Annotated in this window: 109 protein-coding genes (2 of these 109 cut by a window edge); 66 read left to right on the top strand and 43 right to left on the bottom strand. The window is 71.8% G+C overall.

What is annotated here, in order from left to right:
• From aceB to KALB_RS22195, 3 genes are all read left to right on the top strand, one after another.
• Nucleotides 1-135, top strand: partial view of a malate synthase A gene (gene aceB / locus KALB_RS22205; RefSeq protein WP_025357916.1) — the 3' portion only. The gene continues 1,401 nt to the left of window position 1, outside the view; only the last 135 of its 1,536 coding nucleotides appear in the window; its start codon lies off the left edge, out of view; it ends in the stop codon at nt 133-135.
• Nucleotides 135-1,352, top strand: a complete 1,218-nt coding sequence (locus tag KALB_RS22200) for a DUF6986 family protein (RefSeq protein ID WP_025357915.1) — start codon at nt 135-137, stop codon at nt 1,350-1,352. Before aceB ends, KALB_RS22200 begins: the two co-directional genes overlap by 1 nt.
• A gap of 305 nt (nt 1,353-1,657) precedes the next feature.
• Entirely contained in the window at nt 1,658-4,330 is a 2,673-nt protein-coding gene (locus tag KALB_RS22195) for a helix-turn-helix transcriptional regulator (protein WP_025357914.1), read from the top strand.
• A gap of 211 nt (nt 4,331-4,541) precedes the next feature.
• On the opposite strand, the gene KALB_RS22190 is transcribed toward KALB_RS22195, so the two are convergent.
• Both KALB_RS22190 and KALB_RS22185 read right to left on the bottom strand, forming a co-directional pair.
• On the bottom strand, nt 4,542-7,247 hold the full coding sequence (locus tag KALB_RS22190; RefSeq protein ID WP_025357913.1) for an AAA family ATPase: 2,706 nt from the start codon (nt 7,245-7,247) through the stop codon (nt 4,542-4,544).
• Between the two features lie 100 nt (nt 7,248-7,347).
• A complete protein-coding gene (locus KALB_RS22185) occupies nt 7,348-8,112 on the bottom strand; it encodes a hypothetical protein (protein WP_148309568.1) in 765 nt (254 codons plus the stop codon).
• A 572-nt stretch (nt 8,113-8,684) separates the two neighbouring features.
• Between KALB_RS22185 and KALB_RS22180 the strand changes: the two genes are divergently transcribed.
• Nucleotides 8,685-9,374 (top strand): helix-turn-helix transcriptional regulator, encoded by a 690-nt coding sequence (locus KALB_RS22180; protein WP_025357911.1) that lies wholly within the window; start codon nt 8,685-8,687, stop codon nt 9,372-9,374.
• 6 nt (nt 9,375-9,380) lie between these two features.
• Here the strand turns inward: KALB_RS22180 and KALB_RS22175 are convergent, their stop codons facing one another.
• Nucleotides 9,381-10,946, bottom strand: a complete 1,566-nt coding sequence (locus KALB_RS22175; RefSeq protein ID WP_025357910.1) for an FAD-binding oxidoreductase — start codon at nt 10,944-10,946, stop codon at nt 9,381-9,383.
• Between the two features lie 66 nt (nt 10,947-11,012).
• Between KALB_RS22175 and KALB_RS22170 the strand changes: the two genes are divergently transcribed.
• Both KALB_RS22170 and KALB_RS22165 read left to right on the top strand, forming a co-directional pair.
• Nucleotides 11,013-11,603 carry a TetR/AcrR family transcriptional regulator gene (locus KALB_RS22170; protein WP_030108589.1) on the top strand — a complete coding sequence of 197 codons (591 nt, stop codon included), beginning with the start codon at nt 11,013-11,015 and terminating at the stop codon, nt 11,601-11,603.
• 96 nt (nt 11,604-11,699) lie between these two features.
• A complete protein-coding gene (locus tag KALB_RS22165; protein WP_025357908.1) occupies nt 11,700-12,500 on the top strand; it encodes an SDR family NAD(P)-dependent oxidoreductase in 801 nt (266 codons plus the stop codon).
• Here the strand turns inward: KALB_RS22165 and KALB_RS22160 are convergent.
• Together KALB_RS22160 and KALB_RS44090 are read right to left on the bottom strand one after the other, a co-directional pair.
• The gene (locus KALB_RS22160) at nt 12,490-13,659 is read right to left on the bottom strand and encodes an MFS transporter (protein WP_025357907.1); all 1,170 of its coding nucleotides are present in this window, start codon (nt 13,657-13,659) and stop codon (nt 12,490-12,492) included. The genes KALB_RS22165 and KALB_RS22160 overlap by 11 nt on opposite strands.
• Nucleotides 13,656-17,186 (bottom strand): IucA/IucC family protein, encoded by a 3,531-nt coding sequence (locus tag KALB_RS44090; RefSeq protein WP_025357906.1) that lies wholly within the window; start codon nt 17,184-17,186, stop codon nt 13,656-13,658. Before KALB_RS44090 ends, KALB_RS22160 begins: the two co-directional genes overlap by 4 nt.
• A gap of 104 nt (nt 17,187-17,290) precedes the next feature.
• On the opposite strand from KALB_RS44090, the gene KALB_RS22150 reads away from it, so the two are divergent.
• Entirely contained in the window at nt 17,291-17,653 is a 363-nt protein-coding gene (locus tag KALB_RS22150; RefSeq protein ID WP_025357905.1) for an ArsR/SmtB family transcription factor, read from the top strand.
• The gene (locus tag KALB_RS22145) at nt 17,622-18,092 is read left to right on the top strand and encodes an SRPBCC family protein (RefSeq protein ID WP_025357904.1); all 471 of its coding nucleotides are present in this window, start codon (nt 17,622-17,624) and stop codon (nt 18,090-18,092) included. Before KALB_RS22150 ends, KALB_RS22145 begins: the two co-directional genes overlap by 32 nt.
• Nucleotides 18,093-18,126: 34 nt before the next feature.
• Here KALB_RS22145 and KALB_RS47665 read toward each other — a convergent pair whose 3' ends face one another.
• Both KALB_RS47665 and KALB_RS22135 read right to left on the bottom strand, forming a co-directional pair.
• Complete coding sequence (locus KALB_RS47665; protein WP_236649986.1) at nt 18,127-18,618, bottom strand: AAA family ATPase; 492 nt, start codon at nt 18,616-18,618, stop codon at nt 18,127-18,129.
• An 832-nt stretch (nt 18,619-19,450) separates the two neighbouring features.
• The gene (locus KALB_RS22135) at nt 19,451-20,011 is read right to left on the bottom strand and encodes a TetR/AcrR family transcriptional regulator (protein WP_025357902.1); all 561 of its coding nucleotides are present in this window, start codon (nt 20,009-20,011) and stop codon (nt 19,451-19,453) included.
• Between the two features lie 37 nt (nt 20,012-20,048).
• On the opposite strand from KALB_RS22135, the gene KALB_RS22130 reads away from it, so the two are divergent.
• Nucleotides 20,049-21,089, top strand: coding sequence for an epoxide hydrolase family protein (locus tag KALB_RS22130; protein WP_025357901.1), 1,041 nt, complete (start codon nt 20,049-20,051; stop codon nt 21,087-21,089).
• Nucleotides 21,090-21,119: 30 nt separating this feature from the next.
• Here KALB_RS22130 and pucL read toward each other — a convergent pair whose 3' ends face one another.
• From pucL to KALB_RS48585, 4 genes are read right to left on the bottom strand one after another with little or no spacing between them, the layout of a single operon-like run.
• Complete coding sequence (gene pucL / locus KALB_RS22125; protein WP_025357900.1) at nt 21,120-21,983, bottom strand: factor-independent urate hydroxylase; 864 nt, start codon at nt 21,981-21,983, stop codon at nt 21,120-21,122.
• A 2-nt stretch (nt 21,984-21,985) separates the two neighbouring features.
• Nucleotides 21,986-22,309: a hydroxyisourate hydrolase gene (gene uraH / locus KALB_RS22120; protein ID WP_025357899.1), complete on the bottom strand. Its 324-nt coding sequence runs from the start codon at nt 22,307-22,309 to the stop codon at nt 21,986-21,988.
• Nucleotides 22,306-22,785, bottom strand: a complete 480-nt coding sequence (gene uraD / locus KALB_RS22115) for a 2-oxo-4-hydroxy-4-carboxy-5-ureidoimidazoline decarboxylase (protein ID WP_025357898.1) — start codon at nt 22,783-22,785, stop codon at nt 22,306-22,308. The genes uraH and uraD overlap by 4 nt, the downstream gene beginning before the upstream one ends.
• A gap of 55 nt (nt 22,786-22,840) precedes the next feature.
• The gene (locus tag KALB_RS48585; RefSeq protein WP_025357897.1) at nt 22,841-23,323 is read right to left on the bottom strand and encodes a helix-turn-helix domain-containing protein; all 483 of its coding nucleotides are present in this window, start codon (nt 23,321-23,323) and stop codon (nt 22,841-22,843) included.
• Between the two features lie 100 nt (nt 23,324-23,423).
• Here KALB_RS48585 and KALB_RS22105 point away from each other — a divergent pair, with 100 nt between their 5' ends.
• Genes KALB_RS22105 through alc form a run of 6 tightly spaced genes read left to right on the top strand, consistent with a single transcriptional unit; the run spans nt 23,424 to nt 30,318 of the window.
• A complete protein-coding gene (locus KALB_RS22105) occupies nt 23,424-24,221 on the top strand; it encodes a hydroxypyruvate isomerase family protein (protein WP_025357896.1) in 798 nt (265 codons plus the stop codon).
• Nucleotides 24,218-25,087: an NAD(P)-dependent oxidoreductase gene (locus KALB_RS22100; RefSeq protein ID WP_025357895.1), complete on the top strand. Its 870-nt coding sequence runs from the start codon at nt 24,218-24,220 to the stop codon at nt 25,085-25,087. Before KALB_RS22105 ends, KALB_RS22100 begins: the two co-directional genes overlap by 4 nt.
• Nucleotides 25,087-26,781 (top strand): glyoxylate carboligase, encoded by a 1,695-nt coding sequence (gcl, locus tag KALB_RS22095; RefSeq protein ID WP_081789448.1) that lies wholly within the window; start codon nt 25,087-25,089, stop codon nt 26,779-26,781. The genes KALB_RS22100 and gcl overlap by 1 nt, the downstream gene beginning before the upstream one ends.
• Complete coding sequence (locus KALB_RS22090) at nt 26,781-27,848, top strand: glycerate kinase (protein ID WP_025357893.1); 1,068 nt, start codon at nt 26,781-26,783, stop codon at nt 27,846-27,848. Before gcl ends, KALB_RS22090 begins: the two co-directional genes overlap by 1 nt.
• 29 nt (nt 27,849-27,877) lie before the next feature.
• Nucleotides 27,878-29,206, top strand: coding sequence for an allantoinase AllB (gene allB / locus KALB_RS22085; protein ID WP_025357892.1), 1,329 nt, complete (start codon nt 27,878-27,880; stop codon nt 29,204-29,206).
• Nucleotides 29,203-30,318 carry an allantoicase gene (alc, locus tag KALB_RS22080; RefSeq protein WP_025357891.1) on the top strand — a complete coding sequence of 372 codons (1,116 nt, stop codon included), beginning with the start codon at nt 29,203-29,205 and terminating at the stop codon, nt 30,316-30,318. Before allB ends, alc begins: the two co-directional genes overlap by 4 nt.
• Here alc and KALB_RS22075 read toward each other — a convergent pair.
• Both KALB_RS22075 and KALB_RS22070 read right to left on the bottom strand, forming a co-directional pair.
• Nucleotides 30,304-30,804 carry a DinB family protein gene (locus KALB_RS22075; RefSeq protein ID WP_025357890.1) on the bottom strand — a complete coding sequence of 167 codons (501 nt, stop codon included), beginning with the start codon at nt 30,802-30,804 and terminating at the stop codon, nt 30,304-30,306. The genes alc and KALB_RS22075 overlap by 15 nt on opposite strands.
• Before the next feature lie 52 nt (nt 30,805-30,856).
• Nucleotides 30,857-31,348, bottom strand: coding sequence for a nucleotidyltransferase domain-containing protein (locus tag KALB_RS22070; protein ID WP_025357889.1), 492 nt, complete (start codon nt 31,346-31,348; stop codon nt 30,857-30,859).
• A 148-nt stretch (nt 31,349-31,496) separates the two neighbouring features.
• Between KALB_RS22070 and KALB_RS22065 the strand changes: the two genes are divergently transcribed.
• On the top strand, nt 31,497-32,426 hold the full coding sequence (locus tag KALB_RS22065; RefSeq protein ID WP_025357888.1) for a 5'-nucleotidase: 930 nt from the start codon (nt 31,497-31,499) through the stop codon (nt 32,424-32,426).
• An 18-nt stretch (nt 32,427-32,444) separates the two neighbouring features.
• Here the strand turns inward: KALB_RS22065 and KALB_RS22060 are convergent, their stop codons facing one another.
• Nucleotides 32,445-34,103, bottom strand: coding sequence for a bifunctional 3'-5' exonuclease/DNA polymerase (locus KALB_RS22060; RefSeq protein ID WP_025357887.1), 1,659 nt, complete (start codon nt 34,101-34,103; stop codon nt 32,445-32,447).
• A 71-nt stretch (nt 34,104-34,174) separates the two neighbouring features.
• On the opposite strand from KALB_RS22060, the gene KALB_RS22055 reads away from it, so the two are divergent.
• Complete coding sequence (locus tag KALB_RS22055) at nt 34,175-34,837, top strand: G1 family glutamic endopeptidase (RefSeq protein ID WP_025357886.1); 663 nt, start codon at nt 34,175-34,177, stop codon at nt 34,835-34,837.
• A gap of 18 nt (nt 34,838-34,855) precedes the next feature.
• Nucleotides 34,856-35,467, top strand: a complete 612-nt coding sequence (locus KALB_RS22050; protein WP_025357885.1) for a class I SAM-dependent methyltransferase — start codon at nt 34,856-34,858, stop codon at nt 35,465-35,467.
• A gap of 12 nt (nt 35,468-35,479) precedes the next feature.
• Here the strand turns inward: KALB_RS22050 and KALB_RS22045 are convergent, their stop codons facing one another.
• Nucleotides 35,480-36,385 (bottom strand): glycoside hydrolase domain-containing protein, encoded by a 906-nt coding sequence (locus KALB_RS22045; RefSeq protein ID WP_051912950.1) that lies wholly within the window; start codon nt 36,383-36,385, stop codon nt 35,480-35,482.
• A 121-nt stretch (nt 36,386-36,506) separates the two neighbouring features.
• On the opposite strand from KALB_RS22045, the gene KALB_RS22040 reads away from it, so the two are divergent.
• The 6 genes from KALB_RS22040 (at nt 36,507) to KALB_RS22015 (ending at nt 45,878) form a co-directional block, all read left to right on the top strand.
• Nucleotides 36,507-37,109: a class I SAM-dependent methyltransferase gene (locus KALB_RS22040; RefSeq protein WP_025357883.1), complete on the top strand. Its 603-nt coding sequence runs from the start codon at nt 36,507-36,509 to the stop codon at nt 37,107-37,109.
• A 48-nt stretch (nt 37,110-37,157) separates the two neighbouring features.
• Nucleotides 37,158-39,914: a DEAD/DEAH box helicase gene (locus KALB_RS22035; protein WP_025357882.1), complete on the top strand. Its 2,757-nt coding sequence runs from the start codon at nt 37,158-37,160 to the stop codon at nt 39,912-39,914.
• 77 nt (nt 39,915-39,991) lie between these two features.
• Nucleotides 39,992-40,753, top strand: a complete 762-nt coding sequence (locus KALB_RS22030) for a DUF4333 domain-containing protein (RefSeq protein WP_411931089.1) — start codon at nt 39,992-39,994, stop codon at nt 40,751-40,753.
• A 53-nt stretch (nt 40,754-40,806) separates the two neighbouring features.
• Nucleotides 40,807-42,009 carry a GNAT family N-acetyltransferase gene (locus tag KALB_RS22025; RefSeq protein WP_025357880.1) on the top strand — a complete coding sequence of 401 codons (1,203 nt, stop codon included), beginning with the start codon at nt 40,807-40,809 and terminating at the stop codon, nt 42,007-42,009.
• 87 nt (nt 42,010-42,096) lie between these two features.
• A complete protein-coding gene (locus tag KALB_RS22020) occupies nt 42,097-43,404 on the top strand; it encodes an alpha/beta hydrolase (protein WP_030111580.1) in 1,308 nt (435 codons plus the stop codon).
• Nucleotides 43,401-45,878, top strand: coding sequence for a DUF2156 domain-containing protein (locus KALB_RS22015; RefSeq protein ID WP_025357878.1), 2,478 nt, complete (start codon nt 43,401-43,403; stop codon nt 45,876-45,878). The genes KALB_RS22020 and KALB_RS22015 overlap by 4 nt, the downstream gene beginning before the upstream one ends.
• Here KALB_RS22015 and KALB_RS22010 read toward each other — a convergent pair.
• Entirely contained in the window at nt 45,865-46,746 is an 882-nt protein-coding gene (locus KALB_RS22010) for an oxidoreductase (protein WP_025357877.1), read from the bottom strand. The genes KALB_RS22015 and KALB_RS22010 overlap by 14 nt on opposite strands.
• 64 nt (nt 46,747-46,810) lie before the next feature.
• On the opposite strand from KALB_RS22010, the gene KALB_RS22005 reads away from it, so the two are divergent.
• The gene (locus tag KALB_RS22005; protein WP_025357876.1) at nt 46,811-47,374 is read left to right on the top strand and encodes a TetR family transcriptional regulator; all 564 of its coding nucleotides are present in this window, start codon (nt 46,811-46,813) and stop codon (nt 47,372-47,374) included.
• Between the two features lie 151 nt (nt 47,375-47,525).
• Here KALB_RS22005 and KALB_RS22000 read toward each other — a convergent pair whose 3' ends face one another.
• Entirely contained in the window at nt 47,526-48,461 is a 936-nt protein-coding gene (locus KALB_RS22000) for a 5'-3' exonuclease (RefSeq protein WP_025357875.1), read from the bottom strand.
• A 29-nt stretch (nt 48,462-48,490) separates the two neighbouring features.
• Nucleotides 48,491-48,784 carry a hypothetical protein gene (locus KALB_RS21995; protein ID WP_025357874.1) on the bottom strand — a complete coding sequence of 98 codons (294 nt, stop codon included), beginning with the start codon at nt 48,782-48,784 and terminating at the stop codon, nt 48,491-48,493.
• A 178-nt stretch (nt 48,785-48,962) separates the two neighbouring features.
• Between KALB_RS21995 and KALB_RS21990 the strand changes: the two genes are divergently transcribed.
• The 14 genes from KALB_RS21990 to KALB_RS21925 all read left to right on the top strand — a co-directional run bounded on the left by KALB_RS21990 (nt 48,963) and on the right by KALB_RS21925 (nt 64,029).
• Entirely contained in the window at nt 48,963-50,096 is a 1,134-nt protein-coding gene (locus KALB_RS21990; protein WP_025357873.1) for a M24 family metallopeptidase, read from the top strand.
• Nucleotides 50,093-50,548, top strand: a complete 456-nt coding sequence (locus tag KALB_RS21985) for an Lrp/AsnC family transcriptional regulator (protein ID WP_025357872.1) — start codon at nt 50,093-50,095, stop codon at nt 50,546-50,548. The genes KALB_RS21990 and KALB_RS21985 overlap by 4 nt, the downstream gene beginning before the upstream one ends.
• 515 nt (nt 50,549-51,063) lie before the next feature.
• Nucleotides 51,064-51,804 carry a TauD/TfdA family dioxygenase gene (locus tag KALB_RS21980; protein ID WP_081789446.1) on the top strand — a complete coding sequence of 247 codons (741 nt, stop codon included), beginning with the start codon at nt 51,064-51,066 and terminating at the stop codon, nt 51,802-51,804.
• Nucleotides 51,801-52,790: an AurF N-oxygenase family protein gene (locus KALB_RS21975; protein ID WP_025357870.1), complete on the top strand. Its 990-nt coding sequence runs from the start codon at nt 51,801-51,803 to the stop codon at nt 52,788-52,790. Before KALB_RS21980 ends, KALB_RS21975 begins: the two co-directional genes overlap by 4 nt.
• Nucleotides 52,787-54,097 carry a KamA family radical SAM protein gene (locus KALB_RS21970; protein ID WP_030108736.1) on the top strand — a complete coding sequence of 437 codons (1,311 nt, stop codon included), beginning with the start codon at nt 52,787-52,789 and terminating at the stop codon, nt 54,095-54,097. The genes KALB_RS21975 and KALB_RS21970 overlap by 4 nt, the downstream gene beginning before the upstream one ends.
• Complete coding sequence (locus tag KALB_RS21965; protein ID WP_025357868.1) at nt 54,094-55,158, top strand: enolase C-terminal domain-like protein; 1,065 nt, start codon at nt 54,094-54,096, stop codon at nt 55,156-55,158. The genes KALB_RS21970 and KALB_RS21965 overlap by 4 nt, the downstream gene beginning before the upstream one ends.
• Entirely contained in the window at nt 55,155-56,174 is a 1,020-nt protein-coding gene (locus KALB_RS21960) for an Ldh family oxidoreductase (RefSeq protein ID WP_030108373.1), read from the top strand. Before KALB_RS21965 ends, KALB_RS21960 begins: the two co-directional genes overlap by 4 nt.
• Nucleotides 56,171-57,379 (top strand): ATP-grasp domain-containing protein, encoded by a 1,209-nt coding sequence (locus KALB_RS21955; protein ID WP_025357866.1) that lies wholly within the window; start codon nt 56,171-56,173, stop codon nt 57,377-57,379. Before KALB_RS21960 ends, KALB_RS21955 begins: the two co-directional genes overlap by 4 nt.
• Complete coding sequence (locus tag KALB_RS21950; RefSeq protein ID WP_025357865.1) at nt 57,376-58,551, top strand: GNAT family N-acetyltransferase; 1,176 nt, start codon at nt 57,376-57,378, stop codon at nt 58,549-58,551. The genes KALB_RS21955 and KALB_RS21950 overlap by 4 nt, the downstream gene beginning before the upstream one ends.
• A 16-nt stretch (nt 58,552-58,567) precedes the next feature.
• On the top strand, nt 58,568-59,524 hold the full coding sequence (locus tag KALB_RS21945; RefSeq protein ID WP_025357864.1) for a branched-chain amino acid transaminase: 957 nt from the start codon (nt 58,568-58,570) through the stop codon (nt 59,522-59,524).
• Complete coding sequence (locus tag KALB_RS21940; RefSeq protein WP_025357863.1) at nt 59,521-60,732, top strand: MFS transporter; 1,212 nt, start codon at nt 59,521-59,523, stop codon at nt 60,730-60,732. The genes KALB_RS21945 and KALB_RS21940 overlap by 4 nt, the downstream gene beginning before the upstream one ends.
• A 14-nt stretch (nt 60,733-60,746) precedes the next feature.
• A complete protein-coding gene (locus KALB_RS21935; RefSeq protein WP_025357862.1) occupies nt 60,747-62,018 on the top strand; it encodes an ATP-grasp domain-containing protein in 1,272 nt (423 codons plus the stop codon).
• Nucleotides 62,019-62,055: 37 nt separating this feature from the next.
• Nucleotides 62,056-62,499 (top strand): GNAT family N-acetyltransferase, encoded by a 444-nt coding sequence (locus KALB_RS21930; RefSeq protein WP_236650374.1) that lies wholly within the window; start codon nt 62,056-62,058, stop codon nt 62,497-62,499.
• A gap of 42 nt (nt 62,500-62,541) precedes the next feature.
• Nucleotides 62,542-64,029 (top strand): alpha/beta hydrolase, encoded by a 1,488-nt coding sequence (locus KALB_RS21925; protein ID WP_025357860.1) that lies wholly within the window; start codon nt 62,542-62,544, stop codon nt 64,027-64,029.
• Here the strand turns inward: KALB_RS21925 and KALB_RS21920 are convergent.
• The 3 genes from KALB_RS21920 to KALB_RS21910 are packed head-to-tail and all read right to left on the bottom strand — an operon-like array spanning nt 64,004 to nt 66,484.
• Entirely contained in the window at nt 64,004-64,690 is a 687-nt protein-coding gene (locus tag KALB_RS21920; protein WP_025357859.1) for an alpha/beta fold hydrolase, read from the bottom strand. The two genes, KALB_RS21925 and KALB_RS21920, sit on opposite strands and share 26 nt — an antisense overlap.
• Complete coding sequence (locus KALB_RS21915; RefSeq protein WP_025357858.1) at nt 64,683-65,804, bottom strand: FAD-dependent oxidoreductase; 1,122 nt, start codon at nt 65,802-65,804, stop codon at nt 64,683-64,685. Before KALB_RS21915 ends, KALB_RS21920 begins: the two co-directional genes overlap by 8 nt.
• A gap of 14 nt (nt 65,805-65,818) precedes the next feature.
• Nucleotides 65,819-66,484, bottom strand: a complete 666-nt coding sequence (locus KALB_RS21910) for a TetR/AcrR family transcriptional regulator (RefSeq protein ID WP_025357857.1) — start codon at nt 66,482-66,484, stop codon at nt 65,819-65,821.
• A 113-nt stretch (nt 66,485-66,597) separates the two neighbouring features.
• Here KALB_RS21910 and KALB_RS21905 point away from each other — a divergent pair, with 113 nt between their 5' ends.
• Nucleotides 66,598-68,655, top strand: coding sequence for a pectate lyase-like domain-containing protein (locus KALB_RS21905; RefSeq protein ID WP_025357856.1), 2,058 nt, complete (start codon nt 66,598-66,600; stop codon nt 68,653-68,655).
• Nucleotides 68,656-68,661: 6 nt separating this feature from the next.
• Here KALB_RS21905 and KALB_RS21900 read toward each other — a convergent pair whose 3' ends face one another.
• Nucleotides 68,662-69,468 (bottom strand): NYN domain-containing protein, encoded by an 807-nt coding sequence (locus KALB_RS21900; RefSeq protein ID WP_025357855.1) that lies wholly within the window; start codon nt 69,466-69,468, stop codon nt 68,662-68,664.
• A gap of 109 nt (nt 69,469-69,577) precedes the next feature.
• On the opposite strand from KALB_RS21900, the gene KALB_RS21895 reads away from it, so the two are divergent.
• Nucleotides 69,578-70,009, top strand: coding sequence for a DUF3995 domain-containing protein (locus KALB_RS21895; RefSeq protein WP_025357854.1), 432 nt, complete (start codon nt 69,578-69,580; stop codon nt 70,007-70,009).
• On the opposite strand, the gene KALB_RS21890 is transcribed toward KALB_RS21895, so the two are convergent.
• Both KALB_RS21890 and KALB_RS21885 read right to left on the bottom strand, forming a co-directional pair.
• Entirely contained in the window at nt 69,987-70,319 is a 333-nt protein-coding gene (locus KALB_RS21890; RefSeq protein ID WP_025357853.1) for a YnfA family protein, read from the bottom strand. The two genes, KALB_RS21895 and KALB_RS21890, sit on opposite strands and share 23 nt — an antisense overlap.
• The gene (locus KALB_RS21885; RefSeq protein ID WP_025357852.1) at nt 70,316-70,801 is read right to left on the bottom strand and encodes a hypothetical protein; all 486 of its coding nucleotides are present in this window, start codon (nt 70,799-70,801) and stop codon (nt 70,316-70,318) included. Before KALB_RS21885 ends, KALB_RS21890 begins: the two co-directional genes overlap by 4 nt.
• A gap of 17 nt (nt 70,802-70,818) precedes the next feature.
• On the opposite strand from KALB_RS21885, the gene KALB_RS21880 reads away from it, so the two are divergent.
• Both KALB_RS21880 and KALB_RS48580 read left to right on the top strand, forming a co-directional pair.
• Nucleotides 70,819-71,619 (top strand): phosphotransferase enzyme family protein, encoded by an 801-nt coding sequence (locus KALB_RS21880; RefSeq protein ID WP_025357851.1) that lies wholly within the window; start codon nt 70,819-70,821, stop codon nt 71,617-71,619.
• 35 nt (nt 71,620-71,654) lie between these two features.
• The gene (locus KALB_RS48580) at nt 71,655-72,587 is read left to right on the top strand and encodes a LuxR C-terminal-related transcriptional regulator (protein WP_025357850.1); all 933 of its coding nucleotides are present in this window, start codon (nt 71,655-71,657) and stop codon (nt 72,585-72,587) included.
• 33 nt (nt 72,588-72,620) lie between these two features.
• Here the strand turns inward: KALB_RS48580 and KALB_RS21870 are convergent, their stop codons facing one another.
• The 5 genes from KALB_RS21870 to KALB_RS21850 form a co-directional block, all read right to left on the bottom strand.
• Nucleotides 72,621-73,310 carry an ArsR/SmtB family transcription factor gene (locus KALB_RS21870; protein WP_025357849.1) on the bottom strand — a complete coding sequence of 230 codons (690 nt, stop codon included), beginning with the start codon at nt 73,308-73,310 and terminating at the stop codon, nt 72,621-72,623.
• 47 nt (nt 73,311-73,357) lie between these two features.
• A complete protein-coding gene (locus KALB_RS21865; protein ID WP_030108209.1) occupies nt 73,358-74,389 on the bottom strand; it encodes a GDSL-type esterase/lipase family protein in 1,032 nt (343 codons plus the stop codon).
• A gap of 45 nt (nt 74,390-74,434) precedes the next feature.
• Nucleotides 74,435-74,746 (bottom strand): DUF6204 family protein, encoded by a 312-nt coding sequence (locus tag KALB_RS21860; protein WP_030108210.1) that lies wholly within the window; start codon nt 74,744-74,746, stop codon nt 74,435-74,437.
• The gene (locus tag KALB_RS21855; protein WP_025357848.1) at nt 74,743-75,354 is read right to left on the bottom strand and encodes a TetR/AcrR family transcriptional regulator; all 612 of its coding nucleotides are present in this window, start codon (nt 75,352-75,354) and stop codon (nt 74,743-74,745) included. Before KALB_RS21855 ends, KALB_RS21860 begins: the two co-directional genes overlap by 4 nt.
• An 84-nt stretch (nt 75,355-75,438) precedes the next feature.
• Nucleotides 75,439-76,905, bottom strand: a complete 1,467-nt coding sequence (locus KALB_RS21850; RefSeq protein WP_158510783.1) for an MFS transporter — start codon at nt 76,903-76,905, stop codon at nt 75,439-75,441.
• 405 nt (nt 76,906-77,310) lie between these two features.
• On the opposite strand from KALB_RS21850, the gene KALB_RS21845 reads away from it, so the two are divergent.
• Nucleotides 77,311-78,192: an NAD(P)-dependent oxidoreductase gene (locus KALB_RS21845; protein ID WP_025357846.1), complete on the top strand. Its 882-nt coding sequence runs from the start codon at nt 77,311-77,313 to the stop codon at nt 78,190-78,192.
• A 67-nt stretch (nt 78,193-78,259) separates the two neighbouring features.
• On the opposite strand, the gene KALB_RS21840 is transcribed toward KALB_RS21845, so the two are convergent.
• Together KALB_RS21840 and KALB_RS44085 are read right to left on the bottom strand one after the other, a co-directional pair.
• Complete coding sequence (locus KALB_RS21840) at nt 78,260-79,672, bottom strand: KamA family radical SAM protein (protein ID WP_025357845.1); 1,413 nt, start codon at nt 79,670-79,672, stop codon at nt 78,260-78,262.
• 143 nt (nt 79,673-79,815) lie between these two features.
• Nucleotides 79,816-81,177, bottom strand: coding sequence for a class I SAM-dependent methyltransferase (locus tag KALB_RS44085; RefSeq protein WP_025357844.1), 1,362 nt, complete (start codon nt 81,175-81,177; stop codon nt 79,816-79,818).
• A gap of 83 nt (nt 81,178-81,260) precedes the next feature.
• On the opposite strand from KALB_RS44085, the gene kdd reads away from it, so the two are divergent.
• From kdd to KALB_RS21800, 7 genes are all read left to right on the top strand, one after another.
• Nucleotides 81,261-82,304 (top strand): L-erythro-3,5-diaminohexanoate dehydrogenase, encoded by a 1,044-nt coding sequence (gene kdd, locus KALB_RS21830; RefSeq protein WP_236649985.1) that lies wholly within the window; start codon nt 81,261-81,263, stop codon nt 82,302-82,304.
• Complete coding sequence (locus tag KALB_RS21825) at nt 82,301-83,911, top strand: amidohydrolase (RefSeq protein ID WP_025357842.1); 1,611 nt, start codon at nt 82,301-82,303, stop codon at nt 83,909-83,911. Before kdd ends, KALB_RS21825 begins: the two co-directional genes overlap by 4 nt.
• A complete protein-coding gene (gene kamD, locus KALB_RS21820) occupies nt 83,898-85,466 on the top strand; it encodes a lysine 5,6-aminomutase subunit alpha (RefSeq protein ID WP_025357841.1) in 1,569 nt (522 codons plus the stop codon). The genes KALB_RS21825 and kamD overlap by 14 nt, the downstream gene beginning before the upstream one ends.
• Nucleotides 85,463-86,209 (top strand): lysine 5,6-aminomutase subunit beta, encoded by a 747-nt coding sequence (gene kamE, locus KALB_RS21815; protein ID WP_025357840.1) that lies wholly within the window; start codon nt 85,463-85,465, stop codon nt 86,207-86,209. Before kamD ends, kamE begins: the two co-directional genes overlap by 4 nt.
• Nucleotides 86,206-86,607, top strand: coding sequence for a 3-aminobutyryl-CoA ammonia lyase (gene kal, locus KALB_RS21810; protein ID WP_025357839.1), 402 nt, complete (start codon nt 86,206-86,208; stop codon nt 86,605-86,607). Before kamE ends, kal begins: the two co-directional genes overlap by 4 nt.
• A gap of 99 nt (nt 86,608-86,706) precedes the next feature.
• Complete coding sequence (gene lnt / locus KALB_RS21805; RefSeq protein WP_025357838.1) at nt 86,707-88,305, top strand: apolipoprotein N-acyltransferase; 1,599 nt, start codon at nt 86,707-86,709, stop codon at nt 88,303-88,305.
• Nucleotides 88,306-88,377: 72 nt separating this feature from the next.
• Entirely contained in the window at nt 88,378-89,139 is a 762-nt protein-coding gene (locus KALB_RS21800; protein ID WP_025357837.1) for a polyprenol monophosphomannose synthase, read from the top strand.
• Between the two features lie 80 nt (nt 89,140-89,219).
• Here the strand turns inward: KALB_RS21800 and KALB_RS21795 are convergent, their stop codons facing one another.
• Nucleotides 89,220-89,564, bottom strand: a complete 345-nt coding sequence (locus KALB_RS21795; protein WP_025357836.1) for an RNA polymerase-binding protein RbpA — start codon at nt 89,562-89,564, stop codon at nt 89,220-89,222.
• A 470-nt stretch (nt 89,565-90,034) separates the two neighbouring features.
• Between KALB_RS21795 and KALB_RS21790 the strand changes: the two genes are divergently transcribed.
• Together KALB_RS21790 and KALB_RS21785 are read left to right on the top strand one after the other, a co-directional pair.
• Nucleotides 90,035-90,508, top strand: coding sequence for a hypothetical protein (locus KALB_RS21790; RefSeq protein ID WP_025357835.1), 474 nt, complete (start codon nt 90,035-90,037; stop codon nt 90,506-90,508).
• Nucleotides 90,505-90,849, top strand: a complete 345-nt coding sequence (locus tag KALB_RS21785; protein ID WP_025357834.1) for a helix-turn-helix transcriptional regulator — start codon at nt 90,505-90,507, stop codon at nt 90,847-90,849. Before KALB_RS21790 ends, KALB_RS21785 begins: the two co-directional genes overlap by 4 nt.
• A gap of 1 nt (nt 90,850) precedes the next feature.
• Here the strand turns inward: KALB_RS21785 and KALB_RS49880 are convergent, their stop codons facing one another.
• The 3 genes from KALB_RS49880 to KALB_RS21770 all read right to left on the bottom strand — a co-directional run bounded on the left by KALB_RS49880 (nt 90,851) and on the right by KALB_RS21770 (nt 95,013).
• On the bottom strand, nt 90,851-92,287 hold the full coding sequence (locus tag KALB_RS49880; RefSeq protein WP_052360477.1) for a sigma-70 family RNA polymerase sigma factor: 1,437 nt from the start codon (nt 92,285-92,287) through the stop codon (nt 90,851-90,853).
• A 648-nt stretch (nt 92,288-92,935) separates the two neighbouring features.
• Nucleotides 92,936-93,625, bottom strand: coding sequence for a thymidine kinase (locus tag KALB_RS21775; RefSeq protein ID WP_025357833.1), 690 nt, complete (start codon nt 93,623-93,625; stop codon nt 92,936-92,938).
• A 35-nt stretch (nt 93,626-93,660) separates the two neighbouring features.
• Complete coding sequence (locus KALB_RS21770) at nt 93,661-95,013, bottom strand: MFS transporter (protein WP_030107895.1); 1,353 nt, start codon at nt 95,011-95,013, stop codon at nt 93,661-93,663.
• Nucleotides 95,014-95,169: 156 nt separating this feature from the next.
• Here KALB_RS21770 and KALB_RS21765 point away from each other — a divergent pair, with 156 nt between their 5' ends.
• From KALB_RS21765 to KALB_RS21735, 7 genes are all read left to right on the top strand, one after another.
• Nucleotides 95,170-95,772, top strand: coding sequence for a transglycosylase family protein (locus KALB_RS21765; protein ID WP_025357831.1), 603 nt, complete (start codon nt 95,170-95,172; stop codon nt 95,770-95,772).
• Between the two features lie 299 nt (nt 95,773-96,071).
• A complete protein-coding gene (locus tag KALB_RS46665) occupies nt 96,072-96,827 on the top strand; it encodes a universal stress protein (protein ID WP_025357830.1) in 756 nt (251 codons plus the stop codon).
• Nucleotides 96,828-96,930: 103 nt separating this feature from the next.
• Entirely contained in the window at nt 96,931-97,707 is a 777-nt protein-coding gene (locus KALB_RS21755) for a universal stress protein (protein WP_025357829.1), read from the top strand.
• Nucleotides 97,708-97,716: 9 nt separating this feature from the next.
• Nucleotides 97,717-98,448 carry a GNAT family N-acetyltransferase gene (locus KALB_RS21750; protein ID WP_025357828.1) on the top strand — a complete coding sequence of 244 codons (732 nt, stop codon included), beginning with the start codon at nt 97,717-97,719 and terminating at the stop codon, nt 98,446-98,448.
• Nucleotides 98,449-98,485: 37 nt separating this feature from the next.
• Complete coding sequence (locus tag KALB_RS21745) at nt 98,486-99,136, top strand: HAD family hydrolase (protein ID WP_030107896.1); 651 nt, start codon at nt 98,486-98,488, stop codon at nt 99,134-99,136.
• Complete coding sequence (locus tag KALB_RS21740; protein WP_025357826.1) at nt 99,133-100,164, top strand: phosphotransferase family protein; 1,032 nt, start codon at nt 99,133-99,135, stop codon at nt 100,162-100,164. The genes KALB_RS21745 and KALB_RS21740 overlap by 4 nt, the downstream gene beginning before the upstream one ends.
• Complete coding sequence (locus tag KALB_RS21735) at nt 100,164-101,375, top strand: acyl-CoA dehydrogenase family protein (RefSeq protein WP_025357825.1); 1,212 nt, start codon at nt 100,164-100,166, stop codon at nt 101,373-101,375. Before KALB_RS21740 ends, KALB_RS21735 begins: the two co-directional genes overlap by 1 nt.
• 51 nt (nt 101,376-101,426) lie before the next feature.
• Here KALB_RS21735 and KALB_RS21730 read toward each other — a convergent pair whose 3' ends face one another.
• Nucleotides 101,427-102,986 carry a carboxylesterase/lipase family protein gene (locus KALB_RS21730; protein WP_042220648.1) on the bottom strand — a complete coding sequence of 520 codons (1,560 nt, stop codon included), beginning with the start codon at nt 102,984-102,986 and terminating at the stop codon, nt 101,427-101,429.
• A 349-nt stretch (nt 102,987-103,335) separates the two neighbouring features.
• Nucleotides 103,336-104,538 (bottom strand): MFS transporter, encoded by a 1,203-nt coding sequence (locus tag KALB_RS21725; RefSeq protein WP_025357823.1) that lies wholly within the window; start codon nt 104,536-104,538, stop codon nt 103,336-103,338.
• A gap of 58 nt (nt 104,539-104,596) precedes the next feature.
• Between KALB_RS21725 and KALB_RS21720 the strand changes: the two genes are divergently transcribed.
• Complete coding sequence (locus KALB_RS21720; protein ID WP_025357822.1) at nt 104,597-105,568, top strand: ArsR/SmtB family transcription factor; 972 nt, start codon at nt 104,597-104,599, stop codon at nt 105,566-105,568.
• On the opposite strand, the gene KALB_RS21715 is transcribed toward KALB_RS21720, so the two are convergent.
• Nucleotides 105,565-106,974 (bottom strand): FAD-dependent monooxygenase, encoded by a 1,410-nt coding sequence (locus KALB_RS21715; protein WP_025357821.1) that lies wholly within the window; start codon nt 106,972-106,974, stop codon nt 105,565-105,567. The two genes, KALB_RS21720 and KALB_RS21715, sit on opposite strands and share 4 nt — an antisense overlap.
• On the bottom strand, nt 106,971-107,546 hold the full coding sequence (locus KALB_RS21710; RefSeq protein WP_025357820.1) for a TetR/AcrR family transcriptional regulator: 576 nt from the start codon (nt 107,544-107,546) through the stop codon (nt 106,971-106,973). Before KALB_RS21710 ends, KALB_RS21715 begins: the two co-directional genes overlap by 4 nt.
• Nucleotides 107,547-107,610: 64 nt before the next feature.
• On the opposite strand from KALB_RS21710, the gene KALB_RS21705 reads away from it, so the two are divergent.
• Together KALB_RS21705 and KALB_RS21700 are read left to right on the top strand one after the other, a co-directional pair.
• Entirely contained in the window at nt 107,611-108,138 is a 528-nt protein-coding gene (locus KALB_RS21705) for a TetR/AcrR family transcriptional regulator (RefSeq protein ID WP_025357819.1), read from the top strand.
• The gene (locus KALB_RS21700; protein WP_025357818.1) at nt 108,135-108,512 is read left to right on the top strand and encodes a DUF6463 family protein; all 378 of its coding nucleotides are present in this window, start codon (nt 108,135-108,137) and stop codon (nt 108,510-108,512) included. Before KALB_RS21705 ends, KALB_RS21700 begins: the two co-directional genes overlap by 4 nt.
• On the opposite strand, the gene KALB_RS21695 is transcribed toward KALB_RS21700, so the two are convergent.
• The 4 genes from KALB_RS21695 to KALB_RS21680 form a co-directional block, all read right to left on the bottom strand.
• Entirely contained in the window at nt 108,496-108,939 is a 444-nt protein-coding gene (locus KALB_RS21695; protein ID WP_025357817.1) for a MarR family winged helix-turn-helix transcriptional regulator, read from the bottom strand. The genes KALB_RS21700 and KALB_RS21695 overlap by 17 nt on opposite strands.
• A gap of 97 nt (nt 108,940-109,036) precedes the next feature.
• Nucleotides 109,037-109,348: an integration host factor, actinobacterial type gene (gene mihF / locus KALB_RS21690; protein ID WP_025357816.1), complete on the bottom strand. Its 312-nt coding sequence runs from the start codon at nt 109,346-109,348 to the stop codon at nt 109,037-109,039.
• Nucleotides 109,349-109,439: 91 nt separating this feature from the next.
• Nucleotides 109,440-110,360, bottom strand: coding sequence for a S66 peptidase family protein (locus KALB_RS21685; protein WP_025357815.1), 921 nt, complete (start codon nt 110,358-110,360; stop codon nt 109,440-109,442).
• Nucleotides 110,357-112,306: a prolyl oligopeptidase family serine peptidase gene (locus KALB_RS21680; protein ID WP_025357814.1), complete on the bottom strand. Its 1,950-nt coding sequence runs from the start codon at nt 112,304-112,306 to the stop codon at nt 110,357-110,359. Before KALB_RS21680 ends, KALB_RS21685 begins: the two co-directional genes overlap by 4 nt.
• Nucleotides 112,307-112,488: 182 nt before the next feature.
• Between KALB_RS21680 and KALB_RS21675 the strand changes: the two genes are divergently transcribed.
• The 3 genes from KALB_RS21675 to KALB_RS21665 form a co-directional block, all read left to right on the top strand.
• Entirely contained in the window at nt 112,489-113,064 is a 576-nt protein-coding gene (locus tag KALB_RS21675; protein WP_025357813.1) for a DUF3090 domain-containing protein, read from the top strand.
• 7 nt (nt 113,065-113,071) lie between these two features.
• Entirely contained in the window at nt 113,072-113,866 is a 795-nt protein-coding gene (locus KALB_RS21670; protein ID WP_025357812.1) for an SCO1664 family protein, read from the top strand.
• A 120-nt stretch (nt 113,867-113,986) separates the two neighbouring features.
• Nucleotides 113,987-114,131: the start of a chitosanase gene (locus tag KALB_RS21665; protein WP_042220646.1), read on the top strand. It continues 734 nt past the right edge of the window; only the first 145 of its 879 coding nucleotides appear in the window; it begins with the start codon at nt 113,987-113,989; its stop codon lies beyond the right edge, outside the window.

Below are 114,131 nucleotides of genomic sequence, written 5' to 3'. Positions count from 1 at the left end.
ACGCTGGCCGAGGTCCGCGCCGAGTTGGCGCCCGTGGCGCAGTTGGACACGGCCTGCGAGCTGTTCGAGCAGGTCGCGCTGGCCGCCGAGTTCCCCGACTTCCTGACCGTGCCCGCGTACGCGAAGATCGACTGATGGCGGACCTCGATCGGCTCACCTCGGCACTCGACCTGCGACTGTCCGAAGTGGACGAACAGCGGAACCGGTTGTACCCGGGCGATCCCGGGGGCAGGCAGCCGGTGCACACGGTGTACGTGCCCGCCGACAGGGCCACCCCGGACCTGGTCACCCGCTGGGGGCAACAGGCGCTGGCCGCGCTGGACGAGCACGCGCCCGACGCCGCCGCGCTGACCGCCGCGACCGGTGTGGACGCGGGGCCGGTGTACGAGCGGGTGCGCGCCAAGCTGGTGCGCGAGCCGATCGAGGATCTGCGGATCGACTTCGAGGACGGGTACGGCAATCCCGGCGAGGAGGTCGAGGACGCGCACGTGCTGGCCGCGGCGACGGTGCTGCGCGCGGGCGCGACCCCGTTCTGCGGGGTCCGGGTCAAGGGCATGGAGCCCGCCGTGCGGCGGCGCGGCGTGCGGACCCTGAGCCTGCTGCTCGACGCGCTGGCGGAGGACCTGCCCGCCGGGTTCGTGATCACGCTGCCGAAGGTGACCTCGGTGGAGCAGGTCGAGGCCATGGTGTGGCTCTGCGAGCAACTGGAGGCCGAGACCGGGCTGGCGGCGGGGCGGCTGCGGTTCGAGTTGCAGGTGGAGACGACCCAGGCCGTGCTCGGCGCGGACGGCACGGCGACCGTCGCGAGGATGGTGCACGCCAGCGGCGGGCGCTGCACGGGTCTGCACTACGGCACGTACGACTACAGCGCCGCGTGCGGGGTGACCGCGGCGCACCAGGCGATGGACCACCCCGTCGCCGACCACGCCAAGGCCGTCATGCTGCTGGCCGCGGCGGCGACCGGTGTGCGGCTGTCGGACGGTTCGACGAACGTGCTGCCGATCGGCGAGCAGGTGCACGCGGCCTGGCGCCTGCACGCGGGCCTGGTCCAGCGCTCCCTGCGGCGTGGGTACTACCAGGGCTGGGACCTGCACGCCCACCAGCTGCCCACCCGGTACCTGGCGACCTTCGCGTTCTTCCGCGAGGCGTTCCCGCAGGCCGCGGCGCGGCTCAAGGCCTACCTGGGCAACGCGGGCGGATCGGTGCTGGACGAGCCCGCGACGGCACAGGGGCTGTGCGCCGCCCTGGTGCGCGGCCTGGACTGCGGTGCCCTGGACGCCGACGAGGTGCAGTCGGCGGTCGGCGTGTCGCGGGCGGTGCTGGACGGCTACGCGCGCAGGCGGGTCGGCTGAAACCCGCAATTCCGCACGGCGGTCTCGGACCGTGTGGATACCGGACCGGGGTGGTTCTCCGCCATTGTGGTGTTGGCGGGGAAACGCCCAGCGGGACACGCGGAGTTGTAGGCCCTGCCGTTCCACCTGCTGGTACGTCGCTGGTCGCGAATCCGAGAAGTGTTCGGAGCGGGGACGGTGTGTCTTTCGCTCGTGGGGCCAGTTGATCGACGGTGTAGTGTTTCCAGGTGGTTTTTCGCCGCTGTCTGGAGTGGTGAAAGGGTCTTCTGCTGGAAGCCCGCCGATCACTGGACGGAGGAAGCTGGTTGGATCTCTACGGCAGGAGCGGCGAACAGGACCGCCTCGTGTCGCTGTTGCCGGCTTCCGGGGCCCCGGGGCGGCTCGTCCTGGTGCGTGGCGCGGAGTCGATCGGCAAGACGGCGCTGCTGCACGCGGCGGCGGCCAGGTGGCGGGCCGGCGGTGCCGTGCTCCTCGAGGTGGAGGCCGGGGGCGAGTACGGGCTGGACGGGCTGCTGCGGGCGGTCCGCGCACGGTTCGAGGACCTCGCGGAACCGGGCCTGGTGGACACGGTCAGCGCCATCGCGCGGATCTCCGCCGAGGGTGGGGACCTGTACGCGCGGCTGCGGCAGCCGTTGCTGGCGCTGTTCGCGCGGATCGCGGCCAGGCGGCCGGGCGTGCTGCTGCTGGACAGGGCGGCGGACGTGGCGGACCCGACCCTGGTGCTGGAGGCGGCCAGGCGTGGCGGGTTCCTCGCGGTGGCCACCTGCGGTGACGAACCGGAGCCGCCCTCGGGCGTGCTGGGGCTGGTGGACTCGGCCGACGAGGTGATCACGCTGGGGCCGATGGCCCCGGACACGGTGCAGCGGCTGGTGTCCCGGGCGACCGGGCGACCGCTGGACGGCGCGCTGATGCCCGCGCTGTCCACCGCGCTGGGTCCGCTGGCGGGCAACCCGGGCACAGTGCTGGGCACGGTCGAGGACCTGCTCGGCAGGGGCCGGATCGCGCAGGTGGCCAACCACCTGTGCCTGGCCGACCCCCAGGAGCCGATCGCACTGGCGAGGGAGCACGTGCTGGTCCGCAGGGCGCGGCTCGCGGGGCACGCGGCCCGGCGGCTGCTGCACGTCGTGGTGGCGCTGGGACAGGTGCGGCTACGCGAGCTGGCTGACCTGGCGCCAGTGGCCGGTACCAGCGCGGAGGAGCTTGGCGCCGCCGTGGACCTGTTGGTGGAACAGGGTTTGCTGCTGGTGGACGCAGTGGGCCACGTGGAACTGGTGTGCCCAGCGCTGCGTCAGGCGCTGACGGAGGAGCTCGGCGCCGGGCCGATCAGTGCGGTGCACGCGGACCTGGTGCTGCTCCGCGACACCGAGCGGACCCGCGCCCTGCGACCCGAGTCGCTCGCGGAGCACCTGGTGCACGCCGGTGATCGGCTCGACTCGCCGGCGGAGCGGATCGAGTGGCTGATCGACCTCGCCCGGTCGGTCGCCGCGGACTCGCCGGGGCAGGCGGCGCAGTGGTGCGAGGCCGCCCTGGACCACCTGCCCACCGACCACGCGCGGTGGAGCGGGCTCGTGGTGCAGTTGCTGGACAACGCGGTCCGCGCCGCCCGCTACGACGTGCTTGCCCGTGCGCTCGACCGGCACTGTCCCACGGCGGCGGGCCATCCGCACCTGAGGCAGGACCTCGCGGTGGCGGCGGTGCTGGCGGCCGTGCACACCGGGCGCCCGCCGGGTGCGGCCGTGCGCGCGGCGTTCGAGGGCGGCACCGAGCAAGAGAACTTCGCGTTGGCGTTCTGCGACTGGTGGTTCGGCGCGCGCGAGGAGCTGGGCGCCGCGCCCGCGTCCGGGCAGTCCTGCGTCGCGGCCTCGCTGCCGACCGCCGCGCAGCTGGAACTGGTCCACCTGGCGCTCACCGGCCGGTACGCGGACTGCGCCGCGCGCATGTCCAGGGCGCAACAGTCCGAAGTAGACAGACTACTGCGCGCGGGCCGCCTTGGTGACCTCGCCACGGTGTTCACGATCGCGCTCGGGCCGCGCTACCGGCTGCCCGTCAGCGGTGTGCTGGCGCGTTACCGGCGTGTGTTGCGGTGCTACAACAGCGGGCGGTGGTCGCGCGCGCTGTCGGCGGCCCGCGAACTGGCGCTGTCCCAGGGGCCGCCGACCCTGGTGAACCGGCGCGCCTGGCTGCTGGCCGCGGAGATCTGCTCGGCGCGCGGGGACCAGCGGCAGGCACTGGACTGGCTGGCGCTGACCCCGCTGGACGGCTCGACGGCGGCGTTGCGGTCCTGGGTGGACAGTGGGGTGGCGACGCGGGCCGGGGACCTCGGGCTGGCGTTGGGCACGGCGGTGGACGGCTACCGCGCCGCCCTCGCGGCGGGCGTCCGATCCGACCTGGATGCCTTGCTGGGCAGGGCGATCGGGCTGGCGGTGCGGGTGGACCGGGGCGAGTTTGCCAGGGAACTGCTCGCCGAGGTCGTGCGGCTGCACCAGGACCGCGAGCTGGACAACGGGGACGAGGTGCTGTTCCTGGCCCACGCGGTGGTGGACGGCACGATGCTGTGCGCGCGCGCCGCCGCGAGCCTGTCCAGACAGCGGGGGCGCCTGCCCGACCTGGCGCGTGCCTGCCTGGTGGCGGGCAGGCTGGCCGAGGACCCGACCCCGTGGCTGCGCGAGGCCTACGAGATCGCGAAGCGGCTCGGTTCGTCCTGCCTGCGCGGCAGGGTGACCGCCGTGATGCGGGCGCGCGGGGTCACGGTGCCCAGGGCGCGCAGCCCGCGCGCGCTGTTCTCGCCCACCGAACTGCGCATCATCGAGCTGATCCGCGAGGGCTGGACCAACCACCAGATCGCGGGCAGCATCCAGGTCGCGAAGAAGACCGTGGAGAGCTACGTGACGAAGATGCTTGCCAGGAACGGGTTCCGCTCCCGGGTGGAGCTCGTCACGGCCAGCCTGGACGGGCGCATCCCGGTACCGCGCCGCTAGTGGCGCGTCGCGCATCGTTGACCTGGTATCCAGTCCGGGCCGAGGCCGCGGTGCAATGAAAGTGCCGTTCGAGACAGCCAGTGTCCTGAACGGCACTTTCATGACACGGCCCGCGTCGGCGGGCGTGGCTGGGTGGTCGCCGGCGAGACACGGTCAAGGTCCCGAGGCGAGCCGCTGTGCGGTGTACCCGACGACGGTCTTGGACACCGCACTAGAGCTGCAACTCGAACTGACCCGCGAGCATCGCCGTGGCCAGCTCCACCCGGGACCGGTAGCCGGTGTGCTTGAACAACCGGCTCAGCCTGCTCTCCACGGACCGCTCGCTGGTGTGCAGCACGGCGGCCACCGTGCGGTTGCTCAGCCCGTCGGTGACCAGGGTCGCCAGCAGGTACTCGTTCTCCGCGGTGGCCGCGCGCCGGTCGGGGACCGGGATGTTCAGCTCCCGCATGAGGTGGCGCGTCCGCGCGCGAGACAGCAGCGCCCGCAACTGGCCGTACAGCGCGTAGCCCTCGTGCACCAGCTTGGCGGTGACGAACCCGGCCCCGGCCAGCCGGAAGATCGTGTTGGCCAGTTCGAAGGGCTGCCCCGAGGCCCTGGCCAGTGCCAGCGCGCTGGCCGCCGAGTCCGGGTCGGCCAGCACCAGCGCCCTGGTCAGCAGGTGGTTGAGCCAGGCGGCCCGGGTGTCCACCGCGGTGGCGACCCGTCCCGTGCACGCCACGAGGTCGCGGTCCTCGGGCAGTGCTCCGGGCAGCGAGCGCAGCTGGGCCAGCCCCAGCAACAGGTCGTCGGTACCGGCGAGCACGCCCCTGCGCGAGGCCACCGCCAGGCCCTCGCGCAGCAGCCGGTCCGCCTGCGGCACGTTGGTCAGCAGCAGTTCGACGTCAGCGTCCACCGAGGACAGAAGGTGGTCCGCGACCTGTTGCTCCGCGCGGGCCTTCGCGATGATCGACCGCGCCTCGGACAGGCTGCCCCTGGCCAGGTGGATGCGGGCCATCGCGCGGTACATGCCGGTGTGGCCCAACGGGTTCCCGGTGGGCGTGCCGCGCACGATCGCCAGCTGGGAGATCGCCAGCGCCTCGTCCCAGTGGCCCGCCAGGAAGCGCAGCACCGCCAGGTCCACCTCGTTCAGTGCCTGCTCGGGCAGAGCGAGCCTGGACATGGCGGCGCGTGCTGAGCTCAAGTCGTTGATTGTCAACGAGGTTCGCGCGTAGGCGGCGGCCACGGCCTGCCGGTTCAGCTCCTCGACGGGCGCCAGCAGCCGCGCGGTGCGATCGAGCACTGTGGACAGTGGGCCACCGAGGCCGAGCAGCCGCGCCGCCTGGTCGGCGAACATCTCGCCGAGCACACTGGTGAAGCCCTCCGCACCCTGCCACGTGGAGCGGGTGGACTCCAGCAGTTCGTGCGCCTGCCGGAACCGGTCGAGCATGCTCAGGGCGCAGGCCGAGCTGACGATCCGCTGGGCAGGCCCGCCCGACAGTTGGCCCCAGTCCCCGGCGATCAGGTTGTCCAGGGTGCCGAAGTCCCGCAGCGCCAGCAGGGCGGTGACGTACATCAGTTGCAGGCACTGCACGTGGTCCGCGGTCAGCAGGTCGGCGTGCTCGGCGAGCAACCGCTCGGCGCTCTCCGCGGCGCGCTGCCACTGTCCGTCGTAGAGCGAGGTGACCGTGAGCAGGCGCAGGCTGCGCACCTGTTCCTGCCTGCCCAGCGGCAGTTCCGCGGCCGCGCGCAGCCAGGGCACCACCCGTGCGTGGTCGATCAGCACGACCTGCTCGGCGTGCGTGAGCAGTTCCGCACCGGTGCGCTCGGGATCCACCATGCCTGCGGAGATCGCGAGCTGTTCGGGCAGGTAGAACGGGTCCGCGCTGCGCGCCGCGCCCTGCCAGACCGCCCGCACCGCCGCACTCGCCAGCCTGCGCCGCGCGTAGGGACCCAGCTTGGCGGGCAGGACCTCGGCCAGCAGCGGGCTGCGGAACCGCCGGTCGGGGCCCACCGTCAGCAGGCCGAGCGCGGTGAGCTCGTCCAGGGCCTGGCGCACTTCCTGCTCCGGGCGGTCCAGGCTGCCCGCGAGCAGCCCGGTCGCCGCCTCGCCCAGTGGGGCCAGCACCGCCATGCCCAGTGCCACCGCGCGGGTGTGCGGCGGCAGCCTGCGCACATCGGCGAGCACGGGGTCCTGCAAGTCGACCTGTGGGGGCAGATGCTCGTGCACCAGGTACGCGTGGTGGTCGCTCACCCGCACGGCACCGGCTCGCTGGTAGCCCCTGGCCGCCGCGATCAGCGCACCGGGCAGGCCGCCGCCGAGTTCGTGCAGCCGGTCGGCCAGGCGCGGGGTCAGCCGTGCGCCCAGCACCTGGCCGAGCAGTACTCGTGACTCGGCCCGATCCAGCGGGGGCAACCGAACCGCGTGCACCAGTGCGTCCTCCTGCGTGCAGGCGGGCAGCTCGGCCGGGCGCGGGGTGCGCAGGCTCAGCACCAGCTTCGCCGGGCTGCCCACCAGCCGCCGGGCCACCGTGGTCAGCGCGGCCCGTGAGTGCCCGTCCACCCACTGCGCGTCGTCGATCAGCACGAACGCCGGGCCCAGTCCCAGCAGCGAGTCGGCCAGCCGCGTCGCGGTCCGCGTGACCGTGCGCTGCTCGGCATCCTGCTGGGCCGGGTCGGCGGCCACCTCGCTCAGCGCGTCGTCCACCCGCATGACTCCCCGGTGGGGACGGCTCCGGTCGGACTCGCGCATGCGCACGACCAGGGTTGTCACGCCATTCGCGCGGGCCGCCGCACCCAGTGCGGCCATCGCGGTGCTGCGGCCGACACCGGCCGGGCCGCCGATCACGAGCACCGGGGCGGTCTGTTTCGAGTCCAGGAAGCCGAGCAACTGCTCGATCAGGTGCTGTTTGCCGAACAACGCGGTGGCCGGCGAATTCATCGGCACAGGGCACCGAGTTGTGCGGGAGTGCGACGGAAACGGACAAAGCGGATCATCTACGAGGGCCGTCCTGCGGTACGCGGTGCTGGAGAAGTACTTTTCAGGTGGTGATCGGCACGCCTGGCCTCGGCCGTGTCGACCACCTGTGCAGCACCACCCTGGCCCGTTCCTGGGGCAGGGTCCGCAGCCAGGGCTGGAGCCGGAGGTAATCCTCGTCGGTGACCGCGCGCGGGAAACAACCCTGGTAGACCTTTCCCGTCCCGTGCAGGTAGTCCGAGGACCGGATCAGGCCCGCCTTGCGCATGCCGCGCAGGTAGCGGCCGACCGTCTGCGAGGAACTGATGGGCATCGAGTTCCTGGCCAGCCCCAGGATCTGGAACAGGCTGTAGTCCTCGTCGATGGACAGCATCTCCGCCCAGATCGCCCGCACCCTCGGTTCGTAGAGACCGTCCAGCCCGCTGAGCAGTTCCCGCGCCGAAACGGGCAGTGGGGGCAGCGCGCGGTGGTCGGCGGCGTCGGCGGGACAACCGCCGGTCAGCCGGAGCTGGACCTCGCCGCGGCAGGGGCGGCACGGCAGGGTGGCGGTCCAGCTGCGCAGCATCGTGCGGTCCAGTTCGGACAGCGTGCGCGGGAAGGCGCCCGAGTACAGCTTGCGCGGCGCACCCGAGGTGGACTCCAGGATCACCACCATCTCGAGTTCGGCCAGTGCGCGCACGTACAGGTGGAAGCTCTGCCTGGTGGCCAGGCCCAGTGTGGCCCCGGTCGCCGTGCGGATCTCCTCGACGTCCTCGGGCTCGGGCCTGGTCAGCAGGTAGCCCCAGAGTTCGAGCAGCTTGTGCGCGCGGACCGTCCGGTTCCGTTCCACCTTCCCCACGAGGCTGGTAGGGAGGAACGGCGGCGCACAGTGGTGCGGAGACAAGGTGTCACCTCTGCATGTCCAGGCTGAAGACGGTGTTGTTGGCGTAAGTCTCACGTCGATGCGTCACGTGTTGTGAACCGTTGTGCACCCGTGTGGCTTGATTGCGGGTTTTCCGCCGTGAACGGCAGGCGGAGTCACTTGGACCGGGGATGACCGAACGGGCACTGACAACCACGAGGTCAATGCCCGTCTGTGCGGAACTCCGATACCGGGCCGGGCGGGATTCGGGCACTCTTTGATGCTGAAACGGGTCGTGCCTGGGCGGTAGGGGCCGTGATGTCCTGACGATTGTGGATTGACGTGCGCGGATGTCCCGCTGAGTGACACCGAAGCGGCCGGGAGACTCGTCGAATTGGCAGGCATGATCCGCTCTCGTGCGTGGAAACCCTGAGAATGGTGTTCTCGGAGTCTAGGTCCGCCACCGGCGTCCGCTCGGGCAGAAATGCTGGGCCGTGCGTACCGTCGGCGGGAAAACCCGCGATGGGTTTCGCCAACTCCTCGCGCGAACGGAGACGCCTGTGGTGAAGGTGGCGGTGATCGCCGACGACCCGCTGACCGCTGACGGCACGGTGAGCTACCTGAACGGCTTCGACCAGGTCCGTGCGTACTGCGGCGCCGAGGCGGCGGAGCGGTGCCAGGTGGTGGTGGCCCTCGGTGGTGACCTCAGTCCGGAACTGCTGACCAGCCTGCGCGCGGCGGCCACCCTGGCGAGACCGAGACGGCTGCCCGCCCTGCTCGTGGTCAACCAGATCGAGCTCGCCCAGGCCGAGCAGGCGGTGCACGCGGGGGTGGTGACCGTGCTGTGGCGGCAGGAAACCAGCCTCGAGCAGGTGTACGAGGCGGTGCTGCGAATCCAGCGGCCCAACTCGGTGCAGGGCAACCTGATCGCTCAGATCCGCGGCATCGAATCGCGCAACCGGGAGCTGGCCCTGCTACGCAGCGGGGCGTTGTCCGAGCGGGAGATCCAGTTGCTGCAACTGCTCAGCGAGGGCACGCCGACCACGGTGGTGGCCCGCGTCCTGGGCTACTCCGAGCGCTCCGTGAAGGGGTTCATCAGCGACCTCAAGGCGCGCCTCGGCCTGCGCGGCCGGGTGCACGCCGTGGCCTACGCCGCGCGGCACGACCTGCTCGCCCGCTACCGGGACCTCAACTGCCCGCCCGAGGAGGCCGCGCAGTTCGCCGCCTCGCGCGCGGTGACGTCACGCTGAGCTGGCTCAGCCCGGCAACAGCACGCCGGGATTGAGGATGCGGGCAGGGTCCACAGTGGACTTGACCGCGGCCAGCGCGGCGGCGAACGGCTCGGGGCGCTGCCGGTCGTACCAGGGCCGGTGGTCGCGGCCGACCGCGTGGTGGTGGGTGATCGTGCCGCCGTTGGCGATCAACGCCTCGGACACCGCAGCCTTGACCTCGTCCCACTGCGCGACCAGGCTGCCCCACCGGCCCGGGGCGTACACGCCGAAGTACGGGGCGGGGCCGTCCGGGTAGACGTGGGTGAACCGGCAGGTCACCAGGCCGCCGCCGGTCACCCGGCGCAGCGCCCCGTGGGCGGCGGCCAGCACCGCGGCGTGCAGTTGCTCGAACCGGTCCCAGGTGCAGGCGGTCTCGAAGGTCTCGACGAGCACCGACTGCCGGGCGAGGGCGTCGCGCTGGTAGGGCATGCGCAGGAAGGAGGCCCGCCAGGCGGTGCCCGGGTCCTCGGCGTCGTCGTGCACCGTGCCGCCGTGGTCGCGGCACAGTTGCAGCGCACGGTCCAGCCAGGCCCGAACCGGGTGGTCGGCCGACTCGAAGGCGAGCACCAGCACCGCGCCGCCGACCGAGGCGCCCGCGTTGAGGAAGGCCTCGCCCGCGTCCAGCAGGCGGCAGTTCGCCGGGTACAGCCCGGACTGCGCGATGGCGCGGGTCGCGGCGACCGCGCGGCCGTACTCCCCGAAGTGCACCGAGGCGCGGGACCTCCACTGTGGACGGTCCTGCAACCGCAGCCACGCCTCGGTGATCACGCCGAGCGCGCCCTCGGAGCCGAGCCACAGCCGGTCGGGGGAGGGGCCCGCGCCCGAGCCGGGCAGCCGCCGGGACTCGCTGACGCCGGTCGGGGTGATCACCCGCATCGACTCGGTCAGGTCGTCGATGTGGGTGTGCAGCGTGGCGAAGTGGCCGCCCGCACGAGTGGCGAGCCAGCCGCCGAGCGTGGAGAACTCGAAGGACTGCGGGTAGTGCCGCAGGGTGAGCCCGTGCGGGCGCAACTGCTGTTCCAGGTGCGGGCCCAGCACCCCGGCCTGGATCCGCGCGGCCCTGCTCACCCGGTCGACCTCCAGCACCTGGTCGAGTCGGCCCAGGTCGAGGGTCACGGCCCCGGCGTACTCCCCGTCGAAGCGTGGCTCGACCCCGCCGACCACCGAGCTGCCGCCGCCGTAGGGGATGGCGGCCACTGATTCGCGCGTGCACCAGTCCAGCAGGTCGACCACGTCCTGCTCGGTGCGTGGCCGTGCCACCAGGTCCGGCACGTGCCGCAGGTCCCCGGCCAGGTTGCGCACCACATCCCGGTACGCCTTGCCGTGGCTGTGCGCGGCGCGGTCCTCGGGCTCGACCGAGCACAGGTGGGCCAGCGCGGCGGGCGGGGTCACCCGCGGGGTGGGCAGGTCGAGCGCGGCCACCTCGGGCGGCTCGTGCACGGTCGGGTCCCGGTCGGGCAGCAGCGCCGAGACCCGGGCTGTCAGCTCGGCCAGCTCCTGACCGGCCACGGCGTCCTGAGTGTTGCCCCAGCCCCACCACGAGCGCGTCACGTCGCCTCCTCGAATTGACTCTCGGGTAAGTTACCTCAGAGTCAATTCGCGCGGTAGGCTCGGCGCATGACGGGCAGGGCGGGCACCAAGGGCGTGCCGAGGGAGGAACGCGAGCGGCAGATCCTCGACGAGGCCGCGGCGGAGTTCGGCACGCACGGCTACGCGCACGCCTCGGTGGCCGAGATCGCCAACCGCGCGGGCATCTCCAAGCCGCTGGTCTACAGCTACTTCGAGTCCAAGGACGGCCTGTTCCTGGCCTGCCTGCACCGCGCGGGCCCACCGCTGGTGCAGGCCGTGGCCGCCGCCCAGCACCCGGTGCCCGGCCGCCAGCGCGCGGCCGACACCCTGGCCGCGATCTTCACCACCCTGGAGCCCAGGCCGCACGACTGGTCCATCGTCTACGACCCGACCGTGCCCGCGGGCAGCCCGATCGAGCAGCAGGCCCGCAAGTACCGGCGCGCGCTCAACCGGCTCGGCGCGGTCGGCGTCAGCGAGGTACTCGCCGACGTGGGCGGGTACGACGCCAAGGACGAGTCCCTGCTCACCCAGGTGTGGTTCGGCGTGGTCACCGCCATGGTCCGCTGGTGGCAGCAGCACCCGGCCCAGACGGCCTCGGACATGATCGCGCGCAGCCAGCGGGTGATCGCGGCGCTCTAGCGCGGACACCGCACTGGGCCATCGGGGGGACATGCCCGGCGGGAACCCGGACGGCGCCTGACACTGGTGGCCGCTGTCCGCCGACGGGGAGGCTCCATGGCTGCCAGACTCGTGGTCGTGACCGGTGCGGGCAGCGGCATAGGCCGGGCCACCGCACTGGCCTTCGCCCGGCGCGGGGCCGAGGTGATCGCCAGCGACCAGGACGGGGACACGGCCCGCGCGACGGCCGATTCGGGCGGGTCCGGGGTGCACGCCTACCGGCTGGACGTCTCCGACGAACAGTCCGTGTGGAGCTTCGCCGCGGAGGTGAGCACCGCGCACGGCGTGCCGGACGTGCTGGTCAACAACGCGGGCATCAGCCACGTGGGCGGGGTCCTGGACACCAGCACCGAGCAGTGGGCGCGGGTGCTGGAGGTCAACCTGTGGGGTGTGATCCACATGTGCCGGGCCTTCGGCGTGCGCATGGTGGCCAGTGGCGGCCCGGCGCACATCGTCAACGTGGCCTCGGGCGCGGCCTACGTGCCCGCCAGGTCGCTCGGCGCCTACGCCACCAGCAAGGCGGCGGTGTACATGCTCTCGGACTGCCTGCGCGCGGAGCTGTCGGCCGCGGGCATCGGGGTGTCGACCATCTGCCCGGGGCTGGTCAGCACCAACATCGTGCAGGTCATGACCTTCTCGGGGCAGGACGCGCAACAGCAGGAACGGCAGCGGGCCCGTGCCGTCCGGCTGCACCGGCGGCGCGACTTCCCGCCGGAGCGCGTGGCCGAGCAGATCCTGCGCGCGGTGCGCCGCAACCGGCCGATCGTGCCGGTCACGGCGGAGGCCAGGCTCGCGCTGGTGCTCAGCCGCCTGTGCCCCGGCGTGCTGCGCGCCATGGCCAGGCTCGTCACGCCATGACACGCTCGCGAGTGCCCAACTGGGCCGCCAGCAGGGTCACCAGCACGCAGCCCACCCCCATCACCAGCAGCATGGTCGCGGTGCCGAACAGTTCGGCGATCGGGGACAGCAGGGCGGTTCCGGCGGGGATCAGCGCCCGGTCGGTGTTGGCGATGCCCAGCACCCGGCCGCGCAGTTCGTCGGGCAGCGCGAGTTGCAGCGCCGAGCGGTTGCTCGTGCGGTAACACTGGCCGACCACCCCGACGAGCAGCATCATCGCCACCGCCGCCTCGACCCCGAAGGAGCGGAACACCAGCAGCCCCAACAACATGACGCCCAGCGCCACCCCGGTGACCGCCGCCAGCACCCCCGGCCTGGCCGGTGCCCGGCGGCTCAGGCTCAGCGAGGCCGCCAACGCGCCCACCGCGCCGGAGGTCAGCAACAGCCCGGTGGTGCCCGCGTCCCCACCGACCAGGTCCTTGGCCAGCAAGGGCATCAGCGAGGTGTACGGGAAGGCGAACAACATCGGCCCCACGGCCAGCGCCAGTTGGGCCCGCACCACGGGGTTCTCCCGGACGAACGGCCACAGCGGGGTGCTCGGCCCGCGCTCCGCGCGCCGCGAGTTCTCCGGCAGGATCGTCAGGCAGCACAGGGAAAGCACGCTGCACGCCACGTTGAACCAGAAGACCGTGACCAGTGGGGTGGTCGCCAGCAGCACCGAGCCGATCGCCGGGCCGAGCACCATCGCCAGGTTCAGGCAGGCCGAGTGCATCGCCACGACCTTGGCCAGCGGTCTGCCCCCGCACAGCAGCGGCAACATCGACTGCCGCAGCACCGGCTCGGCGCACCCCGCGACCGCCCGCACCAGCACCGCACCGCAGAGCACCCACATCGGGCCCTCGCCGACCACGGCCGCCGCCACCGCGAGCGTGGACACGAACAGGGCCAACCGGGTGCCCGCGAGTAATCGCCTGCGGTCGAAGCGGTCCGCCAACCAGCCCGTGGGCGCCGTGCAGAACAGGATCGGCGCCAGACGCAGCACGTTGACCAGCCCGAGCATGGTCGCCGAGTGCGTGCGCTCCAACACGTACCAGTTGAGCGCCAACAGGTCCGCGTTGTCGCCGATGCGGGAGGCCAGCGTGCCCGTCAGGAACAGCGTCAGGGGTTTGCGGCCGCTCACGACAGCAGGGGGTTGGGACGCGGGCAGTGCACGACACCGTCCACAGGGGCCATCCTCATCCTCGCCAGTGCTTTCTGTGACAGGGTCGGCGCGAGCAGCGCCGCGTACTCCTCCTCGGCCCACGGCGAGTCGATGCCCTCGTGCACCCGCCGCAGGACCTCGCGGACCAGCTCCCACAGCGACTCGGCCCGCACCTCGGCCACGGTGGTCAGCAGGTCCACCACGTCGGCGAGGTTGGCCAGCACCACGGCGTGCGCCAGCTTGGCCCGCACCTCGGCCAGGTCCTCGGTGATCGTCACGGAGCCCTCGTGCGGGGTGAACTCCGCACCGCTGAGCCGCATCCGCTCGCGGTGGCCCCGCATACCGGAGAAGTCGCGCAGCAGCAGCCGGACCGGCCGCCCCTCCCGGACCACCAGCACCGTGTTCTGGAGGTGGGCCTCCAGCGCGATGCCGTGCCGCCACATCAGCGGCAGGGTCGCCGAGAACAGCAGGTCCGCGTACTCGGTGAGGAACTCCTGCGGCGACTGGGTTTCCAGCAGGTCGGCGAGCAGCGGTCGCCCCGTCGCGGGCGAGGTGGCCCGCAGCGCGCAGGCGGAGAACGCCCACTCGCCCCGGCCCACCTGGTCGGCCGGGTCCTCGCGCAGCAGCGCCGACAGCCCGCGCTTGCGGCCCGGCGTGTCAGCGGCCCCGGCGAACGCCACACCCGCCAGCTCGGCCACGACCCGCACCCGGTCGTTGTTCCCGACCAGCCGAGTCAGCAGCGCGCTCTGCGCGGGCCCGTTGCGGGTGCTCGCGGGCGAGATCGTCCGCCGCGTGGAGGTGATCAGCACGTCCAGGGCCGTCTTCACCGTCAGGCGGCGGCCGTGCCGTCCCGGTGCCGCCGTGACCAGGCTGCGCAGCGACACCGTGGGACGGCACGCCAGTTGCGCCTCGGGGATCGGTACGACCTCACCGGAGGCCAGCTCGGCGGCGTACTCGCGGGGCAGCGCCCTGGCCGCCTGCCAGGGGTGCACCGGCACCAGCTCGTACCGGCCCGGGTCGTGCCCGCGGCGCTCCAGCCCGGCCCTGGCGCGGGCGGCCACCTCGGGGTAGTGCTCGGCGATCAGGTCGCCGACGGACCTGCCCGACTCGTCGGGGGTCAGCATGGTCAGCTCGCGGCGGACGGCAACCAGTTGCACGCCAACGGTGTCCGCGGTCTCAGCGGCGTAGGCCAGCGAGTCGGCGGGGGTGAACTCGCCGCGGCTGCGCCCGAACGGGTGTAGCAGGTGGCCCTCGGCGCACATCGCGTCCAGGTCCAGGATGAGGTCGCTGACCGACTGGTCCGCGCTGAGCCGCCGACGGCGCCGCGCCACCCCGGCGCGGGACAGCGCCAGGTTGCGCGCCGAGTCGGCCAGGTCCGCGCGGACCTGTGCCGGGTGCACCAGGTCGACCAGTTCGTCGATGGTGTGCACCGGACGGTTCGTGCCGACCACGTCCTCACGTTCCATCGCACCGAGTGCACGGTACACAGTGGACAGACGGGCGCCGGGCAATTCCGTCAGCCAGCCCCGCAACAACTCCGGATCGCTCTCGCGGAGCTGGTGGTACATCTGCTCTTCCGGCAAGGACAGGTCCTCCGGCATGGCGGGCGGTTCGCTGTCTCGCAACGGGTTCGGCGCGTCCACGTAGCGCTGGTCGGTGACCAGCGAGGCCAGGCGCATCGCCAGCATCGTCTTGTACCGCCAGGGCTTGTGCAGCAGCGCCTCGGCGTCGGCGCGCGCGTCGTCCACCTCGTCCTGGCTCACCGCGGCGGCCGTCAACCGGGTGAAGGTGCGCAGCACACACCGCCGCACGACGGCCCACAACTGGTCCTCGGGGCAGCCCGTGCCCTCGGCGACGGCGGCGATGAGCTCACCGAGGTGGTTGCCGAAAAGCGGGAAGAACAGCTTGGCCCGCAACAACTCCGGGTCCTCGGCGAGCAGGGCCGAACCGGGCAGCAGCTCGATCTCGAAGCCCCGGCGGGCCAGTCGCTGGGGCAGCAACCGGGCGCCACCGAGATCGCGGACCAGCACCCGCTGTGGCCGCTTGTCCGCCAGCACCAGGACCGCGTTCTGCGGGTGGGGTTCCAGTGCTATCCCGTACCGGACCAGCAGGGTCAGCGCGGCGGGCACGCACAGTTCCACGTGCTGCCCCAGCCACTCCTGCGCGACCTCGTCCAGCGTGCCGCCGACCTCGCCGTGCAACTCGGTGAGCAGGTCGGCCACCACGGAGTTGCCCGTCACCGGTGAGGTGGCCAGCAGTGCGGCCACCGGCATGGCGAGCTCGCCGGGCGCGACACCGGCCGCCACGTCCTCGCGCAGCACCGAACACAGCGAGCGCTGCCTGGCCAGTGCCTTCTCGGAGTCACCGGTGTCCCAGCCCTCGCCGCGCGCCTCCGGTGGCACGTAGCCGACTCCGGCCAGCTCGCGGCAGATCGCGAACCGCCGTCGCCCGTCCTGCGTGGTGCGGCTCAGGTCCAGGTCACCGGCGGCGATCCGCTCCACCAGTTCGGACACCTTGGGCCCGTTGTGGATCGCGGCCTGCGACACACCCCGGACCGCCCCGGTGACGCGGACCTCCAGCGCGGTCTTGACGTGCAGTCCCACCGGGCTGCCAGGTTCGCGCACGGCCAGTGTCCGCACCGACATCAACGGTTCGGCGGGAATCCTCGCGCGCAGTGGCAGAACCGTGCCGTCCGCGAGGGCGTCGCTGTGCAGCTGCGGCATGGCGTGCTCGCGCTGGTGCGGGTGGATCGGCACGAACACGTAGCCGTCCGGGTCGTGTCCGGCCGCCCTGAGTTCGGCCTCGGCCTCGGTCACGGCCCGCGGGAACGCCTCGCGCAGCACGGCGCGGGCGATGGGGGAGCCGACCGCGCAGTCCTGGCGCACCGCGATCAGCCCGAGGTCGAAGGAGACGCCGAACTCGGGCCCGTACCGCACGGCGTCCACGGCGGACATGCCGATCTTGATCTTGGCGCCGGGGTGCATCGGGTGCCCGTCGACCACCAGTTGCTCGAAGGCCACGGCCAGGCAGCCGTGCCCGCCCGCCGCGCGCAGGGCCGCGTCCAGGGCGCTGAACGGGGCGTCCACCTCGGACGGGCGGCGGCGGTGCTCGGCGGCGACCATCGCCAGGGCCTGGCCGGTGACGCTGTGCCCGATCTCCTCGGCGACCCGCAGCCACTCGCCGGGCGCGCCGGTGCCCAGCCCGTGCTCGGCGATCAGCCGCAGCAGGTCGACCGGGTCCTCGACGGTCCTGTCCTCGAAGACCACCGGCCCGTCGGCGACCAGCCGCCCGGTGGCCGTGACCTGACGAACTGTCGGTTTGAGCCGGTCGGAGCTGAGCAGCCGCTCGCGGACCAGTGCGGACACCAGTCTGTTCAGCACGGAACGGCGCGCTCCGGGCAGCTGTGCGCGGAACTGTGCGGCCAGTTCCGCGTCCTGTTGTGACAGCTCCTCTGCTACTCGCGCCTCGTGATTGGCCAGGACGTCGGGCGGCGTGCTGGTCGACATGCGGTCAACGCTAGATACGGGACGGGTGCGCGGGCAACAAATGTGAGATTGGCCCGAATCTGAACCACCCTTGACTCATGTCCATATGGGTATATGATGGGGCCGTGGCAAGGGCGGCGACTACGACGGACGCGTTCAACGCGGTGGCCGAACCTCGGCGCAGGCAGATCCTGGACCTGCTTGTGACGGGTGAACGCGCCGTGAGCGAACTCGTCGAGCAGTTGGGCCTGGCGCAGCCGCTGGTGTCCAAGCACCTGCGCGTGCTGCGTGAGGTCGGGCTGGTTCAGGTGCGTGAAGAGGGGCGGAACCGGCTGTACCGCCTCAATCCACAGCCACTCAAGCCCTTGCACGAATGGCTGAGCACCTATGAGCGTTTGTGGGACGAACGGTTCACCCGGCTGGACGTCGTGCTGGCCGAACTCCAGGAGGACGAAGATGGGCAAGGCAGTGGTGACGCTCCCCGGTGACACCGAGGTCCTGATCACCCGTGAGTTCGAGGTGCCCGCGCACCTGGTCTACCGCGCGTGGACCACGCCCGAGCTGATCAAGCGGTGGTGGGGCGGGGACCGCGGCGAGGTCACCAGCGTCGAGGTCGACCTGCGGGTCGGCGGCCGGTGGCGCTACGTGATGACCGCCAACGGCGGGTTCGAGGTCGGCTTCCACGGGGTCTACCGGGAGATCGTGCCCAACGAGCTGATCGTGTCCACCGAGGTGTTCGAGGGGGCGCCCGACGGTGAGTCGCTCAACACGCTGACCCTCACCGAGAAGGAGGGCCGCACCACGCTGGAGATCCTCGTGCGGCACGCCAAGCGGGAACACCGTGACGCGCACATCAACTCCGGCATGGAGGTCGGCATGCAGGAGTCCATGGACCACCTGGAAGCAGTGGCGAAGTCCCTGCGCTGAGCCCCACCCCGCGCGTGACTTCGGGCCCCAGGGCTCAGGGCGCCGGTGGACCGGCGAGCGCCGCCAGCTGGTCCACCACCTCGGTGAGCGGCGTGCGGGTGTCGATTTCCACGGTGGCCGAGGACCGGAGCAGCGGCTCGATCTCGGCTGTGTCCGCCACGATCCGGTCGCGTTCCCCGGCGGTCTTGCCGAAGGGGTTGTTGTCCCGGTTGGCGATGCGGTCCAGTACCACCGCCAAGGGCGCACTGAGCAGGACGATCTCGTCGAAACGGGAGTGGAACCTGTGCTGGTTGCACACCGTGCCCGCGATGAACAGCGGCTCACCGGAACGCTCGTGGTCCGCGATCAGCGCCTCGATCCGGTCCTCGCGCCACTGCGGCTCCCCGCCGCTGCCGTCCGGGCTGGGGACCTCCTCGATCCACCCGCCGAAGTCGGTGTCCACCACGCGATAGCCCCGCTGTTCCAGCTGGTTCAGCGCGGTCGACTTGCCCGTGCCGGACATGCCCGTCACCAGGATCACTGCCACCCGCCCACGGTAGAGCGGCAGCCGAAGCCCTGTCAGGGCTACCGGTCGATGGCAGACGGCCCCCTTGTAGATGACGCGAAGGTCCCTCCCCTGTGGAGGAAATGCGTTGCTGGCTTGCGGGGTACCAGGGGGCGCACCCCTGCTATCCGTGGCATGGCTCGCGCCACGCTCTGAGTAGCGGTGTCGGGGTCGTGGGATCGGGAGAGGTTGCGGCCAGCGTGGGCGCAAGAGCCTCAGGGTGATGGGATGGCAGGATGTCTCTGCCATGGAGGAGACTTCACTGCATCGCATTGCCGGTGAGTCGGCACGAGGAAAGTGATGCCAGATCGGGGACCGCCGCTGTAGCCTCGCAGGTCAAGAAGAGTCTTCCCCGCATGCGCGGGGGTGGTCCTTGAGACACTGGCTGTTGGCGCTGGCTATAGGGGTCTTCCCCGCACACGCGGGGGTGGTCCGGCAGCGTGGATCGCCAGGGGCGCCACCGGGGCGTCTCCCCGCGTACAGCGGGGGTGGTCCGGCCCGCCGACGCTCTGCGGAATCGGGCTCAGTGTCTTCCCCGCGTACGCGGGGGTGGTCCCCAGCAGGACATCGCCGCGACGATCGGCTCGTCCGTCTTCCCCACACCCGCTGGGTCCCAGTCGGGACGGGCTGGAGATCGCCCGCCAGTCGCCTTCTCGGCTCGCACGGGGGTAAGCCAGGCCGTCAGCCCCTGATTCGGAGTGGGAAACAACGGGACCCAAGAGCTTCATTTGGGCAGGGCAGACCAGGTTCGTTCGCCCAATGGTGCAGGTCAGCGCGAAGCGTCGGAAGTTGGCGTAGTTCTTGCCGTCGTGCGTCACCCGTCGGCGAGGCGTTGGATGGTGGCGCTCAGCCAGGCCTGGAGATCAGCGGGGTCGCCGAGTTCGGAACGCAGGATCCGGCGGCGGGTGGAGACGCCGAGCACGAAAGCGTCGATCGCTGCGGCTCGGCTGCGGGCGTCGGCGTCGTCCAACCCGCTGTCGCGCAGGTAGCGGTGCAGCGGCTCCAGCGAGTTCGTGTCGAGGAAGGTGGCCAGCGCCTCGGCTGCCTCCGGGCGTTCGCCGGCCGCGCGTTGCAGCGCGAGCAGCGGATCCTCCCCGGGTGCACCGAACCAGCGCTGGACGATGCTCGCCGCGAGGCGTGAACCCAGCGCGGAGCGGTCGCCGTCGAAGGAGTCGGCGACCGGGATCTCCACCTGGGTCGCCGCCAGGAAAAGGCCGTCCTTGCCGCCGAAATAGCGCGTGATGAGGTTGGGCGACACGCCAGCGGCGTCGGCCACGCCTTTGACCGTGACCGCCGCGTACCCGTGCTGGGCGAACTGGCGTTGTGCGTGCTCCAGGATCCGCTGCCGGGTGGCGGCCGCATTGCGCGAGGTCATGTGTACGAGCATACACATCATGTGTACGCTGATACACATGAACGATGATCTGCGGGAACGACTTCAACAGACACGGCGTGTCAGGACCCCGTGGAGTGCGGACGGGACGCGCGGCATCAGCGGCACCCGCCTCGACGAACTGCTCGAACGCTGGGCGAACGGGTACGACTGGGGCGTGCACGAGCGCCGCATCGGCGAGTGTCCCTGGGTGACGGTGCGGGCAGGCGACACCGAACTGCGGGTGATCCACCAGCGGTCCGTGGATCCCGGCGCCCCGGTTGTCGTGCTGCTGCATGGCTGGCCGGACTCGGTGTTGCGGTTCGAGCGCGTCCTGCCGTTGCTCGCGGACATTCACGTGGTGGTGCCCGCGCTGCCGGGCTTCCCGTTCGCGGCTCCGCTCACCGTTGCCGGTATGTCGGCCAACCGGATCGCTGGGATCGTCGCGGACGCTCTCGACGAGCTGGGCTACTCGCGGTACACGGTGTCCGGCGGCGATGTGGGTGGCACCATCGCGGAACTTCTTGCGGCCGAACACCCGGACCGGGTGGTTGCCCTGCACCTCACGAACATCGCCCCGCAGCGTGCACTCTCGGCGGACCCGGCGAAGCTCGCGCCGGACGCGGCGGCCTACCTCGACCGGTCGGCGCGGTGGTTCCGGGCCGAGGGCGGGTACATCGCGGAGCAGTCGACGCGGCCGAACACGCTCGCCGTCGCTCTCGGCGACTCACCCGCCGGCCTGGCGGCGTGGATCATCGAGAAACTGGAGTCCTGGTCCGAGGAGTCGGCCTTCACCGCGGACGAGCTGCTCACCTGGGTCACCGCCTACTGGGTCACCGGCACGATCGGCACCTCGTTCGCCACCTATGTCGAACCGGTCGCCCTGCCTGACCGGATCGACACCCCTACCGTGCTCTCGGTGTTCCCGCGCGACATCAAACCGGAGCCGCGAAGCTACGCCGAGGTGTTCCTGAACGTTTGTGATTATGTGGAACACCAGGCCGGCGGCCACTTCGCAGCCTGGGAGCAGCCCGAGGCCTACGTCGGCGACGTACACCGTGCGATCAAGCTGGGCGGCTGAAACGACCCATGGCGTGACAATCAGGCAGTTCTAGTCCCAGGCGGGCCCGGGCTCGGGGGCCTCCTCGCGCAGCACAGTGCCCTCGATCAGGCCGTACGGGCGGTCGGCCGCGTAGAACACCTCGTTGTCGTTGTCCAGTCCGAACTTGCTCAGGTCCACCGGGAAGTGGTGCTTGTTCGGCAGGGACAACCGCACCTCGGCGATCTCCTCGCGAGCCTCCAGCACGGCCTTGCCCATGGCGTAGAGGGTCTGTTGCAGGGACAGGCTGTGCGTGTCGGCGAAGGCCGCGAGCATGGCCTGCCGCGCCTCGGCGAAGCTCTTGTCCCACGGCACATCCAGGTGGGCGAAGCGCCAGCGGGCGGTCACGGCGGTGGCCAGGATCCGGTCGGTGGTCTCCGGCAGGGTCGTGTACCTGTCGCGCGGGAACCCGTGGAACTCCGAGCCGGTGGACTTGAGCACCACCAGGTCCCGCAGCCCGGACACCACCCACTCCTGTCCGTTGTGGACGGTCACGGTGGTGGTGCGCTTCTCCTCGCCGGACCGCGCGAAGGAGTGGTCGTGGTCGTCGATGCGCTGCCAGGCGTGCTCGTCGATGATCACCCGCGCCCCGGTGATCTGCTCGAAGGACCCGGTGAAGTGCCGGGCCAGGCGCAGCCCGAACTCCTCGATCTGGCCGGGCGGCTGCTGCTTGGCGAAGGCGTAGAGCGTGTTCTTCTGGGTGTCGGTGGCCAGGACCTTGCTGTTGTCCCCGGTCAGGTGCGTGTCGGCGAGGTCCCCGCGCAGCGCGGTGCTCACCGTCAGGTCGCGGATCTCGTGCCGCGAGCCCTGTCGGGACACGGTGACCAGTCGGTTCTCCGCCTTGCCGTACTGGTTGGCGCCCAGGGTGATGCCCACGGTCAACTCCCTCGGTAGCTGGTGAACGAGAACGGGCTGAGCAGGACCGGGACATGGTGGTGCCGGTCGGGGTCGGTGATCCGGAACGTGATGACCACCTCGGGGAAGAACGCCTCCGTGGCGGTGCGGGCGAAGTAGCCGTCGGTGTCGAACACCAGCCGGTACACCCCGGCCTGCACCCGGTCCGGCCCCAGTTCGCGGCAGCGCCCGTCGGCGTCGGTCACGCCCTCGCCGATGACCTGGCCGTCGCATTCCAGTCGCACGGCCACCTCCGCCGCGGGCAGCCCGCTGGTGGTGTTCAGCACGTGCGTGGTGATCGCACTCATGATTCGAGCACCTTCCTGAGCCGCAGCAAGGCGATCTTGCGCAGTTCGTCCTTGGTGACAGCCAGTTCCGTGACCGGGTCGTTGTCCAGCCGCGAGCGCAGGTCGGCGAGCAACTCCGGTCCGCTGCGGCCCGAGGCGCACACCAGGTAGATCCGCCCGAACCTGCGCTCGTAGACCTCGTTGGCGGCCACGAACTCCTCGGCCGCCGAACCGTCCACTCCGGACTGTTCGGAGCGCGACCACGCCGCGCCCAGGTCTGCGCTCGCCGCGCGCTCGCCGATCCTGGGGTGCCCGGCGAGCGCGGCGGTGAGTTCCTCGTCGGTCAGCTCCGCCGCGGCCCGTTCGGCGGTGACCAGCACCGCCTGCTCGTCCGCGTACGGGCGGCCCGCCAGCACCTCACGCACCCAGCGGGGTACCGCCAGGCAGGTCGTCAACCGCTCGGCCAGATCCATCTCGGGCGCGCTGTTGAGGTCCATGCGCCTGCACGCTACGAGTGGCGCTTCGGCGATGTCAACAGTTTGTTGAAGTCGATCATGTGTCTTCCCGGTTCAGGTAGTTGTAGACGGTGAAGCGGGTGACGCCCAAGGCTTCCGCCACCGCGGGCACGGACTTGCGCAGGCTGAAAGCCCCGCGTTCCTCCAGTAGTCGGACCGCCCGTTGCTTGTCGGCCCGCGTCAAGTCGGCCAGGTCCCCGCCCAGTTCGGCCGCGACCTCGCCGAGCAACTGCTCCAGTGCGCTGGCCAGCCCATGTCGCGCCGGGACCTCCTGTGCGGGCAGCACGTTGAGCCGCAGCGTGACCCTGGTGGCGCCGCCCCGCATGGCCGCGCGGACGATCTCCGGCAGCGCCGCGAGCAGGATCTCGTCCTCCGCTCGCACGGTGGTACCGAGTGGTCCGAACGTGGTGTCCAGGCCCGCGTCCAGCGCTGCCTGCTTGGCCCGGGTCGCGTGCTCGGGCGGCTCGCCGTGCCGTTCGGCGAGGAACGGTTCGGTGGTGAACTCGGCCTCCAGATCCACGCCTCGCACCGTAGCGCGGGCGTTGACCGCTCGCGGGCCGCTCGCCTAGTCTCTCACTAGTCGGAAGTTAACTTCCACAATACGAAATTCGGAGCTTCCCGTGTTGGACTTCGACCTGAACCTCTCCATCCTGTTCACCGAACTGCCGCTACTCGTACGACCCGAAGCCGCCGCACGGCTGGGCTTCCGCGCCGTCGAGTTCTGGTGGCCCTTCGCCACCGCCACGCCTGCGGACGCCGAGGTGGACCGCTTCGTGGCCGCCGTGTCCGGGGCCGGACTGCGGCTGGCCGCGCTCAACTTCTACGCCGGGGACATGGCGGCGGGGGAGCGCGGCATCGTGTCGGCGCCCGGCCGTTGCGATGAGCTCGCCGACAGCGTGTCGATCGCCGTGGGGATAGCCGATCGGCTCGGGTGTCGCACCTTCAACGCCTTGTACGGCAACAGGATCGCTGGTGTTGATCCGTCCGAACAGGACGAGACCGCTCTGCTGAACCTCTCGGCGGCGGCCAAATCCGTGGCGGCCATCGGCGGCACGATCGTGCTGGAACCGCTCAGTGCGGCGCCGGACTACCCGCTGCGCACCGCCGCCGACGCGCTCGCCGTGGCCGACCGGGTCGGCGCCGACAACGTGCGGCTGCTCGCCGACCTGTACCACCTCACCGTCAACGGGGACGACCTGGACGCGCTGGCCACCGCGCTGACCCACCGCGTCGGCCATGTGCAGATCGCCGACGCACCGGGCCGCAACCAGCCGGGTTCGGGCGTGATCGACCTGCGCGGACACCTGGAAGCCCTGCACCGCAACGGCTATCGCGGCCACGTCGGGGTGGAGTACCGGCCGTCCGGGGCCAGTGCGGACAGCTTCGGCTGGCTGGACACGTTCTGGAGGAAGCCATGACCACGATCGGGTTCGTCGGGCTGGGCATCATGGGTTCACCGATGGCCGCCCACCTGGCCGCCGCCGGCCACACCGTGCGCGGCTACGACCGCAGCGCGCCCGCCGTGGAGAAACTCGTTGCGGCCGGCGGAATCGCGGCAGCCAACACCGCCGAGGCCGTGCGCGGGGCCGAGGTGGTGATCACGATGCTGCCCGCCGACGAGCAGGTGCGCGAGGTCGGCGGCGAGGTCATCGCCGAGGCCGAGCCGGGGCTGCTGCTGATCGACATGAGCACGGTACGGCCCGACACCGCCACCTGGCTGGCGGAATCGGCCCACCGCAAGGGGATCCGGGTGCTGGACGCGCCGGTCTCCGGCGGGCAGGCCGGGGCCGAGCGGGCCGCGCTGTCGATCATGGTGGGCGGGTCGGCGGCCGACTTCACCGCGGCGCGCGGCCTGTTCGAGGTGCTCGGCGCGACGATCGTGCACGTGGGACCGACCGGGTCCGGGCAGGTGGTGAAGGCGGCCAACCAGCTCGTGGTCGGCGGCATCCTCGGGCTGGTCAGCGAGGCGATCGTGCTGCTGGAGGCCACCGGGGTGGACCCGGTGGCGGGACTGGACGTGCTCGCGGGCGGCCTGGCCGCCAACCGGGTGCTGGACCTCAAGCGGGCGGCGATGATCGCCCGCCAGTTCCAGCCGGGGTTCCGGATCGACCTGCACCACAAGGACATGGGCATCGCGCTGGCCGCCGCACGGCAGGCTGAGGTCGCGCTGCCGCTGACCGCGCTGGTGGCCCAACTGGTCGCCGCAGCGCGTGCCATGGGCCACGGCGGACTGGACCACTCCGCCCTGCTCACCGTTGTCGAAGCCCTGTCCGGGAGGTCGTGATGCCGAAGGTCCCCGTCATGCAGGCGGTCGTGGACGTGCTCGCCTCCGAGGGCGTGACCACCGTCTACGGCTGTCCGGGCGCCGCGATCCTGCCGTTCTACGCCGCGCTGGAGCACAGCCCGATCGAGCACCTGATCGTGCGGCACGAGGAGGGCGCCACGCACATGGCCGACGGCTGGGCGCGCACCACCGGCAACGTGGGCGTCGCGGTGGGCACCTCCGGCCCCGCGGGCACCAACATGATCACCGGTCTCTACACCGCGCAGGCCGACTCCGTGCCGATCCTGTGCGTCACCGGCCAGGCCGTGAGCACCAAGCTGCACCAGGAAGCCTTCCAGGCCGTGGACATCGTGCGCATCGCCGAACCCGTCACGAAATGGGCCGTGCAGGTCAGGGAGGCGGCGCAGGCGCCGTGGATCTTCCGCGAGGCGTTCCGCCTCGCCCGCTCGGGACGGCCCGGCCCGGTGCTGATCGACCTGCCACTTGACGTGCAGCGTCAAGAGATCGAGTGGGACGCGTCGATCGACGCCCCGTTGCCGGTGGAGGTGCCCGCCCCGCACCCGCCGCGGGTGGAGCGTGCGCTGGACCTGCTGCTGGCCGCCGAGCGCCCGCTGATCCTGGCCGGGGGCGGCGTGATCCTCAGCGAGGCCGCGGAGCCGTTGCGGCAGCTGGCCGAACACCTCGGCGTGCCGGTGCAGGTCACCCTGATGGGCAAGGGCGCGCTGCCGGAGAACCACGAGCTGTTCGCGGGCATGGCGGGCATCCAGACCAGCCAGCGCTGGGCCAACGCCGCGTTCCTGGAGTCCGACCTGGTGCTCGCGGTCGGCGCCCGCTTCGGCGACCGGCACACCGGTGAGCTGTCGGTCTACCGGGGGCGGCGCAAGTTCGTGCACGTGGACGTGGAGCCCACCCAACTGGGCCGGGTCTTCGGCCCCGACCTGGGCATCGTCTCGGACGCGAAGCTGTTCCTGCACGCCCTGCTGGACGCCGCACGCCACCGTGCACAGCGACCGGACCACGCCGTGTGGGTCCGCCGGATCGGTCAACTACGCCGTGAACTGCCGCGTCGCGAGGACTTCGACACGACACCGATCAAGGCACCGCGGGTGTTCCGCGAGCTCAACCGCACCTTCGGCCCGGACACCTACTTCGTCACCGCGATCGGCCTCTACCAGATCTGGTCCGGCCAGTTCCAGACTGTGCACCGGCCCCGGCACTACCAGGTCTGCGGCCAGGCCGGGCCGTTGGGCTGGGAGATCCCGGCCGCCATCGGGGTGCGCACGGCCCGCCCGGACGCCGAGGTGGTGGCCGTGGTCGGCGACTACTCCTTCCAGTTCCTGGTCGAGGAACTGGCCGTGGCCGCCCAGTACGAGATCCCGTTCGTGCTGGTGATGCTGAACAACGAGTACCTGGGCCTGATCCGGCAGGCCGAGACCGGGTACGGCATGAACTGCGAGGTGGACATCCACTACGACGAGCACGGCACCGACAACGTGCGGATCATGCAGGCGTACGGGTGCAGCGGGCGTCGTGTCGTGGAGCCGGGGGAGATCGCCGGGGCCCTGGAGTGGGCGCGCGGGCAGGCACGGCGGACGAGCAGGCCGGTGCTCGTGGAGGTCATGATCGACCGCGCGGCCAACGCGTCCATGGGCAGCGCCCTGGACAGTGTGGTCGAGTTCGAACCGGTCAGCTGATGCGTGTCCTGCTCGCCCCGGACAAGTTCAAGGGCTCGCTGACGGCCAGCGCGGTCGCCGACCACCTGGCGGCCGGTCTGCGCCGTGCGGCACCGGGCCTGGACCTGCGCGAACTGCCGATCGCCGATGGCGGCGAGGGCACGGTCGACGCCGCCTGCGCCGCCGGGTACCACCGCGTGACGGCCACCGTCACCGGCCCGCTCGGGCTGCCGGTGCGGGCCGCGCTGGCGGTCCGCGGGCCCACCGCGGTGATCGAACTCGCGCAGGCCGCCGGCCTGTCCCACGGCACCGCCCCGCTGACGGCCACCAGCTACGGCGTGGGCGAGCTGATCCGGCTCGCGTTGGACCGGGGCTGCGGGCGGATCGTGCTCGGGGTGGGCGGCAGCGCCAGTACCGACGGTGGCGCGGGCATGGTGCACGCCCTGGGCGCACGACTGATCAACGCGCGCGGGCCCGGCGGTGCTGCGCTGCGTGAGCTGACCGGGGTCGACCTGTCCGGGCTGGACCCGCGGCTGCGCACGACCCGGTTCGTGCTGGCCAGCGACGTGGACAACCCGCTGCGCGAGGCCGCGCCGGTCTACGCCCCGCAGAAGGGCGCCACCGCGCTGGAGGTGTCGCTGCTCGCGGACGGCCTGCGGCGCTGGGCCGAGGTGCTCGGCGGCGACCCGCTCGCACCCGGTTCGGGCGCTGCCGGGGGAGTGGGCTTCGCCGCGCTGACCGTGCTGCGCGCCGAGCGCCGACCCGGCGTGCAGGTGCTGCTCGACCTGCTCGGTTTCGCCGACGCCGTTCGCGGCGCGGCCCTGGTCGTCACCGGGGAGGGCGCGCTGGACGAGCAGTCACTGCATGGCAAGGCCCCGGTCGGCCTCGCGCGGGCGGCCCGCGGTGTGCCGGTGGTGGCCGTGACCGGCCGCTGCGAACTGAGCACGGCGCAGCTGCGTGGCGCGGGTTTCGCCGCCGCGTACGCCCTGACCGACCTGGAACCCGATCGGTCACGGTGCCTGTCCGCGCCCGGACCCTTGCTGGAGATCATCGCCGGGCGCATTGTTGAGGATCACCTATGCTGCTGAACGGGCGTGAGGAGGTTCCAATGTCCACAATGGACCTTGTGGTGCGCGCGAGCAGCGCGGTCACGGCTGAGGGGGTTCGGGGCCTGGCCGTGTGCGTCAGGGACGGCCGCATCGCCGCCATCGAGGCGGCCGACGCCCCGGTGGACGCCACCGCGACAGTGGAGTTGGCCGCCGACGAGGTGCTGCTGCCTGGGCTGGTGGACACCCATGTGCACGTCAACGACCCGGGCCGCAGCCAGTGGGAGGGCTTCGACACCGCGACGAGGGCCGCCGCGGCCGGGGGCGTGACCACGATCGTGGACATGCCGCTGAACAGCCTGCCGCCCACGGTCACCCGGGAGGCCCTGGTGGTCAAGCGGGCCGCCGCGCGCGAGAAGGTGCACGTGGACGTGGGCTTCTGGGGCGGGGCCGTGCCCGGCAACCTCGGCGAGCTGCCCGGACTGCACGAGGCCGGGGTGTTCGGCTTCAAGTGCTTCCTGCTGGACTCCGGGGTGCCGGAGTTCCCGCCGCTGAGCCACTTCGAGCTGGCCGACGCGCTGCGCGTGCTGCGCGAGCGGGACGCGCTGATGATCGTGCACGCCGAGGACGCCGAGACCATCGACGCCGCGCCACCCTCGTGCGGGCGCCGCTACCAGGACTTCCTGGCCTCCCGCCCGCGCCGCGCGGAGAACCGGGCGATCACCGCCGTGATCGATCTGGCCCGGCGCACCGGAGCCCGCGTGCACGTGCTGCACCTGTCCTCGGCCGAGGCCCTGCCGCTGATCGCCCAGGCCAAGGAGGAGGGCCTGCCGATCACCGCCGAGACCTGCCCGCACTACCTCAGCTTCGCCGCCGAGCTGATCCCGGACGGGGCCACCGAGTACAAGTGCTGCCCGCCCATCCGCGAGCAGGCCAACCGGGACGCGCTGTGGCGCGGGCTGGCCGAGGGCGTCATCGACTGCGTGGTCAGCGACCACTCGCCGTGCACCCCGGACCTGAAACGGCTGGAGACCGGGGACTTCGGGCAGGCCTGGGGCGGCATCGCCAGCCTGCAACTGGGCCTGCCCGCGGTGTGGACCGAGGCGCGCTCACGCGGGCACGACCTCACCGAGGTGGTGCGCTGGATGGCCGAGCGCCCCGCCGACCTTGCCGGGCTGCGCCGCAAGGGCCGCATCGAGGTCGGAGCCGACGCCGACCTGTGCGTGCTCGCCCCGGACGCGCGCTTCACCGTGGACGTGCGCGCGCTGGCCCACCGCAACCCCGTCACCCCGTACCACGGCCTGGACCTGACCGGAGTCGTGCGCCGCACCTGGCTGCGCGGCGTGCCGGTCACCGGTGATCACCCGCACGGACGGCTGTTGAGCAGAGGAGAGGCATGACCGACGCGCCCGCCTGGACCGCACTGCCCGACCTGGCCTCCCGCAGGCTCGGCGGAGCCGTGCTGTGGGCCAACGACGAGTTCTTCGCCGAGCGGGAGAACCTGATCAAGCCCGAGGCGCCGCGGTTCGACACCTACACCTTCGGCCACAAGGGACAGGTCTACGACGGGTGGGAGACCCGTCGGCGCCGCGAACCCGGGGTGGACCAGGCAGTGGTGCGGCTGGGCGTGCCCGGGGTCGTGCGCGGGGTGGTGGTCGACACCGCGTTCTTCACCGGCAACTACCCGCCCGAGGCCTCCGTGGAGGCGTGTGGGGTCGAGGGCTACCCCAGCCCCGAGGAACTGGCCTCGGCGCAGTGGCACACGATCCTGTCCCGCTCCGCCCTGCGCGGGGACCACGCCAACGCCTTCGACGTGGACTCCGACCGCCGCTGGACCCACGTCCGCCTCACGATCCACCCCGACGGCGGGGTCGCCCGGCTGCGCGTGCACGGCGGCCCGGTGGCCGACCCCCGCCTGCTGCCGGGGGCCGTCCTGGACCTCGCGGCACTGGCCAACGGCGGGCAGGCCCTGGACTGCAGCAACATGTTCTACTCGCGGCCGTCCAACCTGATCGCCCCGGGACCGGCCGCCGTCATGGGCGAGGGCTGGGAGACCGCCCGCCGCCGCGACTCCGGCAACGACTGGGTGCTGCTGCGGCTGGCCACCGAGGGCGTCGTGCGGCTGGCCGAGCTGGACACCAGCCACTTCAAGGGCAACGCCCCCGGCTGGGCCTCGCTCAGCGGCTGCCTGGGCGCGATCGAGGATCCCGACGCCTGGTTCACGCTGCTGCCCAGGACCCGGCTGCAACCCGACACCGTGCACCGGTTCCCGCTCAGCGGCGACCGCCCCGCCACCCACGTGCGGCTGGACGTCTACCCCGACGGGGGCATGGCCCGGCTGCGCCTGCACGGGCGGCCCACCGAGGACGGCAGGCGGCACCTGATCGGCCACTGGTTCAACCAGTTGCCCGCCGAGCAGGCCCGCGCGGTGCTCGGTGCCGAGCCGGGACCTCGCCCGCTCGACGCCGACCAGCCGCTGCCCGAGGCACTGGCGGGGTTACTGATCGACTAGCTGGTGCGCCTTCGCCCCGTCCAGGCACTCGCGCACGATGTCCGCGTGCCCGGCGTGCCGTGCCGTCTCCTCGATCAGGTGCAGCAGGACCCAGCGCGCCGACCACTGCGCCGCCTCGGGCAAGGCGCACGGCACGTCCAGGCTGGGCAACTCGGCCACGATCTGCTCGGTGAGCCGCGCCGTCTCCTCGTAGTCGGCCAGCCACCGGGCCACTGTGTCCGACTCGTCCAGCACGAACTCGTTCTCCCAGTCGGTGATCGGCCACAGCCCCGGCAGCGGGCGGCCCGCCAGCCCGGCCACCACCCACCGCCGTTCGCTGCGGCTGACGTGCCGCAACACGGACAGCGGGGACAGGTCGCTCGCACTGGCCGCCTTGCGGGCCTGCTGCTCGCTGAGCCCGCGCACCGTCGCGCGGACCGCCGCCCGCTGTTTCGCCAGGAACGTCAGCAGCCCGCTGCGCTCATCGCTGATCGGAGGAACCATCATGGGCCCATCCTGCCCGCCATACCTGACAGCTGGCGTCAGGTACCGGGTCCGATCAGAAGTGCGTGGCCACGCCGAACTCGTCACGCAGCAGCGCCATGTCGTGCAGGTCCCGTCCCGCCGGTTCGTAGCCCTGGTGGAAGTACACCTGCTGCGCCGCCGACAGGCAGGGCACCCTCGCCTGCTCGATGCTGCCCGTCACGAAGCAGTCCGCCGGGTACTCGAACCGCCCGCCGCTCGCGTCCGCCGCCTGCACCGCCGACCCGTCCTCGGCGAACACCAGCGGGTGCAGGTCCAGTTCCACGCCCGCGTCGTCCGCCATCACGAACCGCACCGGCCGCTCGTCCAGCGTCACCACGAACCCGCTCGCCCGCAGCGCCGCCACCACCCTCGGCTCCTGCTCCGCCTTGTGCATCAGGTCCAGATCCCGGTGCGCCCGTGTTCGCCTGCCCACCAACGCGTCCACGCCCCAGCCGCCGCCGATCCACACCTCGACGTCGGCCGCCTGGAGCACGGCCAGTACCCGCAACACGGAGGAGCCGTCCATCACGGGCAACGGCCTACCGGTTCCAGCCCCGCGACCGCAACCCGATTCGCCTGATCGGCGGCACGAGTCGGCATCGGTCTGACGACCACGCGTAACGGACCGCCGTCCGGTGCGGCATGGAGGGTGTACCTCGGCGAGGGGAGTTCACATGTCCTACGAGCTGGAGAACCGCCTGGTCGTGGGTGTGGCGTCGAGCGCGCTGTTCGACCTGGCCGAGTCCGACCGTGTGTTCCGGGACAGCGGCGAGCAGGAGTACCGGCGCTACCAGGAGCAGAACCTCGATCGCGCGCTGGAGCCCGGCGTCGCGCTCGGCTGGGTACGCAGGCTCCTGTCGCTCAACGATCTGGCCGCACCGGAGGACCCACTGGTCGAGGTCATCGTGCTGTCGAGGAACGATCCCGACACCGGCCTGCGCGTCATGCGGTCGATCGCCACCCACGACCTGCCGATCACGAGGGCGATCTTCATGCAGGGGCGGTCCCCGTACCGGTTCATCCCAGCACTGAACATGTCGCTGTTCCTCTCGGCGAACGAGGAGGACGTGCGCGAGGCGGTGCGGCTCGGGTTTCCGGGCGGGCGGGTGCTGCGCGCCGCCGCGTTCGAGGATGACCACACCGACAGGGAACTCCGCATCGCGTTCGACTTCGACGGCGTGCTCGCGGACGACGAATCCGAGCGTGTGACGCAACGCGGATCGGTGGACGATTTCCAGAACTACGAGACCGCGAACGCGCGCGTCCCGCACAATCCCGGACCGCTGCTGGGATTGTTGAGGAACCTCAACAGGATCCAGCGCGTGGAGCAGCAACGGAAGCTGGACTGCCCCGAGTACCAGATCCGCGTCCGGATCTCCATCGTGACCGCCCGCGGCGCCCCGGCCCACGAGCGCGCGATGGCGAGCCTGAAGCACTGGGGTGTGCTGGTCAACGACGCGTTCTTCCTGGGCGGCGTGGAGAAGCGACTGGTGCTCGAAGTCCTGCGGCCGCACATGTTCTTCGACGACCAGTCGCGGCACCTCGAACCTGCCTCGCTCGTAGTGCCCTGCGTGCACGTTCCCTTCGGGATCGTCAACCAGTGACAGGAAAGCCACATCCCCTCACTTCGCGTCGGCGTAGCACTGGACGGCGGTGACGTCCAACGGGAAACGGACGGGGGTGGCGCCGAACACGAGGTGGCCGGCGCGGACGGCGGCGTGTTCGACGAGGGCGACAACGGCGTCGGCGTCCTGGGCACGGCAGTGGACGATGACCTCGTCGTGCTGGAAGAACACGAGTTCGGGGCGGTGTGCGGGGGAGCCGAGGGCGGTGAGGCCGGTCCGCAGGGTGGCGAGCAGAGCGAGGGCCCAGTCGGCGGCGCTGGCCTGGACGACGAAGTTGCGGGTGAACCGGCCGCGGGCGCGGTGGCTGGCGGCGCTGGTGCCGGGGGCGTCCTCGGCGGGTTCGGGGTCCAGGCTGGCCACCGAGGAGGTGGCTGGCGGGCAGGTGCGGCCCAGCCAGGAGCGGACCAGGCCACCGGACTCACCGACCTGGGCGGCTCGTTCCACGTAGTCGACGGCTCGCGGGAACTGCTTGCGCAGTGCGGCGACGAGCGCGGGGGCCTCGCCGCTGGTCTGCCCGTAGAGGGCGGCCAGCATGCCGATCTTGGCGCGGGCCCGGTCGCCCTCGAAGGCCTCGTCGGCAAGGGCGCGGTACAGGTCCCCGTCGCGGCTGGCCAGGGCGAGCCGTTCGTCGGCGGACAGGGCGGCCAGGATCCTGGGTTCGAGCTGACCGGCGTCGGCCACGACGAGCACCCAGCCGGGGTCGGCGATGGCGGCGCGGCGCACGGTGCGGTGGATCTGCAGCGCGCCGCCACCGCGGGTGGCCCACCGTCCGGACACGACACCGCCGGGCACGTACTCGGGCCGGAACCGCCCGTCGCGCACCCAGGAGGCCAGCCAGGACCAGCCGTGCGCGGTGTAGATCCGGTAGAGCTCCTTGTACTCCAACAACAACGGCACAGCCGGGTGGTCGACCTCCTTGAGCACCCAGGACCGGGTGGAGGGCAGCCGGATGCCCGCGCGGGCGAAGGCGCGCAGCACCTCGGCGGGAGAGTCGGGGCGCAACCGCCGGTCGCCCAGCGCCTCGGCGATGCGCTCGGACAGCTCGCCCAGCCGCTGCGGGGGCAGGCCGTGGGTCTGGCGCGGCCCGAGCAGTTCGGTGAGCAGGGCCGAGTGCACGTCGGCCCGCCAGGGCAGCCCGTTGTGCCCCATCTCGGCGGCGGCCAGCGCACCGGCGGACTCGGCGGCCACCAGCATGCCGAACCGGGCCGGGTGCTCCGCGGACCCCATGCGGCGGCGCTGCTCGGCGTGCACGGCGACGAGCACGTCCAGGGACTCGGTCTCCTGCTCGGCCTCGAACAGGGTGGGCTGGGTGTCCCGCGAGCGCGGCGGCCGGTCGGCGGGCACCGGGCCGCCGGTCATCCGCGCCCAGGCCGCGAGCACCCCACGCGGATCGCCCCACCGGCCCGCGTGGCCCATCAGCAGCGCCTCGGTCAGCTCCACGTCGTGGCAGCGCTCCACCCGCACGCCCGCCGCCAGCAGCCTCGGGTACAGCTCCATCGTGTTCGCCCACACCCAGCGCGGGGCGTGCGCGAGTTCCCTGCGCCGCACGCCCGCCACCAGGTCCTCCAGGCACGGCCCACCGACCGGCCGACCGTCCTCGGTCAGCTCCTGGAACCCGGCCCCACCCTCCGGTGTCGGCACCACCGCAACCCGCACACCGACATCTTGCTGGACACCCCTGACAAGTTCCGGCGACGGCGCGGTCACCACCCGGTTACGCTGCGGCCATGGCCGCAACGCTGGGTTCGGTGGCACTGCTCGTGCTGGCCTCGGCGGCTCCCGCCGTGGACAACGGCATGTGGGCGGGCTACGTCGCCTACTCGGGGCACTACGCGCAGATCAGTGCCGAGTGGACGGAGCCCGAGGTGACCTGCGCCCCCGGCGAGCGTTCGGCGGCCAGCTTCTGGATCGGCCTGGACGGCTACGGCACGCCCGACCTGGAGCAGTTGGGCACCGCCGTGGACTGCGAGGCGGGCAGACCCCGCTACTCGGCCTGGTACGAGTGGTTCCCGGCGGCGGCCACCCCGCTGACCGAGCCGGTGGCGCCGGGCGACCACTTCCAGGCCCTCATCACGGTCGGCGAGGACCGCACCTTCGTGATGACCCTGCGCAACACCACCCAGCGCTGGGAGCACACGGTGAGCAAGAGGGTGCCCGAGGCCCCGCTGAGTTCGGCCGAGGTGGTGTCCGAGGCGCCCATGGTGGGCACGCAGCTGCCGCTTGCCGACTTCGGCCAGGTCGGGTTCGCCGGGATCAGCGTGAACCACGCACCACTGGACCGGGTGACGCACGGTCGCACCGAGATCCAGCTCGGCGGGGGTGGCCCGAAGACCGAAACCACCGATTTGCGTTACGGAACGGAGTTCAGCACCAGGTGGCTCGGGCATTGACCGATACAGTCCTGCGCCATGGCTGAGCCAGCGCCGTTCGACCGCATCGGGGCCAACTACGACGCCTCCCGCGCGGACCGCAGTGCCCACTACGCCGCCAACGCGTGGCTGGCGGACCGCCTGTCACCGGGCGCCCGCGTGCTGGACGTGGGCTGTGGTTCCGGTGAGCCCACGGCGCGGGAGTTGTGCGAGCGCGGGTTCGAGGTGGTCGGCGTGGACGAGTCCGGCGTGATGCTGGACCTGGCCCGCGCGGGAGTGCCGGGTGCGACCTTCCTGCAGCGCGACTTCCGCGACCTCGGCGAGGACCTCGGCCAGTTCGACGCGGTCACGGCCTTCTTCGCGCTCCTGCTGGTGTCCAGGGCCGAGGTGGCACAGGTGCTCGCGGACCTGCGCTCGCGGCTGCGCGGGCCCAAGCTGCTGGTGATGAGCATGGTCTACGGGGACTTCGACGCGTTCCCGATCAGCTTCCTCGGAGTGTGGATCCCGGTCACCGCCTACCCGACCGACCAGTTGCTGGAGGTGGTGACCGCGGCGGGTTTCCGGGTGCTGGACAAGAAGGAGGCCGTGCTGGAGGCGGAGGAGGCCGGCCGGCTGGAGACCCACCAGTACCTGTTCCTGACCGCCGACTGACCCCCGCCACCGCTACGCGCCGGGCTTGCCCGCGACCTCCACCGTCACCTGCACGTGCCGGGCGACCGCCTCGTCGATGTACTGGCGGAGCTGATCGGTGGTGGCGCCGCCCGCCATTGCCTGCACGGCGGCGGTGAGCGCCGCGTTCTGCGCCGACAGTTCGGTGAACCGGTCGTTGAGCCACAGCACCATGCGTCCGGCGCCGCGGACACCGTCCTCACCTGGCAGGTACTGGTCGGCCATCGCGGCCAGTGCGGCCTGCTGCTGGTTGGACAGGGACATGAAGCCACCTCCGTTGCTCAGGTCCACGTAGACCTTGTTCAGATCGGCCGGTACGCCCCCGATGGACAGGGTGCCGCCGTTCCACTGGTAGAACTGGATGCCGTCACGGACCCCGGCCTCGTCCCCGCACAGCCACAGCCACCAGGCGTGCGCCCCGTCCTGGGCGGGGTAGACGAAGTCGCGGAACCCGTACGCGCCGGTGCGTTCCCTGCCCAGCACGCTGGCCGCCCCGTCCAGGTAGGCCATCGCGGTGCCGAGCGGGATCGCGGGCCAGCCCCGCTCCGGGTTCGGCCCCAGCCACCGGTCCGAGGCCATGAAGATCGGCAGGTCCTCGGGGTAGCCGATCCGGCGGGCGTCCTCCAGCGCGAGCCGCGCGCGGGCCTGGCCGCCCTGGTAGCCCTCGGCGGCGTCGTGCCACCCCTGCTGGGCGACCAGCAGCACGGTCCGGCCCGCGTCCACGTGGCGCTGGTAGGCCCCGGGGTAGCAGCTGATGCACTTCGGGTTGTCCGGGTACCCGATGTAGCGCAGCAGCACCGAGATCTGCTCGTCCGGGTGCTGCCGGTCGTAGGCGTCGAGCTCCTCGGGGCCCAGTTCGCGGTCGCTGTAGTCGGCGCCGTAGGCCAGCACGGTCGGCATGGTCACCTCCCTCGGAGCGGCCCACGCCGCTCGTCGTTCTTGGGTGTGGTGGCCGAGTCTGCTGAGCCCCCCGTCACGGGTGCGTCGCCGTCGATGCCCGGTGCTCACTACAGTCGACCGGGTGAGCACGCCCTTCGACCACATCGGGTCCCGCTACGACGACACCCGCCAGGACCGCGGCGCCCAGCGGGCCGCCGACGCCTGGCTGGCGGATCGGCTGCCGCCGGGAGCGCGGGTGCTGGACGTGGGCTGCGGCTCGGGTGAGCCGACCGCGCGGGAGTTGTCCGAGCGCGGGTTCGAGGTGGTCGGGGTGGACGAGTCCGAGGTCATGCTGGAGCTGGCCCGCCAGACCGCACCCCGCGCCACCTTCCACCGGCGCGACCTGCGCGAACTCGGCGCCGACCTGGGTGAGTTCGAGGCTGTCACGGCCTTCTTCGCGCTGCTCATGCTGTCCAGGGCCGAGATCCCCGCCGTGCTGGCGGACCTGCGCGCCCGGCTGCGCGGGCCGAAGCTGCTGGTGCTGGGCATGGTGCTCGGCGAGTTCGACGCCGAGCCGATCGACTTCCTGGGCACCCCGCTGCGGGTCAGCGCCTACCCGACCGAGCAGCTGCTGGCGGTGGTCGAGTCGGCCGGGTTCACCGTGCTGGAGCACCGGGACGTGCCGCTGGCCGCGCCCGAGGGCGGCCGGGCCGAGGTGCACCAGTTCGTCCACGCCACGGCGTAGTGACGCAGGTGCCCGCCATTTGTCGGGGGGATGTGAAAGCCTGATGACGTGGCACCCAGCCCTTCCCAGTCCCCGGCAGAGGCGTACGCCGCTTTTCGGAGCCGCGCCGCCCGTCCGCAGCTGACCGAGTTCACCTCGGCGCTGTCGTTCGACCTCGACCCCTTCCAACTGCGCGCCTGCGAGGCCCTCGAGGACGGGCACGGCGTGCTCGTCTGCGCTCCCACCGGTGCGGGCAAGACCGTCGTCGGCGAGTTCGCCGTGCACCTGGCGCTGGCGGGCGGCAGCAAGTGCTTCTACACGACGCCGATCAAGGCGTTGTCCAACCAGAAGTACGCCGACCTGACAGCGCGGCACGGTGCGGACAACGTCGGGCTGCTCACCGGCGACACCTCCGTCAACGGTGACGCGCCCGTGGTGGTGATGACCACCGAGGTGCTGCGCAACATGCTCTACGCGGGCTCGCACACCCTGCGCGGCCTGGGCTACGTGGTCATGGACGAGGTGCACTACCTCGCCGACCGGTTCCGCGGCGCCGTGTGGGAGGAGGTCATCCTGCACCTGCCCGAGGCGGTGCGGGTGGTCGGCCTGTCCGCCACGGTCAGCAACGCCGAGGAGTTCGGCGAGTGGCTGGTCGCGGTGCGCGGGGACACCACCGTGGTGGTCGACGAGCACCGGCCCGTGCCGCTGTGGCAGCACATGATGCTCGGCGGCCGGGTGATGGACCTGTTCGCCGGGGATCCCGGTGACGGCGGCGAGGCGCACATCAACCCGCAGCTGCTGCGCAGGGCCGAGGAGATGGGCCGCCAGCACGTGCCCTTCAGCCGGGGCCGCGGCCCGCGCGCGGCCCGGGCCCGCAGCGGCGCCCCCCGGTTCCGGCCGCCCTCGCGGGTGGACATCATCACCCGCCTGGACCAGGCCGACCTGCTGCCCGCGATCGACTTCGTGTTCAGCAGGGCGGGCTGCGAGGCCGCGGTCACCCAGTGCGTGCGGGCCGGGCTGCGGCTGACCGGGCCCGAGGACGTGGAGCAGATCCGCGCGATCATCGAGCAGCACACCAGGGACCTGCCCGAGGGCGACCTGGTGGTCCTGGGCTACTGGGAGTGGCGCGAGGCGCTGGAGCGTGGCATCGCCAGCCACCACGCCGGGCTGCTGCCCGCGTTCAAGGAGACCGTGGAGGAGCTGTTCGTGCGCGGCCTGGTCCGCGTGGTGTTCGCCACGGAGACCCTGGCGCTGGGCATCAACATGCCCGCGCGCACCGTGGTGCTGGAGAAGCTGGTCAAGTACAACGGCGAGGCGCACGTCGACCTGACGCCGGGGGAGTACACCCAGCTCACCGGCCGGGCGGGCCGCCGGGGCATCGACGTGGAGGGGCACGCCCTGGTGGTGTGGCAGCCCGGGGTCGACCCCAAGCAGGTCGCCGGCCTCGCCTCCACCCGCACCTACCCGCTGCGCTCCTCCTTCCGCCCCGGCTACAACATGGCCGTCAACCTGGTGCAGCAGGTCGGCGCGCAGGCCGCCAGGGAGATGCTGGAGAAGTCCTTCGCGCAGTTCCAGGCCGACCGCTCGGTGGTGGGCCTGGCCAAGCGCATCGAGCGCGGCCACCAGGCCCTCGAGGGCTACGCCGAGTCGATGACCTGCCACCTCGGGGACTTCGCCGAGTACGCCGAGCTGCGCCGCAAGCTCGGCGACCGGGAGAAGGCCCTGTCCAGGCAGAACAGCGCCAGCAGGCGGGCGGAGGCCGCGGAGTCGCTGGAGCGGCTGCGCAAGGGCGATGTCATCGCGGTGCCCTCGGGCCGCCGCTCGGGCATCGCCGTGGTGATCGATCCCGGGCTGGACCCACTGGGCGAGGCCAAGCCCTTCGTACTCACCGAGGACCGCTGGGTGGGCACCCTGTCGGTCACCGACTTCCCCGCCCCGGTGCAGCCGCTGGGCCGGATGCGGCTGCCCAAGAACGTGGACTGGCGCTCGCCCAGGGTGCGCAGGGACCTGGCCTCCGCGCTGCGCGACACCGGCATCAGCGCCCCGCACCGGCAGCGCCGCCGCAGCGACCCGCACGACGACTCGGAGCTGGCGAGCCTGCGCAGGGCGCTGCGGGCGCACCCCTGCCACGGCTGCGACGACCGGGAGGCGCATGCCAGGTGGGCCGAGCGGCACGCCAGGCTGGCGCAGGAGACCGAGCGGCTGGAGCGCCAGGTCGCCGCCACCACGCACTCCCTGGCCCGCTCCTTCGACCGGCTGCGCGCCCTGCTGCGCGAGCGCGGCTACCTGGCCTCCGGCGGGGAGACCGTCACCCCGTCCGGGCGGCGGCTGGCCCGGATCTACAGCGAGTCGGACCTGCTGGCCGCGGAGTGCCTGCGCGAGGGTGTGTGGGAGCAGCTGACCGCGCCCGAGCTGGCGGCGGTGGTCTCGGCCCTGGTGTTCGAGGCGCGCCGGGACGGCCAGACCGAGGTGCGCATGCCCACCGGGGCGGTCAACCAGGCACTGTTGGAGACCATGCGGCTGTGGGCGGGCCTGGAGGAGGACGAGCGCAGGCACAAGGTGGAGCGCACCCGACAGCCCGACGCGGGTTTCGCCTGGCCGGTCTACCGTTGGGCCAGGGGTGAGTCCCTGGAGAAGGTGCTGACCTCGGCGGAGACCAACGGCCAGGAGCTTTCCGCTGGTGACTTCGTGCGCTGGTGCCGCCAGGTGATCGACCTGCTCGACCAGTTGCGGGACGTGATGGGCGGCGACACCGTCGTGGGCGGCACGGCGGCCGAGGCGGTGCGGGCGCTGCGCAGGGGCGTGATCGCGATGGCAACCATGTAGTCACGACTGCCGCACGCGGTACGAGTGGCCATCCCGAACGGGGTGCCGGTGTGGTTTGATCGCGGCCGAGAGGCCGCTTGGGGAAGATCACGGAGGCGATGATGACCAGCCCGTACGGACCGTCCGGGGGCAACGACCCGCAGCAGTGGGGCCAGCAGCCCCAGGGGGGCGGGTACCCCGGCACGCCGTCCGGCGGTACGCCCGCCCAGCAGCCAGGACAGCCGCAGTGGGGCCAGCAGCCCGGCGGTTACCCCCAGCAGCAACCAGGACAACAGCCGCCGGGTCAACCGCAGCCGGGGCAGTACGGCCAGCCCGGCGGTTACCCGCAGCAACAGCCGGGTGGTTACCCACAGCAACCGGGGCAGCAGCAACCTGGCCAGCAGCAGTGGGGACAGCAGCCCCAGCAGCAGGCCCCGCAGTGGGGCCAGCCGGTGGCGGGCCAGCAGCCGCAGTGGGGGCAGCAGCCGCAGCCCGGTGGCCAGTACGGCCAGCCCGGAGGTTTCGGTCAGCAGCCCGCGCCGAAGAAGAAGTCCTCCACCCTGGTGATCCTGATCATCATCGTGGTGGTGCTCATCGCGGTGGTGGCCTTCCTGGGCTTCGTCACCCCGGGCTTCTTCAACAAGAAGGTCTTCGACAACAACGCGGTGCAGGAGGGCGTCAGCACCGTGCTGAAGAACGACTACAAGCTCAAGGTCAGCTCGGTGACCTGCCCGGCGGACCAGCCGGTGAAGGCGAGCACCACGTTCACCTGCAAGGCCACCGTGGACGGCCAGGAGAAGTCGGTGACCATCACGGTCAAGAGCGACGACGGGCACTACGAGGTCGGGCAGCCGCAATAGCCCGACCGGGCGGTATGTGACAGCAGGCCGGGTGGCCAGGCAAGATCACCCGTGTGGAGGAACCTGACATCCGGCTGCTGGCGTCCGAGCAGCTCCGCGCTGCCAACGGGCTTTTTCGCGCCGCGCTGCACGTCGCGCCGATCAGCGACGAGGACTGGCAGCTCGCCCAGCGCTCCTACGAGGATGCCGACACGCTCGGCGCCTTCGTTGACGGCCGCATGGTCGGCACCGCGGTCGGCCTGCACGGCAGGCTGCGGGTGCCCGGCGGTGCGCTGGTGCCGATGCAGGCGGTGAGCCGGGTTGGCGTGCGCGCCGACCACACCCGCCGGGGCGTGCTCACCGCGCTGATGCGTGCTCAGCTGACCGGTTCCACCGCGCCGGTGGCCACGTTGCGCGCCTCCGAGGGCGTGATCTACCGGCGCTTCGGCTACGGGGTGGCCACCCGGTTCCAGCGTGTGGTGGTGGACCGTGGGCGGGCCGTGCTGCACGCCGACGCCCCCGCGGGCGGGCGTGTGCGGGAGATCACCGACAGCGAGGAACTCGTCAGCACGGTGCCGCGGCTGCAACATGCGCTCGCCGGCGAGCACCTCGGGGGAATCCAGCTGCCCCAGGGCTTTCGCGACTTCATCGTGCGCCGCGCCGCCAAGGAGGGCTTCCCGCGCTGCGCCGTGCACACCGCGGCCGACGGCACCGAGAACGCCTTCGCGGTCTACACGGTGTCCACATTGGACGGTGCCGACTTCGGCCACGAGATGAAGATCACCAACCTGTTCGCGGCCGACGGGACGGCGCTGGCGGAGCTGTGGCGCTACCTGTTGGGGGTGGACCTGGTGCACCGGATCAGCTACGAGGGCGGCCCGCTGGACCAGCCGCTGACCCTGTTGCTGGCCGACAGCCGGGCCTGCGCCGTGGACCGGGTGTCCGACGAGACCTGGCTGCGGCTGGTGGACGTGCCCGCCGCGCTGGCGGCCCGCACCTACGGCGGCACCGAGCCCGTGGTGGTGGCGGTGACCGACCGGTTCCTGCCCGGCAACGAGGGCCGCTACCTGGTCGGGCCGGACGGGGCCGAGCGCACCGGGCGGGCCGCCCAACTCGTGCTGCCCGTGGACGCGCTGGCCGCCGCCTACCTCGGTGACGTGCCGGTATCCGCGCTGGCCGCGGCGGGCCGCGTGGGGGTACTCGACCCGGCGGCGCTGCCGAGGGCCGATACGGTGTTCGCGAGCAAGCCTCGCGCCTGGTGCGGCACCTACTTCTGAATCACCGTGTCGGGTGACGATCTTCAGCAGCGGTGTCGGTGACCGCCGGGGTGGCGGATGCTCGTGGCGGAACGGAGCGGAGTGGGCATGAAGTCACCGCTGGACTGGTCGCTGATCGGTGTCTCGGCACAGGTGCTGCTGGCGGCGTCGGTGCTGGTGCTGCTGGTCGCGTTGCTGTGGGTGCGCAGGCGTTCGTGGTGGCTGCGGGCGGTGCCGATCAGCGTGGCCGTCGCGCTGGTGGTCGGCCTCGGCGGCTACCTGGTGGTCAACTACGTGTGGCAGCCCTACCCGGACGTCATCCCGCTGGTGATCTTCGCCTGGGCGGGTGCCGCCACGCTCGTGCTGTGCCTGTCGGTGGCCAGGATGCGGCTGGCCCGCTGGCCGTTGCGGGCGCTGATGGTGCTGGGCGTGGTGTGGTCGCTGGTCGTCGTGGCCGCGCAGGCCAACATCCACTACGGGGCCTACACCACGACACGTGCGCTGCTCGGCCCGCTGCTGGACCCCTCCCACGACCTGTCCTCGGTGAGCGCCACGGTGACCAGTTCGGTGCACAGCCCGCCGGGCACGCCGTTGGAGCAGGTGTGGCAGCCGCCCGCGGACATGCCCCGCGAGGGCAAGGTGGTCAAGGCGAGCATCCCGTCCTCGGGCGGCTTCAAGCCCCGGGAGGCGCTGATCTACCTGCCGCCCGCCTACCTGAGCACGCCCCGGGCCGAACTGCCGGTACTGGTGGTCATCCCGGGTGACCCCGGCTCGCCCCGGCAGTGGATCGACGCCGGGCACCTCAACGAGACGCTCGACCAGTTCGCCGCACAGCACAAGGGACTGGCCCCCGTGGTGGTCATGGCCGACCACGTCGGCGTCACCGAGGACAACCCGAGTTGCCTGGACTCCCCGCTCGGCAAGCCACAGACCTACCTGGCCAAGGATGTGCCCGACTGGGTGGCCGCCAACCTCCAGGTGTCCCGCGACCGCAGCCGCTGGGCGATCGGCGGGGGCTCCTCCGGTGCCACCTGCGCGTTGCTGGTCGCCCTGCGCGCGCCGCAGACCTACCCGAACCTGTTCGACCTGTCCGGCCAGCGCGAGCCGATGCTGGCCAGCCGCAAGGAAACCGTGGACAGGTTGTTCGGCGGCAACGAGTCCGCCTACCTGCGCAGCACGCCCAAGGACATCATGGCCAGGCAGAAGTTCCCGAACACCCATGCACTGCTCATTGTCGGCGCGCAGGACGCCGAGTACAAACCCCAGCAGCAGGAGATCTTCGCGGCGGGCAAGCAGGCGGGCATGGACATTCAGTACAAGGAGATGCCGGGCGGGCACACGTGGATCCTGTGGCGGGAAGCGCTCGCCTCGGTGGTGGTGCCGTGGCTCGTGCGGCGGATGGAGCTGATCAAGTGACTCGGGACAGCGCTCTGCGGCTGCTGGGGCTGCTGCGGCGGTCACCGGTGTCCACCGGGTTCGTGCTGGTCCTGTGGGTGGTCGGCGCGGCCACCGGGACCCTGTTGACCGGCCCGTCGGACAACCTCAACGAGTACGTGGCCATCGGTGCCGGGCAGTTGGCCGAGGGCTACTGGTGGACCCCGCTGTCCTCGGCGTTCTGGTGCTCCACACTGCCCTCCTACATCGTGGTCAGCCTGCTGGTGCTGGCCATCGGCGTGCCCTCGGAACGCCTGCTGGGCCGCCGGATGACCGGGTTGGTGCTGGTGCTCGGCCAGGTGGTGGGCAGCCTGCTCACCGTCGGCGTGGTCGCACTGCTGGCGCGGACCGGGGACTACTGGCTCGTCAGCCTCAGCGAGACCTACGACGTGGGCCCCTCGCCCGCGCTGGTCGGTCTGGGCGTGGTGCTCACCTACAAGCTGTCCGCGCTGTGGCGGCGCCGGTTGCGGCTGTTCCTGTTCACCGGGGTGCTCGTGCTGGCCCTGTACTCCGGCACCCTGCTGGACGTCATGCGGGTGGTGGACGCACTGCTGGGCCTCGCGCTGGGCCGGGTGCTGATCGGCCGCTCCACCGCCACCGTAGGCGCCTCCTCCCGTTCGGAGACCAAGGTGCTGGTCGCCCTGGTGGTGGCCGCCACCGCCTTCGGCCCGATCCTGACGCTGTTCTCCAAGTCCGGGTACGGTCCGTTGCAGTTCATGCAGTACATGTTCGCCTCACCCGGGGTGGGACCGGACGAGGTGCAGAACTCCTGCAACGACCCGGCCTTGGCCGCTCAGTGCCGCCTGGCCCGGTCGCAGACCCTGGGCACGGGCTTCGGCTCGGCGATCACCTCGATCGGGCCCGCCCTGCTGCTGCTGGCCGCCGCCGAGGGCCTGCGCAGGGGACGCCGGTTCGCCTGGTGGCTGGCGCTGGTGTTCAACCTGGTGCTCGCCGTGGCCTGCGCCCTGTTCTCCCTCAGCTGGGCCGAGGAGTCGGCCGCCGCGGGGGAGCCGACCTCCAACGAGTTGCTGCTGCTGGTCGCCCCGGTCGTGGTGCCCTGCCTGGTGATCGGGCTGCTGCTGGCCACCCGGCGGTTCTTCACCGTGACCGCCCCGCGGGCCACCTACCTGCGGCTGGGTCTCGGACTGGTGGCCACCGCCGTGCTGACCGCGGGCGGGTACCTGCTGATCGGCTACTGGGACCGCGCGCACTTCGAGCCGGTGCCCGACCTGGGCGGGCTGCTCGGCGACCTGCCCAGCCGGTACCTGCCGCCCGCCTACGCGTTCCTCAACAGCGTGGACTTCCTGCCCACCGGCGGGATCGCGCTGGTGGTGTGGGAGTTCTGCGGAGCGGTGTTCTGGGTGGTGCTGCTGATCGGGCTGCTGATCAGCTTCTGGCGGTCCCGCACCGCGGTCGACGACGAGGCCACCGCCCGCGCCAGGGCGCTGATGGTGGCCAACAGTGGCTCCTCGCTGGCGTACATGACCACCTGGCCGGGCAACCACTACTGGTTCACCGAGGACGGACGTTCGGCACTGGCCTACCGGGTCGCGGCCACCGTGGCGCTGACCACCGGCGGCCCGTTGGGCGACCCGGCTGTGCATTCCGAGGCGGTGCGCGGGTTCGAGGAGTTCTGCCGCCGCAATGGTTGGACCCCGTGCCTGTACAGCGTCACCGAGCGACTGCGGGACACGGCGGTGGACCTGGGCTGGAAGGCCGTGCAGGTGGCCGAGGACACCGTGGTGCCGCTGGCCGAGCTGGAGTTCACCGGCAAGAAGTGGCAGGACATCCGCACCGCGCTGAACAAGGCGGGCAAGGCCGGGATCCGCGCGGAGTGGGTGAACTACCCCAGGGCGCCGCTGTCGATCACCGACCAGGTACGGGCCATCTCCGAGGAGTGGGTGGCCGACAAGGGCATGCCGGAGATGGGCTTCACCCTGGGCGGCATGGACGAGCTCAACGACCCGGACGTGCGCTGCCTGGTCGCGGTGGACGAGCAGTGGACCGTGCACGGCATCACCAGCTGGCTGCCGGTGTACCGGGACGGTCAGGTGGTCGGCTGGACCCTGGACTTCATGCGCAGGCGTGGCAGCAGCACGTTCAAGGGCGTGATGGAGTTCCTGATCGCCTCGGCCGCGCAGCTGGTCAAGGAGGAGGGCGCGGAGTTCCTCAGCCTGTCCGGCGCCCCGCTGGCCCGGCTGGACCGGGGCGAGCAGGTCACCGCGCTGCAACGGATCCTGGACGTCACGGGCAAGGCGCTGGAACCGGTGTACGGGTTCCGCTCGCTGCTCAGCTTCAAGGCGAAGTTCCAGCCCGAGTACCTGCCGCTCTACATGGCCTACCCGGACCCGTCCGCGCTGCCCGCGATCGGCAACGCCATCGGCCGCGCCTACCTGCCCGACCTGACCGCGCGCCAGGGACTTCGCCTGGCGCGCAAGCTGGTCAGGCTGCCGTGAACCGGTAGCCCACGCCGGTCAGCTCCTCGGACAGCGTCCACAGCCTGCGGGCGCTGTCCAGGTCCCTCGCCCGGGCCGATGGCCGCTCCAGGCGGGGCGATCCCTTGGAGCGCACCAGGTTGCCGGGGCCGTAGAGCTGGCCGCCGCGCACCGAGGGCACGGTCGCCGCGTACAGGGAGGGCAGCGCCCCGGCCGCCATGTCCTGGATCAGCGGCTTGGTCAGCACGTCCAGCACGGCGTTGCCGGTGGTGTCCATGGCGAAACCCGGGTGCGCGGCCACGCTGATCGCCTCGTGCCCGGCGAGCCTGCGGTCCAGTTCCAGCGCGAACAGCAGGTTCGCCAGTTTGGACCGGCTGTAGGCGCGGCTGCTGTTGTAGTCGGTCTGCTGCGGGTCTGCGAAGTCGAAACCGAAGAGCCGGTGCGCGATGCTGGTCACCGACACGACCCGCGCGCCCGGCCGTCGCAGCAGGGCGGGCAGCAGCAGACCGGTCAGCGCGAAGTGGCCCAGGTGGTTCGTGCCGAACTGCGCCTCGAACCCGTCCTTGGTGAGCCTGCGCTTGGACACAAACTTCTCGCCCGCGTTGTTCACCAGCAGGTCGATACCCTCGTGCGCGGCCAGCAACTCGGCGGCCCGCTCCCGGACCCCGCCCAGGTCGGCCAGGTCGAGCAGCACCAGGTCCACCTTGGCCGAGGGTGATTCGCCGAGGATGCGCGCCACCGCCCGCTGACCGCGCTCGGCGTTGCGGCTGCCAAGCAGCACGTGGGCCCCGTGCGCGGCAAGGTGGCGCGCGGTGTGCAGGCCGATACCGCTGTTCGCGCCGGTGATCAGCGCCGTCTTGCCGGTCAGGTCGGGGATCCAGGTTGTCACCCGTCAAAAATGGCAGACGCTGTCACATGGCGTCAACTGACAGGCTGGTGGCTATGCTGGGCGGGTGAAGGACCTGTGCGGGCTGCGCGAGCGCAAGAAGCAGCGGACCAGGGCCGCCCTGGTCGACGCGGCACTGGACCTGTTCGAGCGCAAGGGTTTCGAGGCCACCACCGTGGAGGAGATCGCCGCCGCCGCCGAGGTCTCACCCCGCACCTTCTTCCGGTACTTCACCGCCAAGGAGGGCGCCGTGCTCGCCGTGCAGGAGGAGGAGTACCAGGCGCTGCTCACCGAGCTTGCGACCCGCCCCGGCGACCTGCGCGGGGCCCTGCTCGCGGTGGTCGACCGAGGTGGGCAGGACGGTCGGTCCCGCCGCGTGCAGGAGCTGGTGGCCGCCACACCCGCGCTGCGGGCGACCAGCCTGGACCGGTCCGCGGCCCAGGAACGTGAGCTGGCCGAGCAGTTGGTGCCCAGGTCGGCGACCGAGCAGGAGCGCCTGCGTGCCCGGCTGGCGGTGGCCGTGACGTTCAGCGCGATCCGGGTGGCCGTCGAATGCTGGCTGGCGACCCCCGGTACGCCGTGTTCCCAGCACGTGCTCGCCGCGCTGGCGGTGCTGGACGAGCCCCGCTGACCCACCCCGTGCCGACCAGGGCAGCGCGTGTCGGCGCTTCCGGTACCGCGTGTCGGACGTTCCGGTACACCGTCTTACCCGCTGGGAAAACGCCCGCCGAGCGCGAACACGCGGTACACGAAGCGCCGACACGCGCGGGGTTGGGGGTGGGTCAGTTCCGGCGTAGGGCGGCGATGAGTCGGTCGACGGAGGTGCCAAGGCCCCACTGGCGCTTGAGGTCGAGCAGGCGTGCCTCGTCGGCGGGGGCGGCGGGCACGGCGTCGGCGCGGTCGAGCACCACCGGTGCGTCGGTGGCGACACGCACGACGGTCGGCGCGGCCGCGAGGTAGCCGGCGGCCTCGGTCATCTTGGTCCGCACGCGGGCGCTGAGCCTGCGGTCCCTGCCGTCGTACACGGCGGCGACCAGTGCCTCCAGCGAGCCGAATTCGGTGATCAGCTTGGCGGCGGTCTTCTCCCCGATGCCGGCCACCCCGGGCAGGCCGTCGGAGGGGTCGCCGCGCAGCACGGCCATGTCGGCGTAGGCGACCCCGGCGTACTCGGCGGGCAGCGCGTACTTCTCCGCCAGCTCGCGGGGCCCGATCACCTCTGCCTTGGCCCAGCCGCGGCCGACGTAGACCACCACGGCGGGCGTGGGCGTGTCGCGCACGACCTGGAACAGGTCCCGGTCCCCGGTGACGACCTCGACCGGGTCGGCAGTCTCGGCGGCGGCCAGCGCGCCGATCACGTCGTCGGCCTCGTAGCCGGTGGCCTCGGCGGTGGCGATGCCCGCGGCGTCCAGCACGTCGAGGATGATCGGCACCTGCGGGGTCAGCGTGTCGGGCACCAACTCCTCCGCGCCGCCCTCGGCGACCCGGTGCGCCTTGTACGAGGGCAGGGCGGCGACCCGGAACTCCGGCCGCCAGTCGGCGTCCAGGCAGGCGACCAGCCTGCTGGGCCCGCGGTCGAGCAGGATCCTGGCCACGGTGTCGGTGAACCCGCGCACCGCGTTGACCGGAGTGCCGTCGGGAGCGGTCATCGACTCCGGCAACGCGTAGAACGACCGGAAGTACAGGCTGGCCGAGTCCATCAGCACCAGGGGAGCAGTCACCGGACAAGTCAACCAGGTGGGACGAGCCGTCAGGCAACCACGTCGGGGGTGCGGTCACCTGACGGCTCGGGCTTGGTGGGCGCGCTGCGCCGCACGATCGTGACGTTGGCCGAGCGCAGCGCGTCGTCCTCCGCGCGCGGGCTGGGCAGCGGGGGCGCCAGCTGCCCGGCTTCGGCCAGTTCACGCAGCATGCGCTCGGTGGTGCGCCGGGAACGCCACAGGCTCAGCGGTCTGGTCAGCACGCGCGCCGGGGCGGGGTTGAGGATGCGCACCCAGCAGCCAGCCGCGACCAACCCGAGGGCTGAGATCCACAGTACGTGCATGGCGTACCCCTTGCGGTGACTCTGCGTGCAACTTTCCCTGCTGGTTGAAAACTTGAGCACCCAATCGGGTGACATAGATGGAGTTAACAGGGCGCGGGCGGTAAAAGACATCCGCCATCTGGACGCCTCTCGACCACCCCGGATGGTCAAGTCGATCAGCGGACTACGCTCTGAGACCATGTCTGCCACCTCCGCCGGCCTGGATGTCCAGGCCCTGCAAGCGCGGCTGACCCACGCCGCCGCGGCCGCCGCATCCGCCCAGGTCGACGCCCTGCTGGTGTCGCCAGGTGCGGACCTGCGCTACCTGCTCGGCGCGGGCGGCTCCTCCTTCGAGCGGCTCACCTGCCTGGTGCTGCCCGCGCAGGGCGTGCCGACCCTGGTGGTGCCCAAGCTGGAGCAGCCCGGCTACGCCGAGGTGCCCACCGCCGAGCTCGGGGTCCAGGTCGCCACCTGGGTGGACGGGGAGGACCCGTACGGCCTGGTGGCCGGGCTGCTCGACGCGCCGGGCCGGATCGCGGTGACCGAGGGCATGTCGGCGCTGCACACCCTGAACCTGCGCGACGCGATGCCGGGGGCCCACCAGCAACTGGCCGGGCCGGTGCTGCGCGAGCTGCGCATGCGCAAGGACGCAGCGGAGATCGCGGCACTGCGCCGGGCCGGAGAGGCCATCGACCGGGTGCACGCCAGGATGGGTGAGTGGCTGCGCCCCGGCCGCACCGAGGCCGCCGCGGCCCAGGACATCGCCGCCGCGATCCTGGCCGAGGGGCACGCCACCGTGGAGTTCGTGATCGTCGGCTCCGGGCCGAACGGGGCGAGCCCGCACCACGAGGTCTCCGAGCGGGTGCTGGCGGCCGGGGACGTGGTGGTCATCGACATCGGCGGCATGACCCCGGAGGGCTACAACTCCGACTCGACCCGGGTCTACTCGCTGGGTGAGCCCGCGCACGAGGACGTGGCCGCCACCTACGCGGTGCTGCAGCGGGCCCAGCGCGCCGCGGTGGACGCGGTGCGCGCCGGGGTGAGCGCCGAATCGGTGGACGCCGCCGCGCGGGAGGTCATTACCGAGGCGGGCTTCGGCGAGTACTTCGTGCACCGCACCGGCCACGGCATCGGGCTGGACGTGCACGAGGACCCGTACATCGTGGCGGGCAACGAGCTGGTGCTGGAGGCGGGCATGGCGTTCAGCATCGAGCCCGGCATCTACCTGCCCGGCCGCTGGGGCGCGCGCATCGAGGACATCGTGGTGGCCACCGAGGACGGTGTGCTGAACCTGAACAACCAGCCGCACGGCCTGGTGGTGCTTCCCGCGTGACCGCCAGTCCGCTTGAGCCGATCGACCGGGCGATCCTGCGCGAGCTCACGGTGGACGGCCGGTGCAGCTTCACCGACCTGGCCGAGCGAGTCGGGCTGAGCGTGTCCGCGGTGCACCAGCGGGTACGCAGGCTGGAGGCGCGCGGCGTGCTCAAGGGCTACGCCGCCGTGCTGGACGGCGAGCAGATCGGCCTGCCGCTCACGGCGTTCATCTCGCTGACGCCGATCGACCCGGCCGCCCCGGACGACTACCCGCAGCGGCTGGAGCACCTGACCCAGATCGAGGCGTGCTACTCGGTGGCCGGGGACGCCTCCTACGTGGTCAAGGTCCGGGTGGCCGGGCCGACCGCGCTGGAGGAGCTGCTGCGGCAGATCCGCGAGCTGGCGCACGTGTCCACCCGTACCACCGTGGTGCTGTCCACTCCGTACGAGGACCGCCCGCCGGGCCTCTGACATCCCATCATCACTCGTTGGGTCGATGTGGTTGCGCCGCGTAACGGGCAGAGTGGTTATGGTCGGGGAACGGGCCGCCGTTCTCGTGGATGGGGGTCCACGAGAACGGCGGCTTTCTGTTTGCCCAGCGCCAGGCCCGCCGGGAGTGCCGCGTTGCCCGACTGACCTCGGTGTGGTGTGCGGAGGGGCAGACATCCCAGCGCGAGCCGGTCATCGGACGATCCCAGGCGGTGACTCCGCGTGCACGGCGGTCGGGGTTTCACACTTGACCGGGCCTCACCGGAAGTGATCGCGCAACCATACGGTGGCGTATGGTTGCGCAGAAGTGACCTGGATCACACCCGCTTTATCATTCCCGTGTTATTGATACAAGGCCTGCCTGTAAAACAGTAGATTGTGATCCTGGTCACATTGAGGGTATCTTGTTGTTCTCGCCAAGCTTGACCGTGCTCGCCGGGCGTCCTGTCGCCGGTGGGCTACTGGGGAGCGGTAAACGCGGATGACTGGGGATAGTCGTGACCAAGCCATTTCTTCTCGCCCCTGCGTCGATAGGGCTCACGCAGGCTGTTCTCGATGAACACGGATATGCTCTGATCAAGGACGTCGGCGGCCAGGAATCGGCCGCAGGATTGCTGCGCGAAATAGGTGAGCTGATCCCGCAGTACCACGGGACGCTCACCCACGAGGTCACCTACCGGCCCGGCAACGAGGGGCGCTCCTACTCGCAGAGCGTGAACACCATACTGGCGCACACCGAGGCGCCCGGCTGGGACCCGAGCCCTGCCTACCTCGCCCTGTTCTGCCACCAGCAGGCCCGCTGCGGCGGCGGTCACACCGACCTGCTCGACGTCGAATCCCTGCTGCCCCGCCTAGACCCCGACCAGCTGGCCCTGCTGACCGAGGCCGAACTGGACTTCCCGGGCACCGGGCCGCGGCCGGTGCGCACCCCGATGCTGCGCACCGACCCCGAGGGCAAGCGGCTGCTGAGGTTCAGCTTCAACCTGCTCACCAGCGGTGACTACGACCCGCCGCTGGACTCCGCCCCCGCCGAGGAGCGGCTGCCGCTGGGCGCGGCGGGCCGGGAACTGGCCCACTTCGTCAGCGACTGCTTCCAGGAAAACCGCACGAGCATTCTCATTCCCGATGACGCACTGCTCATCTGGGACAACCAGCGCATGCTGCACGCGCGGTCGAGTTATGTCGACCAGGGTCGTCACCTCACCCGCTTCTGGATTTCGGACAGGAGGGCGGCGTGACTGTGGAGGACAATTTCGTCCACATCCCGGGGCTGCCTTCATTCGATCCCGAGGACCTCGCGGAAAGCGCGGTCATTTCCCGGCTCGCGGGCAATTGGCGCCGCCGGGCCACCGTGAAGCGCGACGAGCCCGATCTCGACGAGCTGTTCGACCTCTCACGGTCGGACTACCCGGAGGGGATCATCCCCTTCCGCGACCACGACAGCTGGCGCGGGCTGCCCGACCACACCCGGTCACGACTGCTGAGCTGGTCCTGGATCGCCTACAACCGGCACACCGTGCTCGCCGAGCAGCGGGTGGCCAACCCGGCGTTCGCGCTGGTCATGGAGGGGGAGTTCCCCGGCCTCGGCGGCCAGGACATGGAGATCGCGCTGGCCCAGGCGATGGTGGACGAGCAGTACCACACGCTCATGCACATCAACGCCAGCGCGGTCACGCGGCGCAAGCGGCAGGCCGAACTGCCCGACGCCTGGCTGCCCGAGTCGCACACCGCGCGGACCCACCGGCGGCTGCGTGACGGTTACCCGGAGCGCTGGCAGCGCAGCCTCACCACGCTGGCCTTCGCCACGGTTTCGGAGATCTCCATCAACGCCTACCTGGACCTGCTCGCCGAGGACCAGGACATCCAGGTGATCAACTCCACCACCGCCAAGCTGCACAACCGCGACGAGTACTGCCACGCCTCGATCTCCGACGAACTGGGCAAGATCGTCTACGAGGTGCTGGACCCGGACCGCAAGCGGTTCTTCGTGGACATGCTCGTGGCCGGTCTGGAGGCGTTCGTGGCCACCGACTACACCACCTGGGAGCGCATCCTCGAGATCGAGAACGTGCCGGACTGGCAGCGCATGGTCCAGGAGACCAGGGAGGACACCAGCAGGGCCCGCCTGGTCCGCGACTACACCGGGCTGCACTCGCTGATGACGGAGATGGACGTGCTCGACCAGGTCGACTTCGACTGGGGCAAGTCGGTGGTGAACAAGTGACGCTGACCGTCGAGTCCGAGCCCACGCTGCGGACGATCTCCGGGCGCAGGCTGCGTGACCTGGTGCTGGACCGCACCGGGGACTCCTCGCTGGCACACGAGGTGGACGTGGTGTCGCAGGTGCTGCCGTTCAAGGTCAGCTCCTACGTGGTCGAGGAGCTGATCGACTGGGGGCAGGCGCCGGAGGACGCGATGTACCGGCTGCTGTTCCCGCACCGGGACATGCTGCCGCCCGAGGACTTCGCCGCCGTGGAACAGGCGATGCGCGAGCAGGACCGGGCCGGGCTGCGGGCCACCGTGGACGGCATCCGCGACCGGCTCAACCCGCACCCCGGGGATCAGCTCGCGCTGAACGTGCCGCAGTCCGAGGACACCGACGGGTGGGGGCTCCAGCACAAGTACCACGAGACCCTGCTGGTGTTCCCGCGCCAGGGACAGACCTGCCACAGCTACTGCGGTTACTGCTTCCGGTGGGCGCAGTTCGTGGACCGCAGCGACCTGCGGCTGGCGGTGTCCGGGCCGGAGGTGATGACCCAGCACCTGCTGCGCCACCCCGAGGTTACCGACGTGCTGCTCACCGGCGGCGATCCGCTGGTGATGCGCACCGAGCTGATCGAGCAGTACCTGCGCCCGCTGCTGCGCCCGGAGCACGAGCACGTGCAGACCGTGCGGATCGGCACCAAGGCCGTCTCGTTCTGGCCGCACCGCGTGCTGGCCGGTCAACAGGCCGAGGACCTGCTCACGCTGCTGTCGCAACTGGTGGACGCGGGCAAGCACGTGGCGCTGATGCTGCACCTGTCGCACCCGGCCGAACTGGCCACCGACGCCGCCCGCCGGGCGCTGCGCAGGCTGGCCGACACCGGGGCCGTGCTGCGCTCGCAGGCCCCGGTGGTGCGGCACGTCAACGACGACCCGGACGTGTGGGCGCGGTTGTGGAAGGACCAGGTCCGCAACGGGATCGTGCCGTACTACATGTTCGTCGAGCGGGACACGGGCGCGCGCCGGTACTTCGGGCTGCCGCTGGCCCGCGCGCTGGAGATCTACCGTGGCGCGGTCAAGGGGCTGTCCGGGCTCGGGCGCAGCGCGCGGGGGCCGGTGATGTCGGCTTCGCCGGGCAAGGTCGCCATCGACGGCGTCGTGCAGTTGCACCAGGGACCCGCGTTCGCGCTGCGGTTCCTGCAACACCGCGACCCGGAGCTGGTCGGGCGGCCCTTCCACGCCGTGTTCGACCCGGTCGCGCAGTGGTGGGACGAGCTGCGCCCGTACAGCGAGCACGACCGGGAGTTCTTCGCCGGGGCGGCCCGATGAGGCTTCGCACGCACCTGGTGCGCATGACCGACCAGGACGTGTGGCGGTGCGCCCGGGAGGAGATCCCGGAGCACCGCGCCGTCCTGGTCGAGCTCTCCGCCGAGGGCGAGTCGGGCTGGGGTGAGGCCTCGGCGTTCATGACCGCCACCTACAACTCCGAGACCGACACCGTGCTGGATCGGCTGCGGGCGGTTGCGCCGCAGCTGGCCGAGGCCGATCCGACCCGGCCGGAGGACACCTGGCGGCGGCTGGGACCGCTGCTGGCGGACTGCCCGTTCGCGCTGGCGGCACTGGACGTGGCCGGGCACGACCTGGCGGCCAGGCTGGCGGGCGTCCCGCTGTTCGCCCACCTCGGTCTGCCCGACCCGGGCGGGCGGCCCTCCAGCTACAGCATCGGCCTGGACACCGTGGACGTGATGGTGGACAAGCTGAACCGGACCCCGGGCTGGGGCCTGTACAAGGTGAAGCTGGCCAAGGCCGACGACCTGGACGTGCTGCGGGCCCTGCGCGCGCACACCGAGGCCCCGTTCTGGGTGGACGGCAACGCGTGCTGGCAGCCGCGGGACCTGTTCGAGGTGCTCGACCAGTTGCCGGAACTGGGTGTGATCGCCCTGGAACAGCCGTTCGCCGTCACCGAGGTGGACGGTCAGCGGGCCGCCCGCGAGCGCTGCCCGGTGCCGATCTTCGCTGACGAGTCGGTCACCACCCCCGACCAGGTCCGCCCGGCCGCGCGCGTCTTCGACGGCATCAACGTCAAGGTGCTCAAGGCGGGCGGGCTCACCCCGGCCCTGGCCATGCTGCGCGAGTGCCGGGAACTGGGCGTGGCCAGCATGTTGGGCTGCCTGCCCGAGTCCTCGGCGGGGGCCAGCGCCGCGGCGCACCTCGCCGGGCTGGCCGACCACGTGGACCTGGACACCGTGGCATTGCTGGCGATCGACACCGGGCCGGGCGTGCGGCTGGACGAGACCGGTCACATCCGGCTGGCCGCCGGCACGGGCACCGGGTTCCGTCCGGACTGGTCCTCCCCGGCCCACCTGACGACCGAGCGGAGCGTTCGATGACCACTGTGGACACTCACCGGTGGACCAGCCCGGCCGAGGTGAGCCGGGTGGCCACCGCCGCGCTGGCCGCCGCGGGCGTTGCCGAGGCCGAGCAGGTGGTCGAGGTCCTGGTGGAGACCTCGCTGCTGGGCGTGCACACCCACGGTATCCGGCTGCTGGGCCCCTACCTGGAGGAACTGCGCAGGGGCGTCGCGGAGGCCGAGCCCGAACTGGTGGTCCGCAAGGACACCGGGCCGGTGGTGCAGCTGGACGCCGGGGACGCGCTCGGCGTGGTCGCCGGTCTGCGGGGCGTGGAGCTGGCGGTCGACCGGGCCAGGCGGTTCGGCGTGGGCGTGGTCGGCGTCCAGCGCTCCAACCACTTCGGGGCCGCCGGGTGCTACGCCCGCAGGATCGCCGAGGCCGGGCTGCTGGGCTTCGTCACCACCTCGGCGGCCAGCCGGGTGGCGCCCTACGGCGGCACCGAGCCGTTGTTCGGCACCAACCCGGTCGCGGTGGCCTACGGCCCCGAGTTCTGCCTGGACATGGCCACCAGCCAGGTCTGCTTCGGCGAGATCAAGGAACGCGGGCGGACCGGCACCGCACTGGAACCCGGCTGGGCCGTGGACGCCAACGGCCGCGGCACCACCGATCCCGAGCAGGCCACCTCGCTGTCCCCGCTGGGCGGCTACAAGGGGCAGGGCCTGGCCATGATGGTCACGGTGCTGACCGCCGTGCTGGTCGGCGGGCCGCTGGACTTCGAGATGCCGCACATCGGCACAGCCGTCGAGGGCCGCAACGTCGCGCACCTGCTGCTGGCCCTGGACCCGGAGGCCCTCGGCGGCGCCGAGCAGGCCACCGCGGCCCTGGACCGGTTGATCAGCGCGGTGCGGGGCAACCGGGCCGCGGACCCGGCGAGCCCGGTGCTCATCCCCGGCGATCCGCAGCGCGCCCACCGGGAACGGCAGCTGCGGGAGGGCATCGAGCTGGACTCGGCCACGATCGCGCTGCTGGACCGGCTCGGGGGTGAGCACCCGTGATCCTGGTCCTGGTCAGCCCCCGGCAGCGCGGGCTGGACCTGAGCGAGGTCGAGGGCTGTGTGGTGCTCACCGGCGGCCAGGTGCCCGACGGGGCCGACACGGTGGTCACCGTGGCCGACTACCGCACGGAGACCCTGGTCGAGGCGGGCCTGGAGCTGGCCAAGCAGTACGAGATCGAGCGGGTGGTGTCCTTCGCCGAGGCCGACGTGCTGGCCGCGGCCGAACTGAGGGAGCGGCTCGGGCTGCCCGGTCAGCGACCGGACAGCGCCATTGCCTACCGGGACAAGGCGCTGATGCGCGGCCACACCAAGGCCGCTGGGCTGCCGGGTCCTGCCCACCAGACCGTCGAGTCGATCGAAGGCGTGCAGGAGTTCGTTGCGCAGTACGGGTTCCCGGCGGTGCTCAAGCCCCGGTCGGCCTCGGGCAGCGTCGGGGTGCACATCCTGCGGTCGGCGGCCGACCTGGCCGAGATCGAGGGAGACCTCACCGATCACGTGGTCGAGCAGTTCGTGCCCGGCGAGGTCGTGCACGTGGACGGCCTGCTGGTCGGCGGCCGACCGGTGTTCGCGCTGCCCGCGGCCTACACCGATCTGGCCTGCCTCGCGCACTGGGCGGACAGTGGTAGCGGCAGTCTGCTGTTGACCGCCGAGCACCCCTGGCACGGCCCGCTCACCGAGGAGCTGTGGCAGGTGGTCGAGGCGCTGCCCCCGGCTGAGGACCTGTTGCTGCACGCGGAGTTCTTCGTCGCGGAGGGACAGCGTCCGGTGCTGTGCGAGATCGCTTCCCGGCTGCCGGGGCACCCCATCCCGCCCATGATCAACCGGGCGCTGGGCCTGGACCTGCGGCAGACCTGGCTGCGCGTGGCCGCCGGGTTGCCGGTGGACGTGGACCAGATCGCACGCGCGGCGGCGGAATCCGGGCCGGTGGCCAACTTCGGCCTGCCGCCCAGGCTGGGGCGGCTGACCGAGGTGCCCGCCAGCGCGGCCCCGGAGTGGGTGCACGACCTGGCGGTGCTCGCCCAGCCCGGCGAGGTCTGGGACCAGGCCCGCTACCAGGCCCGCAAGTCCGGGGACTTCGTGCTGACCTGGACGGTGACCGCCCCGGACGAACAGGTGCTGCGCCAGCGCGTCCAGGAGTCCGCGGACCTGCTGGACGGCCTGGTCCGCTGGCAGCCCGAGCCGGTGCCGATCGGGGGTGCCCGGTGAACTGGGAGCTCGTCGAACTGTCCGAAGTGGACACCGCCGACTGGGTGGATCCGGTCGGCCACACCCCGGTCTGGTCCTCGCCAGGGTTCCGGCGGGTGACCGAGGAGTTGCCGCAGCACCCGGTCGTGAACCTGCTCGGCGTCCGGGCGGGCAAGCCGGTGCTGATGGCGCCGGTCCTGCGCACCGAACGGCCCGGCGGCCTGCTGTTCTACGACCTGCCCGCGATGATCGGCGACGAGGGCGCCTTCGGCGATCACAAGCGGCTGCCCGAGGCACAGTCCGAGCAGTTCACCGCACTGGACCTGACCGTGCGGCGCGCCGCGGCGTACCCGAGCCTGGTACTGGGCACGCACGGCGCCCACCACGGGGTCGTGCTGGATCCCTCGCTGGACAAGGACGAGCGGATCGAGTTGTGCCGTGGGCTGCCGGAGGCGGTGGCGGCGGTGGCCGCGGACTTCGGCTGCACCAGCCACGGCCTGCTCTACCTGAGCGAGGGCCTGCTGGACTGGATCCGCCCGGCGCTGGGGCCTGAGCACGAGATCGCCATGCTGGGTGCGGAGAGCGTGCTGGAGTGCGACGGCGAGGACTGGCAGGACTACGTGGCCTCGCTGTCCTCGCGGCGCCGTGGCCGGGTGCTGCACGAACGCCGCAGCTACCTGGCCGGGCAGGACCGCAGCCACATCGCGACCGGCCCCGACTCGATCGGCGAGGACCTGGTCGACCTGCGCTGCAACCTGCGCACCCGGTACGGCCTGCCCGACCAGCGGGACCGCACGATCGCCGAGTTCGAGGCACTGTCCCGCTGGTGCGGCGAGGACCTCGTGGTGATCAGATCCCTGCGCGCGGGCGAACCGGTGGGCTTCGTGATCTGCCTGCGGCGCGGGGACACGCTGTACGCGAGGACCGCCGGTTTCGACTACGACCGGTTGGGGCCACACGACTTCTGCTACTTCAACCTCGTCTACTACGACGCGCTGGAGTGGGGCCTGCCGCGTGGCGTGCGCAGGCTGGAACTGGGCTTGGCCAGCTACCCGGCCAAGCGCACCCGCGGTTGCCACTTCGAGCCGAGGCTCGGGGTGTTCCACCTGCCAGGGCACGGGGAACTGCGCACCGCCCTGCGTCTTCAGGACAGCGGGGAACGTGCCCGACTGATCGAGCAATGCGGCCTGTGAACAGGGGAGAAGACCAATGGACGTGACCTCAGGTCCGGTGTGGATCGACGGCCAGGTCGTGGACGGCACCGACGCGCTGGTGCACGTGATGAACCCCAGCCTGCACTACGGCTGGGGCGCCTACGAGGGCATCAGGTTCTACCCCTCGGGCACGCCGGAGCTGACCGGGCCGCTGGTGTTCCGGCTGCGCGAGCACATCCGGCGGCTGTTCAACTCCTCGCGGGCGCTGGGCATGCGCATCCCCTACACCGAGCAGGAGCTGATCCGCGCCTGCGCCGACCTGGCCCTGCGCTCCGGCCTGTCCTCGGGCTACCTGCGCCCGCTGGTGTTCCTGCGCGCGGGCGCCATGGCGGTGGCCGCCCAGTTGACGGACGTGCAGGTGGCGATCGGCTGCTGGGCCTGGTCGGGCTACCTACCCGACGCGGACAAGGGCATCCGGGTGCGCACCAGCGGCTGGGTGCGCAGCGGCCCGGCCCAGTTGCCGCCGAGCATCAAGTCCACCGGCGGCTACATCAACCCCTCGCTGGCCAGGCTGGAGGCGGTGCGCGGCGGGGACCACGAGGCCATCCTGCTCAACCAGGCGGGCCGGGTCGCCGAGGCCTCGGCGGCCAACGTGTTCGCGCTGCTCGACGGCGTGCTGGTGACCCCGCCGGTGGAGGAGGGCATCCTGCCCGGCATCACCCGTGACGCCCTGCTGGACCTGGCCGCCGACCTCGGCGTGCCGACCCAACAGCGGCCACTGGCACCCGCCGAACTGCGCATGGCCGAGGAGGTGCTGTTGGCGGGCACCGCGATGGAACTGGTCGCGGTGACCACATTGGACGGTCTCCCGGTCGGCGAGGGCACCGCGGGCCCGGTCTTCACCGCACTGCGCGCGGAGTTCGACAAGGCGATCTCCGGTCAACTGCCCGCCCACCGCGACTGGGTCACCGACGTGACCGGCGTGCTCGACCCCGTCTCGACCTCGCCGTGAACCTCCGCCGCCTGTACGAGGCCTACGCCCCGCGCACCCGTGCCGGTCGCCTGCTGGCCGGCACGGCCGCGGTGGACTCGATGGGCAGCGGCCTGTTCCTGGCCCTGATCCCGGTCTTCGTGGTCACCCACGTGGGCATCGACCCGGTCGAGGTCGGCGTGGCGCTCGGCCTGGCCAACCTGCTCGGACTGCTCGCCCCGATTCCGGCTGGCTGGCTGGCCGACCGCTACGGCGCGGGCCGGGTCTGGAGCGTGCTGCTGCTGACCAGGGCCATCGGCTACGCCGGGTTCCTGTTCGTGGATTCCTTCGCCGCGTACGTGGTGCTGACCTGCGTGGTCAGCCTGCTCGACCGTGGCAGCACCCCGGTGCAGCAGGTGTTCGTCGTGCAGGTCGAGCAGGTGGACGAGCGGAGCCGGTCCATCGCGGTGCTGCGCACGATGCGCAACGCGGGCATGAGCATCGGGCTGCTCGTGTCCGGCGTGGTGATCGCGATGAACACGGTCACCGCGTACCACCTCGGGTTCGCCGTCAACGCGCTGTCGTACCTGGGACTGCTGCTGGCCGTGCGTTCGCTGGCCCAGGACGCCAAGCCGGTGCTCAAACAGCGCCCGCCGACCACGCTGCCCACCGCCGACGCCCGGTACCTGCTCGTGTCGGTGGGCAACGCCCTGCTGACCCTGCACGACTCGGTGCTGTTCACGCTGATCCCGCTCTGGCTGGTGACCAAGTCGGCGGCCCCACCCGCGCTGGTCGGGCCGCTGCTGGCGCTGAACACGGTGCTCACCGTGGTGCTCCAGGTGCCGCTGACGAAGTGGAGCATCGGCATCGCCGCGGCCACGCGCACGGTGATCAGGGCCGCCCTGCCGCTGGTCACCGCCTGCCTGCTGTTCCTGGCCGCGGAGCAGACCGGTCCGACCCTGGCGGCCTGCTTCGCCGCCGCCGCGGTGATCGCCTTGACCATCGGCGAGAACCTGCACACGGTGGCCGGGTTCGAGCTGTCCCACCGGCTGGCCCCGGAGCACTCGGCAGGGGCCTACCTCGGTGTGTTCAACCTCGGCATCGCGGCCCAGTTGTGCTTCGGGCCGCCGTTCATGACCGCGGTGGTGCTGCGGGGCCCGGTCGGCTGGCTGGCGCTGGCGGCCACCTTCGCCGTGGGCACCGGTCTGATGGTGGTCGGCAGCCGACGACGCGACCTCGTGCGGTCGTAGGAGGAACTGAAACTGTGAGCGATCAGGAACACGTGCTCGTGGTGGGCGGCGGGATGGAGATCCCCGGCCTGCTGCGCGCGCACCGGCCCGGAGTCCGGACTTCCGTGCTGTGCCAGCTCGCGCTGGTGCCCAGGCTGTGGGAGCCGACCGCGCACGAGCGGGTCGTGGCGCTGGGGCCGCACAGCACCGACCAGGACTGGATCGACGCGGCGGCGCTGATCCACGCCAGCGACCCGATCACGCGGCTGGCCACGCTGGGCGAGCGGGACCAGGACCGGACCGCGGCCGTGGGGCTGGCGTTGGGGCTGCCGACCCACTCGCCGGACACGGTGGCCGCCGTGCACGACAAGGCGAGGATGCGACGGGTGCTCGCCGAGGCGGGCGTCGAGCAGGTGCGCAGCCACACCGTGGACAGCCCGGCGGAACTGGCCCGGTGGATCGCCGAGAACCCCGGCACCTGGGTGGTCAAGCCGCTGGACGGCTCGGGCAGCGCGGGGGTCGGTGTGGTCGCGGATCCTGAGCAGGCGGCGGCCTTTTACGCGCGCTGTGTGGCCTCGACCCACACCGGGCGGTTCGGCGCACCGCGCGTGCTGGTCGAGGAGTTCCTGCACGGCAGGCAGATCAGCGTGGAGTCCTTCTCCGAGCAGGGCGAGCACTGTGTGGTCGCGGTGACCCAGAAGTTCTCCGACCCGGAGACGTTCGTGGAACTGGGCCACGTGATCCCGGCGAACCTGGACCCGGACACGACCGAGGCCGTGCGGCGGCACACCGGGCGCGTGCTGTCCGCGCTGGGCGTGCGCGACGGACCGTGCCACACCGAGCTGGTGCTGACCGAGCGGGGACCCAGGACGATCGAGACGCACCTGCGCCTGGCCGGGGACGAAATCCCCTACCTGGCAAAGGATGCCACCGGGGTGGACCTGGTGGGGCTGGTCGTGGCGCAGACCCTCGGCGAGTCCGTGCTGCCCGAACTCCGGCGGCGGCTGGCCGAACCGGGCGGCCCTGCGCAGGCGATCTGGTTCGGTTCCGCACCGTGCGCCGGAACACTGGTGGCGGTGGAGGGCGTGGAGCAGGCGCGGGCCGGTGGCGCTCGGGTCGAGTTGGCGGTCAACCCGGGCGATCCGGTGCGGGAACTGCACGACTCGGGCTCGCGTCCGCTGTGGGCCCGGGCCGAGGGACCCGACCCGGACACCGCCGTGCGCAGGGCTCACGAAGCCGTCGCGCAGTGCAGGCTGATCGTGTCCGTACCCTCGGTCCGGGCCGGGGGCATCGGGGCCACGGCCTGAGAACGAGGTGAACGAGGTGGAGAACAGCGTGAGTGAAGTGCAGTTCAGGCGGGCGAGGGAGGCCGACGTCGCGGCGATCGTGGCGATGCTGGCCGACGACGTGCTCGGCGCGACGAGGGAGTCCCCGGACGACCTCAGCCCGTACCTGGCCGCGTTCAAGGACATCGAGGCGGACCCGAACCAGTACCTCGTGGTGGCCGACCGCGAGGGCGAGGTGGTCGGCACCATGCAGCTGACCTTCCTGCCGGGGCTGTCCCGCAAGGGCGCCACCCGCGCGCAGATCGAGGGCGTGCGCGTGCGCGGCACCGAGCGCGGCACCGGCCTGGGCTCGCAGCTGATGACCTGGGCGGTCGACCAGGCGCGGTCCCGGGGCTGCACGGTGGTCCAGCTGACCTCGGACACCGCCAGGACCGACGCCCACCGGTTCTACGAGCAGCTCGGGTTCACCGCCAGCCACCTGGGCTTCAAGCTGGCGCTCTGACGCGCGCCGCCGCGGTCGGTCGAGTCACGGGAGGAAATCCTTATGTGGTCAGCTTTACCGGTCGCGGCGGCCCTGCTCGCCGGGCTCGTCACCGCACCACCGGCCGCCGCGGCCCGCCCGGTGTTCACCCACCCCTGCCCGGGGCACGCCGAGTACGAGTGCGGCACGCTGGCGGTGCCGATGGACTACCACCGGCCGTGGGGCCCGAAGCTGTCGATCACGGTGTCCCGGCTCAGGGCCACCGGCACGGCGGCGCAACGCCAGGGTGTGATCGTCTACAACCCTGGCGGACCCGGCAGCAGCGGCCTGTACCGGGCGAAAAACCTGCCTGCCGCGGTCCGTCAGGCCTACGACTACATCGGTTTCGACCCGCGGGGTGTCGGTGCGAGCAGCCCGATCAGCTGCGTGGACGGCGCCCAGTACTACGCCCAGCCCGCGGCCGACCCGAACCCGGCCACCGGTGCCGACAAGACCCGGCTCCAGCAGCGCGCCCAGCAGTTCGCCCGTGGCTGTGCGCAACGCGCCGGGGCCGAGTTGGCGCACCTGAACACGCCGAACACCGCGCGGGACGTGGAGGAGATCCGCAAGGCGCTGGGGGAGCGGCAGATCAACTACTACGGCTCCTCGTACGGCACCTATCTCGGCGCGGTCTACGGGCAGCTGTTCCCCGGCCGGGTGCGCAGGATGGTGCTGGACAGTAGCGCCAACGCGGATCCGGCCAACGTGTGGTACCAGGGCAACCTGGACCAGGACGTGGCGTTCCAGACCCGGGCGGAGCAGTGGTTCGGCTGGATCGCCCGGTACGACGGGGTTTTCCACCTCGGCACGTCCCAGCAGGCCGTGTACTCCGCCTATCTCAAGGCGCGCGCCCAGCTCAAGGCGGGGCCGATCGGCGTGCTCGGCCCCGCCGAACTGGACGCCGTGATCGTCAACTCGGTGTACTTCGACACCAACTGGGTGGCCAACGCGCGGGCGCTGAGCGACTACCTGGTCAGCGGGGACTCCTCGGCGCTGGTGGCCGATGCCAAGGACGCCGACCCGACCTCGGCCGCCGCCGAGAACTCCACCGCCGCCTACACCGCCGTCAGCTGCAACGACGCGCGCTGGCCCCGGTCGTGGGCGCGCTGGGACCAGGACAACTCGGCCTACGCCGTGAAGGCACCGATCGAGACCTGGGCCAACGTGGCGCTGAACCTGCCGTGCGCCTACTGGCCGGTGACCGGGCAGCGCCCGACCAGGATCGACGGCCGGGGCCTGCCGCCGATCCTGATGTTGCAGGGCACGCTGGACGGGGCCACTCCGTTCGAGGGCGCGGTGCGGACCCACGCCCTGCTGCCCAGTTCCCACCTGGTCACCGAGCAGGGCGGCGGCTCGCACGGCCTGTACAACCGGCCCCAGGTGCACAACTCCTGCGTCGACGGCTACGCCACCGACTACTTCCTGCGCGGCGCCGTGCCAGCGGGCGACGTGGTGTGCCCGGGGCACGCGTTGCCGGTCCCGACCCTCAGCGGCCCAGGAACCCGTCGATGACGGCCAGCGCGGCCTCCGGGGCCTCCCGGGTCGGGATGTGCCCGGCGCCCGCGATCACCTCGAACCGGGAGTTGGGCAGGGCGGCGGCGTAGGCCCGGCCGAACTCGGGGCTGACCACCTGGTCCTGCTCGCCCCACACCAGCAGGGCGGGGGTCCGCACGCGGGCGAGCCTGCGCAGCAGCTTGGGGTCGTTCATCGAGGTCCCGGCGTAGGCGCGCATCGTGGCCAGTGCGGCGGGGGAGGGGCCGCGGCCCTGCGGGGCGCCACCCCCGCCACCCCCGCCGGGGACCCGCACGGTGTGGCCGGGGATCTCCGGCCCGATGGCGCCCATCAGCACCAGGCGGCCGATGCGCTGGCCGCGGTCGCGCACGGCCATCTCCGCGGCGACCCAGCCGCCGAAGGAGCTGCCGATGACCAGCACCTCGCTCAGGTCCCGGTCCTCCAGCAGGTCCAGGTAGGTCACGGCGAGGCTGTCCACGCCGGTGAACCACTCCGGGCGCGGCGTGTCCTCCCAGCCGGGGTGCGTCGGCGCCAGCACGTGCGAGTCGGCGGCGAAGTGCTCGACCAGGTTGGCGACGCTGCCCGGCCCGGCGCCGCCGTGCAGGACCAGCACGGGCTGGCCCGCACCGGCCTCGGTCAGGGTCAGTTCGAGCTCACTCATGGTCCGGGCCTCCTACGCCGTAGCTGAGCATCTTGTCGAGGAAGGGCTGCGGGGATCCTGGGCTGAAGCAGAGCAGGAGGTTGTCCGCCGACTCGGCGGCGGAGGCCTCGCTGCGCGGGAACATGGCCGTCTCGTAGACGCCGAGCGCGGTGTCCAGGTCCTCGTGTTCGGTGATCGCGCGGGCGAGTTCGGCCCCGTCGAGCATGGCGAGGTTGGCGCCCTCCCCGGCGAACGGGGACATCAGGTGGGCGGCGTCGCCGAGCAGGGTGAGGCCGGGGGTCCTCGGCCAGCGGTGGCCCACCGGCAGGGCGTGGATCGGGCGGGGGACGAGCTCGTCCTCGCTGTCGGTGATCAACGCGCGCAGCGGCTCGTGCCAGCCGGTGAACAGCTCCAGCAGGTGCTCCTTGGTGATCACGGCCGAGCGGACCCAGTCCTCGGTGGTCCGCACCGCGGTGTACACGCGGATCCGGCCGCCCCCGTTGCGCTGGGCGATGATCCCCTTGCCGGTGCCCAGCGCGAACATCGTGCCCTGGCCGACGAGTTCGGCGGCACCGGGGTGCCGCGCGTCCACATCGGACAGGTGGGACTCCACGAAGGACAGTCCGGAGTAGACCGGCTTCGCCTCGGACAGCAGGGGCCGGACCTTGGACCAGGCCCCGTCGGCGCCGACGACCAGGTCGGACTCGACCACCTCGCCGCCGGCCAGGGTGATCGCGCCCGCGGTCACCGACACGACCTTGCTGCCCCAGCGGATCGTGTCCGGCGGCAGCGAGTCCAGCAGCAGGGACTTCAGCGCGCTGCGGTCGATCTCGGGGCGGTTGCCGCCCTGCTCGGCCGGGTCGTGCAGGACCACGGTGCCGTGCTGGTCCAGCAGGCGCAGCTCCTCGCCCTCGGCGCGGGCCAGGGCCTGGAACCGCTCCAGCAGACCGGCCTCGGCCAGTGCGCGCTGACCGGACTCGGGGTGCAGGTCCAGGGTGCCGCCCTGGTCGCGGGCGGTCGGCGAGGCGTCCAGCTCGTAGATCGCGCAGGGCACGCCCCGGGTGTGCAGGACGCTGGCCAGGGTCAGTCCGCCCAGCCCGGCGCCCACGATGGTGATGCGGGGATGTGTTGCCACGGAGGGGTTTCTCCTCATTCGGGTCGCGGGGTGGCGAGCACGCCGTTGATCAGCACGCGCAGCCCCCACAGCAGCCGGTCCGGTCCGGCACCGGAGAACAGTTCCGCTCCGGCGGCGGTGAGGTGCGGGTGGGTCCGCCGGTCGGCGCCCTGTGCGGCGGCGCGCAGGGCCTCGAACTCGGCTCCGGTCTTGGTCTCCTCGCGGGTGCTGTGCTCGGCTGCCGTCGCGGTGGCCAGTTGCATCAGCAGGTCCACCGCCCAGGCCGCGCGGTCGGTGGGCACGCCGCCCTCGGCGAGCAGCCCCAACAACTGCTCCAGCAGGGCCAGGTAGTGCGGGCCGCTGGGCCAGGTCAGCATCGCGGTGCGGGCCAGTCCCGGGTGCTGGAACAGCACGCGGGTGTAGGAGGCCAGCACCTGCACGAGCCGGTCCTGCCAGTCGGCGGTCGAGTCCGGCGCCAGGTCCACCGTGCCGAGGAGCTCGTCCAGCACGGCGGCGTGCAGGTCGGCGGTGTTGCGGACGTACACGTAGAGCGAGGCCGGTCCGGTGTCCAGTTCGGCCGACAGCCTGCGCATGGTGACGCGGTCGAGTCCCTCGCTGTGCAGCAGGTCGACCGCGACCGCGACGATGCCCGCACGGCTCAGTGCGGGCTTGGCGGGGCGGTCACGGCGGCTCTGGGGCATGTCCGCACTCTAACGAACATGTTCGTAACGAACAAGTTCGTTCGGCAGGTGCTATCTTGCTCACGCGATGAGAGCGCTCTCATCTCACTTCCCCTGCCTGGAGGTGCATCGACGTGGATCGCGGCCTCACCCTGCCTGTGATCGTCACCCTCGGCCTCGCCCTGCTCAGCGTCGGCCCGGCGGCCGCCGCCGAGGCCGACTACGCGCAGAACGCGACGCAGTTGACCGCGTCCCAAGCGCGGATCTCTTTCACCCCAACGGTTCCCGCCCGCTACGTTGACGTGCACTACCTCGTCGGCGGCGCGGGCCAGCAGAACGTCCGGATGGACAACAGCTCAGGCACCTGGCAGAGCACGGTCGGCTCGCTGAGCACCGGCTCGGTGCTGGACTACTGGTTCACCTACGAACGCAACGGGCCGCAGTACGACACCCCGCACTACACCTACACCCAGGGCGGCGACAACGGCGGTACCACCGGCCCGACCGCCTGCACCGGCCAGTCCGACACGCCCGACTTCGGGCCGAACGTGCGGATCTTCGACCCCGGCATGTCCTCGGCGAGCATCCAGTCCCGGCTCGACGCCGACTTCAACGCCCAGAAGGACACGCTGACCGCGCAGTTCGCGCAGCGGCGGGTGGCGCACCTGTTCAAGCCGGGCACCTACTCGGTGCACGACGACGTGGGCTTCTACACCTCGGTGGCCGGTCTGGGGCAGAACCCCGACGATGTGACCATCAACGGGGACGTCACGGTGGACGCCTTCAACGCCTCCGACGCGGGCAACGCCACGCAGAACTTCTGGCGCTCCGCGGAGAACCTGGCCATCAACCCCAGTAGCGGCACCAACCGCTGGGCGGTGGCGCAGGCGGCCCCGTTCCGGCGCATCGACGTGCACGGCGGCCTCGCCCTCTACCCGGCCAGCTACGGGTGGGCCAGCGGCGGCTACGTGGCCGACAGCAAGGTCTCCGGACAAGCGGCCTCGATCTCCCAGCAGCAGTGGTACACCCGGGACAGCAACCTGGGCAGCTGGAACGGCGGCGTGTGGAACATGGTGTTCTCCGGTACCAACGGGGCACCGGCCAACACCTTCCCGAACCCGCCGGAGACCACCCTGGCCACCACCCCGGTTTCCCGCGACGTGCCCTACCTGTACGTGGACGGCTCCGGCAGGTACCGCGTGTTCCTGCCCTCGTTGCGCACCAACGCCTCCGGCCCGAGCTGGGCCAGCGGCAGCACCCCGGGCAACTCGCTGCCGATGAGCCAGTTCCACGTGGTCAAGGGCGGGGACACCGCCGCCAGCATCAACGCGGCGCTGTCCGCGGGCTGCAACCTGTTCTTCACCCCCGGCATCTACCACCTGGACCAGACCCTCAACGTCAGCAGGGCCAACACGGTGGTGCTGGGCATCGGCTACCCGACGCTGGTCCCGGACAACGGGGTCAACGCCATGCAGGTCGCCGACGTGGACGGGGTCCGGCTCAAGGGCCTGCTGTTCGACGCGGGCACGACCAACTCGCAGGCCCTGCTCACCGTGGGACCGTCCGGCTCCAGCGCGGGACACGCGGCCAACCCGACCACGCTGCAGGACGTGTTCTTCCGCGTGGGCGGCCAGGTCGCGGGCAAGGCCACGAACAGCCTGGTGGTCAACAGCAACGACGTGATCATCGACCACACCTGGGCCTGGCGGGCCGACCACGGCAACGGCGGCACGGTCGGCTGGAACACCAACACCGCGGACACCGGGGTGCTGGTCAACGGCAACAACGTGCTGGCGACGGGCCTGTTCGTGGAGCACTACCAGAAGTACCAGGTGGTCTGGAACGGGCAGCACGGCAGGACGATCTTCTTCCAGAACGAGATGCCCTACGACGTGCCCGACCAGGGCTCCTGGATGGCGCCGAACGGGCGCAACGGCTACGCCGCCTACAAGGTGGGGGACAACGTCACCAGTCACGAGGCCTGGGGCCTGGGCAGCTACAACTTCTTCAACACCAACCCCTCGGTGAGCGCCTACCACGCCTTCGAGGTGCCCAACAATCCCGGCGTGCGCTTCCACGACCTGCTCACGGTGTCGCTGAACTACAAGGGCACCATCACGCACGTCATCAACGACGCGGGCGCCACGACCCCGTCCGGCACCGTGCCGAGCAACCTGGTCAGCTACCCCTGACCGGCCTCAGCCGAAGCGGATCGAGTGCGCTCTCGGGTAGTCGCGCCCCGGTGAGGGGATCGGTGACCCGGCGAAGGACACCCGCGCGTTCAGCGGCAGCGCGTCGAAGCCGCGCGGGATGTCCTCGCGGGAGACGTACCAGGAGCCGCCCTCGGTGTCGGTGATGAAGCCGTGCGTCTGACCGGGCCGCCACCCGGTCACCGTGCCGCGCCAGCGCTGGCCGGGTGCGCCGCCGAGCCAGGGGGAGCGCAGCGGGTAGCCCACCGTTTCGCAGGGCGCGAACAACTCGTGCCAGCTGGGCGCGTCACTGGCCGTCGACTGGAGCAGGGGAGCGGTCCTCAGCTGTGCCCGGTCGGCGGCCAGCGCGCCCGGGTGCGTGTCGACCACCGGCACCAGCACCGCGATGCCACGTCCGGTCAGCCGCCGCACGAGCGGCACGAAGTCGGCGTCACCGGTGATCAGCACGACCTGGTCCAGCGGCGCGTTGGTGGCCCGATCCCAGGCCTCCAACGCCAGGTACACGTCCACGCCCTTCTCCCGGCCGTGGTACAGCTCCAGGTCGTGGCGCAGCACGCCCGCGTTGGCCAGCACCGCGTCGAACGCCGGTGAGGGCGCGGCTCGGCGGCCCCGGACGTAGTGCGCCTCGCTGACCTGGCAGTCCGCCAGCGGCTGACCGCTGCTGGTGTGCGCCCGCCAGCGCAGCGCGTCGTGCAGCCCCTCCAGCGCGATCGGCGAGCCCTGCGGGTGGGCGGTGGCGAAGTACTCGCTCACGTGGGCGAACCACGTCCCGTCGTAGAAGACCCCGATCCGCACCGGGTGATCTTACGGGGGCCTTGGGGACACCACGGGACTGTTAGTACTGTGACTTCAGTGACGACTGAAGTTCATGCCTCCAGCCCCCGCGACCACTACGCTCGAGCACGTGAAGTGGGGGATCCTGGCCGCGGCATGGGCAGTGCTGTTCGCGGCGTTACACGTGTACTGGGCACTGGGCGGCGACCTGGGGCTGGCCGATTCGGCGGGGCCGGAGCTGGCGGCCCAGCGGCCGACCTGGTTCGTGCTGGGCTGCCTGTGGGCAGCGGCGGCCTGCCTGCTGGCCATCGCGGTGCTGGCGGTCGCCATGCGGCGGTGGCCGAACCGGTTGCTGCTGCTGGCGTGCTGGGCGGTGGCCGGTCTGCTGCTGGTGCGGGCGGTCGGCGTGACGTTGCTGCTGCTCACCGGTGCGGCGGAGGTGTCCGAGGGGGAGCGGTTCTGGAGTCTGGTGCGGTGGAACCCGTGGTTCCTGCTCGGTGGGATCGCGTACCTGCTGGCAGTCCGGCAGCCCAGCCGCGTCAGCCCCGCGGTGCGTACATGATCACGCCGACCCCGGCGAGGCAGATGAGCGCGCCGAGCACGTCCCAGCGGTCGGGCCGGTAGCCGTCGGCCACCATGCCCCAGGCCAGTGAGCCTGCCACGAACACCCCGCCGTACGCCGCGAGGATCCGGCCGAACTGCGCGTCGGGCTGCAAGGTCGCCACGAAGCCGTAGAGGCCCAGCGCGATCAGGCCGCCGCCGATCCACGCCCAGCCCCGCTGCTCGCGCACGCCCTGCCAGACCAGCCAGGCTCCGCCGATCTCCAGCAGCGCCGCGAGCCCGAACAGCGCGATCGAGCGCAGCACCGTCACCAGTGCTGGCCCTTGCGGTCCTGCTCCACCAGCACGCCGACCAGTTCCTCGCCCAGTCCCACGCCGAACCGCACGAACCCGGCCACGACCCACTTCACCGGCTGGGCGCGGCTGAACGCGTAGTAGGTGCTGCCCTCGCCCTCTGCCACCGCGAGATCGCCCACCTCGTCGATCTGGTCGAAGCCCATCCAGGCGGTCACGTCCACCCAGACCGTGCCCGGCTTGGCGGGCACGTCCAGCGGGGGCATGGCGGTGCGGGCCCTGGGCTCGGTGATCAGCACCAGGGCGCAGACCTCACCGGTGTGCGCGGAGACCTTCAGCTCCACGTAGCCCTGGGTGGCCCCGGCGCGGTCGCGCAGGTAGTAGTGCAGCGGCTCCAGGCCGAGCGCGCCTGGCCGCCAGTCCACCGACAACTTGAGGTACGCGTCACTGCGGTCCAACGGCTCCCGCGGTGCGTCGATGTCGGTCACGCGCAACGCCATGTGGTCAAAATACCTCCGTGTCACGGGATGAGCCGCAACGGCTGTACGGGGGAGAGGAGTCGGCCGCGTACCGGCTGGGGGACCTGGTGCTGCGCATCGGACCGCCCTGGCGTGGTGACGAGCAGGTCGAGTGGTGTCACGCCATCGCGTTGCGGGCGGCCCGCGAGGTGCCCGAGGTGCTGGCGCCCGTCATGACGCGCGCGGGCACGACGGTGCTGCGGGTGGACGGTCGGCCGATCACGCTGTGGCCCTACGCGGCGGGGGAGTGGGCTGACGAGCAGGACCCCGCGCAGTGCGAGCAGGCGGCCCGCCTGCTGGCGCGGGTGCACCGCTCGCTCGCCGGGTTCCGGCCGGGGCCCCGGCCGACGCCGAGCTTCGGTGACGAGGGGGTGCTGCCCGACCCCGCGCTGGACCGGTGGCTGGAGCGGTACCGGCGGGGGAGGGCCGTGCAGCCGCTGCACGGGGACTACCACTCGGGCAACCTGTTGGCGCGCAACGGGAGGATCATCGCCCTGATCGACTGGGACGAGGCGGTCCTGGGCGTGCCGGAGTTCGAGCTGGCCGCAGCCGCGCTGGAGTTCGGCGACGACCTGGTGCGCGACCTCGCCCCGGCGCGGGCCTTCCTCGCCGCGTACCGGGCGGAGGGCGGCCCCGCCGAGATCGCCGAGGACGAGGCGCTGACCCAGTTGATCAGGCACAAGCTGCGGCGCGAGGCGGCGTACTTCGAGCTGGCCGCGCGCAGGGGAGCGGTGCACACCGCCGAGCAGGTCGACTACCACCGGGCGCGGGTCCAGGCGTTCCACGATTTGTCACTGTGACTTCAGTGGTGAATGAAAGAAACTATACTGGGACCATGCAGGACTTGGGCGACGAGTTCTCCGCGAGAACGCACCGGCTCATCCCGCACGACACGTACATGCTGATCGGTCTGGACCCGCTCAGCGGGGGAGTGTGCCTGCACGCCGAGCGCGAGGGCTACCGGCCCGAGGTGCGCGGCGCGATCGAACGCGAGGCCGCAGCGCTTGGCGGGCTGTCCGCGCTGGGCGCCGTGCGGGTGCTGACGCCGGGGGAGGACCTGGCGCGGCTGCCGGTGCGCGGGCGGTTCATGATCGAGCACGGGTTCACCAGTGAGCTGAGGGTGAGTCTGGTCGAGCACGGCGAGGTGCGCGGCGCGCTGGTCCTGGTCCGCGGTGGCGGCAGGCCGTTCTCCCCGCGTGAGCAGGAGTTGGCGCTCGAGGTGTCCGCCTCGCTGGCCGTTGAGCTGCGCAGGTACGTCACCGGGCTGCCGATGTCCCCGGTGCGGCTGGGGGAGTGGCACTCGGGTGTGGCAGTGATCGGTTCGGACGACACGATCAGAACGATCACGCCCTCGCTGCGGGCGATCCTGGGAAGTTCGTGGGGTGCGCCGGTGCCCGACGAGGTGCTGTTCGGCTCGCTGTCGAACACCACCTACCTGGCTCGGCGCAGCACCGGGCCCGTGCTGACCAGGCTGCCCTCCGCCAGCGGCTGGATCGCCATGGGCGGGGAGCGGATCGCCGGGGGAGAGGTGGTGCTGACCGTGGTGTCGCCGACCGCGGAACTGCTGCTGCCCGCGATCGCGGCCTGGTACGGGATCACCGCTCGGGAGCGGTCGGTACTGGAGGCCGCGCTGGAGGGGGAGCGGCCACGCGGCATCGCCCGCCGATTCGGGTTGTCCCCGCACACGGTCAACGACCATCTGAAGTCGATCTACCGGAAGACCGGGGTGTCCGGCCGGGAGGAGCTGATGGCCAGCTTGTCGCCGTGAAAAATATTACTATGACTTCAGTGGCGACTAAAATCAATGCTCCAAACTCAAATCAACAGACCGAACGCCAAGGACGGCCAGGGGCTCGTGCCCCTCAGGCAGCAGGCGGACGCTGCGGTCGGTGCCGCGCTCCAGCCAGTGCCGGTCCACGGCGTGTGCCAGCAGGGCGGCGGGCAGCGCGCCGCCGAGGTGCTCGCGGCGTTCCGTCCAGTCCAGGCACTCCTTGAGCAGCGGCCTGCGGGTGCCGCTGGGCACCGGCACGCCCAGTTCGTGCAGGGCGGTGCGACCGGCTTCGGTGAGCGCGAGCCCGTCGCTGGTGTCGATCAGGCCGGTGGCCAGCATGCGGCTGCGGATCGCCACCCCGAGCCGCCCGGCCAGGTGGTCGTAACAGGTGCGCGCGAAGGCGAGCCGGTTGCGGCTCAGTGTGCCGCGCAGTCCCGTGGCGGGCCGGTGCTCGGCGTGCTCGGCGAGCCGTTCCACCAGTTCGGCGACCCGGCTGTCGGTGATCCGCACGTAGCGGTGCCTGCCCTGGTGCACCGTGCTGATGAACCCGGCCGCGGCGAGCCTGCCGACCTGTTCGCTGGCGGAGGAGGGTGCGACGCCCACGGCCCGGCCCAGTTCGCCCACGGTCCACGCCTGGCCGTCGAGCAGGGCGAGGCACATGGCGGCGCGGGTGGGGTCGGCCAGTACGGCGGCGACTTCGGCCAGTTGTACGGTGCGCATGCCTGGCAGCGTAGGTCGGGGACGTGTCGGTGGCCGCCGACACGTGCTCAGCCCAGGCGCAGGCCGCCCTTGCCGTCGGGTACGCAGGCGGCCGACTTCTGGTCGGTCGCCAGGAACTTGCTCATGCAGCCCGCGAAGGCGGTGTAGCCCTTGGCGTTGGGGTGGAACGAGGACTGGAGCGCGTGGTTGTACCTGGCGTTGTCCTGGAAGTCGTTCCAGTTCACGGTGAGCCGGGTGAACCACTCGCTGCTGCCCGAGCATGCCTCGTGTCCGGTGCCCGCCTTGGCCAGGTCCAGGAAGCGGACCCCGGCCTGCTCGGCGGCGCTGCGCATGCCCGCGTCCAGCAGGGGCACGGCCCGGTCCTGCACCCAGTGCAGGTCGTCGGAGCGGAACGGGCAGCCGTTGAGGTTCTGCAGGTTGCGCACCACGTTGGGGGCCACCGGTGCGGCGTAGGACTGGAGCACCAGGGTGTAGGCCGTGACGGAGTAGCCGCTGTCGGACATGACCTTGCGGATGTCGTGCAGGGCCCGCACCACCTTGGGCACCATGGCGTTGACGCGTCCCGGCCACTGCGGGTCGACCTGCTTGCCGCAGCCCGGGTCGCTGGGGTGCAGGATGGCCTGCACGCACTGGTTGATCAGGCCGCCGAACTGCGGGTCGTCGTTGGCGCCGATGGCCACCAGCACGGCGGTGACGCGGAACCGCTTGGCCACCTCGCCGAGTTGCCGTGTCTGCTGGGGTTCCACGCCCTTGGTGGTGGTGTTCAGGGTGATCCGGTCGGTGCCGGCGCCGGAGCAGGCGAGGTTGATCAGGTGGGGCACGTCCGGTGCGGTGATCTGGTCGATCATGGCGGCGGGGGAGCGGTGGCACCAGTTGTCGGCCTGGCCGTTGGTGATGGGGGTGTAGTCGCCCGCGCCCTCACCGGACATGGTGCTGTCGCCGAGCGCGACGATGGCGCGCTCGGCGGTCGCGGGTGGTCCCGGTGGTGTGGTGAAGGGGTTGTCGCTGAGTAGCAGCAGTAGGCCGAGTGCCGGTATCAGGATGACGACGATCCCGAACCGCCGGAGGAAGTCCCGCATCACCGCTGAGTCTACGCAACGCGGGACTGTTCCGGATCGGCCGGATCAGCGTCGGCGGATTTTGATCTGGGACATGTCCACGGCGCTGGCGCGCAGTGCGCGGTGGCCGTAGCCCCGGGCTTGCAGCCGGGCGGTGGCCAGCGCGGTGGCTTCGGTGCAGGCCAGGCGTTCGGTGGCGTCCTCGGGCAGGTCGAGTTCGTAGCGGAAGGTGAAGGCGCGCAGTGCGCTGTCGTAGACCAGGCCGCCCTCGGGGCTGAAGCCTCCGCTGGTGAGGGTGGGCAGTTCGGCGAGCAGTTCGGTGCGTTGGTCCTCGGTGAGGCCGTCGAAGACGCCCTGGACTCGGACGCGGTAGGTCATGTCGGGTTCTCCTTGTCGGACAGCGCGGTCCACGAGCGGATCAGCAGCAGGTAGGCGTCCACGGCGAGGTCGTCGGGCAGCTCGTCGGGGGTGAGGGATTTCTGGATGAGCAGGCCGTCCTCCAGTGCGTGCACGATCAGTGCGAGCTGGGCGGGATCGGCGGGTGGGGTGCGGCCGGTGCTGGCGAAGTGGTGTTCGATGCCCGCTTGCAGTGCGGTGCGGGCGAGGTGTTCGCGTTCGGCGAGCCGGGGGCGTAGTTCGGGGTGGCGCAGGACGTGCAGGAACAGTTCCATGCGCAGGGTGAGCCAGCTGGTGATGTGCGGGGCGCGGTCGCGGTTGTACTGGCGCAGGGGTTCGAGTGTGCTGTGGTCTAGGGCGCTGACCTCGTCGATGCCCTGGCGGGTCTGGTCGAGCAGCAGTTCCAGGACGAGGTCGTACTTGTCCTTGAAGTTGCTGTAGAAGGCGCCTCGGCTGTACCCGGCCCGGTCGGCGATCTGTTCGATGGAGGTGCCGTTGACCCCGTGGTCGGCGATCAGTTCGGCGGCTGCGGCGAGCAGGCGTGCGCGGGTCTGGCGCTGGGTCTGCTCGCGGGTGGGGCGCGGGCTCACATGCGGGACTGTATCCGGATCCGGTGCTGTATGCGAACGGGTTTGCGGGTTGTCATGAAGGTGCCGTTGCGGACATGTGGTGTCTCAAACGACGGGTTCTTCGGCTTGTTCTGCTCGGCGGTGGGGAAGCCAGGCCGCGGCGATGGCCGCGACGATCAGCATGAGCGCGGCGCCGGTGATGCAGGCGATGGACAGGCCGTGGAAGAAGGCGGTGTGGGCGGCGGTCAGTAGGTCGGCGCCTGCCGGGTCAGGGAGGTCGGCCGCGGCGGTGACGGCGGCGGGCAGGGATTGGGCGGCACTGTCGAGTGCGGTGGAGGGGATGTCGTGGGAGACGCTCAGCGTGGCCCGGTAGACGGCTGTCATGACGCTGCCCAGTACGGCGACTCCGAGTCCGCCGCCGGTCTCGAACGCTGTTTCCTGGATCGCGGCGGCGCCGCCGGAGCGTTCCGGTGGCGCGCTGGACATGATCGCTTGGGATCCGGTGGTGGCGACCACGCTCGAGCCGAATCCCAGCGCGAGGAAGCCGAGGGTGATGATCACTAGGTCCGCGCCGCCGCCGAGCATCGCGAACAGGCCCAGTGACAGGGCGATCAGGATGAAGGCGCCGGTCAGGGTCCATCGGGTGCCGAGGGTGCGGATGATGGTGCCGGTCATCGGGGAGGCCACGAAGCTGGCCACGGCCAGGGGCAGCATCCACAGGCCGGTCTCCAGTGGGCTGAGGTGACGCACGATCTGGAAGTACTGGGTGATGAAGAACATCAGGCCGAAGAACCCGAAGAACGACAGCAGCACTGACAGGGTCGCCGCGGTGAAGCGTCGGCTCGTGAACAGCGACAGGTCGAGCAGTGGTTCGGGCATTCGGGTCTGCCTGCGTACGAAGATCCATATCAGGAGCAGGCCGACGGTCAGGACGGCGAGTGACAGCAGGTCGTCGGCGCCGTGGTTGGCGACCTGTTTGATCCCGTACACGACGCTGCCCAGGCCTGCCATCGACAGCGCGGCGCTGGTCACGTCGAACGAGCGGGGTGAGGGGGCTCGGGACTCGGGGACGACGATGATCGTCAGCGCCATGGCCGCGAGGACGATCGGCAGGCTGAGCAGGAACACCGAGCCCCAGGGAAACCATTTCAGCGCGAGTCCGGTCAGTACCGGGCCGAGTGCGGTTCCGGCCGCGGCCGTGGCGGCCCAGATCCCGATGGCCACTCCTCTTTCCCGGGCGTCGGTGAACACGTTGCGGATGATTGACAGAGTGGCTGGCATGATCATCGCGCCCCCGATGCCGCGCAGGATCCTGGTGGCCAGCAGGACGGGAAGTGTTCCCGCGAAGGCGGCGGTGATCGAGGCGACTCCGAACAGGGCCATCCCGATGAGGAAGAAACGTCGGCGTCCGAACCGGTCTCCCAGGGTTCCTCCGGTGACCAGCAGTCCGGCCACGGTGAGGGAGTAGAGGTCGACTATCCACAGCATTTCGGTGCTGCTTGGCTTTAACTCCTCGGCTATCTCGGGCAGTGCGACATTCAGTGTCGTGTTGTCCATCGTCACCAGCAGCAATCCGCTGCACAGCACGGCGAGAACGGCCTTGTGGCGTCCCGTGTCCGCCGGTGGTTCCTCGTTGTGCATTGATCACCCCTCAGCCTCCGCTGCCAATGCGTCGCAGATCCGCGCCCGGTGGTTCTCGCTGGACCGCCCCGAAAGTCGTAGCCGCCACCTGGACAGTGGCGAAATATACTCCCGCCTTCGGGCGAGGTGGTGTCGGCGGTGCGACGCCAGGTGGCCCCCTCCCCGATTGGCAGATCAGTCCCTAGACTTGGAGGTCGCGGCCACTGGCCAGCAGTGGAGTGGTGAGGGTGCCTATTCAGGCCCCACCGCCGAATGGACGCCGCTGAGATGGCGCATCTGTGATTCACGGGAGGTGCGCCGGTTTCTCGCATTCGTCCACGGAGTTGGGAGAATCACTTGAGTGAGAAAGTGACCGTACTGGGCCTGGGGCCGATGGGCACGACGCTGGCCAAGGCGTTCCTGACTGCTGGTCACCGGACGACCGTGTGGAACCGCACCCCGGGGAGGGCGGGCAACCTGGCCGTGAGGGGCGCTGCGGAGGTCGCCTTGGCCGCCGAGGCTGTGGACGCGAGCCCGCTGGTCGTGGTCTGCCTGGCGACGTACGAGGCCGTCCACGAAGTGCTGGTGCCCATTGCCGACCAGCTCGTGGGCCGCACGGTCGTCAATCTGACCTCGGGTTCGCCGGTGCACGCTCGGGAGACGGCCGCCTGGGTGGAGCGGCAGGGCGCCGACTACCTCGACGGCGTGATCATGACGGTTCCGTCCGGTATCGGCAACCAGGACTTCTTGTTGCTCTACGCCGGTTCGCAGGCCGCCTTCGACGGCAGTCGCGGGATCCTCGTGGCCCTGGGCCATCCGGTGTACCTGGGCGCCGACGCCGCTCTGGCGTCGGTGTATGACACCGCGTTGTTGAGCCTGATGTGGGGCACGCTGACCGGCTGGCTGCACGGGGTGGCCCTCATCGGCGCCGACGGACCCGGTGGCAACGTGACGGCAACGACCTACACGACAGTGGCCGACCGGTGGATGAAGACCGTCCGCGCCTTCATGCGCTCCTACGCGCCGCAAGTCGACTCCGGGCAGTATCCGGGTGGGGAATTCACCCTGGAGTTGCACCAGAAGACGATGGACATCCTCGCCCACGCGAGCGAGCTGCGCGGGGTGGCCTCCGGTCTGCCGGAGCTGGTCAAGGAGCTGACCGGGCGGGCGATCGCGGCCGGACACGGCAACGACAGCTACGCGCGTCTGGTCGAGTTCATCCGGAGGGACGGCGGCTGAGAGCGGTCGAACGCACTGCTCACGCGGCTGGCGACCAGGCGGTCGCCAGCCGCGAGCACGACCTGGGTCAGTCGTTGGTCTCGGCTTGCTCGGACCACCAGGTGCGGCCGGTCTCGCCGAGGGTGTAGATCGGGTCGTAGAAGGGGTAGCGGCGGGTGAGCGCCTCGGCGTCCTCGCGTTCGATGCCGGTGCGGTAGTTCTTGGTCCAGTAGGAGATGCCCAGCTCGCGGTCGTACTCGGAGAGCTGGTGGACCCAGCGCTTGCCGACGTAGGGCACGTCGCAGACGATGCGCGGGGTGGCGTAGCCGGGCAGGTAGCCCATGATGGCGTGCTGGAGTTCCTGTGCTTCCCAGACGGCCAGGCGCCAGTGCTCGGCGTTGGGGATCATGTCGCACATGTAGAAGTAGTAGGGGAGGATGTTGGCCTCTCCCTGGAGTGCGAAGCACAGGTCGAGCAGCGCCTCGGGGGTGGCGTTGACCCCGCGCATGAGCACGCCCTGGTTGCGGACGTCGCGGACGCCGACCTCCAGTGCGGTGCGGGCGGCCTCGGCGACCAGCGGGGTGACCGACTGGGCGTGGTTGACGTGGGTGTGGATGGCCAGGTTGACCCCGCGGCGGCGTGCGGTGCGGGCGACGCGTTCCAGGCCCTCGACGACCTTGGGCTGGAGCCAGTGCTGGGGCATGCCCGCGAGGGCCTTGGTGGCCAGGCGGATGTCGCGCACGGTGTCGATGTCGAGCAGGCGCATGAGGAAGGACTCGAGCTGGGGCCAGGGCATGTTGGCCACGTCCCCGCCGGAGACGACCACGTCGCGCACGCCGGGGGTCTGCTTGAGGTAGCCGATCATGGCGTCCTGGCGGTCAACCGGCTTGAGGCTGAGTTTGTGCTTGTCCACCTGGGGGGTGGAGTTGCCGACCAGGTCCATGCGGGTGCAGTGGCCGCAGTACTGCGGGCAGGTGGGCACCATCTCGGCGAGGACCTTGGTGGGGTAGCGGTGGGTCAGTCCCTCGACGACCCACATCTCCGCCTCGTGCAGGGAGTCGCGGGAGGAGTGGGGGTGGCTGGCCCAGCCGCGGACGCGGTCGGAGGCCACCGGGAGCATGTAGCGGCGGACCGGGTCGGCGTAGAAGGCCTCGGTGAACGCCTCGGGGTCGCCCGCGGCGTCGATGGCCATGGTGTTGAGCATCTGCGGTGGCAGCAGCATGGACATCGTGGCCAGGTTCTGCTGGTCGTCGAGCAGGTCTTCGTAGAAGCGCTCGGTGAGCAGGTCGCCGACCACGGCGCGCAGCTGTTTGAGGTTCTTGACGCAGTGCACACGTTGCCACTGGGCGTCGCGCCACTGGGTTTCGGTGATCTCCCGCCACCCGGGGAAGCGTCGCCAGTCCGGCTCGGCCAGTTCCCGCCTCACGTACTCGTACGGCTGTCGGTCGACGGCCTCGGAGACGGGGGTGCCGCTGGCACGGGTGTCGAACAGCGCAGTCATCCAACTCCACCTCTCGCCCTCAGGGTTGCGTAAATATATGCTGCCAGAGTGTCGGCCGCCCGTAAATCTTCCGGTCCGACCGTGACTGAGGGCGAAGGAGTTCGGTGGTGGTGCGTGAGCGAGTCGGTGCCAGCGGCTGCTGGTCAGCGGGCGCGCGCGTACCGGTCGGGTACGCCGATGACGGCGAAGCCGCTGATCAGCTCGCGGACGGCCGCCTGGCCGCGGCCGGCGTCAAGGTCGGCCAGGGTGGCCGCGTCCACGGTGGTGGCGGGCAGGTGGTAGTCGAGCATCGCGTGGTTCTCGAAGGCGTACCAGCAGGAGGGGAACTGGAAGAGCAACTGCTCGCCGGTGCCTGTCGGGGTGCGGTGGTAGACCGGGTTGACGGTGAGCGTGCCCGCGGCGTGCGGCCAGTGCCCGTCCGGGCGGGGGCGGGGTGCGGTGACGGGCCGGGGCGTGGCCAGGATGGTGATCCACTTCCGGGTGTCGGCCTGGTCCAGCGGACGGGGTGCGGTGTTGGCGAGGTAGGCGCTGATCAGCTCCTGGTCGTCGAAGACCTGGTGGTGCAGGTCGCCGAGCAGGTCGGTGTAGCCGGTGGGGCTCAGCTCGCGGCCTTCGTTGGGCTGGACCAGGGCGTTGCCGGTTCGTGTGATCAGCAGTGGCCCGTCGGGGGTGGTGCGGCGCAGCTCGCCGACGAGGTGCTGCTTGCCGGGCAGCAGGTGGAAGGCGTCGGCGCACAGGGCGGCGGAGAACGCGCCCTCGGCGAAGGGCAGCGGGTCGGCGGCGTCGGCGCAGACGAACTGGGCCTTGGGGGCGAGGAAGTGGCGGGCGACCCAGAGCTGGAAGTAGTTGCGGTCGGTGCCGAGGACCTCGTGGCCGCGGTGGCCGATGGCGTGGGTGAGGTGGCCGAAGCCGCAGGCCAGGTCGAGCACGGGGCGCGGGTCGTGCTGGGGCAGCGTGCCCAGCAGGGCGAGCGCGGCGAGCGTGCGGGGCTGGGCGAAGCGGTGGAAGAAGTAGGTGTACTGCTCGCGGTCGATGCCGCGGGAGCGCAGGTAGAACAGTTGCATCCAGTCCTGGGCGGTCTGGCTGGCCGTGTCCTCGGTGAGCAGGCGGCGCACGGTGCGCCTGCGGTGCCAGCGGGCCAGGGGCAGGGCGGGGCCGGTGGTCAGCGCGGTGCGCAGGACGGGGATGCGGGGCAGTGGCCAGGGCAGTTCGGGGTCGAAGGCGAGCAGCCTGACCAGTGCCCGGTGGCCGCGGCCGGCGCGCACGTCGGCGAGCAGGGTGGCCACGGTGGGGCCGGTGACCTCGACGGTGTCGGTGGTGTGGTCCTGGACGGGGACCTGGCCGTGCCTGATGACCGGGATGCCGTCGATGACGGGGTAGCTGTGGGTGCCGCAGTCCAGGGTGCCGAACGGTCTGCCGGGCAGGGCGGGGCAGGGCACGGGAGTGTGGTGCAGCGGGGTTCGGCAGTGCGGGCAGCGCAGGCTGTGGTGCGGTGTCGTGCTCACAGGGTGTTGATCGACTCGGCCCGGCGGCGTGTTGAGTGCCGGTTCGGGCACGTTCGGGTGATGTCAGTTCCAGGAGGAGGACTGTGACCGTGTCGCGTGCGGGAGGTTCGGCCATCGGCTTGCACCGGGTGCTGGAGCCGGAGGGGGTGTTGCCGCAGCAGGCCCTGCGGTTGGACGCCTCGCCGGTGCCGTGGCCGGACGAGGTCGTGGTGGACGTGGAGCGGTTGAACCTGGACGCGGCCTCCTACCGGCAGTTGCGTGAGCGGCACGGGGATGGCGCGGCGGTGCGGGCCGCGGTGCTGGAGATCGTGGCGGCGCGGGGCAAGATGCAGAACCCGGTGACCGGGTCGGGCGGCATGCTGCTGGGCACGGTGCGCGAGGTGGGGCCCGACTCGCCGTTGGGGCTGAAGGTGGGGGACCGGGTGGCGACCCTGGTGTCGCTGACGCTGACCCCGTTGGTGATCACTGACGGTCTGTCCGATTGGGACGGTCTGGGTGAGCAGGTGCCGTGCAAGGGCACCGCTGTCCTGTTCGGACGGTCGATCGCGGCGGTGCTGCCCGAGGACCTGCCCGAGGAGTTGTCCCTGTCGGTGCTGGACGTGTGCGGTGCCCCGGCGTTGACCGACCGGGTCGTGCGGGCCAAGTCCGCGCGGTCGGTGTGCGTGATCGGGGGTGGCGGCAAGTCGGGGTCGCTGTCGTTGGCGGCGGCGCGTGCGGCCGGTGCGAGCCGGGTCGTGGCGCTGGTGCCCACGCGGGGTGAGGCGGAGGCGGTGCGGGCGGCGGGGCTGGCCGACGAGGTCGTCATCGCCGACGCGCGCAACCCGCTGGCGGTGGCCCAGGCGGTGGGTGAGCCCGTCGAGGTGACCGTGGTGTGCGTGGACGTGGCGGGCTGCGAGCACGGGGCGGTGCTGGCCACGGCCGCGGGCGGCACGGTGGTGTTCTTCTCGATGGCGACCTCGTTCTCCGCGGCGGCCCTGGGCGCGGAGGGCCTGGCGGCGGACGTGGAGATGCTGATCGGCAACGGCTACGTGCCCGGGCACGCGGAGTTCGCGCTGGGGCTGCTGCGGACCACGCCGGGGGTGCGTGCGCTGTTCGAGGCGCGGGAGAGGCAGACTGCGAAACCGTGAGTGCTGCTTCGAGGACGACTCTGTTGCTGGGTGGCCGGATCTACTCCCCGGCCTCCCCCGAGGCCACGGCGATGGCCGTGACCGACGGCGTGGTGGTGTGGGTCGGCCAGGACACACCGGGCACCGCGTTGTACGGGGAGGGCGCCGAGGTGGTGCACCTGGACGGCGCGTTCGTGGCCCCGGCCTTCGTGGACGCCCACGTGCACGCCACGTCCACCGGGTTGTTGCTGACCGGTGTGGACCTGACCGGGTGCCGGTCGGTGGCGCAGGTGCTGGCGGCGGTGCGCGAGGCGCCGGGGGCCACGGTGTGGGGGCACGGCTGGGACGAGACGCGGTGGGCGGAGGGCCGTGCGCCGACCCGGTCCGAATTGGACGAAGCGGCCGGGGGCCGTCCGGTGTACCTGTCGCGGATCGACGTGCACTCGGCGCTGGTGTCCACCGCGTTGCTGGCGGCGGCTCCGGGGGCCCGTTCGGCGGCGGGCTTCTCCGAGGACGGGCCGCTGTCGCGGGAGGCCCACCACCACGTGCGGCGGGCGGCCAAGGAGTCGATCGGTGCCGCGCAGCGGGCCGCGGCGCAGGAGGGGTTCCTGCGGCACGCGGCCTCGCGGGGGATCGCCAGCGTGCACGAGTGCGCGGGGCCGGACATCTCCGGGCTGGCGGACCTGGCGGAGTTGCTGGGCCGCACCGGTGGGCCGAAGGTGGTCGGCTACTGGGGTGAGCTGGGTGCGTTGGAGGCCGCGCGGTCGGTTGGTGCGCGGGGGCTTGCCGGGGACTTGTTCGTGGACGGCGCGCTGGGCTCGCGGACCGCCGCGCTGTGTGCGCCCTACGCGGACGAGCCGGGGACCAGCGGGGCGCTGTACCTGGACGCGGCGGCGATCGCCGAGCACGTGGTGGCGTGCACGCGGGCCGAGGTGCAGGCGGGTTTCCACGTGATCGGTGACGCGGCGGTGGCCGAGGTGGTCGCGGGCTTCGAGTTGGCGGAGAAGGTGGTGGGCGGGCCCGCGCTGGCGGGGTGCCGGCACCGGCTGGAGCACCTGGAGATGGTCAGCGCGGAGCAGGCGGCGAAGCTGGCGGCCTGGGGCGTGGCGGCCTCGGTGCAGCCGCTGTTCGACGCGGAGTGGGGCGGGGAGTCGGGCATGTACGCGCAGCGGCTGGGCGTCGCGCGCGGTACGGGGCTCAACCCGTTCTCGCGGCTGGCGGCTTCCGGTGTGGTGCTGGCGCTGGGTTCGGACGCACCGGTGACCACTGTGGACCCGTGGGCCGCGGTGCGGGCGGCGGTGCACCACCGCACGGACGGGTCCGGGGTGTCGCCGCGGGCGGCGTTCACCGCGCACACCCGGGGTGGCTGGCGGGCGGCCGGGGTGGACGACGGGCTGACCGGCACGCTGGTGCCGGGTGCGCCCGCGACCTACGCGGTGTGGCGTGCGGAGGAGTTGGTGGTGGGGGCGGCGGACTCGCGGGTGCAGCGGTGGTCGACCGACCCGCGTTCGCGGGTGCCCGCGCTGCCGGTGCTCGAGGCGGGCGCGGCGCTGCCGACCTGCCTGCGCACGGTGTTGGGTGGACAGATCATCTTCGATCGGGAGGGGGCACTGGATGGCCCTGCTTGACCTGGATGGCGAGGTCGTCGGGCGGGCGCGGGCGCTGGCGGCGCGCGCTGCCGAGCCGGTGATCACGTTGGCGCGGGCGCACACCACGGTGGCCGTGGAGCGGGCGACGCTGCGGCTGGCGGGCATCACCGGTGCCGACACGACGCACCGGGCCGGTGACGTGCCGTGGGTGAACCGGGTGGTGGACACCATCCGTGAGCACTGCGGGCTGGAGCACGGGGCGGTGCTGCCGGCGTTCCACGCGCTGCGCGAGCACGACCTGGGTTCGTTGACCGAGCTGGCCGAGGCGACCGCGGCCGGGCAGGTGCGGTTCACCGTGCCCACCGGCAAGCAGGCCGAGCGGGCGGGCAGGGCGGCGCGGACCGCGGTGGCCAAGGGGCTGCGCACGGTGGACCGCAACCGGGCCCAGCGCGACAAGCTGGTGGCCAGGCTGGGCGATCCGGCGCGGCGGCCGTGGATCTACCTGATCGTGGCCACCGGGGACATCGACGAGGACGTGGTGCAGGCCTGCAACGCGGCGCGTGCCGGTGCCGACGTGATCGCGGTGATCCGCTCGACCGGGCAGTCCCTGCTGGACTACGTGCCGGAGGGGGCCACCCACCACGGGTTCGCGGGGACCTACGCCACGCAGGAGAACTTCCGCATCATGCGGGCGGCGCTGGACGAGGTGTCCAAGGAGGTCGGTCGCTACGTGCGGCTGACCAACTACGCCTCGGGCCTGTGCATGCCGGAGATCGCGGTGCTGGCCGGGCTGGAGCGGCTGGACATGATGCTCAACGACTCCATGTACGGCATCCTGTTCCGCGACATCAACCCGATCCGGACCTTCGTGGACCAGCGGTTCTCCCGCCAGGTGCACGCCCGTGCCGGGATCATCATCAACACCGGTGAGGACAACTACCTGACCACCGCCGACGCGGTGGAGGCGGCGCACACCGTGACGGTCTCGCAGCTGCTCAACGAGCGGTTCGCGCACGAGGCCGGGTTGCCCGACGAGCTGCTGGGCCTGGGGCACGCGTTCGAGATCAACCCGGACCTGGCCGACTCGTTCCGGATGGAGCTGGCGCACGCGCTGCTGGCCCGTGAGCTGTTCCCGGACGCCCCGCTGAAGTGGATGCCGCCCACCAAGCACATGACCGGGGACGTGTTCAAGGGCTACCTGCTGGACGGGTTCTTCAACCTGGTTGGCGCGCTGACCGGTCAGGGCATCCTGCTGGTGGGCATGATGACCGAGGCCGTGGTGACCCCGTTCCTGTCCGACCGGGACCTGGCGCTGGCCAACGTGCGCTACGTGCTCAACGCCGCGGGCAACCTGCACGAGGACTTCCGGCCCGCGCCGGACGGGTTCATCGTCAAGCGGGCCCACCAGGTGCTGGGTGAGGCCGTGGACCTGCTGGAGCGGATCTGCCGGGACGGGCTGCTCACCGCGATCGCCGAGGGCACGTTCGGGCTGATGAAGCGCCCGCCGGACGCGGGCAAGGGCGCCGACGGAGTGGTGGAGAAGGCGGACGGGTACGTGAACCCGGCCAGCGAGCTGCTGGAGGCAGGGCAGTGAGTCAGGACAAGCGGTATGTGCGGCCCTACGGGGACACCACCGGTGACGGCATGGTGCAGATGTCGTTCACGCTGCCGGTGCCGCACGGCCCGCGCGCGGAGGGCGCCGCGCAGCAGCTGGCCAACAAGATGGGCATGGACCCGGCGATGGTCGTGCACTCGCACGCCATCGGCGCGGACTTCACCTTCGTGGTGGTCTACGGCTCGGTGCAGCACCTGGTGGACCTGGAGCAGGTGCGGGTGGTGGAGCGGGAGTACCCGCTGCTGTCCCCGTACGAGGTGAACTCGGAACTGAAGGAGTCGTTGGGGCGCAAGCTGGTCGTGGTGGGCGCGTGCATCGGCACCGACGCGCACACCGTGGGCATCGACGCGATCCTCAACATCAAGGGCTTCGCCGGGGAGAAGGGCCTGGAGTACTACCGCGAGCTCAAGGTGATCAACATGGGCGCGCAGGTCTCGGTGCCCGAGCTGGTCAAGCGGGCCCGCACGGAGAAGGCCGACGCGGTGCTGGTGTCCCAGGTGGTCACCCAGCGCGACGCGCACATCCTCAACACCCAGGAGATGTCGGCTGCCTTCCGTGAGGCCATGGGGGACCGGCGTCCCACCCTGGTCGCCGGCGGGCCCCGGTTCGATCCGCTGATGGCCGGGGACCTGGGGGTGGACCGGGTCTTCGGGCGCGGCACCACTCCCGGTGAGGTCGCCAGCTTCCTCGTGCACACCGTCAAGAAAGGCGTCGCCGCGTGAGTTCCGCCCTGTACGAGGGTTTTTCCGTCACCCACCGCCGGTACGTGCCGCACGCGCACGCCCACTACGGGGGCAGCCTCGTCGACGGCGCCTACGGGCTGGGCCTGTTCGGTGACGTGGCCACCGAGCTGTGCGTGCGCACCGACGGGGACGAGGGCCTGTTCGCGGGCTACACCGCCGTGGACTTCCTGGCGCCCATCCGGGCCGGTGACGTGGTCGAGGCCACCGCCACCCTGACCCGGGTCGGCACCCGCTCGCGGGGCATCACCTTCGAGGCCCGCGTCGTGTGCCGTGCCGCCCCCGAGCGCGGCCCGTCCGCCGCCGACGTGCTCGACCCGCCGCTGGTCGTCACCCGCGCCACCGGCACCGTCGTCGTCCCGGTCCCCGCACCGGAGTAGTCCCGCTCTACGGGGCCCGGGCTTTATGCCATGAAAGTGCCGTTGCTTGCGTCCAACGCAAGCAACGGCACTTTCATGGCGGCCCCGTAGGCTGAACGGGTGGTCGCCCCCGCCGTGACGCCGGAACACCCCGGTCCCGAACCAGTCCCGTCCACCCACCGGCGCCGCCCCTGGCCGGTGCTGGCGCGCGTGCTGGTGGCGGCTGCCGCCGGTGGCCTGTGGTACGTCAGCTACCCGCCGCGCACCGCGTGGTGGCTGGCGCCGGTGGCGTTCGCGCTGCTGGCTGCCGTGCTGCGGCACCGCAGGGCCCGCGCGGGCTTCGGTTACGGGCTGGTGTTCGGGCTGGCGTTCGTGCTGCCGCTGCTGTCCTGGTTGCAGGACTTCCTGGGCGCGGACTTCGGGCCGCTGCCCTGGGCGGGCCTGTCCCTGGTGGTGGCGCTCTACATGGCGGTCTCGGGTGCGGCCATGGCAGTGGTCAGCACGCTGCGCGGCGGCCCGGTGTGGATGGCGGCGCTGTTCATCGCCGGTGAGGTGCTGCGCACCCGCTGGCCGCTCAACGGGTTCCCCTGGGGCAAGGTCGGCTACGGCCAGCCCGAGGGCGCGTTCCTGCCACTGGCCGCGCTGGGCGGCACGGCGCTGCTGGGGCTCGCGGTGGTGCTGACCGGCACCGGTCTGGCGGAGCTGGTGGCCCGGCTGCGCGCACGGGCCGGGCGGCGGGCGCTGATCGCGCCGCTGGTGTTCACCCTCGCCCCGGTACTGGCCGGTCTGGCGGCGGCCCCACTGGTGACCACCGACGCGCAGAACGGCACGCGCACGGTGGTCATCGTGCAGGGCAACGCCCCCAACGACGGCATGAACCTGCTCTACGACACCCCGATCCTGCGCGCCAACCACCTGGCGGCCACCCGGACGCTGATCGCCGACATCAAGGCAGGCAAGATCGCCAAGCCCGACCTGGTGGTGTGGCCGGAGACCGTGGTCGACCTGCCGCCGGACTCCGCCCGCGACAGCGAGCTCGCCGACCTGGTGCACCAGCTGGGCGTGCCACTGCTGGTCGGGGCCAGGCACTACCTGAACCCCACCACGGTGCAGAACACCGTGCAGGTCTGGGACCCGGTGACCGGGCCGGGCCCCAGCTACGCCAAACAGGAGCTGGTGCCCTTCGCCGAGTACGTGCCGCTGCGCTCGATCTCGGCTGCGGTCACGCCGTTCGTGGCCGACACCCGCGACATGATCCCCGGCAGCGGTCCCGGCGCGCTGCCCACCGCGGGCACCGTGGTGGGGGCCGCGATCTGCTACGAGATCGCCTACGAGCAGGTCGTGTCCGAGACGGTGGCCGCTGGCGCCCAGCTGCTGCTGGTGCCCACCAACAACGCCTGGTATGGGCCGGGGGAGATGAGCTACCAGCAGCTGGCGATGTCCCGGGTCTCGGCGGTGGAATTCGGCCGAGCGGTGGCGGTGGCGGCCACCAGCGGGGTCAGTGCCGTGGTGGAGCCGGACGGCTCGGTCAGCCAGCAGACCAGCCTGTTCACCGCGCAGACCCTGGTGGCGCGAGTGCCGCTGCGGTCGACGGCTACGCTTGCCACCCGGCTGGGGGCGTGGCCCGAGTGGGTGGTTTCCGCCCTCGGGCTCGCGGCGTTGGTGCTGGCCACCGGCACCCGGATCGCGCGACGCCGTGCCCGCACGGGCAGGGCGTGACCAGCCGGTCACGAGAACACGACGAACAGGCGTCCGACACCCCTGAGAGGGTGCTCGGCGAGGAGGACTTGCATGGCGGACCAGCAGAGCAGCCGCGCGGAGCTCGGCAAGGTGCTGGTGGTGATCCCGACCTACAACGAGCGGGAGAACCTGGGACCCATCGTGAAGCGGCTGAACGAGGCGCTGCCCTCCGTGCACGCCCTGGTCGTGGACGACGGCAGCCCTGACGGCACCGGGCAGCTCGCCGACGAGATGGCCGCCGCCGACGAGCGGGTGCACGTGCTGCACCGCACGGAGAAGGCCGGGCTGGGCGCCGCCTACATCGCCGGGTTCGGCTGGGCGCTGGAGCACGGCTACGACGTGGTCGTGGAGATGGACGCCGACGGCTCGCACGCCCCCGAGGACCTGCCCCGGCTGCTGGACGCCCTCAGCGACGCCGACCTGGTGCTCGGTTCGCGCTACGTGCCCGGCGGCAAGGTGGTCAACTGGCCCAAGCGCCGCGAGGTGCTGTCCCGGGGCGGCAACATCTACTCCAAGCTCGCGCTGGGCGCCAAGGTCAACGACATCACCGGTGGCTTCCGCGCCTACCGGCACGAGGTGCTGGAGAAGATCCGCCTGGACAACGTGGCCTCACAGGGCTACTGCTTCCAGATCGACCTGGCCTGGCGCACCATCGAGGCCGGGTTCGAGGTCGTGGAGGTGCCGATCACCTTCGTGGAGCGCCAGGTCGGCGTGTCCAAGATGAGCGGCAACATCGTGCGCGAGGCGCTGTGGCGGGTCACCAAGTGGGGTGTGCGCCGCCGCCTGGAGCAGCTCGGCCTGCGCCGCAGGTAGCCGCCGAGGGGCGCGGGGACACGAAACGGCCGCCCGGCTGGGCCGGGCGGCCTTCGTGGTGGGTGCCGTGGGGCAGCCGCTCAGGCGGTGCGGGTGCGCCGCCCCCGCAACTCCTCCAGCCGCTCGGTGAGCAGCTCCTCCAGCTCCGGGATGCTGCGCCGCTCCAGCAGCATGTCCCAGTGCGTCCTCGGCGGCTTCGCCTTCTTCTGCTCGGGCTCGCTGCCGTCCATCATCTTCGACTCGGTGCCGTGCAGTCGACACTCCCAGACCGACGGGATCTCGGCGTCGTCGGAGAACGGCACCTCGAAGTCGTGGCCCTTGGGGCAGGCGTACCGCACCGACCGGCGCGGCGCGAGGTCGTGGTTGCGGTCAGTCTCGTAGCTGACCGCTCCGAGCCGGCTACCACGCAGAACGCGGTCGGCCATGACGGTGTCCTTTCGCTCGGCTCAGGGCGTGGGCCCCGGGGTTGCGCTTACCGAGTGCAACGACGGGACTGGTCCAATCGTTCCCCGGCGAGGGGTTTCGGTAGCCCTGGGTGACGTTATTCACCCGTCAACCAAGAGCTTCCATCTCAGAGATGCCATCGGTTCGCCAACGTGACGCGTTATCGCGCTACCGAGTGGCAATGTCACTCTAATGGAGCAGAGAGACCATCTGTGAACGGTGTGGATCCGGCAAAGTGATTGCGGAGCGAAACCGTCCGTAGATGCAACCCCATCTGTGAGTGACATTTCTTCCCGTATTGATGACGGAGCGTAGCATAGCGGGTGGTCGCCCGCCCGTGGGGACCGGGTTGCACGAATGCGGGCACCCTTGCCTGCCCGTCCGTGCCCAGCGCCACACCCCCGCCAGTAGCGTCCCTGCGTTCACAGCCGCCGACCACGGGGACCCGCCGATGCCGCGACCGCTGTCCAGACCCGTCCTGACCGCCCTGCTGCTCGCCCTGGTCGCCACAGTCCTGGGCGGCCCGGCCACCGCGCAGGCCGACACCCCGCCAGCGGTGTTCTCCGCCAACCAGGCCGTGGTGCCCAACGGGGGCGCCGTCACCATCACCGAGACCTGGACCAACACCCGCTCCAGCACGGTGACCTTCCTCTGGCTGGGCATTCACCCCGCGGCCCCGCACCACACCACCTGGACCCTGGTGTCCTGCTCGAACTGCGGCAGGTGGGGGGACAACGACGCCACGGCGGGCGGCTCCAGCTCGATCCCGCCCGGCGGCACCGTCACCATCGCCGCCACCTACCGCACCGGGGACACCGGCCAGGGCGTGGACGCCTTCGACGGCTACTCCTACTCCGAGTCCGCCGACGGCAACCTGTCGACCCTGGTGCCCGCCGCCGTGTCGGTCACCGTCGCCGCCTCGTGAACCGCAACGACCGGCTCGGCGCACTGGTCCTGGAGTTGCGGACCAGCGCACCCCGGCCACGCAGCGCGCGCTGGCTGGCCCAGCGCTTCGGGGTCAGCACCCGCACCGTGGAGCGCGACATCGCCGCGCTACAGCGCACCGGCACCCTGATCCACGCCGAGACCGGGCGCGCGGGCGGCTACGTGCTCGACCACGCCCGCTGCCTGCCCCCGCTGACCCTGACCCCCGGCGAGGCACTGGCCGTGGCCACCGCGCTCAAGGCACTGGCGGGCACCCCGCTGGCCGAGCACGCCGGGACCGCGCTGGACAAGGTGCTGGCGGTGCTGCCGCCACCGCGCTGAGTCAGACCGACCAGGTGAGCACGTCCTCATCCGAACGGAGCACAGCCCGCGCGTGCTGGTGACCGTCGCCGACCAGCCACGCGTGCGTGGTGAAGCTCTGCCCGGGCGCCACCGTCACCACGCAGCGCACCGTGCCGCCCAGCAGGCTCGTCAGCAGGTTGCAGCGACCGTCCGCCGACTGGATCACCGCACCCCGCGGCGGGGTGATCTCCAGCGTCATCACCCGTGCCTGCCCGCTCTGGTTGGTCGCCGTCACCGCCAGGCCCGCGACCGATCGAGAGCCGGTCAGCGACCAGTTCGGCCGTACCGGGGGCGGGGAGGTGGTGGTCGTCGTGGGCGGAGTGGTCACCGGCGCGCTGGCCGTCGTCGGCGGGACCACCGCGGCTGTGGTGGTCGGCGGCCCTGTGCTCGTGCTCGACGGCGCCGTCGAGCTCGGTGCCGGTGTGGTCGTGCTGGTGGCGGGCGCGCTCGTGGTGGCCTCCGCCGTGGGCCGCAGCGTGGTGGCCCGAGCCGTCTCGGCCGCCGCGGCCCGCTCCTCCGACATGCCCGTGACCAGCCCGAACGTCACCGCGACGGCCAGCGTCACCGAGGAGCCCGCCGCGCCCAGCCAGGACGGGCCCGCCGCGGGCTGGGGCGGCACCACCACCGCTGTGGTGGTCGGGGCGGGCGTGCCGCTCCACTGCCAGAACACCGTCCCCAGCAGCAGTGGGCCGATCCGCGCGGCCAGCGTGTAGTTCAGGTCCGACAGCTCCGCCGCCAGCTGGCGGCACCGCTCGCAGCCGTCCAGGTGCGACTCCACCTGCACGCTCTCCCGCCGCGACAGCCCGGTCCGCGCCCACGCACCCAGCCGGGCCACCGTCGCCCGGCACCGCTCCTCCGCCGCCGCCAGGTGCGCCTGGAGGTACGCCTGCCGCAGGCCCTCCCGCGCCCGGTAGGCCAGCGCGGCCACCCCGTTGGGCGTCAGCCCCAGCAGTTCCGCCACCTCGGTCGGCTTGCTGCCCTCCACCTCGGTGTGCCACAGCACCGTGCGCCACCGCTCCGGCAACTGCGCGTAGGCCTGCGCCACGATCGACCGCTCCGCCGCCACCAGCACCACGTCGTCGGGCTGGTAGCCCCCGTCGAACTCGGACATGTCCTCGTGCACGCTCACCCTGCGGCCACGCCGGAACTGCTCGTGCGAGACGTTGCGCAGGGTCACCAGCAGGTAGCTGCGGAACGCCTCGTTGGGCCCTCGCCCCGCCCGCAGCGCCGTGAGCACGCGCAGGAACGCCTCCGCGACCAGGTCGTCGGCCTCCACCGAGTTCGCGGTCAGGTGCAGGGCGAAGGCCCGCGCCGCCCCACTGTGCCGCTGGTAGAGCAGCTCGAAGTCACGGCTCGAGCCCGCGCGCACGGCCGCGATCAGCTCGGTGTCGCCGACGATGGGTACCGACTCCGGCACAGGCGCCTCCCAGCGGCTGGTGACAGTCGCAGTGAAGATGCACCTACCGAGCGGCGCTTACGCGAACCGAGTGAGACCCCCGTCACACCCCGCCGAGTCCCGTCCTGGGCAGCGCGAGTCCCGGTCTGGAGCACGTGAGTCCCGCCCTGGCGACAACGAGTCCCGTCTTCCGGCGCGTGTCGGCGCTACCGGTGCGGTGTGTCGGACGTTCCGGTGCGGTGTGTCGGCGGTCCTGTGTCGGCGTGTCCCGCGCTGGGGAGCGTGAGTCCCAGGCTGGGGAGCGCGAGTCCTGCGCTGGGTGCGCGTGTCGGTGCTTCACCCCCTGCGTGTCGGACGTTGCGGACGCGCGTGTCGGCGCTTTGCGGCGCGCGTGTTCGGCGTTCCGGGACGGTGTGTCGGCTGGGGGTAGCTGTGCCCGCTGCGCTCTTGGCGCCCCTCCGGGGCGCGGCGTCTTCGCTTGGGTCCGGTCTCTTCCCTTGTCCGAAGATGATCACTGGACAGATGTGATCATCTTCGGCCTGCGGTCCAGAGACCGGCGCGAAGACGCGGGACCGGCGCGAAGACGCGGGGCGCGGGGTGGGCGAAGCTGGGGGCGGGACTCGCGTGCTCCAGGACGGGACTCGCGGTGCCCAGAGCGGGACTCGGGGGTCAGGTGAGGCTGAGCTGGCCGCGGTGTACGGGGGAGGGGTCGAGCTCGCCGGTGCGGAAGTGCTTGCGGCACAGCACCTGGTAGCGGACCTCGGCGGCGTCGGTGTCGGCGACGAGCACGGTGTCGCCCTCGCGCAGTATCCGGTCGTCCTGCACGCGGGCGTTGAACCGGCCGGGCAGCCCGCACCAGCACAGCACCTCGACCTGCACCGGGTGCAGCTCGTCGGCCAGCTCGAACAGCCGCTGCGCCCCGGGGAACAGCATGCTGCGGAAGTCGGTGGCGATGCCGAAGCAGTACACGTCCAGCTGGGCGTCGTCGGCCAGCTCGGCGAGCTGCTCCACCTGCGGGGCGGACAGGAACTGCGCCTCGTCCACGATCAGGTAGTCCACCCGCAGCCCGGCGGCCCACCGCTCGCGCACCAGCTGGCGCACGTCGGTGAGCTCCTCCAGCTCGGTGGCGTGCCGGGTGATGCCGATCCGGCTGGAGATCTGCGGGCTGCCCGAGCGGTCGTGGCGCACCAGCACCAGCCCGTGCCGCCCCTGGCGGGCGTGGTTGTGGTCGATCTGCAGCGCCAGGGTGGACTTGCCGCAGTCCATCGGGCCGAAGTACCAGCGCAGCCTGCCGGTGGCCGGTGCGACGCGGCGGGGCACCGAGGACAAGGCGTCGTCGAAGGATCCTGGCGTGGTCACGGCGGCAGACCCTAACTGGTCCGGGCCGGTGATCGTTAACGGCGCAGGGTGGAGGGCGGGGTGTTGCCCGCCGCGACGATCGCCTTGCGGACGTTGACCGCGAGCAGCAGACCCAGCCCGACCACGAAGAACACGATCAGCGAGACGATGGCGTCGCGGTAGCTGCCGGTGTTCTGCAGGGTGAGGCCGAACACCAGCGGGCCCAGCGCGGAGGTGCCCGAGCTGGAGATCTCGTAGAGGCTGAAGTACTCCGCCTCCTTGCCGCTGGGGATCATGCTGGAGAACATCGACCGGCTCAGGGCCTGGCTGCCGCCCATGACGATCGACAGCACCAGGGCCAGCGCGTAGAACTGGACCGCGTTGCCCGCCTGCAGGAAGTAGGCCGAGACCACCAGGCCGATCCACACCACCAGGCTGGCCGCGACCACCCGCTTGGCGCCCCACAGGTCGGCCAGCCTGCCCAGCAGCAGGGCCCCGCCGAACGCGGTGAACTGCACGAGCAGGATCGCCGAGAGCAGGGTGGAGTCGCCCAGGCCCAGCTCGTGCTGCCCGTAGTCGGCGGACAGGGTGGTGACCGTGGAGATGCCGTCGTAGTAGACCAGGTAGGCGACGAGGAAGAGCAGGGTCAGCGGGAACCGGCGCAGGTGGCGCAGGGTGTCGCCGAGTTCGTGGAAGCCCTGGGTGAGCACCGAGCCGCCGTGCGCGGCGCGCTGGGACTCGCTGCGGGGCAGGTGGCGCAGGATGCGCAGCGGGACCAGGTTGAACAGCACCCACCACAGGCCCGCCGTGCACAGGGACAGGCGGGCCAGCAGCGCGGTGTCGGCGATGAAGAAGGACATCACGAAGTTCGCGGCCAGCAGTATGCCGCCACCGATGTAGCCGGCGGCCCAGCCCTGCGAGGACACCTTGTCCCGCTCCTCCGGGCCCGACAGCTGCGGCAGGATCGAGTTGTAGACCACCTTCGCGCAGCTGTAGCTGAGGTAGCCGACGATCAGCAGCAGCGCGCCGAGTTGCCAGTCGGTGGGCCCGATGAAGATCATCGCCGAGCAGGCCAGCGCCCCGGTGTAGCCGAAGCCCAGCAGCAGCTCCCGCTTGCGGCCGGTGCGGTCGGCGATCGCGCCCACCACCGGCATCAGCACCACCAGCAGGATGGAGCACAGCGAGATCGTGTAGGTGAACAGCGAGCCGGGCGCGATGGGGATGCCCAGCACGTGCAGCCTGCCGTCCGCGCCGACCGCGTTCTTGGCGGTGGCCGGGAGGTAGCGGCTGATGAACACGGTGATCACCGTGGCCTCGAAGGTGTGGCTTGCCCAGCCGTAGGCGAACCACCCGAACCGCAGTCGCCGCAGCGCCGGATCGGGAGTGGGCTTGACCGCCACGTCAGTCATCCGCGGGCCTCTCGTGATCGTCGGGTGTGCGGAGACTACTTGTGACCAAGATCAGCGCACAGCACCGGCCGCCAGCTGATGCCACAGCGAGTCCGAACGTTCACCAACCGGCTGGTTCGAGTTGTGGCCCTGTGATCGGCTGCTTACCGTCTGCCCATGCGCGCCGCGGTGTCCCTGCTGGTCGCCGCCGGGCTGCTGGTGGCGGCCCCCGTGGCGTGGGCCGATCCGAGCGTGGCCGACTGGGCGCGGCTGCGTATGTGCGAGTCCACCGACACCTACACGGTCGTCTCCGCGGACGGCCGCTACTTCGGCGCCTACCAGTTCGACCTGCCGACCTGGCGGAGCGTGGGCGGGGCCGGGCTACCCAGCCAGGCCGGTCAGTCCGAACAGGACTACCGCGCGCTGTACCTGTACCGGATGCGGGGCTGGCAGCCCTGGGAGTGCGCGGGCAAGCTGGGGCTGGCCCCCGACGCGGACGCGGGCAGCGGGCGGGCCCCCAGCCGGGCGGACTCCGCCTACATCGCGGTGCCGATCTGGCCGGGCCGGGTCTACCTGGAGGGGGACTGCGCCCCGGAGCTGGCGGTGTGGCAGCGGCGGGTGAACCAGTTCGGCTACCAGCTGGCCGCCGACGGCTGCTACGACTCGTGGACCTACCAGGCGGTCAAGGACGTGCAGGCCGCCAACGACATCCGCGTCACCGGACAGCTCGGCCGGCAGACCTGGAACGCGGTGTGGATCGGCAACCGGCCGGTCACCTGAGTGCGGCGGACGGGAGCGGTCACGACTCGGCGGCCCGGCGCGTCCACTGGGGACGGCGCCCGGGATGTGACCGCTCCCGTACCAGATCGTCCACTTCGGACGGTGCAACCCCCGTTCCACCGGGAGATTTAAACAAGCAGTAACGTTCGGCCCCTGGAATCGAGCAGGCCGTGGGGCCAAGGTGGTCAGTAGCACCAGCCCTTCGGCGCCAGGAGGCCACGACCATGGCGCAGCCAATCGCCGCGACCCGCCCCGTTTCCGTTGCCGCAGCCGCTCCGCGCACACGATCCCGTTGCGCGGTGGGCACCGATGGCTCGTATTGGGGTGATGCGGCCCTGGCGTGGGCTGCGCAGCACGCCTGCGCCATCGGCGCGGAACTGGACGTGCACCAAGCGGATCCGCGCTTCATGGACATCCCCGCCGACATCCCGGTGGACGCCGGGATCGGGGACACGTTGCGGTCCATGCCGCATCTTCCTGTCCGCATCTTGCGCAGTGGCCCCGATCCGATCAGCACCCTGGTGTCGGCCAGCGCGAGCGCGGACATGATCGTGCTGGGCTGCCGGGGCCACCACCACGGCACGCTCGGTCTCGGGCACAGCGTGATTCCCGTGGTGGCCAGGTCCCGCTGCGACACTGTTGTCGTGCGCGGGCTGCCCGCCACGCTGCGCGGGCGCAGCAGGTGGATCACCGCGGTCGTGCGCGGCAGCCGTGAGGACGCCTCGGTGGTGGAGCGGGCGGCGCGGCTGGCCACCGTGCTGCTGGGCAGGGTGCGCGTGGTGCAGGTCAGCCCGCCGACGGTGATCCAGGCCGAGGACCCGGCGAGCACGCTGGAGCGGGCCCGCGTGCAGCTGGCCGAGTCGGCGCCCAGGATGACCGTGGAGCTGCGGTCCATGGCGGGGCAACCGCTGGAGGCCGCGGCCGCGTGCGCCGACACCGACCTGCTGGTGCTGGGCGTCGGCTCGGCACTGCACGGGGACCGCACGCGGCTGGACCCGATGACCAAGGCGGCGCTGTACCACTCGCGCTGCCCGGTGTTGATCACCAGGAGCTGACTGACCTGTTCGGGCGGTGCCCCTGGCGATCATCGGGTCGGGGGAGCAGAGTGTTCGGCGGCGCCGAAATCCCGGATTCCCTGTTGCCGCCAGGAGGTTCCGCATGGCGAGAGTCAGCGCGTCCGCGACCGTCCGCGGCGAACGCCGCGGCACCGGCCTGGGTGGTGTGGTTGTCGGCACGGACGGCTCCCCCTGGGGATCGGCCGCGCTGGGCTGGGCCGCCAGGCACGCCTGGCTGACCGGCAGGGAACTCGTGGTGCACCAGTCCGGTGCCGAACCGTCCACATCGGACCGCCCGCTCACGCTGCACCCGCTGCCCGTGCGCGTGCGTGAGGCGGGACCGGACCCGCTGCGCACCCTGGTGCCCGCCAGCGAACACGCCGCGCTGGTCGTGCTGGGCTGCCGGGGTCAACAGCACCGCTCGTTCGGGCTGGGCCGCTGGGTGCTGGCCGTGGTGGCCGCCGCGCACTGCGACACCGTGGTGGTGCGCGGGCTGGACGAGGCAGTGCACGGCAGGTACGGCTCGGTCACCGCGCTGATCGGCGGCGTGCATACCGACCGGGGGGTGCTGGCTCGCGCCGCGGCGATGGCCGCCGCGTCCCGCAGCGTGCTGCGCGTGGTGCACGCCCAGCCGCCGGGTGCGGTGGACGGCCAGGACCCGCAGGACGTGCTGGACCGGGCACGGGACCTGCTCGCGCTGCACGAGCCCAGGATCTCCGTGGACCTGGTCGCGGTGCCGGGGCTGCCTTACGAGGCGGTGGCCGCGTGCGGGCGCACCGACCTGCTGGTGGTCGGCGCCGGTGCCGGCGGCCGGCTGGGCACGGTGACCAAGGAGGCGCTGCACCATGCCCTGTGCCCGGTGCTGGCGGTCCACGTGTAGACAGATCGGGTGACTGATCAACAACGTGTGGAGTTGAGCGACCCCGCGGGGCGGCCGGTGCTGAGCTACCTGCCGGGCACCATTGAGGGCGTACCCGCCGCGCGCGATGTGGTGGTGCTGGGTGAGGGTGCGGCCGAGGTGGTGCTGCGGGAGCTGCCCGGCCACGTGGTGATGGCCCCGGTCGAGCTGGGTACGCGCCTGGTGGAGCTGGGCGCGGGCCTGCGGCGGCACGGCCACGGTCTGCGCCGGGACCTGCGCGCCGACCCGCCGCCCGCGGACTGGGCCACCGTGCGGCCGCCCGACCCGCTGCGGGTGGTCCCGCTCGCGCACACCGCGGAGCAGTTGGCTCCCGCCTGGCACGCGGCCTACTCGCCGGGCCACGTCGACCACCACGCGGACGGCTCGCTGGAACCCATGCGGCGGCTGCTGGCCGGTCAGGTGCTGGGCCCGGTGCTGCCGTGCAGCGCGGTCATGGTCGAGGGCGAGGGCGAGTCGGTAGTGGCGTGCGTGATCGTCACCGAGGGGACCTCGGACCCGTGGATCACCGAGGTGTTCCGTGACCCCGCGCCCGCCTACGCCGGGCTGGGCGGGCTGCTGCTGCGCCGCGTGGTGGCCGAGGCACACGCCACCGGGCTGGCCGCCATCGGTCTGGCGGTCACCGAGGGCAACCCGGCGCGGGCCGTGTACGAGCGGCTCGGCTTCGTGCTGTTCGAGTCCACGGTGAGCGTGCGCGTGCCGTGACGTTGTCGACATACCAACCGGTCGGTACTATCGCGGCGTGCCGACTTCCCCCGAGCGCGTCGTGGACGCCGTCGTGTTCGACTTCGGCGGCGTGCTCACCACCCCGCTGAGCCAGTCCACCGGGCAGTGGCTGGCCGCCGACCAGGTCGACCCCGACCGGTTCGCGCAGGTCATGCGCCGCTGGCTGGGCCGTGAGGCCGAGCCGGGCAACCCGATCCACCTGCTGGAGACCGGGGAGCTGCCCGCCGAGCGGTTCGAGCAGCTGTTCGCCGCGGAACTGGTCACCACCAGTGGCGGGCCGGTGTCCGCGCCGGGCCTGCTGGGCAGGCTGTTCGCCGGGATGAGCCCCGACCCGGACATGGTCGACCTGCTGCGCGCTCTGCGCGCCGCCGGGCTGCGCGTGGCCCTGCTGTCCAACAGTTGGGGCAACGAGTACCCGCTGGAGCTGCTGCGGGAGCTGTGCGAGCTGCTGGTGATCAGCGAGCAGGTGGGGCTGCGCAAGCCCGACCCCCGGATCTACCGGCACCTGCTCACCCAGCTGGACCTGCCCGCGGACCGCTGCGTGTTCGTGGACGACTTCGTCGGCAACGTGCTGGGTGCCCAGGCCGTGGGCATGCGCGCGATCCGGCACCTGGACCCGGCCACCACCAAGGCCGAACTGGCTCAACTGATCGGGGTGGATCTGTGACGGAGTTGCCTGGCCTGGACCTGGACGCGCTGGCCGCGCACCTGGACACGACCCGGCCCGAGCTGGTCACCGGGCCGTTGAGCGCCGAACTGATCCCCGGCGGGCGGTCCAACCTGACCTACCGGCTCACCGACGGCACGCACCGCTGGGTGCTGCGCCGCCCGCCGCTGGGCCACGTGCTGGCCACCGCGCACGACATGTCCCGGGAGCACCGGGTGATCAGCGCGCTGGCGGGCACGGCCGTGCCGGTGCCGCACACCGAGCTGCTGTGCACCGACCCCGAGGTGATCGGCGCCCCGTTCTACCTGATGGAGCAGGTCGCGGGCACGCCGATGCGCTCACGGGCCGACACCGCCGGGCTGCGCCCCGAGCAGGCCGCCACGGTCGCCGAGCGGCTCATCGACGTGCTGGCCACCCTGCACGAGGTGGACCCGGACTCGGTGGGGCTGGGCGACTTCGGCCGTCCCGAGGGCTTCATGGCCCGGCAGGTCGCGCGCTGGCGCAAGCAGCTCGACGCCTCGCGCAGCCGTGAGCTGCCCGGCATCGACGAGCTGCACACCGCGCTGGGCGCCGCCGTGCCCACGGCGCAGCGCGCCACGATCGTGCACGGGGACTACCGGCTGGACAACACCCTGGTCACCACCGATCCGCTGGGCATCAGCGCGGTGCTGGACTGGGAGATGTCCACCCTCGGTGACCCGCTGTCGGACCTGGGCCTGTTCGTCGTCTACTGGCAGGGCCTCGGCGGGGCGGACGACCCGATCACCAACGGGGTCTCGGCCACCCCCGGCTTCCCCAGCACCGACGCGCTGGTCGCCCGCTACGCCGCCCGCACCGGCATCGAGGTCGGCAACCTCGGCTGGTACGTGGCCTTCGCCTACTTCAAGCTCGCCGTCGTGCTGGAGGGCATCCACTATCGGTTCACCCAGGGCGGCACCGTCGGCGCCGGTTTCGAGCGGATCGGCACCCTGGTCGCCCCCCTGGTCGCCGCGGGCAACGCCGCCCTGTCCGAAGTCAAGGAGGACTGATGGAGTTCGAGTACGACCAGCGCACCCAGGACCTGGTGGGCCGCCTCACCGAGTTCATGGACAGCCACGTCTACCCGGCCGAGGCGGCACACGACGAGTTCGTGCTGGCCAACCCGACCTCCTGGGACGCGCCCCCGGTCATCGAGGAGCTCAAGGCCGAGGCGCGCAGGCGCGGGCTGTGGAACCTGTTCCTGCCCGACGCTGAGCACGGTGCGGGGCTGACCAACCTCCAGTACGCCCCGCTCGCCGAGATCACCGGCCGCAGCCCCGCGCTGGCCCCCGAGGCGCTCAACTGTGCTGCGCCGGACACCGGCAACATGGAGGTGCTGGCCATGTTCGGCACCCCCACGCAGCAGGACCAGTGGCTCAAGCCGCTGCTGGAGGGCGAGATCCGCTCGGCGTTCTGCATGACCGAGCCCGAGGTCGCCTCCTCCGACGCCACCAACATCGCCACCCGCATCGAACGCGATGGCGACCACTACGTGATCAACGGCCGCAAGTGGTTCGCCTCCGGGGCGATGAGCCCGCGCGCCAAGATCTTCATCGTGATGGGGCAGACCGACCCCACCGCTGAGCGGCACCGCCGTCAGAGCCAGGTGCTGGTGCCCCGCGACACCCCCGGCGTCACCGTCAAGCGCGGCATGCACGTGTTCGGCTTCACCGACGGCGCGCACGGCGGCCACGCCGAGGTGATCTTCGACAACGTGCGCGTGCCGGTGTCCAACATCATCGCCGGGGAGGGCGAGGGCTTCGCGATCGCCCAGGCCCGGCTGGGCCCCGGCCGCATCCACCACTGCATGCGCCTGATCGGCATGGCCGAGCGCGCGCTGGAGCTGATGTGCCGCCGCACCCTGGACCGGGTGGCCTTCGGCAAGCCCATCGCCGAGCAGGGCGTGGTGCAGGACTGGATCGCCGAGTCCCGGGTCCGCATCGAGCAGGCCCGCCTGCTGGTGCTCAAGACCGCGTGGCTGATGGACACCGTGGGCAACCGCGGGGCGCACACCGAGATCCAGTCCATCAAGATCGGCACCCCGGTGATGGCCGAGTGGGTCATCGACAAGGCCATCCAGGCCCACGGCGGCGGCGGGGTCAGCCAGGACTTCCCGCTGACCCTGCTGTGGACCGCCGCGCGCATGCTGCGCATCGCCGACGGCCCCGACGAGGTGCACAAGATGTCGCTGGCCCGCCGCGAGCTCAAGCGCTACCGCTGAGCACTCCGCGGTGCCCCGGTCCGCCGAAGTCCGGGGCACCGCGGGGCACGGTCAGGAGCCGACCGTGCCGGAGCTCCACAGGTCGCACTGGTGCTCAACGCCCAGGTCGACCGGTCCGACGGCGTCCGGGGCCAAGCCCTGCACCCGGGCGTCACCGCCGAATCGAGCCCAGTGCGCAACACCTGGTGTGTTCGGATCACCGATCGCCGCGAATCGCGTCCAGTACCCGATCATCTGCGCGGACAGCCTTGCCTGCGCGGGGGTGTACCGGACCGTCGAGTGGTCGAACAAGTAGGCCGCGTCCGAGCCGTGGTAGGCGCCCAGCGGGTACAGCGAGTTCACGTGGAAGATCGCGGGCGCCGTGCGGTCGACCATCTCGTAGGCGTGCACCGGCACCTGCCTGGCCAGCACCCGGTCAGCGTCCAGCGCCGGGCAGGCGTAGACCCGGTCGGTGACGATCGAGGCCCAGACCCGGCTCGGAGCCTGGTCACCGACGGGGTAGCGGTCCAGCACCTGCTGGGCGCGGTCACCGAAGGCGCGGGTGGCGTAGGCGCTCAGGTCCTGGGCGCTGAACGGTGTGCCCGGCTGGTCCAGGGCGGCGGTGAGCAGGGTCGCCTCGTCCCGGGTGGTGCCCAGCACCGTGGGCACGTGGTGGAACCGGCCACTGGCCAGCGCGTCGGCCGGGTGCAGCGGCAGCACCGGCGTGCCGATCGCCGGGCTCCAGTACGGTGCCAGGTTGACCGGCGGCACCGTGGCGTGCAGCAGTTCGGCGGTCGGCTTGCCGCGCAGGCAGGCCAGGTCCGCGCAGCCGAGCTGGTGGGCCGCCGCGGTACCCAGGTCCTGCTCGACCGCCAGCGGCTTCCAGGTGTCCCCGCCCGCGCCGACCCCGGGGATCAGCGCGTCCACCGCGTTGACGTGGCCGCAGGCGCTGCTCTGCACGATGATCTTGTCGAACAGGCCCGCCGCGGTGGGGGAGGCCAGCAGGGCACACATGCTGTCCCCACCCCCGGACTCGCCGAACACCGTGACGTTGCGCGGGTCCCCGCCGAAACCCGCGATGTTGTGCCGCACCCAGCGCAGCGCCGCCTGCTGGTCCTGCAGACCGAAGGTGCCCGACCCGTCCAGCCCCGGGTAGCCCAGGAAACCGAACACGCCCAGCCGGTAGTCCACCTTCACCACGACCACGTCACCGGACCGCGCGAGCCGGTCCACCTGCGTGGAACTGCCCGACCCAGTGCGGAAGCCGCCGCCGTGCACCCACACCATCACCGGCCTGGGCCGGTTCGCGCGGGCGTGCGGCGTGACCACGTCCAGGTGCAGGCAGTCCTCGTCCATGCTGGCCGGCGTACCCACCACCGGGTCGGCGTCCTGCGGGCACGGGCTGCCCGGCGTGTTCGCGTCGCGGACCTGCTGCCACGGCACGGGCGGTTGCGGTGCACGCCACCGCAGTTCGCCCACCGGTGGTGCCGCGTACGGGATGCCCTGCCACGTGCCGTCCACCCCGCGCACCGGCCCGTACTCGGTGCGCACCACGTCCCCGGCGCTGGCCGAGGCTGGCACCACCAGCGCGGTCGCCGCCAGCACGGCCAACGCCGCTGCCTTACCCCACATGTGTCCTCCCCCAAAACTCGTCCCGGCCAATGCTGTCGAGCCCGGTGCGCCCACACATCCGGAACAACCCCGAGTCCCGCCCTGGGTACGGCGAGTCACGCTCCGGGGCGCACGAGTCACGCTCCGGGTACGTCATGAAGGTGCCGTTCGCGACGGTGGGTGTCCTGAACGGCACCTTCGTGGCATGGGGGCGGGACGAGGCGCGCGCCCAGAGCCGTCCCGAAGGTGCCCCTCGCGACGGTGGGCGTCACAAGGGGCACCTTCGGGACGCGCGGCTGACGTGGTGGCGCGCTGGGGCCGAACGTCATGAAGGTGCCGTTCGCGACGCTCAACGTCTCAAACGGCACCTTCATGACACTGCGGTGTGCGGCAGGCGGCGCACGGCGCGGGAGGCCAGCGGGAGCAGGGCCACGGCTACGGTCAGGACCCCGGCGACGGTGATCACCGGGAAGCCGCCGAAGGTCTGCGCCAGCGGGCCCACGCTGAGCTGGCCGATCGGGATGGCGAGGTAGGACAGCAGGTCGTCGTAGGAGGCGACCCGGGACAACACGTGGGACGGCACGTGTTCCTGCAAGGACGTGTCCCAGCTGATCCCGGCCGCGGCCATGCCCAGCCCGGAGGCGAACCCCGTGACGATCAACCACGGAGCGACCGCCTGCGCGCCGATGGCCAGCAGGGGCAGGGCGACCAGCACGCTCAGCAGTTGCCCCAGCGCGAGCAGGCGCCGTACGGCCAACCGGTAGAGCAGCACGCTCATCAGCAGCAGGCCGGCCCCGCGGGCGCTGAGCACGAACCCCCAGGTCGCCTCGCCGCTGACCTGACGGGTGAGTTCGGGGCCCAGGACCTGCCAGGTGCCGGTCAGCACCAGGTTCAGCAGGCAGGAACACGCGGTGACCACCCACACCCACCGGATGCCCGCGAACTGCTGCCAGCCCAGGCGGATGTCGCTGCGGACCGTGCCCGCTCGGGACGCGGTCCCGGCCAGCGGGAGTCGCAGGAACAGCCCGGCGGCGATCAGGTAGGTCGCGGCGTCGAAGGCGATGGCCGGGCCACTGCCCGCCGCCACGACGAGTAGCCCGCCCAGTCCCGGGCCGAGGATCTTCGTGAGGTTGCGGGTGGTGGCCAACGCCGAGTTGGCCTGCCGCAGCTGGGACTTGTCCACCAGCTGCGGCAGTACCCCGCGCAGCGCCGGGGTGGTGAACGCGGCGAGCGCCCCGTTGAGCAGTTCCAGCCCCGCCACGGCGGGCAGCGAGTAGTGGCCGGTCAGCAGCAGGGCCGCGACCGCACCCTGGGTGAGCGCCGAGCCGAGGTTCGCGGCCACCAGCACCGTGCGCCGTGGGAACCGGTCGGCCACCGCCCCACCCACCAGTAGCAGGGCCAGCAGCGGCAGCATGTGGGCGGCGAGCACCACGCCGAGGTCACCGGCGCTGCCCGAGGCGTCGAGCACGGCGAACGCCAGGGCGACCGGGGCCATCGAGCTGCCGAGCAGGGACACCAGGCGGGCGGCCAGGAACACGCGGAAACCGGTGTGGGTCAGGGGAGCGGTGCGCACCGGCGGGAGTCTGCGGACCCGAGCGGGCGGCCGCTATGGTTTCGGCAGGAGGCGAAAGTTGGTACTGCTGCGGCTGAACTCGCTGGCCCTGTCGCGGTCCCGGTTCGCGCTGTCCCCGCTGGCGGAGACGCTGGCCTCGATGATCCTGCTGGGCAAGACCTGCGTGGACCCCTGGCTGACGCCCTGGCACGAGCGCCACCACGCAGCCTTCGACCGCACCCTGGACGCCGACCCGTTCGCCAGGGGCCTGGTCCGGTTGCTCAGCTCCACCAAGTGGCTGCCGACCTACGTGGTCGTGCCGCCCACCGGGGGCATGCGCACGGCGCTGGCCGGTGAGCTGGCCCAGGTCGCCGCCTTCACCGACGAGGACGTGCGCGCCGAACTGGGCGCCTCCCTGGAGCACAGCTGGCAGGAGCACGACATGTCCTGGCTGTCCGGCGGCGACTGGGCACCGCGGACCGCGCGGCTGCTCGACTCGGTGTGGCGCGAGCACGTCGCCCCGGACTGGCCCCGGCGGCGGGCGCTGCTGGAACGCGACGTCACCTACCGGGCGGGCCTGCTGGCGGCCTACGGCTGGCCGCGGGCGCTGCACCGGATGAACCGGCGCAGCGCCTGGGTCGGCACGGACGCGATCCGGTTCACCAACCGGTCCGGGCCCGACCGCGTCGTCGGCGACGAGGGCATGCTGTTCGTACCGGTCAGCATGTCCAGCGGGAGCTGGCTGTGCGAGGGCCCGACCGGCCGGTACGCGCTGGTCTACCCGGCCCGGGGTTCGGCCGTGGACGCCGAGCACCCCAGGCCGCCGCACGCCCTGGGACGCCTGCTGGGCGCGGGGCGTGCGGCGATCCTGTGCGAGCTCGAACGCCCCGCGACCACCAGCGAACTCGCCGCGCAGCTCGCCCAGTCACTGGGCACGGTCGGCGGCCACCTCGCGGTGCTGCGCGAGGCCGGGCTGATCGCGGGGACCCGGGTCGGCAAGCGGGTGGTGTACCGGCGCACCGAGCTCGGTGACCGCCTCGCGGACGGCTAGCACGTCGCCGCGGGGTGGCGCCGGATGACCTCCGCCGAGGAGCTGATCGCGCCGATGTAGCCGTCCGGCCGCACCAGGACGAACGTGCCCTCGGTGACGTCGTAGCCCTCGCACGGGGCCAGCGACACGGTTGGCACGGCGAAGGTCTCGCGCGTGCCGCCGAACGCGAGCACCGTGGCGTGCGGCCCGCGGAAGGCGTCGAACAGCCGGGTGCCGTCGGGCAGCAGCCCGTCCGGGGCGCGGTCCCCGGCCCGCAGCTCACCGGGGTCGGCGCGGTCGTCCACGGCGAGCGGGCCACCCCGGTAGGTGATGTCGAGCTGGTGGATGGACGGGGCGGGCCCGGACCGGAAGTTGCGCTGGTGCAACAGGGTGCTCAGCCCCAGCACGTGTGCCGCCACCGGCATGCGCTCGGCCTCGTAGCTGTCCAGCAGCGACTCGTCCGCCCCGCCCAGCACCGAGGCGAGCTTCCAACCGAGGTTGTAGGCGTCCTGCACGCTGGTGTTCAGGCCCTGGCCGCTGGCCGCGGAGTGCACGTGCGCGGCGTCCCCGGCGAGCAGCACGCGGCCCACCCGGAACCGGTCGGCCATGCGCACGTTCACCTGGTACAGCGAGATCCAGCGCAGGTCGTGCAGGTGCACGTCGGTGCGGCCGGTCCGCTCGTCCAGCAGGGACCGCACCCCGTCCAGGCTCAGCTCGGGCACCTTCTCGGTGGCCATGGAGGCGACGAACTGGTAGTGCTCGCTGCCCGGCAGGTTCCACAGTGAGAAGCGCTTGGTGATGTCCCCGGCGTCGGTGAGGATGTGGCAGAACCGGCCGTCCAGCCCGTCGGCCCGCACGTCGCCGACCAGCGTGCGCTCGGTCTGGAAGGTCTCGCCCGCGAAGCCCACGCCCAGCGCCTTGCGCACCGTGCTGCGCCCGCCGTCGGTGCCGACCAGGTAGCTCGCGCGGATCTCACCGCGGTTGGTGTGGGCCAGCACCCCGTCGGCGTCCTGCTCGAAGCCCAGCACCTCGGTGCCCAGCTCCAACTGGCCGCCCAGTTCGACGAACCGGTCGCGCAGGATCTCGTCGGTGCGCCACTGCGGGATCAGCCACGGGCTGGGGTAGGGCACGGTGGGGGAGGCGGTCGGCTCCGGCGTGCCGAGCATCTCGTGCACGGCGCGCTCCCACACGACCTCCTTGCCCTGGTACAGCCGGAACTTCGGGAAGGGCTCGCCACCGGCGTGCACCGCGTCGAGCACGCCGAGGTCCTCGAACACCTCCAGCGTGCGCGGTTGCAGCCCCTTGCCCCGCGAGCCGATGAACAGCTCGGGCGCCTTGTCCACGACCCGGCAGGCCACGCCCCGACGGGCGAGCTCGCAGGCCAGGGTCAGCCCGGTGGGCCCGGCGCCCACGATCAGCACGGTCATTGCTGGTTACCCCCTCTGGTGAGCAGCACGAGCAGCACGTCGTCGACCAGCCGCACGATGAACCGGTCGTCCATCGGGGCGCTGGTCTGCAACTGGCGCTGGACCATCGCCTCGGCCACGTCGTGCACGAGTTCTGTGTCGGTGTCCGCGGGCAGTTCGCCGCGGTCCATCGCGCGGTGCAGCGCGTCGTGGAACGGGGACAGCTCCTCGTTGGCGATGTGCTCGGCGAGCGCTTGGGCCAGTTCCTCGTCGTGCCGCATGGCCTGCGCCAGGTCACCGATCATCGACACGTAGGACTGCGAGGCCTTGGCGCGCAAGGCCTCCACGATCGCGACCAGGTCGCCGCGCAGCGTGCCGGTGTCGGGCACGGCGGCGTTGTCGCGCGCGTCCAGTGCGTCCAGCGCGGCCTTGACCAGCTGCGCCTTGCTGCGCCAGCGGCGGTAGATAGTGGCCTTGCTGGCCTGGGCCCGCGCGGCCACGGCATCCATCGTCAGCCCCGCGTAACCGCGTTCGGCCAGCACCTCGATGGTGGCCACCAGCAGGGCGTCCTCGCGTTGTTGTCCTCGAACCACCCCTGAAGTGTACGAGATGGTTTCGTACACTTCAACATACCATACCGTATGGTACGTTCCTGGGGTGGCGAGCAGACAGGACTGGTTGACGGCGGGGCTGGAGATCCTCGCCGCGAAAGGGGCGCCCGCGCTGACCGTGGACCGGCTCACCGCGCGGCTGGGGTTGACGAAGGGCTCGTTCTACCACCACTTCGCGGGCATGGCGGGGTACCGGACGGCGCTGCTGGCGCACTTCGAGGCCGAGTGCACCACCCGGTTCATCGACCAGGTGGAGTCCGAGCCCGACGCCCCGGCCGACCGGCGGCTGCGGCGGCTCGGTGAACTGGTGCTCGCCGAGCACGGCACGCCCGCGCTGGAGATCGCCATGCGCGCCTGGGCGTTGCAGGACGCGGAGGTCCGCGCGGTGCAGGAGCGGGTGGACCGCACTCGCGTGGACTACCTGCGCGGGCTGCAACGCCAGCTGGGCCGCGCGCCGGAGATCGGCGACCTGGTCTACCTGGTGCTCGTCGGGGGCAGCCACGTCGTCCCAGCGCTGGAACCGGCGCAGCTCAGCCATCTGTGGGACCTGGTACTGGAGGGGGAAAAACCATGACACCGACCCGCTGGATCCCGAGCCTTCTCACCGCGACCGGCGTGCTGCACCTGCTCTACGGCGCGGCCACGCTGGCCCCGGTGATCGGCGACATCCTCGGCGCCGGGCTGGTCAACGCGGTCGGCGGTCACCTGGACCGCCAGGCCGCGTTCTGGTTCCTCGTGGCCGCGCCGAACCTGAGCGCCTTGGGCGAGCTGGCCCGCTGGGCGGTGCGCCGCACCGGCACGCTGCCCGCCCGGCTGGGCGGCTGGCTGCTGGGCATCGGCGTGGTCGGAGTGGTGCTGTTGCCGGTGTCCGGCTTCTGGCTGGTGCTGATCATCGGCGTGCTCGCGCTGGTGGCCGCCCGCCGCGGCCCAGTCAGTGCGGGTGCGTGAGGTTCTCCGCGCAGCGCGTCAGCAACATGGTCAACCGGCCGCGGTCGTCGGGGCTCAGCCCGGCGAGCATGCGCCGCTCCACGGTGTCCACCACCTTGTCGGCCAACTCCAGCCGGTGCTCACCGGCCGGGGTCAGCCGCACCGGCCGGGCCCGGCCACCGGTGGGCTGCTCGGCGACCACGACCAGTTCGTGCGTGCGCAGCCCGGACAACACGTCCTGCAGGGACTGCCTGGTGACGAAGCACAGCCTGGCCAGCTCCGCGGAGGACACCCCGGGGTGGTCGGCGACCGCCCGCAGCACCGTGTACTGCGAGATCGACAGGCCCGACTGGCGCAACTCCTCGTCCGAGGCGTGCCGCAGCATCTGCTGCACCCGCTTGACCAGGTAGCCGGGGCGTTGTTCGGTGCGGCGCCGCTCCAGGTCCACGGGTACCCCTGTCTCCAGCGATGATCAACGGTTCCCACCGTAGCCGCCACACGGGACGCGCAACCGCCGGTTCGGACCGGGCTTCGTCACACCGCGATCAGTTGACGGCGGCCAGCAGGGCGGAGCGCTGGGCGGAACCGACCCCGCCGACCCTGCGGGACTCGGCGATCTCGCAGCCGCGCATCAGCTCGGCCGCGCGCACCGGACCGACCCCTGGTAACGCCTTGATCACCGCGAGGATCCTGGTCTTGCGCACGACCTCGTCGGACTCGGCCAGCTTGAAGACCTCCTCCAGGCGCACTGTGCCTGCCTTGAGCCCGGCGAGCAGATCGGCTCGCGCCCTGCGTGCCACCTGGGCCTTGGCCAATGCCTCGGCACGCTGCTGCGCGGTCAGAACCGGGAGAACCATGAGAATCCTTTCGGGAGGGAGCCTGTTCGATAATGGCCCCAACCCGTGCACCGGTGCCGCTGATTCGCGATCTCGGCGGCAAACCACCCACTCAGAGCAATGCGGGCAGCACACAGGTGAGCGTCCCGGCGTCCGCGTCCAGCTCGGCGGCCACCCCCAGCGGCACGGTCAGCTGCCCGGGACAGTGCCCGAAGCCCAGCTCCCACACCACCGGCACACCCAGACCGCCCAGCCGGTCGGCCATCAGCGCCCGCACGTCGGCCAGGTCGCCGCACCGCGACCAGGAGCCCAGCGCGATGCCCGCGACCCCCTCGAACCAGCCCGCCCGCAGCAGTTGGGTCAGGATCCGGTCCAGCCGGTACGGCTCCTCGGTGACGTCCTCCAGCAGCACCACGGCCCCGCGCGGTGGCGGCGGCGCGTCGTGCGCGCCCAGCGCCGAGACCACCAGGCTGGCGTTGCCCCCGCTGGTGAACCCCGTGCAGCGCCCGCCGACCAGCGCGCCCGCACCCGGCCGGGTCAGGACCCGCACCGACTCGGGCTCGAACAGGGTGCGCCGCAGGTGCTCGGCGGCGACCGGGTCCCCGGTGAAGGCCGCCGACCCGATCATCGGTGCGAACAGGGTCACCACGTCCAGGTGCGCGGCGAACGCGTCGTGCACCGCGGTGAGGTCACTGGACCCGGCGAAGACCTTCGGCCCGGCCGCGCGCATCGCCGCCCAGTCCACCTGGTCGAGCACGCGCAGGCAGCCGTAGCCGCCGCGGGCGCCCAGCACCGCGCTGACCGCCGGGTCACACCACGCACGCTGAAGGTCGGCGGCCCGGTCGGCGTCGGAACCGGCCAGGTAGCCGAACACCTCGTGCCGGTCCAGCACGTGCTCGCCGACCCGCACGTCCAGGCCCCACCCGCGCAGCAGCCGCACGCCCTCGGTGAGCAGTTCCTCGGGCACCGGCCCGGCGGGCGCGACCACGGCCACGGTGTCGCCCGGTACCAGCCGTGGCGGGCGGGTCCTCACGTGGCCAGGTCCAGCACCGGCACCCCGGGCGGCTCGAAGCCCATCACCTGCCCGTAGAAGGACAGCTCCGCCTGCACCGCGACCCTGATCGACTCCGCCTTGCGGAATCCGTGCTGCTCGCCCTCGAAGCCGATGTAGGCGTGTCGGGTGCCGCTGCCGCGCACGGCGGCCACGAACCGCTCGCTCTGCGCGGGCGGGCAGATCTGGTCCTCCAGGCCCTGCAACACCAGGATCGGCCCGGCCAGCTTGCCCACCCGGTTGCTGGGCGAGCGCTCCTCGTAGTGCGTCCGTGCCTCGGGCAGCGGCCCGATCAGCCCGGTCAGGTACTGCGACTCGAAGTCGTGGGTCTCCCCGCTGCCAAAGGCCACCAGGTCCATCACCGGGAACATGGCCGTGCCGCAGGCGAAGGTGCTCACCGAGGTCAGCGCCGCCGCGGTGGTGAACCCGCCCGCGCTGCCGCCGCGCACCGCCAGCCGCGCCGGGTCCGCCTCGCCCCGCTCGGCCAGCGCCAGGGCCACCGCGGCGCAGTCGGCCACGTCCACCACGCCCCACTGGCCCAGCAGCCGCTCGCGGAAGGCCCGGCCGTAACCGCTGGACCCGCCGTAGTTCACCGCCACGACCCCGATGCCGCGGCTGGTGAAGTAGGCGAACTCCAGGTCCATGCCGCCGGAGACGGCCCCGGTCGGGCCGCCGTGCACGTGCACCATGAACGGCGGCAGCTCACCCTCGGGCGCCGCGAAACCGGGGTTGGTCGGCGGGTACACGTAGGCGGGCACGGTCTGCCCGTCCGGGCCGGTGAACACCCGGTGCACCGGGGTCGGCAGGTAGGCCGGGTCCACCTCGGGCGCGGAGTGCGAGGTCAGCACCTCGTGCCCGCCGGTGGACAGGTCCAGGCGCACCACGGCGCCCTCCCGGTCCGGGCCCGCCGCCACGCCGACCACCACCCCGTCGTGCGCGGCCAGCTGACCGGACCAGATCGGGAAGTCGTTGTCCACCTCGGTGACCGTGCCCGAACGCTCGTCGAGCACCGCCAGCCGCCCGGAGCGCACCACCGCATGCCGCCCGCCGCCCAGCGGGGCGAACCAGCTCGACCCGATCCGCCACAGCGGGCCGCCGATCTCCGCCTCGCAGGCCGCGAGGTTGCGCACGGCACCGGTCATGTCCACCCGGTGCAGGTTCCACCAGCCCTGCGGGTCGGTCAGCACCAGCAGCGAGTCGGCGGCCTCCCAGCGGAACTGGCACACCGACTCGGCCGGGCCGCCCGCGACGACCCGGTGCGGGCCCAGCTCCCCGTCGGTCACCGCGGCCACGCACAGCTGCGAGCCGTCCCAGGGCATGGCCGGGTGGTCCCAGCCGATCCAGGCCACGTGGCGCCCGTCGGGGGAGACCTTCGGGCCGGTCATGAAGTGGTGGCTCGCCGCGAGCTCGCGCACCGCGCCGGAGCCGTCCACCGGCAGGGCCACCAGCGCGCGCCGCACGTCGGGCGCGGCGTCGGAGACCTGGGTCTCCCGCACGCACCACACCTCGGTGCCGTCCGGGCTCGGGCCCAGGTCGGCGTAGCGGTGCCCGTGCAGCCGCTGCGGCTCGGGGCTGATCGCGCGCGGGGTGGCCGCGGGGTCGTCCGGGTCGACCAGGTACACCCGCTGGTCCACCCAGTGCGTGAACGCCAGCCGGGTGCCCTGCGGGGTGTCCACCAGGGTCCAGGGGCGCCCGCCGTACTCGTGCACCCGGTTGCGGACGTTCCAGGGCAGCGGCAGCACGTCGGCGGTCGACCCGTCGGCGCGCCTGCGCACCAGCGCCACCCGGCCACCCTCGTCGGGGCGTGTCTCGGCCCACCACACCTCGGTGCCGTGCAGTGCCACCCACTGCACGGAGCCACCGGCGCTGGCGACCAGGTCGATGCCGACCGGCGAGGTCCACGTCCCATACGGTGCGATCTTCACCACGAACCGACCCTAACCCCGAGCCGCCGCATGATCACGCGCAACTCCCTGACACCCAGGGAAAACTGTGAACCACCCGCACCTCGCGAAGCGGGCGTTGCGGACAGCCCGGGGCCGTCCGGGACACGCCACTTGAGGGGATCGCTCGGCTGGCGCGGGCCGCGTGCCTTAGGGTCGTGTTCGCCATGGCCCGTGTCATTCATGTATTCCGCCAGCCCGAACGGTTCGTCGCAGGGACCGTCGGGCAACCAGGCGAGCGCACCTTCTACCTGCAGGCCGCCCAGGAGGGCAGGCTGGTCAGCGTGGTGCTGGAAAAAGCCCAGGTCGCAGTTCTCGCCGAGCGCATCGGCTCGTTGCTGGAGGAGGTCGCCAGGCGCTTCGGCGCCGAGGTGCCCGAGACCACGCCCGAGGAGGAGCTGGACACCGAACCGCTGACCGTGCCGGTGGAGGAGGAGTTCCGCGTCGGCACGATGGGACTGGGCTGGGACGCCGAGTCCGAGGCGGTCGTGGTCGAGCTGCTCGCGGCCACCGAGGAGGAGGTGGACGAGGCGGTGGTGCTCGACGACACCGAGGAGGGACCCGACGCCGTGCGGGTGTTCCTCAGCCCCGTCGAGGCCCGCGCCTTCGCCAGCCGCGCCGACCTCGTGGTCAACGCCGGGCGCAAGCCCTGCCCGCTGTGCGAGGAGCCCCTCGACCCGGCAGGGCACGTGTGCCCCCGGCAGAACGGCTACCGCCGCACGACCCCCCTCGCGGAGAACTGAGCCCGAGTTGCTGCCCACCGACCCCGGTGCGCTCGACCTGATCGAGCAAGGCCGCATCGAGATCACCGGCCGTCTGGTGGACGCCTCCAACGCCACCCTGTTCGGCACGATCAGCCACGAGGGCGTGCAGGCGCACTGCGTGTACAAGCCGGTCAACGGCGAGCGCCCGCTGTGGGACTTCCCCGACGGCACGCTGGCCGGTCGCGAGGTGGCGACCTACCTGGTGTCGCGCGGCGCGGGGTTCGACCTCGTGCCGCCCACCGTGTTACGCCCCGGCCCGTTCGGTCCCGGCATGGTCCAGCTGTGGGTGGACGTGGACGAGGACGCGGGCCTGATCGACGTGCTGGCCCCGGCCGACCTGCCCGAGGGCTGGCGGGCCGTGCTGCACGCGCAGGACCGGTACGGGGACCCGGCCGTGCTGGCGCACGCCGACCACCCCAGGATGCGGTTGATGGCCGCGATGGACGTGGTGGTCAACAACGCCGACCGCAAGGGCGGGCACGTGCTGCACACCGAGCGCGGCGAGGTCTACGGCGTGGACCACGGCATCTGCCTGCACGCCGAGACCAAGCTGCGCAGCGTGCTGTGGGGCTGGCTGGGCGAGGAACTGCCGCCCGAGGCCGTGGAGGCGCTGCACAAGTTGCGCGCCGGGCTGGACGGGGAACTGGGCGAGCAACTGGCCGAGCACCTGACCATCCGCGAGCTCGGCGCCCTGGCCACCCGCACCGACCTGCTGCTGGCCGCCGGGGTGTTCCCCGAGCCCAGCGGGGACTGGCCCGCGATCCCCTGGCCCGCCTTCTGAGTTCAGCCCCATGAACTCAATAGGAAGCCTTGTGTACTGTTTCGCTGACCGTTAACGTAGCCGCTACCGTCGCCGCGGCTGCAAGGCTGGCCCGCCCCCAGAAGTGGGAAAGGAACAGTTATGCGAAACGGGGCTCCCTGTCGCAACGGACGGTCCACGACGGCTCTCCGGTGCGGCCTCGGCATTGCATCAGTGTTCGCACTCGCCATCGCAACTCCGGCTTTCGCCTCGCCCCTGGGCGTGGTGTCACCTGATTCACCGCAGG

This window comes from Kutzneria viridogrisea DSM 43870, assembly GCF_000525635.1.
GTDB classification, from domain to species: Bacteria; Actinomycetota; Actinomycetes; order Mycobacteriales; family Pseudonocardiaceae; genus Kutzneria; species Kutzneria viridogrisea.
The sequence above is the reverse complement of the archived record's forward strand: the minus strand, read 5'-3'. Positions and strand labels throughout refer to the sequence as shown.

What these genes read in the sequence shown, in the direction of transcription:
- KALB_RS22200 (WP_025357915.1), top strand. Translation starts at nt 135, where the DNA reads ATGGCGGACCTCGATCGGCTCACCTCGGCACTCGACCTGCGACTGTCC.
- KALB_RS22190 (WP_025357913.1), bottom strand. Translation starts at nt 7,247, where the DNA reads ATGAATTCGCCGGCCACCGCGTTGTTCGGCAAACAGCACCTGATCGAG.
- KALB_RS22170 (WP_030108589.1), top strand. Translation starts at nt 11,013, where the DNA reads ATGACGGGCAGGGCGGGCACCAAGGGCGTGCCGAGGGAGGAACGCGAG.
- KALB_RS22165 (WP_025357908.1), top strand. Translation starts at nt 11,700, where the DNA reads ATGGCTGCCAGACTCGTGGTCGTGACCGGTGCGGGCAGCGGCATAGGC.
- KALB_RS44090 (WP_025357906.1), bottom strand. Translation starts at nt 17,186, where the DNA reads ATGTCGACCAGCACGCCGCCCGACGTCCTGGCCAATCACGAGGCGCGA.
- KALB_RS22145 (WP_025357904.1), top strand. Translation starts at nt 17,622, where the DNA reads ATGGGCAAGGCAGTGGTGACGCTCCCCGGTGACACCGAGGTCCTGATC.
- KALB_RS22135 (WP_025357902.1), bottom strand. Translation starts at nt 20,011, where the DNA reads ATGACCTCGCGCAATGCGGCCGCCACCCGGCAGCGGATCCTGGAGCAC.
- KALB_RS22130 (WP_025357901.1), top strand. Translation starts at nt 20,049, where the DNA reads ATGAACGATGATCTGCGGGAACGACTTCAACAGACACGGCGTGTCAGG.
- uraH (WP_025357899.1), bottom strand. Translation starts at nt 22,309, where the DNA reads ATGAGTGCGATCACCACGCACGTGCTGAACACCACCAGCGGGCTGCCC.
- uraD (WP_025357898.1), bottom strand. Translation starts at nt 22,785, where the DNA reads ATGGACCTCAACAGCGCGCCCGAGATGGATCTGGCCGAGCGGTTGACG.
- KALB_RS22100 (WP_025357895.1), top strand. Translation starts at nt 24,218, where the DNA reads ATGACCACGATCGGGTTCGTCGGGCTGGGCATCATGGGTTCACCGATG.
- gcl (WP_081789448.1), top strand. Translation starts at nt 25,087, where the DNA reads ATGCCGAAGGTCCCCGTCATGCAGGCGGTCGTGGACGTGCTCGCCTCC.
- KALB_RS22090 (WP_025357893.1), top strand. Translation starts at nt 26,781, where the DNA reads ATGCGTGTCCTGCTCGCCCCGGACAAGTTCAAGGGCTCGCTGACGGCC.
- allB (WP_025357892.1), top strand. Translation starts at nt 27,878, where the DNA reads ATGGACCTTGTGGTGCGCGCGAGCAGCGCGGTCACGGCTGAGGGGGTT.
- alc (WP_025357891.1), top strand. Translation starts at nt 29,203, where the DNA reads ATGACCGACGCGCCCGCCTGGACCGCACTGCCCGACCTGGCCTCCCGC.
- KALB_RS22075 (WP_025357890.1), bottom strand. Translation starts at nt 30,804, where the DNA reads ATGATGGTTCCTCCGATCAGCGATGAGCGCAGCGGGCTGCTGACGTTC.
- KALB_RS22070 (WP_025357889.1), bottom strand. Translation starts at nt 31,348, where the DNA reads ATGGACGGCTCCTCCGTGTTGCGGGTACTGGCCGTGCTCCAGGCGGCC.
- KALB_RS22065 (WP_025357888.1), top strand. Translation starts at nt 31,497, where the DNA reads ATGTCCTACGAGCTGGAGAACCGCCTGGTCGTGGGTGTGGCGTCGAGC.
- KALB_RS22055 (WP_025357886.1), top strand. Translation starts at nt 34,175, where the DNA reads ATGGCCGCAACGCTGGGTTCGGTGGCACTGCTCGTGCTGGCCTCGGCG.
- KALB_RS22050 (WP_025357885.1), top strand. Translation starts at nt 34,856, where the DNA reads ATGGCTGAGCCAGCGCCGTTCGACCGCATCGGGGCCAACTACGACGCC.
- KALB_RS22045 (WP_051912950.1), bottom strand. Translation starts at nt 36,385, where the DNA reads ATGCCGACCGTGCTGGCCTACGGCGCCGACTACAGCGACCGCGAACTG.
- KALB_RS22020 (WP_030111580.1), top strand. Translation starts at nt 42,097, where the DNA reads ATGAAGTCACCGCTGGACTGGTCGCTGATCGGTGTCTCGGCACAGGTG.
- KALB_RS21995 (WP_025357874.1), bottom strand. Translation starts at nt 48,784, where the DNA reads ATGCACGTACTGTGGATCTCAGCCCTCGGGTTGGTCGCGGCTGGCTGC.
- KALB_RS21990 (WP_025357873.1), top strand. Translation starts at nt 48,963, where the DNA reads ATGTCTGCCACCTCCGCCGGCCTGGATGTCCAGGCCCTGCAAGCGCGG.
- KALB_RS21965 (WP_025357868.1), top strand. Translation starts at nt 54,094, where the DNA reads ATGAGGCTTCGCACGCACCTGGTGCGCATGACCGACCAGGACGTGTGG.
- KALB_RS21960 (WP_030108373.1), top strand. Translation starts at nt 55,155, where the DNA reads ATGACCACTGTGGACACTCACCGGTGGACCAGCCCGGCCGAGGTGAGC.
- KALB_RS21945 (WP_025357864.1), top strand. Translation starts at nt 58,568, where the DNA reads ATGGACGTGACCTCAGGTCCGGTGTGGATCGACGGCCAGGTCGTGGAC.
- KALB_RS21925 (WP_025357860.1), top strand. Translation starts at nt 62,542, where the DNA reads ATGTGGTCAGCTTTACCGGTCGCGGCGGCCCTGCTCGCCGGGCTCGTC.
- KALB_RS21920 (WP_025357859.1), bottom strand. Translation starts at nt 64,690, where the DNA reads ATGAGTGAGCTCGAACTGACCCTGACCGAGGCCGGTGCGGGCCAGCCC.
- KALB_RS21910 (WP_025357857.1), bottom strand. Translation starts at nt 66,484, where the DNA reads ATGCCCCAGAGCCGCCGTGACCGCCCCGCCAAGCCCGCACTGAGCCGT.
- KALB_RS21885 (WP_025357852.1), bottom strand. Translation starts at nt 70,801, where the DNA reads ATGGCGTTGCGCGTGACCGACATCGACGCACCGCGGGAGCCGTTGGAC.
- KALB_RS48580 (WP_025357850.1), top strand. Translation starts at nt 71,655, where the DNA reads ATGCAGGACTTGGGCGACGAGTTCTCCGCGAGAACGCACCGGCTCATC.
- KALB_RS21870 (WP_025357849.1), bottom strand. Translation starts at nt 73,310, where the DNA reads ATGCGCACCGTACAACTGGCCGAAGTCGCCGCCGTACTGGCCGACCCC.
- KALB_RS21865 (WP_030108209.1), bottom strand. Translation starts at nt 74,389, where the DNA reads ATGCGGGACTTCCTCCGGCGGTTCGGGATCGTCGTCATCCTGATACCG.
- KALB_RS21860 (WP_030108210.1), bottom strand. Translation starts at nt 74,746, where the DNA reads ATGACCTACCGCGTCCGAGTCCAGGGCGTCTTCGACGGCCTCACCGAG.
- KALB_RS21840 (WP_025357845.1), bottom strand. Translation starts at nt 79,672, where the DNA reads ATGACTGCGCTGTTCGACACCCGTGCCAGCGGCACCCCCGTCTCCGAG.
- kamD (WP_025357841.1), top strand. Translation starts at nt 83,898, where the DNA reads ATGGCCCTGCTTGACCTGGATGGCGAGGTCGTCGGGCGGGCGCGGGCG.
- KALB_RS21800 (WP_025357837.1), top strand. Translation starts at nt 88,378, where the DNA reads ATGGCGGACCAGCAGAGCAGCCGCGCGGAGCTCGGCAAGGTGCTGGTG.
- KALB_RS21795 (WP_025357836.1), bottom strand. Translation starts at nt 89,564, where the DNA reads ATGGCCGACCGCGTTCTGCGTGGTAGCCGGCTCGGAGCGGTCAGCTAC.
- KALB_RS21790 (WP_025357835.1), top strand. Translation starts at nt 90,035, where the DNA reads ATGCCGCGACCGCTGTCCAGACCCGTCCTGACCGCCCTGCTGCTCGCC.
- KALB_RS21770 (WP_030107895.1), bottom strand. Translation starts at nt 95,013, where the DNA reads ATGACTGACGTGGCGGTCAAGCCCACTCCCGATCCGGCGCTGCGGCGA.
- KALB_RS21765 (WP_025357831.1), top strand. Translation starts at nt 95,170, where the DNA reads ATGCGCGCCGCGGTGTCCCTGCTGGTCGCCGCCGGGCTGCTGGTGGCG.
- KALB_RS21755 (WP_025357829.1), top strand. Translation starts at nt 96,931, where the DNA reads ATGGCGAGAGTCAGCGCGTCCGCGACCGTCCGCGGCGAACGCCGCGGC.
- KALB_RS21735 (WP_025357825.1), top strand. Translation starts at nt 100,164, where the DNA reads ATGGAGTTCGAGTACGACCAGCGCACCCAGGACCTGGTGGGCCGCCTC.
- KALB_RS21730 (WP_042220648.1), bottom strand. Translation starts at nt 102,986, where the DNA reads ATGTGGGGTAAGGCAGCGGCGTTGGCCGTGCTGGCGGCGACCGCGCTG.
- KALB_RS21715 (WP_025357821.1), bottom strand. Translation starts at nt 106,974, where the DNA reads ATGACCGTGCTGATCGTGGGCGCCGGGCCCACCGGGCTGACCCTGGCC.
- KALB_RS21700 (WP_025357818.1), top strand. Translation starts at nt 108,135, where the DNA reads ATGACACCGACCCGCTGGATCCCGAGCCTTCTCACCGCGACCGGCGTG.
- mihF (WP_025357816.1), bottom strand. Translation starts at nt 109,348, where the DNA reads ATGGTTCTCCCGGTTCTGACCGCGCAGCAGCGTGCCGAGGCATTGGCC.
- KALB_RS21675 (WP_025357813.1), top strand. Translation starts at nt 112,489, where the DNA reads ATGGCCCGTGTCATTCATGTATTCCGCCAGCCCGAACGGTTCGTCGCA.